Origin of the sequence: Saccharothrix sabaoui (assembly GCF_051756985.1) — a bacterium.
Classification (GTDB): domain Bacteria; phylum Actinomycetota; class Actinomycetes; order Mycobacteriales; family Pseudonocardiaceae; genus Actinosynnema.
Genome location: NZ_JBPKJK010000001.1, coordinates 115343 through 214408, shown reverse-complemented (window position 1 = coordinate 214408; position 99066 = coordinate 115343). Strand labels below are relative to the sequence as shown.

Genomic DNA, 99066 nt, shown 5'->3' with positions numbered 1-99066 from the left:
GGGTGTGGCCGGGCGCGTGCGCGTGGCCGGGCGCGTGCGCGTGGCCGGGCGCGTGCGCGTGGTGCTCGCCGAACGCGCGCCTGATCGACTCGCGCACCTCGTGCACCAGCAGCACGTGGACGAGCCGGTCGTCGGCGAACTCGACCTCGGCCAGGGCGAGCCCGATGCCCATGGCGGCGTCGTCGCACAGCCGGCGCGCCTCCTCCACCGACGTCCCGATCGCGACCAGCGGGTTCCACGCGCCGGACGCCCGGTCCCCCGCCAGGTCCTCGACGGCGTCGAGCAGGTGCGCCAGGCGGCCGAAGAGGCGGCCCACCTCGCGCAGCGGCGCGGCGTTGCCCGGCCGGCCGGTCAGCGCGGCGGTCTGCGCGACGGCCTCCCCCGCGGCGGTCTCGGTCGGCTCGGTCACCGCGAGCACGGACGTCCCGGCGCCGGCCGCCGCCTCCACCGACGACTGCCGGGCGACCGCGTCCACCAGCACGGCGGTGTCGAAGCCCAGGTCGTGGCCGGTGCTCGCGGCCTGCTCGGCCCACCTGCGGGCGACCTGCCTGCCCACCACGCGCGCGCCCGCGCGCCCGAAGACGCCGTCGCGGTCGACCACGTGGTCGCCGACCTTGGCCGAGGCGAGCACGAGGGACACCGACGCGGCCAGCCGCGCGCCCGCGCCCGTCGCGACGTCCGCCGACCGCATCCCGCGCAACGCGCACGGCCCCGCCGACCTGCGCGAACGCCCCGACTGGGCCTCCACGAGAGCGGAGATGACGAGGCCGTCGTAGTTGGTGACCACGCGCGCCAGGTGGCCGTGGTCGTCGCGCAGCGCGAGGCACAGGCCGCACAGGTGCGCCAACCACGACTCGCGCAGGTCGGGGGCCAGGCGGTTGCGGCAGGGGCGGATGATGCCGAACATGGCGGGAAGAGTAAGCGATCATCCTACTTTCGGGTGACAAAAGTGAGTGTTCAGCGGGTTCCGCTGCATAGGGTCGCGATGTGACGCCGAGCTCCGCCGGGACCCGCATGCACATCCACCCGCCGAAGATCGAGTACTTCGACCTGGACGCCAAGAGCAACACCGACCCGAAGGGCCACCTCCGGGGGGTCGACGAGTACCGCCTGACCCAGCACGGCCTCTACATGTTCCGGCCCGTGCCCGGTCACCCGCACCTGTCGCACTTCGAGTCGTGGCTGCTGCCGTCCCAGGGCCTGCGCGTGACCAGGCAGTCCTGGCACCCGGGCCACGAGCGCGACTACGACCTGTACGTGGACGTGGTCGAGATCAGCTCCAGCGGGTCGGTGTGGAAGACCGTCGACCTGTACCTCGACATCATCGTGCGCACGGGGCGCGGCGTGACCGTGCTGGACACCGACGAACTGCTGCAGGCCCTCGACGAGGGCCTCATCGGGCCGGACCGGGCCCGGTGGGCGCTGGAGAACGCCTACCGCGCGGTGGCCGGGATCGCCGCGCACGGGTACGACGCCGTGCGCTGGCTGGCCGCCGCGGGAACGATCACCACCTGGCGTCGCAGGTAATACAGACCGTGACACTCGCAGGTCAACCATCCCCTGTGTCCGTCACCGGATAGATACCGCCCTTACCACAGACCGTGATATAACGAATCGACCCGCACAGTTACCCGGCGCACATCTGCGGCTACCCTCGGGTCGCGTGGGAGCGGTCATCACACCTCAGCTGGTCGACGTGGTCGACACCGTCAGCGCAGTTCGGAGCTACTCCAGCGGCATGGCGCGGCACTTGTCGGCCTGCCGGGTGGAGCACTGGGGCCTGCGCCTGGAGTGCCCCACGCCGGAGGACCCGTTCTCCGATTCGGAGGTCACCTGGTTGATGCCCGAGCTCGGGCTCCGGCTGACCCACCACAAGCCCCGGTCGCGGCACGCGCGCAGCGGCCCCAGCGTGCTGTCCGCCGTGCGGGTGCAGCGCGACGGCCGCCACTGGCGCACCACGGACCTCCTGCTGGGCCTGGCCGTGCCCGGCGGCACGACGGCCCGCATCGTGCGCTCCGAGGAGTTCGCCGCCGCCGTCGCCGGCCGCGTGCTGAACCCCGACGACGCCGACCAGGCGCTGCGCACCGTGCACCGCACCCTGGAGGAGGTGAGCCTGCACCGCCACGACCTGGCGACCTGGCTCACCCACCGGGGCATCTTCGACGCCTGGCCGTCGCTCTAGTCCTCGCGGGCGGCGAAGAACGCGTCGGCGCGGGCCTCGGCGGCCGACCACCACGACTCCTCCGACCCACCGCGCGCGCCACCCGGACGGGCCTCCGCCGGCTTCAGCGCCGCGTACTCGTCGCGCGCCGCCGCGTCGGCCCGCAGCCAGTCGCGGAACCGCACCGCCCGCTCCCACGCCGGGCCGCCCTCGACGCGCACGCGCAGGTCGACCGGCCGCCCCGGGTCCGCGCCCGCGTGCACCCGCTCCGGGTCGCCCGCACCTCCCACGACGCCCTCGCCCGGTGTGAGGCGCGGGAAGCCGGCCCGCGCCAGCGCGTCCTCCAGCTCCGCGGCCTCGGCCGGGGACGCGACCCCCAGCTGGAAGCCCAGCACGTCCTCCGCGGCCAGCCCCGGCACGGCCGTGGAGCCGATGTGCTCGACCCGCCGGCCGCCCGCCACCACCGCGATCCGCGCCGCGACCCGTTGCGCCTGCGCCGGCCACGTGTCGTCGTACGGCACGACGACCGGCGACCCGGCGGCGGGCCGGCCCAACCGCACGTTCGACTCGTAGCGCACCAGCCGGTCCGCCCACAGCTCGTCGACCCGCGCGAGCACCAGGTCGGGCGTGCCGGAGTTGTCCAGCCACACGTCCGCCACCGCGCGGCGGCGCTCGTCGTCGGCCTGGGCCGCGATGCGCCGGCGCGCGTCGTCCTCCGCCATGCCGCGACCGCGCAGGCGCGCGACGCGCTCCTCGACGTCGGCGTGCACGATGAGCACGAGGTGGTAGAGCGGGGCCATGCCGTTCTCCACGAGCAGCGGCACGTCGTGCACGACGACCGCGTCCTCGGGCGCGGCGGCGATCAGCTCGGCCGTGCGGGCGGCGATCCTCGGGTGCGTGATGCCGTTGAGGGTGACGCGGGCGGCGTCGTCGCTGAACACCTTCGCGGCCAGCGCGGCCCGGTTGAGCGCGCCGTCCTCCACGACGTCCTCGCCGAACGCCTCGACGATCTCGCGCAGCCCGTCCGTGCCCGGTTCGACGACCTCCCGGGCCAGCCGGTCGGCGTCGACCACCACCGCGCCGTGCTCGGCGAGCCTGCCCGCCACCGTCGACTTGCCCGACCCGATTCCCCCGGAGAGGCCCACGCGCAACATGGGGTCAGCCTGCCACGGCCGCGGTGCCCGGTCCTCTTCGGCGGGGGTGCCCGGTCCTCTTCGGCGGGGGGCTCAGTCCTCTTCGGCGGGCGTCATGGACTGCTGGGCGAGTGCGGCCAGGAAGCCGGGGACCTGGTCCTCCGGCAGGAAACCGGCCTTCACGCGCACCACGTACGTGGTCTTGCCCAGCGAGCCGATGAGCAGGCGCTCGGCCGCGGTGACGACGAGGTCGGCCTTGTGCTTGGTGACGTCGACCTTGCCGGTCGTGGCGCCGTCCTCGCGTTCGGCGGTGACGCTGTCCGCGACCCGCCCGGCCGCCGTGGGCTCGTCCACGTAGGTGGCGAGGCCGACGACCACCGGGGCGGCCGCGATCGGCTGCCGCTCGCCGAGGCCGTAGTAGCAGTCGAGCTTGCCCGTGCGGCCGAGCGACGGTTCGCGGACGCCGATGATCTGCTTCAGCTCGCCGCCCAGCTCGCGGCCGAGCTTCTGGTCGAGCACCTCGACGGGCAGGACGAGCTCGCAGTCGTCCGGCAGCGGGCGGTCGGCCATCTGCGGGGTCCGGGTGATCGTCGTCGGCGGCAGGATCGTCGGGATCTGCGGCGGCGGCGCGGGCGTCCTCGGCGCGGGCGCGCACGCCGAGACCAGGGCCGGCAACACGACGGCCAGCACCACCGGCAGCAGCATCATCCGCGCGCTCATAGGGCTCTCAACCTAGCGCACCGCACCAGCCCCCCAGCCTGCTCGAACGCAGAACTCAGGGGTCCTGAGCGTCGGACTCACGGGTCGCGAGCGTTGGACTCACGGGTCGCGAGCGTCGGACTCGCCGGCGAGTGGCCGGCACACCGGCGAGTCATGCGTTCGCGACCCGTGAGTCATGCGTTCGCGGCTGGTGAGTTGGGCGTTCGCGGGTGGGGACAGCAGAGCGCCCCCCACCCGGAGGGGTGGGGGGCGACTCGGGAGTGCTACCGGTCAGGTGACCGGGGTGCTGATCAGGCGCCGCCCGACAGCTTCTCGCGGAGCGCGGCCAGCTGCTCGTCGCTGGCCAGGGTGCCGCCGGCCTGGGCCGGGGCGCCCGTGCTGGACGACGACGCGGCAGCCGGGGCGTCGCCACCGGACGAGTAGTTCGTCTCGCCCGCGGCCTCTTCCTCGGCGGCAGCGGCCTTGGCGACCTGCTTCATGTGGGCCTCGTAGCGCGTGTGGGCCTCGGCGTACTGCCGCTCCCACTCCTCGCGCTGCTTGTCGAAGCCTTCCTGCCACTCCTGGGTCTCCGGGTCGAAGCCCTCGGGGTAGATGTAGTTGCCCTGGTCGTCGTACTCGGCGGCCATGCCGTACTGGGTCGGGTCGAACTCGGAGTCGACCGTGAAGCCCTCGTTGGCCTGCTTGAGCGACAGCGAGATCCGCCGGCGGTCGAGGTCGATGTCGATGACCTTGACCATGACGTCGTCGCCGACCTGGACGACCTGCTCCGGGATCTCCACGTGGCGCTCGGCCAGCTCGGAGATGTGGACCAGGCCCTCGATGCCCTCGTCCACGCGGACGAACGCACCGAACGGGACGAGCTTGGTGACCTTGCCCGGCACGATCTGGCCGATCGCGTGGGTCCGGGCGAACTGGCGCCACGGGTCTTCCTGCGTCGCCTTGAGCGACAGCGACACGCGCTCGCGCTCCATGTCGACGTCCAGGACCTCGACCGTGACCTCCTGGCCGACCTCGACGACCTCGGACGGGTGGTCGATGTGCTTCCAGGACAGCTCCGAGACGTGCACCAGGCCGTCCACGCCACCCAGGTCCACGAAGGCACCGAAGTTGACGATGGAGGACACGACGCCCTTGCGGACCTGGCCCTTCTGCAGCTGGTTGAGGAACTCGCTGCGGACCTCGGACTGGGTCTGCTCCAGCCACGCGCGGCGGGACAGGACCACGTTGTTGCGGTTCTTGTCCAGCTCGATGATCTTCGCCTCGAGCTCACGGCCCACGTAGGGCTGGAGGTCGCGGACGCGGCGCATCTCGACGAGCGAGGCGGGGAGGAAGCCGCGCAGACCGATGTCCAGGATCAGGCCGCCCTTGACGACCTCGATGACGGTGCCCTTGACGGGCTCGTCCTTCTCCTTGAGCGCCTCGATGGTGCCCCAGGCGCGCTCGTACTGAGCACGCTTCTTGGAGAGGATCAGCCGACCTTCCTTGTCCTCCTTCTGGAGAACAAGAGCCTCGACCTCGTCACCGACCTTGACGACCTCGTTGGGGTCGACGTCGTGCTTGATCGACAGCTCACGCGAGGGGATGACGCCCTCGGTCTTGTAGCCGATGTCGAGCAGGACCTCGTCCCGGTCGACCTTGACGATGGTTCCCTCGACGATATCGCCGTCGTTGAAGTACTTGATCGTCTTGTCGATAGCAGCGAGGAAGTCCTCCTCCGTCCCGATATCGTTGATGGCGACCTGCTTCGGCGCAGCGGCAACCGGGACAGTGGTGGTGTCGGTGGACATTAGGTAGGTGGCTCCGGTACGGATTGGGGTTTCGGCCTGCGGGTTCGACGCTTCGCGGAGGGCGCGCCCCACCGCGAAGACCGACTCACCAGGAGATCACCGATCATGGGCAGCGCGAACGCACCACGCACGCGGTATCGTACGCGGCTCGACGACCACCGGGCAAACCGGTCCGCGTGAATGGAGCAGCGTGTCCGACCAGCACGCGAGCGCCGAACTGGCGCTCGGCACGACCGGCATCGCCAAGCGGGGGGTCGACGCGGCGGAGTCGCGGGCGGCGAACCGGGTCTGGTGGGACGCCGACGCGGACGACTACCACGCCGAGCACGGCGACTTCCTGGGCGCGGCTGACTTCGTCTGGTGCCCCGAGGGCGTCCGCGAGGAGGAGGTCGGCTACCTCGGTGACGTGCGGGGACGCCGGGTGCTGGAGGTCGGCTGCGGCTCCGCGCCGTGCGCGCGCTGGCTGAAGCGGCGGGGCGCGGACGTGGTGGCGTTCGACATCTCGGCCGGGATGCTGCGGCACGCCGTCGCGGCGGCCGGGGCCACCGGCACCTCGGTGCCGCTGGTCCAGGCGAGCGCCGACCAGCTGCCGTTCGCCGACGCCGCGTTCGACGCCGCCTGCTCCGCGTTCGGCGCGGTGCCGTTCGTGGCGGACGTGGGCGAGGTGTTCCGGGAGGTGGCCCGGGTGCTGCGGCCCGGCGCCCCGTGGGTCTTCTCCGTGACTCACCCGATCCGGTGGATCTTCCCGGACGACCCGGGGCCGAACGGCCTCACCGTCACGCAGTCCTACTTCGACCGCACGCCGTACGTGGAGGTCGACGACACCGGCCGGGCCACGTACGTGGAGCACCACCGGACCACCGGTGACTACGTGCGGGCGCTCGTCGGGGCGGGTCTGGAGCTGCTCGACGTGGTCGAGCCGGAGTGGCCGGCCGGGCACACCCGCAACTGGGGCCAGTGGAGCCCGCTGCGCGGCCGGCTGTTCCCGGGCACCGCGATCTTCCGGACGCGGAAGTCGTAACCTCCCTGGCATGACCGTCGGGCGGGGGCTGGTGGAGGCGCAGGCGGCGAGGTTCGCGAGCATCGACCCGCTGCTGCCGCCGCCGACGCCCCCCGCGGACGGGGACGTGCTGACCGCGGCGCTGCCGGACGGCACGCGGGTCGCCGGCGTGCTGACCCGCCAGGTGCACGAGCGCCGCTCCCCCGCCCGCCTGTGGTCGGCCACCGAGGTGTGGGAGCTGTCGCCGCTGCTGGGCGGCACGGGCGCGGCGGGCATGGACGCGCTGCTGCGGGCGTGGCGGCAGCGGCTGGACCTGCTGCACCCGGCGGAGCGGGACTCGGCGTGCGTGCTGACCTGGCCGAGCCGGGACGCCGAGTCGACGCGGGCGCTGCTGGACCACGGCCTGGTGCCGCTGACCGTGATCGCGACCCGGCAGGCCCCGCCGCCCCCGGTCACCGGTGGCGCGGCGATCCGCCGGGCCACGCCCGCCGACCTGGACACCGTGCTGGCGCTGGCGCTGGCCGAGCTGCGCTACTCGTCGATGGTCGGCTCCACGGTGCACCGGCCGGACGCGGCCGAGCTGAAGCGGCGGACGCTGGCCGAGCGGCTGGCCGCGGGCGGTCCGGCGTGGCTGGCGGAGCGGGACGGCATCGCGGTGGCGCTGGCCGAGTGCGCGGTGGTGACGTCCGAGCCGGGCAACCTGACCTCGACCCGGCTGCCGACGGGCCGCTGGGGGTACGTGAACTGCGTGTCCGTGCTGCCCGGCGCGCGGGGCTCGGGGGTGGGCCGGCAGCTGATGGCGTTCGCGCACCGCGAGCTGGCCCGGCTGGGCACGGTCGGCACCTACCTCTACTACAACCCGCCGAACCCGCTGTCCTCGGTGTTCTGGCCCCGGCAGGGATATCGTCCACTGTGGACGATGTGGGAGGTCCGCCCGGCCGGCGCGCTGCGCTGACCCCGGCCCGTCCCCCGGGCTGACACCCGGATCACACGACCGTGAGTTGCGAGCGACACCCCTACGAGCCACTATTTGAACTGACTGGTCAGTTCAAATAGGAGGTGCCGGGTGCACATCCACGCCCGTCGCGTCGGCGTCACCGGGCCGCACGGCCCCCTGCTGAAGCCGACGTCGCTGCTGGTGGAACCGGGAGAGCTGGTCCTCGTGGCGGGCGACCCGGACTCCGGGCACACCGCGCTGGCGCTCGTCCTGTCCGGTCGGATGCGGCCGAGCACCGGCGAGGTGACGCCCGACGAGCGCGAGCTGCGCAGGCGGGTCGTGCCGGTCGACTCCCCCGGCGTGACCGAACCCGAGGGCTCCCTGTCGCTGGCCGGCGTCGTCGGCGAGGAGCTGGCCGTGAACGGCGCGCGCAGCGGTCGCAAGGCGGTCGCCGACTGGCTGGTCGAGCGGGACGCCGACCGCTACCACGACCACCGCTTCGAGCACGTCCCCGCGCACACCCGCTGCGGCCTGCTGCTGGAGCTGGCCGCGGGCCGCCCCGACGCCGCGGTCCTCGTCCTGGACAGCCCCGACCGCTACCACGGCGACCCCGCGTCCTGGCTGGAGCTGGCCCGCGCGCAGGTCACCGCCACCAGGTCCGTCGTCGTGCTGTGCACGACCACCTCCGCCGGCTTCCTCGGCGTCCCGGCCGGCCGCATCGGGGCCGACAACACCCCTGGGGAGTCCGAGTGACCGCGCTGCGGATGGCGCTCAACGAGCTGCGCCGGATCACCGCCGGCACGCTCCCGAAGCTCGCGGTGCTGGCGTTGGCGCTGGTCCCGCTGCTGTACGCGTCGCTGTACCTGTACGCCAACAAGGACCCGTACTCGAACCTGGACCAGGTGCCCGCCGCGCTCGTCGTCGAGGACGAGGGGGCCGTCTCGGGTGACGGCACGCGCCTCGACGCGGGCGCGGACGTCGCCGACGAGCTGGTCGGCGGCAAGCGCTTCGACTGGCGCCGGGTGGGCGCGGAGGAGGCGGAGCGGGGCGTGCGCGACGGCACGTTCACGTTCGCCCTCACCCTGCCGGGGGACTTCTCGCAGGCCCTGCTCTCCACCGGCGACTTCACCCCGCGCCAGGGGGTGATCGTGCTGACCACGAACGACGCGAACAACTACCTCGGGTCCACGATCGCCAACCAGGTGGTCACCGAGGTGCGCCGCTCCGTCTCGGTGGAGGTCGGCGCGGAGGCGGCGGACCGGCTGCTGCTCGGGTTCTCCACGATCCGGCAGAAGACGGCCGAGGCCGCCGACGGCGCGGCGCGGCTCGCGTCCGGCCAGCAGGACGCCCTCACCGGGGCGCAGCAGCTCGCGGACGGCACCGCGCCGCTGGCCGACGGGGCGGCGCGGCTGTCGACCGGTCTGGCGCAGCTGCGCGACCAGACCGCGCAGCTGCCCGCGCAGACCCAGCGGCTGGCCGACGGCGCGAAGCAGGTCGCCGACGGCAACGCCACCGTGGCCGGGACCGCCGAGGGCTACGCGGCCAAGGCGCAGGCCCTGGTCGACCGGCTGAACGCGGTGGACGGCGACATCGCCGCCCGGCTGCGCGCGCTCGGGTTCACCGAGGAGCAGGTGCAGCGCGTGCTGGGCGCGGTCGGCGAGGTCCGCAGGCCGGTGGACGACGCGAACGGCCGGGTCCAGGGCGCGGTCGGGCAGCTGCGGGCGCTGGCGGACGGCGCGCGGCAGGTGTCCGACGGCGCCGCGCAGCTCGCCGCCTCCACCCCCGCGCTGACCGGCGCCGTCACCCAGCTCACCGACGGCGCGGCGCAGCTCGCGTCCGGCTCGGCGCAGGTGCGCGACGGGGCGGCGCAGCTCCGCGACGGGGAGCGGCAGCTCGTCGACGGCGCCAACCAGCTGCACGACGGGCTGGCCGCGGGCGTCTCGGAGATCCCGAACCCCGACGACCCGACCCGCGAGTCGACCGCCCACACCATCGGCGACCCGGTGACCGTGCGCGGCGTGAGCCAGACGTCGGCGGGCAGCTACGGCGCGGGCCTGGCCCCGTTCTTCCTCTGCCTGGCCACCTGGATCGGCGCGTTCGTGCTGTTCCTGCTGCTCAAGCCGCTGTCCCGGCGCGGTCTGGCGGCCGGTCGGTCGGCGGTGCGGGTCGCGGTCGGCGGCTGGCTGCCCGGCGCGCTGCTGGGCGTGGCGCAGGTCGTCGTCATGTACTCGGTGGTCACGCTCGTGGTGGACATCCGGCCGTCGCACCCGGTCGGCGCGCTGGCGTTCCTGCTCCTGGTGTCGGCGGCGTTCGTGGCCGTGCTGCACGCGCTGAACGCCCTGTTCGGGGCGGTCGGCAAGTTCATCGGCCTGGTGCTGCTGATCCTCCAGCTGGTCAGCGCGGGCGGCACGTTCCCGTGGCAGACGATCCCGGCGCCGCTGCACCCGCTGCACCACGGCCTGCCCATGGGCTACGCCGTGGACGGCCTGCGGCACCTCGTGTACGGCGGGCCGCTGGGCGACGTCGGCGCGGACGCCCTGGTCCTGGTCGGCTACCTGGTCGCGGGTCTTGCCTTGTCGACGCTCGCGGCGTACAAGCAGCGGGTGTGGACCCCGTCTCGCCTCAAGCCCGAGCTGGTGCTGTGACGACCCCGCGCCCCGGCCGCACCGCCGTCACCAAGCAGAAGCTGTTCGACGCGGCGCTCAAGCTCGTCGGCGAGCGCGGCGCGGCGAGCGTCACGGTGGACGAGATCGCCGCCGAGGCCGGGGTGGCCAAGGGCACCGTGTACTACAACTTCGCCAGCAAGGACGCGCTGGTCGACGCCCTGCTGCGGCACGGCGTCGACCTGCTGGCCGCGCGGCTGCGGGTCGCCGAGGACGACGACGGCACCGAGGCCGCGCTGTCCTCGCTGGTGGACGGGATGCTCGGGTTCTTCGCCGAGTACCCGGCGTTCGGGCAGCTGCTGGTGTCGGAGCTGTGGCGCACGCCCGGCCAGTGGCACGGCACGCTGAGCCTGCTGCGCGACGACATCGTGTCCATCGTGCGCGGGCAGGTGCAGCGGCTGTCGGACGCGGGCCGGCTGCCCGAGGGCGTGCAGGTCGGCACCGCGTCCGCCGCCCTGTTCGGCACCATGCTCGTGGTCGCCCTGGACTGGCAGGTGTTCCAGCCCGAGCGGAGCCTCGCCGAGGTCCGCGAGTCGGTGCTGCTGCTGGTGCGGGGGCTGCGCCCCGGGGTCTAGTGGCGCACTTCCCAGGTGTCGATCTCGCCCACCTGGTGCACCGACGGCGGGCGGCCGTCCAGCGCCCGGCGCACCGCCTCCAGCACGCCCACCGAGGTCTCCTCGTGGCTGAGCCAGCGCGTGCCGCCGCCGTGCCGGACGAAGCCCAGCACGACCTGCTGCGCCGGGTGCCCCTCCAGGACGGGGTCGGGGACGCCGCGCACCGCGTCGATCTCGCCGCTGTCGAGCACCTCCACCACCGGCGCGTGCGGCGCGAGCAGCGGGGCCACGGCCCGCAGCACGGCGGCGCGGTAGCTCGTGTGCACCCAGGCGACCAGCAGGTCGGCGGGCCGGTCGAGCACCTGCCCGACCCGTTCGGCCAGTTCCCGCGGCCGGGCCCAGTCCGCCGCGACCCGCCGCGCCCGCACCTCCCCGTCCGCTCCCTGGGGCACGTGCCCGCGCCCCTTCAGGGACGCCCGGGCCGCCTGCCCGAGGGTGTCGGGTCTGCGGCTGGGCAGCACCACGTGCCACCCGCCGGACAGCAGCTCGTCCGCGCAGCCCTTCAGCATCCCCGTGCCGCCCAGCACCAACGCCGTTCGCCGTTCGCTCATCGCACCGACTCCTCACCCCGTTCCGCGGCTCTGCGCAACGGGCCTCTACGCCACTGGTCGACCTCGCGCTGCCCCCGCAGCCGCACCACCACGAGCTGGTCGGCGCGCTCGCCGCCGAGGACGGCCCGGACCCGGTCGCCGGTCCTGCGGTGCGACTTCCACGCCCAGCGCAGCAGGTGCTCGGGATCGGTGAACACCGTGCGCAGGGGCGGTTCGACGTTGCCGTTCCACAGCTCGACCCGCCGCACCCGCCTCATCGTGGTGCGCACGGTCACCCGCCGCATGACGAGGTGCTTCGGGTGGTCCAACCAGACCAGCGTGTCGGCGTGCGACAGCAGCAGCGGGCGGACCGCGCTGTACTGCCACTCGGTCGCCCAGGCCGGTGTCCTCACCAGTCGCCGCACGTCGTCCTCGAACTCCGGCCTCTGCGTCCACTGTGGACCGTGGAACAGCGAGTCCATCTCCACATAGGACAGACCGAGGCAGTCCGCGACGTGCCGGGCGAGGGTGGACTTGCCCGAGCCGGACGTGCCGGTCACGAGCACCCGGCGCGGCGGGTGCGGCAACTCGTCGAGCGGTCCCAGGAGCGGCACCGGGTCAGGCTACCGCCGCGAACGCCCTCCGCCGCGGCGTTCGGCGGCGATCGGGTCGGGATGTCGACCCGACGCGGCGCGCGGCGCGGTCGGGCCCCGGCGGGGGGGCGTCCGGTCCCCGGCGCGCGTCAGCAGGTCGGGAACAGCCGGCGCGTGCCGTTCGGGTCCGGGTAGGCGGCGGGGTCGCTGAAGCGGCAGCCGTAGTCCGGGGCCGCCACGACCGCGGGGTCGGCCACGACGTCCCCGGCGGGCTCGCGGCCGGTGTCGACCCACGTCACCAGGTCGTCCCAGGCGGCACCGGCCTCGGCCGGGCTGAACTCGCAGTGGCCGACCGCGCGGATCGCCCGCTGCGCCAGCAGGTGGCCCCGGCCGTGGCGCCGCACCTCGCGCTCGTAGACCTGCTCCATGGAGAACGGCACGAACAGGTCGCCCAGGTCGTGCAGCGACAGCACCGGCGCGGTCGGCCGGCCGGCGACGCGCGGCACCTCGGTGAGCGCCGGCGTGAGCCGGGCCCGCAGGTTCTCCGGCAGCACCCGCTGGACGACCCGGTCGACGTCGACCGGGCTGTTCGGCGCGTACCGGGTGAGCACGTTGGTGGCGACCTGGCCCGGGTCGGCGGCCAGGCCCTCGCCGGACGAGCCGGTCGCCAGGCCGAACAGGAAGTCCTCCCAGAACCCGACCGCCCGCTCGGCGCCGGGCCGCGGGCCGCCGGAGCGGTTGACGACGATCGAGGTGAACTGCCCGCCGCGCTCGTTCGGCGTGCCGGTCAGGCCCAGCTCGGCCTTGATGCGGGGGACGACGGCGGTCAGGTAGTCGGCCGGCGCGGGCCACGCGCGGATGCCGCTCAGCGCCTGCGCGGTGAGGTTGTAGTCGAGGAAGAAGTCGAACAGCTCGTGGTCGCCGAGCACGCCGCACATCGGGAGGGCCCCGCCGTAGAAGCCGGGGTACTGCTCCAGCGAGCGGGCGATGACGTGACCGCCCATGGAGACGCCCGCGACGAGGACGTCCTCCGCCCGCCCGATCAGCCGCTGCGCGTGGCGGGCGAGGGCGTGCGTGCTCTCGACGCCCGCCTTCACGTCGTAGCCGTTGGCGTAGTAGCTGGAGGCCGCCCAGGCGAAGCCCTGGTCGAGGAGGCGTTGGCGCAGGCCGTAGGCGGGCGGGTCGACGGTGAGCACGGTGCTCGCGCCGCGGTAGCCGTGCGCCCACAGGGCGAGGCGGCCGTTCCAGCGCGGCGGGACCTCGACGGTGTAGGCGGCGTGCTCGTGCACGCCCTGGAGCACCCGGGACGGCAGGCCGCCGACCTGCGCCGGGGGCAGCGGCGGGTTGTCGATCGTGTAGCCGGGCAGCGGCCGGTCGCCCGGCGGTTCGGCCCGCGCGGCCGGTGGGGCCACCAGGAGGAGGGTGAGGACCAGGACGAACACCCGTCGCGTGCCGCTGCTCCGTCGCATGCCCCTGATTCTGCTCACCACCGCAGGTCCGCGACCAGGTCCTCGTGGGTGACGACGAGGGGGTGGTCCACCCGGACGACCCCGCCGTCCTCGCGGGTGAGGCGGGCGCCGGGGAAGACGCGGCGGACGAGGTGCAGCACCGCCTGGTTGTCGTGCAGGACGTCGCCGTGCAGCGCGGTGTAGCTCAGGGCGGTGGCGAGCGCGCCGAGTTCGGCGACGAGCCGGGTGCCGACGCCCCTGCGCTGCCACGGGTCGACGACGGCGACCGCGACCTCGGCGGCGCCCCCGCCGGTGGCGGCGAGGCGGGCGATGCCGATGGGGCGGCGGTGGGACTCGGCGACGAGGGCGGTGCGGCGGCGGCCGTCGAGGTCGGCGAGGCGGCGGCGCATGTCCGCGGTCAGGCGGGGCACGGGCGCGTGGAAGCGCAGGTAGCGGCTGTGCGGGGAGAGGCCGCGGAAGACGGCTTCGACGACGTCGGCCGCTTCGGCGCGGTGCAGTTCGCGGACTCGCATGGCGTGCGCCCCTTGGGTTCGGAAATCGAACCCTAACTGGATTCGGTTTCCGAACGCAAGCGGTATCGTGGGGGCGTGGGACAGGTCAAGGTCGTGGACGAGCAGTGCACCGTGTCGTTGCCCGCGGCCCTGCTGGGCGAGCGGTGGACCCTGCTGCTGCTCCGGCAGGCGTTCCTGGGGACGCGGCGGTTCGAGGACTTCCAGGCGACGATGGAGATCTCGCGCAGCGTGCTGACCGAGCGCCTGGGGACGCTCGTGGAGGAGGGCATCCTGCGGCGCGAGGCGTACAAGGACGTCCGGACCCGCTACGAGTACCGGCTGACCGAGAAGGGCCTGGACCTGTACCCGGTGCTGATGGCGCTGCGCAAGTGGGGCGACCGCTGGATGTCGCCGGAGACCGGCCCGTCGTTCGACCTGCACCACCGCGACTGCGGGGGCGGCGTGGACGTGGCGGTCACCTGCACGGCGTGCGCGGGGGCGCTGACGGCGCGGGACGTGCGCGTGACGCCGCTGCGCTGAGAGGACTGCGCTGAGAAGACTGCGCTGGAGGGCCTGCGCTGAGGGGCCTGTGCTGGGGGGTGCTGCGCCGGGGGCGGGACTCGGCCCCGCCCCCGGACCGCCCGGACGTCAGTGGGCGGCGGCGTCCCAGGAGCGGCCGACGCCCACCGAGACCTCCAGCGGGACCGCCAGGTGGTAGGCGTTGCCCATCTCCTCGCGCACCAGCGCCTCCACGGCCTCGCGCTCGCCCTCCGCGATCTCCAGCACCAGTTCGTCGTGCACCTGGAGGAGCATCCGCGACCGCAGGTCCGACGCCTCCAGCGCGCGGAACACGCCGAGCATCGCGACCTTGATGATGTCGGCCGCGCTGCCCTGGATGGGGGCGTTCAACGCCATCCGCTCGGCCATCTCCCGGCGCTGGCGGTTGTCGCTGTTGAGGTCCGGCAGGTACCGGCGGCGGCCGAGGATCGTCTCCGTGTAGCCCTTCTCCCGGGCGTCCGCGACGATCGTGTTCAGGTAGTCGCGCACGCCGCCGAAGCGGGCGAAGTACGTCTCCTTCTGCTCGCGCGCCTCGACGGTGGGGATGCGCAGCTGCTGGGCCAGGCCGTACTCGGACAGCCCGTAGGCCAACCCGTACGACATGGCCTTCACCCGCCGCCGCTGTTCGGCGCTCACCTCGGACGTCGGCACGGAGAAGGCGCGGGACGCCACGAACGTGTGCAGGTCCTCGCCCGACCGGAACGCCTCGATCAGGCCCTCGTCCTCCGACAGGTGCGCCATGATCCGCATCTCGATCTGGCTGTAGTCGGCGGTCATCAGCTCGGCGAACGCGGGGCCGACGACGAACGCCTCGCGGATGCGGCGGCCCTCGTCCGTGCGGATCGGGATGTTCTGGAGGTTCGGGTCCGTCGAGGACAGCCGGCCGGTCGCGGCGATGGTCTGGTGGAACGTGGTGTGGATGCGCCCGTCGTCGGCGACCGACTTGAGCAGGCCGTCGACGGTGGTCTTGAGCCGCATCACGTCGCGGTGCGCCAGCAGGTGCTGGAGGAACTCGTGGCCGGTGCTCTCGAACAGCGTCTGGAGCGCGTCGGCGTCCGTGGTGTACCCGGTCTTGGTCTTCTTCGTCTTCGGCATGTTCAGCTCGTCGAACAGCACCACCTGGAGCTGCTTGGGCGAGCCGAGGTTGATCTCCTTGCCGATGACGGCGTAGGCGGCCTGCGCGGCCTCCTTCACGCCCGCCGCGAAGTGCGCCTCCAGGGCGGCGAGGTGCTCGGTGTCGATCGCGATGCCGACCGCCTCGACCTCGTCGAGCACGTGCATCAGCGGCAGTTCCAGCGACGCCAGCAGGGACTCCTGGCCGGTGCGCACCAGCTCCTCGTCGAGCGCGTCGGCCAGCTCGGCCACGGCGAACGCCCGCACGATCGCGCCCTGCGCGACCTTCTCGCGCTCCTCCTCCTCGTCGGCGAGCAGCGACAGCTGGCCGTCGGAGGTCTCCTCGGCGCGCAGCTCGCGCTTGAGGTAGCGCAGCGCGAGGTCGTCGAGGGCGAACGACCGCTGGCCGGGCCGCACGAGGTAGGCGGCGAGCGCGGTGTCGCTGGTGACGCCGCGCAGCACCCACCCGCGGGCGCGCAGCGCGCGCAGGGGCAGCTTCAGGTCGTGCGCCGCCTTGGGCACGTCCGGCGAGGCGAGCCACGCGGCCAGCGCGTTCTCGTCCTCCTCGGAGAGCGAGGCGACCTCGACGTACCCGCCCTCGCCGCCGACCGCGGCGAGCGCGAGGCCCTCCAGGTCGGCGCCGGCGGAGCGGAACGCGACGCCGACCCGCCCGGAGCGGGCGTGCGCGTCCAGCCAGGCGCCCAGGCCGCCCGCGGGCACGAGGCCGCCGCTGACGGTGAAGCCCTCCTCGGCCTCGGGCTCGGCGGTGGCCAGGGTGGCGAAGAGGCGGTCGCGCAGGACGCGGAACTCCAGCTCGTCGAACAGCCGGTGCACCGCGTCGCGGTCCCACGGCCTCGCGTCCAGGTCCTCGGGGCCGAACGGCAGCTCGACGTCGCGGACCAGCTCGGTGAGCTGCCGGTTGAGGATGATGTTGGGCAGGTTGGCGCGGATCGCGTCGCCGACCTTGCCCGGCACCTGGTCGACGTGGTCGACCAGCCCGTCGAGCGACCCGAACTGGTTCAGCAGCTTCACGATCGTCTTCGGCCCGACGCCGGGGGTGTTGGGCAGGTTGTCGGACGAGTCGCCGCGCACCGCCGCGTAGTCGGCGTAGAGCGCGGGCGGGACGCCCTGCTTCTCCAGCACCAGCTCCGGTGTGTAGCGGGCCATCTCGGAGACGCCCTTGACGGGGTACAGCACCGTCACCTTGTCGGTGACCAGTTGCAGCGCGTCGCGGTCGCCGGTGGAGATGAGGACCTCGTAGCCGAGCGCCGTCGCCTGGGTCGTGAGCGTGGCGATGATGTCGTCGGCCTCGTAGTTGTCCTTCGACAGGGTGCGGATGTTCAGCGTGTCGAGGACGTCCCGGATGAGGCTCACCTGGCCGCGGAACTCGTCGGGCGTCTCGCTGCGGCCGGCCTTGTAGTCCGCGTACGCCTCGGTGCGGAAGGTCTTGCGGGACACGTCGAACGCCACCGCGACGTGCGTGGGCCGCTCGTCGCGCATCAGGTTGATCAGCATCGACGTGAAGCCGTACACCGCGTTGGTGGTCTGACCGGTCCCGGTCTGGAAGTTCTCCTTGGGCAGCGCGAAGAACGCCCGGTAGGCCATCGAGTGGCCGTCGATCAGCAGCAGGCGGGAGGCTCCTGAGGTGCTCACGGGCCGAGTCTAGGGTGAGGGTCCGACAGCGTTGAACCGAGTGGAGCAGCACGTGACACCAGCACCCGAGGACCTCCCCGGCGCCAACCAGGCGGTCGCCGCGGAACAGCTCACCGACAAGCTCGGCATCGAGATCACCCGATGGGATGCCGACCGGCTGGTCGGGACGATGCCGGTGAAGGGCAACCGCCAGCCGTACGGGCTGCTGCACGGGGGCGCGAGCGCCGCGCTGGCGGAGACGCTCGGGTCGATCGCGGCGGCGATGCACGCGGCCCCGGAGCGGCTGGCGGTGGGGCTGGAGCTGTCCTGCACGCACCACCGGGGCGCCACGGAGGGCCTGGTCACGGGCGTGTGCACGCCGATCCACCGCGGGCGCAGCACGGCGTCCTACGAGATCGTGATCACCGACGAGCGGGAGCGCCGCGTGTGCACGGCCCGCCTCACCTGTTTCCTCAAGGACGCGCCGAAGGGCTGACCGCGCGGTGTAATGGGACCACGACGAGGTGGAGGTGGCCGTGCGGCTGGTCCGGGTGGTGGCGGTGGCGTCGGTGCTGCTGGTGGGCGGGTGCACGGGCGCCCCGGTGCAGGCGGGTTCGCCGCCGGAGACGTCGGCGGCGGAGACCTACCCGGTGCCGGCGCAGACCGTGCGGCCGGACGAGAAGGCGCTGCACCTGCCGACCACCTCGGACGGCGACACGGCGTTCACCCTGGTGGGCCTCACCACCGGGATCGACGCGATCATCGGCAGCCACGCCGAGTGGCAGGCGCAGGGGCAGTTCGTGCGGGTCCGGATGAGCGTGGTCAACAACGGCCGCAGCAGCGTGTCGTTCGCCGCCCGCCGGCACGTGCTGGTGGACGACGCGAAGGCCGAGCACGAGCCGGACGCGCAGGCCATGACGATCAAGCGGCAGCCGGACGTGATCGACCTGGGCGCGAACGTGCGGCTGGAGTACGACGTCTACTACGACCTGCCCGACGACGCGAAGCCGCTGGCCCTGCGGGTGTTCGGCGGGCCGACGCTGACGGACCTCAAGGACGAGACCGGCACGGACATCCCGCTCGCCCGGTCCTGAGCACCACGGGTTCGGGCACCACGGTCCCGGGTGGCCGGTCCTAGGCGCCGGGCTCCCAGGCCACGAGCCCGTCGAACACGCGCCGGTCGCCGACCAGGTCCAGGGAGTCCATCGGGGCGCGGCCGTACAGGGCCAGGACCAGCTCGTGGGCCGAGGCGCGGGCGGAGGCGTCGACGACCTCCCCGGCGGCGGCACCCCCGGCGGTGGCACCCCCGGCGTTGCCCGGCTCGGGCAGGCGGGCGGCCCGAGCGCCGTCGGCGGAGAGCCACAGGCGCCAGGAGCGGCCCTCGGTGGCGTGGTACTCGACGACGGCGGGGTCGTGCGGCCAGGCGTGCGTCGTCGCGCAGCAGGTGAACAGGAAGTCCTCGACGCCGTCCACCGCGACCTCGTCCGGCAGCGGTCGCGGCGCGCCCGCGGTGAGCTGCGCGTCGTAGGTGTGCACCGCGATCTCCTGGAGCTGGTGCCGGGCGACGGCGCCGGTGGTCGGCGGCGACTGCGAGACGCCCCACCACACCCAGCAGTTCGCGTCCGGCCCGGCCTCCCGCAGCGCGTCCAGGAGCTCCCGCGTCGAGGCGGCCAGCCAGTCCGACAGCGCCTCGCGGTCCCGGGGCGCGGGCGGGGCGCCCACCGGCGCGGACTTGGCGGCGGCGGGTCCCGCGGCGACGGTGGCTGCCCAGGCGCGCCGCCCCTCCCCGATGTGGCGGGCCAGGTCGAACAGCGTCCAGCCGGGGCAGGTCGGCACCGGCGCGTCGAGGTCGGGCGCGGCGGCGACGGCGGCGCGGAAGGCGGCCGACCGCTCGTCGATCAGCCGGAGCAGGTCGGGGAACCCCAGGGTGGTGTGCACCGCGGCTGTCTACCACCCCGCGCGGCGGCGGGACAGCGGTTTTCCACCCCGGCGCGCGAACGACGAGGGGGTCCCACCGCGCTCGGTGGGACCCCCTCGTCGTCGGGCGGGACGGATCAGTGACCGCCGAGGTACGCCGCGCGCACCTGGGGGTCGTCCAGCAGCTCCGGACCGGGGGCGCTCTTGACGACCCGGCCGGTCTCCAGCACGTACGCGCGGTCGGACAGCTTCAGCGCCTGCTGCGCGTTCTGCTCGACCAGCAGCACGGTCGTGCCGCGCTTGTTGATCTCCTTGATGATCTCGAAGATCTGCGCGATGAGCATGGGCGCGAGGCCCATCGACGGCTCGTCGAGCAGGAGCACCTTCGGCTTGGTCATCAGCGCCCGGCCGATGGCGATCATCTGCTGCTCGCCGCCGGACATGGTGCCGCCGAACTGGTTCTTGCGCTCGTTCAGGCGCGGGAACAGCTCGTAGACCTCGGCGAGGTCGGCGTCCAGGGCGTCCTTGCGGGTGTAGGCGCCCATCAGGAGGTTCTCCTGCACCGTCATGCCGGGGAACACGCCGCGGCCCTCCGGTGACTGCCCGATGCCCGCCACGACCCGCTTGTGGCCGGGCATCTTGGAGATGTCCTCGCCGTTGAACGAGACGCTGCCGCTGGTCAGCGGGCGCAGGCCGGAGATCGTCTTGAGCGTGGTCGTCTTGCCCGCGCCGTTGGCGCCGATGAGCGAGACGATCTCACCCTCGCCGACCTCCAGGCTGATGCCCTTGATGGCCGCGATCTTGCCGTAGTGGACGTGGATGTCCTTGACCTCAAGAAGCATCTTCGGACACCCCCAGGTACGCCTCGATGACCTTCGGGTCGTTCTGCACCTCTGCCGGCAGCCCTTCTGCGATCAGCTGGCCGAAGTCGAGCACCGCCACGCGGTCGCTGACGCCCATGACCAGGCTCATGTCGTGCTCGATGAGCAGGACGGTCCGCCCGCTGTCCCGGATCTTGCGGATCAGCTGCTGGAGCGATTCCTTCTCGGCCGGGTTCATGCCCGCCGCGGGCTCGTCGAGCAGCAGCAGCTTCGGGTCGGTGGCGAGCGCCCGCGCGATCTCCAGGCGACGCTGGTCGCCGTACGGCAGGTTCTTCGCGGTCTCGCTCATCCGGCCGGAGATGCCGACGAAGTCGAGCAGCTCCCGCGCCAGCTCGCGCCCCCGCTTCTCCTCCTTGCGGTGCCACGGCAGGTTCAGCGTCGCGCCGACCGCGCCGGTCTTGTGGTGCGCGTCCGCGCCCACCATCACGTTCTCCAGGGCCGACATGTTGTGGAACAGCCGGATGTTCTGGAACGTGCGGGCGATGCCCATCTTGGTGATCTTGAACCGCTTGGCGCCGCTGATGGGCGTGCCGTTGAACAGCACCTGCCCCTCGGTGGGCGCGTACACGCCCGTGACGACGTTGAACACGGTGGTCTTGCCGGCGCCGTTCGGCCCGATGAGGGCGAAGATCTCGCCCTCGGCGATGCTGATCCGCGCCTCGCGCAGCGCGACCACGCCGCCGAAGCGCATGGTCACGGCGTCCAGCTGGAGGACGGGCGTGCTCACTTGGCCACCTCCGACGAGACCTCGGTGTCCGGACCCGCGACCTCGGCGCCCATGGCGCCCATGCCGCCGGTGCCCTCGTGCAGTTCCGCCTTGCGCCGCCGGGACGGGAGCAGCCCCTCGGGGCGCAGGCCCATCATCAGCACCAGCACGCCGCCGAACAGCAGGATGCGGTACTCGGCGGGGTCGGTGCCCAGGGCGTCCTTGAGCCAGTTGACCTCGCGGAACCGCTCGGGCAGCCAGGCGATGACGAACGCGCCGAGGATGACGCCGGGCAGGTTGCCCGCGCCGCCCAGGACGACCGCGGCGAGGATGGTCGCGGACAGGATGAACGGGAAGGTGTTCGGTTCGATGAACACGGCCTTGCCCGCGTAGATGCCGCCCGCGAGGCCGCCGATCATGGCGCCGATGGCGAAGGCGAGCAGCTTGAACTTGAACGTGGGCACGCCCATCAGCTCGGCGGCGTCCTCGTCCTCGCGGATCGCGGCCCAGGCGCGGCCGACGCGGGACTTCTGCAGCCGCACCGAGAAGATGATCACGATCACGATGGCGACCAGGATCAGGTAGTAGTACGGGGCGGGCAGGAGGCCGAACTCCACCACTCCGGGGATGTCCGTCGGGTGCGGGACGTTGGTGATGCCCCGCGCGCCGCCGATCTCGTCGGAGTTGTTGGCGGTGATGCGGACGATCTCGCCGAAGCCGAGCGTCACGATCGCCAGGTAGTCACCGCGCAGGCGCAGCGTGGGCGCGCCGAGGATGACGCCGGACACCGCGGCCAGGATGATGCCGAACGCGACGGTGGCCCAGTAGTTCCAGCCGTACTGGGTGCCGAAGTAGGCGACCGAGTAGCCGCCGATCGCGAAGAACGCGACGAAGCCGAGGTCGAGCAGACCCGCCTGGCCGACCACGACGTTCAGGCCGACGGCCAGCAGGATGTAGGTGCCGATCGGGTAGATCAGCACGGTCGTCCAGTCCGAGCCGGGCGACATGAACGAGCCGATCGCCGGCGCGGGCAGGATGAGCGCGAACACGATCGCGGCGGCGTACACGAGGTACCGCTGCCACGTCTTGGCCTGCTCCCACCAGTCGCGGGCGCTGTCGAACAGGGCGCCCACCCGCCTCAACGGGTTCGCCTTGCCAGTCACTCCGTTGCCTTTCATGCGCGGGCCTTCTGCAGGGATTCGCCGAGGATGCCGGTGGGGCGGAACATCAGCACGACCACCAGGACGGTGAACGCGATGACGTCCTTCCACTCGGAGCCGAGGAAGATCGCGCCCCAGTTCTCGATGAGGCCGAGCACGATGCCGCCGAGCAGGGCGCCGCGCAGGTTGCCGATGCCGCCGAGCACGGCGGCGGTGAACGCCTTGATGCCGAGCACGAAGCCGACGTTGAAGACGGTGTTCTCGAACTCCATCAGGTACAGCGCGCCGGCGACGCCGGCCATCGCGCCACCGAGGAGGAACGTGATCCGCACGATGTTGTCGATGCTGACGCCCATGAGGACGGCGGCCTCGGGGTCCTGCGCGGTGGCCCGGATGCCGCGACCGATCTTGGTCTTGTTCACCAGGCGGTCCAGCGCGATCATCATGATCACCGCGGCCACCACGACAATGATGTGGTCGGTGCGGACCGCGGCGTTGCCGATGGTGAACACCGTGTCGCGGTCGACGATGCGGGCGGCCGACTGCTGGTTGCGGCCGGGCTTGCCGGTCAACCAGGGGATGATGACGAGCGCGAACAGCTCCTGGAGGAACAGCGACGCGCCGATGGCGGAGATCAGCGCGGTGAGCCGGGTGGCACCCTTCCTGCGCAGCGGCCGGTAGGCCACCAGCTCCAGCAGGACCGCGGCGCCGCCGGAGACGGCGGCCGACAGCACGATGATCAACAACATCACGCCGATCAGGGCGATCCCCGTGAGCGGCGACGTCGGGGCGATGGCCGTGACGACCACCAGCGACGTGAACGTGCCGATCATGAAGATCTCGGAGTGCGCGAAGTTGATCAGGCGCAACACGCCGTAGACCATCGTGTAGCCGAGGGCGACGAGCGCGTAGATGGAGCCGAACACCAGTCCGCCCACCGTGCTGGGTAGGAACTGGTTGAGGAAATCATCAAGCATGACAGGTATGCCTCACGAGACGGGCGGGGGAGAGGAACTTCGCCATAGTGGCGGGGAGCGGCAGCAGTCGTTGGCACGACGCTCCCGCTCCCCAGCGCGCTAGCTTGCTTGCCTATTCCGTCTCGGATCAGCCCTCGAGCTTGGCCGACTCCGCCGGACCCAACAGCTTGAGGACACCACCCTTGACCTGGTAGACGAAGATGGAGTTGTTCTCCGGCTCGCCGTTCGCCTTGAACTTGATCGGCTTGGAGACGCCCTCGAAGCTCACCGTCTTCAGGAAGTCGTTGATCTTCTCCGAGGTGGTGGCACCCGACTCGACCGCCTTGATGAACGCGGTGGCCGCGTCGTAGCCCTCGGTCGCGTAGATGGCCGGGTCCGCGTTCGCCGACTTCTTGTAGTTGTCGAAGAACGTCTTCAGCGCACCGGTCACGTCCGGCGAGGGGATGTTGCACGGGCAGGCCAGCACGGCGCCCTCGGCCGCGGTCGCACCCGCGCCGGAGACGAGCTGCTGGTCGAGCGAACCGTCACCGGAGGCGAACGTGGCGGTCACGCCACCGTCGCGCAGCTGCTTGAGCAGGCGACCCGCCTGGGCGTAGTAGCCGCCGAAGACGATCACGTCGGGCTGCGCCGCGGCGACCTTGGTGACGGTCGAGGAGTAGTCGGACGCGTCCTTGGCGAACTTGTCCTGCTCCACGGCGACGCCCTTGCCCTGGAAGGACTTGGCGACCGCCTCGGCCAGGCCGACGGAGTACTCCTGGTCGTCGGACAGGACGAACGCCTTCTTGGGCGACTTCGCCGTCACCAGGAACTCGGCGATGCCGGGGCCCTGGTCGTCGTCGTTGGCGACGACGCGGTGCCAGTAGGTCCAGCCGTTGGAGGCCAGGCCCGGGTTCGTGGCCGACGGGGAGACGCTGGGGATCTTGTTCTCCTCCAGCACGCCGCCGATGGCCTTCGACTCGCCCGAGAAGGCGGGGCCGATGAGGCCGACGATCTTGTCCGTGCCGACGGCCTTCGTGATCAGCGAGGTGGCCTGGTCGGGCTTGCCCTGGCTGTCGTACTGGACCATCTCGATCTTGACCTTGGGGTTCTTGGCGTTGTACTCGTCGAACGCCATCTTCGCCCCGTTCCGGGGCGGGATCACGATCGCGGAGTTCTCGCCGGTGAGGTCACCCATGAACCCGATCTTGACCGAGCTGACGTCGCCACCCGCGTCGCCGCCACCGCCGCCACCGCCGGCGCAAGCCGCGAGCACCAGCGACGAAGCCGCCGCCAGCGCCAGAACTCGGCCGAGTCGTGCTCCTGACACCGGAATACCTCCCATGACACCAACCAACCAGCCCGCCGGTAGGCGGAGCGGAGCCCTCACACGAGGGCGTGGGTTAGGGCAGGAACGTAGCTTCAGTTGAGTTCGGTGAACAGGTGGTCTTACTGCTCTGTGTCCACATCGTGACGGTAGTCACCGGGAAATGCCCTGCCGTTAACAATCTTAAATCCAGCTCAAATAGCCGCAGGTCACAAGGCCAATGCGAACAGTGACGAACAATGGGCACGCCGAACTGTCCGATACCCGGACGGGGAAGCGGAACGGGCACTCGATCGTGTGCCCGACGGGACACCTGATCGAGTGCCCGATGGGGCAAACGGCGCGGTTCGTTCTCAGCCGAAGTTTTCGATGACCGCTTCGGCGACGGCCTTCATGGTCGTGCGGCGGTCCATCGCCGTGCGCTGGACCCACCGGAACGCCTCGGGCTCGGACAGGCCCTGCTTGGTCATCAGCAGGCCCTTGGCGCGCTCGACGACCTTGCGGGTCTCCAGCCGGTCGGTGAGGCCGGCGACCTCGTTCTCCAGCGCGGTCAGCTCGGCGAACCGGCTCATGGCCAGCTCGATGGCGGGCACGAGGTCGCGCTTCGCGAACGGCTTGACCAGGTACGCCATCGCGCCGGCGTCGCGGGCGCGCTCGACCAGCTCGCGCTGGCTGAACGCGGTGAGGATGACCACGGGCGCGATGCGCTGGCCGGCGATGGCCGACGCGGCCTCGATGCCGTCCACCTTGGGCATCTTCACGTCCATGATGACCAGGTCGGGGCGCAGCTCGGTGGCCAGCGTGACCGCCTCGTCACCGTCGGCGGCCTGACCGGCCACCTCGTAACCCTCCTCGCGGAGCATCTCGACCAGGTCGAGGCGGATGAGGGCTTCGTCCTCGGCCACGAGCACGCGACGGGGCGCGACCTCGGGCTGGGCCTCGGCAGCCTGTTGGGTCACCGGGGTCCTCCTGACACTCTGCGGCGGTTCGACGCGGTCGCGCCGGGCGAACCCGCAGTCTACCGGCGGTCCGGCCGGCGTCGGCGCGGTCGGGCCGTGATCACGGCCACCGGGCCGCGTTCCGGCGGCCCCGACGGGGCTGTTCGGACCAGCGCGCCGGGTGGTCGCGCTCCCGCGCCGGAGGGGCGCCGGACCTCCCGGCGCCCCCTCGGGGTCACTTCACCGCGTGCGGCGGTTCCCACCACCCGGTGACGCCCTCGGGCCACTCGAACGCGGCCAGCGCGGCCTCGTGGTCCGGGTCCGGGCCCTCGACTTCCCGCAGGTGGAGGTCGTACCAGGCGGCGGAGAGGGTCAGCGCGCCGGTCGTGCCGGGCAGCTCGACGGCGCCGGGCAGCCCGACCACCGGGTGCAGCAGCCGGTCGGCCACCGGGACCACGCCGAGGCTGCGCGGCCACTCCACCCACAGCCGGTCGCCCTGGGACATCGCGCGCAGCCACGGTGCCCGTGTGAACAAGTTGTAACGGCGCAGGACCAGGCTGCCGACGCCGGTCGGGCGAGGGGTCTCCCCCAGGTGGGCGCGTTCCGCGTCGGTGAGCGGGCCGTCGAGGAACTCGCCGGTGAGGTCGCGGCCCTTCATCAGGGTGCGGACGTACCCCATGCCGACCTCCCACGCCCGCTCGTCCACGCCCGCCAGGCGCACGGCCGCGTCCGAGCCGAGCAGGCGCAGCTCGACCGAGCGCGGGTGGCGGGTGACGCGCAGGCCGGGGACGCCCGCCACCCACGAGTCGTCGACCCGGGGCAGCAGCTCGTAGAGCAGCGGGCCGAGGGCGTGCTCGGTGAGGTGCACGCGCGGGTGCGGCAGCGGTTCGACGGCGCGGAACGCATGCGCCGGGCGCAGCATGCTCGCGGGGGGCCGCAGCTGGAGGTGCCCGGCCGCGTCGAGGCCCGCCACGAGCACAACGGCCTCCAGGGCGCGCTGGTCGGCGTCCTCGGCGTCGGGCAGGAACAGGCCGCGCGCGTCGGCCCGGCCGCGCAGCGCGTCGACCACGCGTCCGCGCCGGTCGGGGGGCAGGTCGTGCAGCACGGCCTTGACCGCGGGCACGGCCTGGGTCAGGTTCTCGCCGGTGCACGCCCGGCGCAGGTCCACGAGTTGTTCGGTCAACGACGATCGGGACACGGCAGTCCTCGCTCCCGCCGCCCGGCCCGGCGAACAAGGACGCGGTCGCGCGTCGGTCCGTTGTCTGCTCCGCACTGCTCGGACAGGGGTGCCCCCACCCCGCGGCGGATTCGCCACCCGGTTGCCGGGGGGTGGCTCCAGCCCGACGTCTGCCCGCACACGCCGTTCCCGACGATAGCAGGGGTCCGCGGCGGCGGGCGGGCGCGGACCGGACCCGGGCCACCGCCCGCGACCTCGCCCCGCCGGTGCCGTAAGGTTCGAACATGAGTTCGAACGAACGCGCGTGGCCGCGCGTGGACGCCCACGACGAGCTGCGGCTGCTGACCGGGTTCCTCACCTTCCTGCGGCTCACCGCGGTGGCCAAGGTCGAGGGCCTGGACACCGCCGACGCCTCGGCGACGCCGATCGGCACGTCACCGGTGGTGAGCGCGCTCGGCGTGCTGAAGCACCTCACGGCCGTCGAGCGCTGGTGGTTCTCGATCGAGACCGGTGGGGCGGACCTGCCGTCGCTGTGGGGCGAGGACGCCGACGCGTCGTGGCGGCTGGGCCCCGGCGACTCGGTGGGGTCCGTCGTCGCCGACTACCGGGCGGAGTGGGAGCGCTCGGCGCGGGCGCTGGCGGGGCTGGGCCCCGACGACCGCACGCGCGGCGACCGCGACGGCCGGGGCCGCACGGTCCGCTGGGTGCTCACCCACCTGGTGCAGGAGACCGCCCGGCACGTGGGCCACCTCGACCTGCTGCGCGAGCTGGCGGACGGCGAGAAGGGCGAGTGAGTCCACCGCCCGGCCCTGTCCCGGCGCGGCCCGGACCACCACGCTGGGGGACGTGACGACCCCACCACCGGCGGACCTGCCCGAGCGGGCCTCCGTCGTGGTCGTCGGCGGCGGCCTCACGGGCGTGTGCGCGGCGTTCCACCTCGCCGAGGCGGGCGTGCGGGACGTCGTGCTGGTCGAGCGGCACGCCCTCGGGTCGGGCGCCGCGGCCAAGGCCGGCGGCGGGGTGCGGTTCTCCGCCGAGGCGCACCTCCGGCTGGCGGCGCTCGGCCTGGCGTCGTTCGCCCGGTTCCGCGCCCGGCCCGGCGTGCGGCTCGACCCGCGCCGGGGCGGTCACCTGTTCGTGGTGAGCGAGCGGGAGGGCGTGGCGGCGTTCGAGCGGGGCGTGGCGGTGCGGGCCGCGCTGGGCGTGCCGACCACCCCGCTCGACCCGGACGACGCGGTGGCGCTGTGCCCGCTGCTCGACCCGGACCGGGTGCTCGCCGCCGCCCACTCCCCCGACGACGACCACCGCGCGCCCCGGGCGGTGGTCGTGGCCTACGCCGAGGCGGCCCGCCGGCTGGGCGCGCGGCTGCTCACCGGCGTCACCGCGCTCGACGTCGGGGTGCGCGGCGGCGAGGTCCGGTCCGTCACCACCGACCGCGGCGTCGTCGCGACCGGCGCGGTGGTGTGCGCGGCCGGGGTGTGGTCGCGCGCGGTCGGCGACCTGGCGGGCGTCGACCTGCCGGTGACGCCGCTGCACCGGCAGGTCGTGCTCACCGGGCCGGTGCCGGCGCTGCCCACCGCGCTGCCGTTCACCGTGGACCTCGCCACCACCGCCTACCTCCACCGCGAGGGCCGCGGCGTGCTGGTGGGCGTGGCCGACCCCGACCTGCCCGACCGGCCGGTCCGGGCCGCCGCCCGCCTCGCGCCCGCCCTGCTCGACGTGCCCCCGGCCGGCGGCCGGACCGGGCTGCACGAGGTGACGCCCGACCGCGACGCCCTGCTGGGCGAGGCGCGCGGGGTGGGCCGGTTCCTGTACGCGACCGGTTTCTCCGGCCACGGCCTGCTCCGCGGCCCGGCGGTCGGCGAGGTGCTGCGGGACCTGTACCTGGGCCGCGAGCCGGCGGTCGACGCGTCCTCGTGGGACGCCGCCCGGTTCGCCCGCGCGCCGCGCCCCGCCCCGGATACCGCGTCCGGGTGAAACGCCGGTGGGTGAACGGGCGTGCGCGGGGCGGGACCGCCTGATTTGATCGACCGCCATGCGCCACCTGGTTGCCGTGCTCGCCGCCCTGCTCCTGCTCCCCCTCCTCACCGCCCCCGCGACCGCCCGGCGGGACGTCGACTTCGCCGGCGCGGTGTCCATGAAGGGCTGCTCGGGGTCGGTGGTGCGGCCACCGGGCGATGAGCCGGGCGCGCCGGCGCTGGTGCTCACCAACGGGCACTGCGTGCGCGTGATGGGCGCGGACGAGGTGGTGGTCGACGTGGCGGGCGGGCGCACGTTCACCCTGCTGTCCCGCGACGGCGGGGACACGCTCGGCACGCTGCGCGCCGACCGCCTGCTGTACGCGACGATGCACGGCACCGACGTGGCGCTGTACCGGCTCACCGCGACGAACGCGCAGGTCGAGGCGATGGGCACGCGGGTGCTGGAGCTGGCGCCGACCCGTGCCGCCGTGGGCGCCGACATCCGCGTGGTGTCGGGCTACTGGGGCACGGTCCACTCGTGCCGCGTCGACGGGTACGTGCGCGAGCTGCGCGAGGACCGGTGGGTGTGGCGCGGCTCGGTGCGGTACACGGAGCTGTGCGACACCAAGGGCGGCTCGTCCGGCTCGCCCGTGGTCGAGGCGTCGACCGGGAAGGTGGTGGCGGTGAACAACACCACCAACGAGCGCGGCGAGCGGTGCACGCGCGACAACCCGTGCGAGGTGGACGAGGCGGGCGAGGTGACCGTGCGGCCCGGCGCCCGGTACGGGCAGCCGGTGGACGGCCTGGTGCCGTGCCTGGTCGGGGGCGGCCGGCTCGACCTGACCGCCCCCGGCTGCGGGCTGCCCCGCCCCTAGAACCGCTCGCCGGACAGCGCCGCGACGGCCGCCGCCGGGTCGCCCAGGTGGTAGTGGTCCACGGCGAGGTAGGTCGGCGTCTTGCGCGCGGCGGGTTCGCAGAAGCGGCGGGCCCGGTCGGCGAGCTTGCCGTTGTCGGTGGCCGCGGTGCCGGTCAGCGGCACGTCCCGGAAGTGGTTCATCACGAACAGCGGCCGGAAGCCGGGTTCGGTGCGGGTGAGCGGCGTGCCCCAGCGGCTGTGGCAGGACCAGTCGGAGGTGCCCAGGCCGGGTCCCATCGACCAGTGGTTCTCGACCGTCCACTCCGACTGGTACATCACCCCGAACGCGTCGCGCGGCACGGCGTCGCCCGAGCGGGAGCGGTCGGTGAAGATCAGCAGCCGGTCGTCGCGGGCGCGCAGGGCGTCCAGGGTGGGCCAGCCGGTGGCGCGCACGTTCGACAGGTCCGGGCGGAACAGGACGTCGGCCAGGCCGTCGACCCGGTCCAGCTCGGCGCGCAGCACCTCGGCGGGGACGTAGTCCTCCAGGAAGACGGTGACGAACTCGCGCGGGTTGGCCTCCAGGAAGTCGACGACCCGCTGCAGGGCCACCCACAGCGCAACCGGGCGGCTGACGAACGTACAGCTGTTGTGGCACAGGAGCGCGCCGTCGGGCGTCCGGTGGACGTCGAGCTGGAAGCCGCGCACGCCGTCGGCGAGCTGCCGCGCGATGCCGCGCGCCTGGTTGGGCGCGAGGTCGACGAACGGCGGGGCGAAGCCGCCGTCCACGCCGTTGGCGTAGGCGTTGTGCGCGGTGAGGAAGGTGACCTGGTCCAGGCGGCGCTGCCCCTCGGCGGGCACGGGCGTGCGGACCGGTGACACGGGGGTCAGGTACCAGAGGTCGGCGCCGGTGCCGACGCGCACCTGGTCCGTGCCGCTCGCGACCAGGTGGCGGTCGGTGCCCGGGACGCGGAGCCGGTGCCGGTCGCCGTCGTCGAGCACGTCCCACCGGGCGTCGGGGCTGTCGCAGGGCAGGGTGACGGCCTGGTCGCCGCTCCGCCCCAGGCACCGGTCGCCCTCGCGCAGGGTGCGGCCGGAAAGGGTCCACTGCTGGCGGTCCTCGTCGCCCTTGGGCCTGCGCTGGAGCACGCCGGTGCCCGAGACGCCGGCGTTGAGGCCGGTGGTGGCGCTCTGGAGGTAGTACCGGCCGTCGGCGGGCCCCGCGTGCGCGGTCGGCGTCACCAGGAGGGTGACGAGCGCCGCGGTCAGCGCGGTCCGGACGAGTGCTGTTCTGCCGGCTCGCATCACGATGTCCTCCCGGGTGGTCCGCGGCGGCGGCGTCCACAGACTAAACGCGAAAGAGGTTCATGTGCAGGGGTCCTACCCTGGTGGCATGACCGAACCGTGGGGCGACCCCGAGAAGATCCGCCGCGTCCTCGCGAACGGCGACACGTGGGCCGTCGTCGGCCTGTCCTCCTCGCCGAGCCGCGCCGCCTACGGCGTGGCCCGCTTCCTCCAGCAGCACGGCAAGCGGGTCGTGCCCGTGCACCCCGACGCCGAGACCGTGCACGGCGAGCAGGGCTACGCCTCGCTGGCCGACATCCCGTTCCCGGTGGACGTGGTCGACGTGTTCCGCCGGTCCGAGGCGGCGGGCGCGTTCGCCGACCAGGCCGTCGAGATCGGCGCGAAGGCCGTGTGGTTCCAGCTCGACGTCGTCGACGAGGCCGCCTATGAGCGGGCCACCGCGGCGGGCCTGGACGTGGTCATGGACCGCTGCCCGGCGATCGAGTGGGCCGCGCGCGGTCCGCGCTAGCCTGCCGACCATGCCGGTCGTCGCGCTCAACGGGATCAACCTCAGCTACCGGGTGGACGGCGAGGGCGACCTCGTCGTCCTCGTCATGGGCTCCGGGAGCCCCGGTCGGGTGTGGCAGGCGCACCAGGTGCCCGCGCTGCGCGCCGCCGGGTTCCGGGTCGCCACCTTCGACAACCGGGGCATCCCGCCGACCGACGAGTGCCCGTCGGGGATGCGGGTCGAGGACCTGGTCGGCGACACCGCCGCCCTCGTGGAGCTGCTGGGCGCGCCGGCGCACCTCGTCGGCACCTCCCTGGGCGCGCTCGTGGTCCAGGAGCTGGCGCTGGCCCGGCCGGACCTCGTGTCGCGGGCGGTGCTGCTCGGCACCGCCGGGCGCAACGACCCGCTCCAGCTCGCCCTGTCCCGGGGCGAACGCGCCCTGCACGACCAGGGCGTCGTCCTGCCGCCCGCCTACCACGCGGCGCTGAACGCGGTGCTCAACCTGTCCCCCGCGACGCTGCGCGACCCGGTGGCCGCCCGCGACTGGCTCGACGTCCTGGAGTTCACCGGGCAGGTGGTCGGCAAGGGCGTGCGCGCCCAGATGCAGCTCGACGAGTACGACGACCGCCTCGACGCCTACCGGGGCATCACCGCGCCGTGCCTCGTGGTGGGGTTCGCCGACGACCGCCGGCTGCCGCCGCACCTCGCGCGCGAGGTGGCCGACGCGATCCCCGGCGCGCGGTACGAGGAGGTGGCCGACGCCGGCCACTACGGGTACCTGGAGCAGCCGGACGCGGTGAACCGGCTGCTGGTCGACTTCCTCAGGGGTGACCCTTCGTGACCCCCTGACCACGGGAACTCGCCTACCACCGCGTCGCGAACGCCGTTACCGTCGTTCGCGACATGGACACCCGAGGGCTCGCGCGCGCATCCCGCCTGGTCGCCCTGATCGGCGCGGGGAGCGTCACCTGCCTCGTGCTCGTGCCCATCGCCGTGAACACCGCCACCGGCGGCTCCGCGCCCCGCGTGCTCGGGTCGTGGGCGGCCTGGCTGTGGCCCGCGCTGGCCGTGCTCACCGCGACCACCGCGTGCCTGGCGGCGTGGGACCCGCTGCGCGCCCGGCTGCTGGAGCGGCGGCCCGCGCACCCCGCGAACCGGGCGGCGGCGCTGGACGCGGTGGAGCGGTTCGTGCGCGAGCGCCTGGACACCTCGCTGGCCGAGCAGGTCCGGCTGAAGCTCGGCGTCGTGCCGCGCGTCGGGCCGCGCCTGCCCGTGCGGCTGCGCGCGCCGCTGGTCGTGGTCGGCGAACCGGGCGCGGGCAAGACGACGCTGCTGCTGGAGCTGGCGGCCACGCTGGTGGTGCGGGCGCGCGACGACCCCGGCCGCCCGGTGCCGGTGGTGGTCGAGCTGGGCGCGTGGCGGCAGGACGACGACTTCGGCGAGTGGCTGCTGCGCGAACTGGCGGCGCGGTACCGGATCGGCGTGCGGCTCGGCCGGACGTGGCTGCGCGACCACAACCTCGCCCTGCTGCTCGACGGCCTCGACGACCTGGCCGGACCGGAGCGGAGCGCGTGCCTGGACCGGATCGCCGCCCTGCGCGCGCCGCAGCTCGTGCTGTGCGCCTCGGCAGGGGTCGCGGGCCTGCCCGGCCACGACGTGGCGCGCGTCGCCCCCCTGCGGCGGGCGGACGTGACCGACCTGATCACCGCGTGCGGCCCGCGCCTCGACGGCCTCCAGGAGGCGCTGACCAAGGACCCGGACCTGTGGGACGACCTGCGCACGCCGCTCGCGTTCGGCCTGCTGGCCCTGGCCTACCGGGCGGGGCGCGCCGAGTACCGGGGCGTGGTCGAGACCTACCTGGTCGAGTCGGCGGCGCGGGGCGGGGCGCGGCCGGAGCGCGTGGTCCGGGCGCTGCGCTTCCTGGCCCGGATCGCGCGGCGGCGCGGCGACCTGGCGGTGAGCCCCACCCTGCCGCCGCGCCGGGTGTGGTTGGACTTCGTGGGGGCCGAGCCGGTGTGGCGGCTCTTCCGGCGGGCGGCGCCGGGTGCGCTGGCGGGGGCGGCGGTGGCGCTGTGCTTCGCGGTCGGGGTCGGGTTCGGCCTGACGGCGGCGGCGTTCGCGGCGGTGGCGACCCTGCTGGTGCCGCGCAGTTCGTTCCCGGTGGAGGTGGGCGGGACCGAGGGCGGGACCGACCTCGGCAGGGCTGACGGCGGCGGGACCGAGGGCGGCGGGACTGACGGCGGGACCGAACTCGGGGCGGCTGATCCCGCGCCGGTCGTTCCCGCGCCGGCGGACGACCGGGCGGTTGTCCACAGGCCGGACACAGACGGCCCGGGTTCGTCGGACCTCTCGGGCAGAATGGAATCAGGGGACCCCCTGGCGGGGACTCCTGCGCAGCATGACGACCATCGGGCCGGCGTCCGGTGGCGCGGTATCCGCCGACTCGGTGTCCGCCGGTACGGCGTCGGGTGGCGCGGTATCCGCCGACTCGGTGTCCGCCGGTACGGCGTCGGGTGGCGCGGCGTCAGGTGGGCGGTGACCGGTTTCGCGGCCGGTGCCGTGCTCACCGGCGGCGTCGCGGTGCTCGGCGGGTGGGTCGGCTCCCTCGTCGCGCGGTGGCCCGCGGCGATCGGGTTCGGGCTCGTCGTCGTGGTCTCGCTGCTGGTCGCCTACTGGAGCACGCACGACCGGTACTGGGCGGTGGCGTGCGCGGTCGTGCCGGCCGGGGTCATGGTGCTGACCGGTCCGCACGCCGTGCTGGGCGGGCTCGGCACCGGGGTCGCCGCGGGCGCGGTGGTCGGGGTGTTCGTGGGCGGGCTCGGCGGGGTGTGGTCGGGGGTGGGCGCCCGGCCCACCGGGGGTGTGCGCTGGTTACCGGTGGCGGGTCTGGTCGGCGCGGGGCTCGCCGCGCTCACCGGTGCCGCCGTGCAGCCCGCCGCTCTCGCGCCGGCCACCGGGCTGCTGCTCGGGCTGGCCGTCACGCCCCTCGCGAACCGCCCCTGGCACGTGGTCGCCGAACTGCTCGCCCGCCCGCTCGCGCTCGACGAGTTCCCGGTGCGCCGGGGGGCTCTCATCCAGGTCGCCCGCGACCGCGTGCTGCTGGTCGACGAGCACCGCTTCCCGCACGAACTGGTCCGCGACCACCTCGCCGCGTGCGACCCGGTCGAGCTGGCCGCGACCGTGCGGCGCAGGCGGAGCGGGCTCACGAGCGGCCCCAGCGGGTCCGCCCCCACGGCTTGAACACCGACAGCGCCGTCGCGACCAGGTAGAGCACCAACGACACGCACGCCGCCGACAACGCACCCGCCCCCGCCGTGCCCGGGTCGCCGTCGGCGGCGTCGTGCAGGGTCCCGCGCAGGCCGAACGTCGTCGCGGTCACCGCCACGGCGGTCAGCACGAACTTCACCAGCACCCACCGGTGCCGCACCAGGCCCCACCTCGTGCCGAACGACAGCAGCAGGCCGGTCGCCAGCGCGGTCAGCGCAAGCGGCAGCACGACGACGTCCCCCAGCAGCGCCATGGCCCGGTAGAGCTGCGGCGCGTCGAACGCGGCCAGCGCCAGCGCCAGCAACCCCACCGTGACGCCGAGCCACCCGACGGACGAGACGACGTGCAGCAGCAGCCACGCCTTGCGCGGGGCGGGTTTCATCCTCCACGGGTCCATGCCCGACAGCGTGTCCGGTGCGGCCCCGTCACCGCGTCCGCCCGGGGGCGGCTCGCGTCCCTACGTCGGCCGACGCAGGTCCCAGTGGGCGGGCGGGCGCAGGCCGTCCGGAAGCTTCGTCGTCCCGTCGCCGCGGGCCGCGTCGACCTGGGCCTGGGTGAGGAAGAACGCGCCGGTCAGGTCGGCGCCACCGAGGTCCGCGCCGCGCAGGTCGGCGCCGATGAAGTCGACCAGCCGCAGGTCCGCGCCCCGCAGGTCCGCGCCGATGAGGTACGCGCCGCGCAGCGTGGAGGCCCTCATCTTCGCGCCGCGCAGGTCCTTGCCGACCAGGTCCGCGCCCCGCCGGTTCTTCCCGCGCCCGCGTCCGCGCACGAGTTCGCTGGCCCGCAGCAGCAGGTCGTTCGCGCGGGCCCAGTGCGGGCCGACGTCGAGCGCCAGCAGCTCCTCCGGGGTGCCGCCGGCCAGGCCGTCCACGGTCGCGCGGAGGTCGGCCAGGTCGGCGTGCAGCGCGCGGGCGGGGGCGAGGCGCAGCGCGTCGGTCAGGTACCAGAGCAGCTCGTGCAGCTGCCGCACCACCGGGAACACGTCGAACACGCGCCGCGCCGTCGACGGGTCGTCGCGCCAGGTCGCGCCGCCGAACGTCAGCTGCGTGACGCGCTGGCCCGCGCCGAAGCAGTCGTACACCGTGCAGCCGGCGAAGCCGCGCGGACGCAGCTCGGCGTGGATGCCGCACCGGGAGTCGCCGCCCAGGTTGGGGCACGGGGTGCGCGCCGGCTTGTCGATCGCGAAGTCGTGGGACTTCCCGAACGCCGGGATCACGCAGCACAGGCCGGTGCAGCGGGAGCAGTCGGCGCGCAGGTCGGTGAACGGGAGCTCGGTCACGCGCTCAGCTCGTCCAGGATCTGCTGCCCGTACTTGGCCAGCTTGTTCTCACCCACCCCGTTGACGGTGCCCAGCTCGGCCAGGCTCGTCGGGCCGGAGGACGCGATCTGCCGCAGCGTCGCGTCGTGGAAGATCACGTAGGCGGGGACGCCCTGCTCCTTGGCCGTCGCGGCGCGCCACGCCCGCAGCTTCTCGAACACCGGGGTGGCCTCGGCCGTCAGCTCGACCTGCGGTGCGGCGGTCTTCGCGGTGCTCTTGGCCGTGCGGACCTTGGCGGCGCGCTCGGGTTCGCGGCGCATCAGCACCTTACGGCCGTTGAACAGCACCTCGTCGCTGGCGGGGGTGGTGACGAGCGTGGAGTACTCGCCCTCGACCGCGAGGAGGCCCTGCGCGAGGAGCTGGCGGACGACGCCGCGCCAGCCGCTCTCGTTCAGCTCGGTGCCGATGCCGAAGACCTTGAGCTGGTCGTGGTCGTGCTGGATGACCTTCGCGGTCTTGCGGCCGAGCAGGATGTCGATCGCCTGGCCCGCGCCGAACTTCTGCCGCCGCTCGTTGCGCAGCCGCACGACCGTGGACAGGACCTTCTGCGCGGGCACGGTGCCGTCCCACGTCTCCGGCGGGTTCAGGCACGTGTCGCAGTTGCCGCACGGCGTGCCCGGCTGGCCGAAGTACTCCAGCAGCTGCACGCGGCGGCACTCGACCGTCTCGCACAGCGCGAGCATCGCGTCGAGGTGCGCCATGAGCTTGCGCCGGTGCTGCTGGTCGCCCTCGGAGTCGTCGATCATCTTGCGCTGCTGCACGACGTCCTGGAGGCCGTAGGCGAGCCAGGCGGTGGACGGCAGCCCGTCGCGGCCCGCGCGGCCGGTCTCCTGATAGTAGCCCTCGACGGACTTCGGCAGGTCGAGGTGGGCGACGAACCGGACGTCGGGCTTGTCGATGCCCATGCCGAACGCGATGGTGGCGACCATGACCAGGCCGTCCTCGCGCAGGAACCGGGACTGGTTCTTCGCGCGCACGCCCGACTCCAGGCCCGCGTGGTAGGGCAGGGCGGCGACGCCGTTCTGCACCAGGAACTCCGCGGTCTTCTCGACGGAGTTGCGCGACAGGCAGTAGACGATGCCCGCGTCGCCCGCGTGCTCGGTGCGGATCAGCTCCAGCAGCTGCTTCTTCGGCTCGTTCTTGGGCACGATCCGGTACTGGATGTTGGGCCGGTCGAAGCTGGCCACGAAGTGCTTGGCGCCACCGAGGTCCAGCCGTTCGGCGATCTCGGCGTGGGTGGTCTTCGTGGCGGTCGCGGTGAGCGCGATGCGCGGCACGTCGGGCCACCGCTCGTGCAGGTGCGACAGGGCCAGGTACTCGGGCCGGAAGTCGTGGCCCCACTGCGACACGCAGTGCGCCTCGTCGATCGCGAACAGCGACACCTTGCCGCGCTCCAGCAACCGCGACGTCTGCTCCGTCCGCAGCCGCTCGGGGGCGAGGTAGAGCAGGTCCAGCTCACCGCGCAGGAACTCCGCCTCGACCAGCGCGCGTTCGTCGGGGAACTGCGTGGAGTTGAGGAACCCGGCCCGCACGCCCAGGTCGCGCAACGCGTCGACCTGGTCCTGCATCAGCGCGATGAGCGGCGAGATGACGACGCCGGTCCCCTCGCGCACGATGGAGGGAATCTGGTAGCACAAGGACTTCCCACCACCGGTGGGCATGAGCACCAGCGCGTCGCCGCCCCCGATGACGTGGTCGACGATCTCCTGCTGGTCCCCGCGGAAGGTCTCGTACCCGAAGATCCTCCGCAGCACCTCTTGCGAAGCCATCGCGCGATCCTAACCGACCCCTCCGACGGTCCTGTGCCCACGGCTCCGGAGCGGTTCAGCCCTCTATCGCGGCGCACGCCGCCCTCACCAGCTGATCAGGGCCGCCGGCCCGACGCTGCTCCATGAGGGGCGCGGCGAGAGCAAGCATGACCGCTGCCCTGGACCCAAAGACGTCCAAGAGCCTGATGCTGGAGGTCGCGGCCCCGGTTCAAGAAGGAGTGCGTCGAGGTGGTGCGAAGCGAGGACAGGGCCTCGGTTCGGGAAACAACTCGTCGTGACCTGCTCCAGTGGCGCAACCGGGCGGCACAGCGCATTGGCCACCGCCCCACCGGTCACGACATCACGACGGCTTCATCCCGATGTGGCGCATCCGGCGCTGTCGACCCCGTCTCGGTAACATCAGGTAACGAAACACCTGTCGCCAGGTATATCGGACACAGCGCGGCCCTCGAGAACGGCGGGCCGCGGAACCGATGAAGCAGGGGTGGCCTGTGGGCGAGTGGAGCTTGACCGTACCGACCGAGGGCAGCATCGACCTGCCGCCCGACCCACGGGCAATGGACGCCATCGGTCGCAACCACTCACTGTCGACCGCTCTCGCCGACCTGGTCGACAACTCGATCGACGCGGACGCGACCCAGGTCCTGATCCGGATCGTCAAGGTCGGCGAACGACTGACCTCGCTCTACGTGGTCGACAACGGTCGCGGCATGCGGCCGGATGTGATCGACTCCGCGATGACCGTGGGCGGGCGACGGGCGTACGGTGATGGCGATCTCGGCCACTTCGGGTTGGGCCTCAAGGCCGCGTCGTTCAGCCAGGCCAGGAATTTGACCGTGATGTCGAGAGCGGCTGACCACGAAGCAGTCGGAAGGCGCTGGCGCTTGGACGCCGGCAGTGATCGAGGCTTTGCCTGCGATGTGGTCCCTCGCGAGTTCGCCGAGTCGGAACTGGTGCGGGATTGGGGCATCGAACTCGACGGTAGCGGAACCGTGGTCCGGTGGGACGACGTGAGGGGTTTTCCCGCCACCGACGATCCGCGTCGAGTCGACGAGTTCATCGATCACATGATCACCAGCGCCTGTCAGCACATCGGCATGGTTTTCCACCGATTTCTCGAACGAGACCGCTTGAGCGTCGATTTCGACGTCCACGAGATCGACACGGGCTTCGTGGGACCACCGATCCCGGTCACACCGCTGAACCCGTTCGGCTACGCGCGCTCTGGTCGACCGGACTTCCCGCGGACCCTCACGGCCGAGGCCGACGGCCTGAAGCTGACCTTCCGGTGCCACCTGTGGCCAGGTCAATCAGGAAACCCTTCGTTCCAACTGACCGGAAATCCGGTCAACCACCAAGGGCTCTACTTCTACCGCCGGGACCGCCTCCTGCAGGCAGGCGGCTGGGAAGGTGTCCACGCGCCCAACCCGAAACTCCGACTGGCGCGCGTCGAAGTGGACATCGACAACGACGTGGTCGGCCTGTTCAGGATGAACCCGGAGAAGTCGCGGGTGAACGTAGGGCCGGAGTTCGCCCGATTGGCGGCCTTGGCCAGGTCGGACGACGGTCTCAGCCTCGATGAGTACTTCGACTTGGCGGAGGCGGTGTACAAGGAGTCGACGAAGCGCTCGACCAAGCGGACGCCGATGGTCCACCCGGCCGCGGGGCTACCGCCCCGAGTCCGCGACACGATCAAGCGCGAGATCCCGGAGAAGTCCGGTGAGGAGCCCATCGACATCCGCTGGGAGAACTTCGCCGACGACCTCTTCTTCCGCGTCGACCGCGACCGGCGGACGATGTGGCTCAACAAGCGCTACCGGAAGATGCTGCTCGGCGGCAAGCACGGCGGCCTGAACGACCTGCCCCTGCTGAAGTCGCTGCTCTACCTGCTGGTCTCCAACGTTTTCGAAGGCAGTCACCTCGGACCGAAGGACAAGGACAACATCGCGCTGTGGCAAACGATCCTGACGGCCGCGGCGAGGGCCGAACGCCAGTGACGGCGAAGAACCCGATCGATGAGCGCCACGTTTCCGTCGCGAACTTCGACCGAATGCTCGACGGCGGAGTACCCGTCACGCTTTCGGTCACCGGCACGCCGCCGATATTCGTCTTCATCGAGCCACGCGTGCCGGAATTGGGCCTGCGGGTCGAGGTCACCGACCATGGTGACGCCCCCGAAACCCATCTGCACAACATCGCCGCACAGATCGCCCTGCGTGACGGAAAACGCTTCTTCGAAGTCGTCGTAACAGCGCCGGAACTCTTCCACGACGCCTATCCGCTCCTCTGCTCCGTGGCGGATCACGTGCAACTGGACAGCATGACGCCCGCTCGCGCACTTCGTGCGACCCTCGATCGGATGTCGTCCCTTTTGCGGACACCCGATTCGCTGTCACGGGAGCGCGAGATCGGCCTGTTCGGCGAGTTGCTGGTCCTTGGTGGCCTGGTCGACCGGCTCGGTGCCGCGAAGGCGGTCGAGGCATGGCGTGGAAGCCTCGCGGAGGAACACGACTTCGGACTTCCCGATCTCGATATCGAGGTCAAGACGACTACCTTGGAATCGAGAACACACTGGATCGAGTCGCTCACCCAACTGGTCCCCAAGGTGAGTCGTCCTCTCTGGCTGGTCTCGCACCAGCTCACCTCGGCGGGCGCCGGAACCGGGACGAGCTTGCCCGACCTCGTCGACACGATCCACGCCCGGCTCGGCTCGGACGTTCACCGGGATCACTTCGAGAGCGTGCTTTCGCACGTCGGCTGGCGTGAGGAACACCGGGAACACCTGACGACCCGCTGGACCCGACGGTCGACCAGCCTGGGTTATCACGTCACCGGCTCCTTCCCGCGCCTCACACCGGACGACCTGCGGGATCGGGGCGTGGTCATCGACCGCATCCCGACGATCCGCTACCGAATCGACCTCGACGGTTACACGGACCCGCACGACAAACCGGAGATCATCCGGAACGCCTGCGACTTCGAAGGATGGGCATGATCACCTCGTTCGTCCGGGCGTACACCAGCGCCCTGCGCGCCATGGAGGGCGACACGCCGCGAGGTCTGGTCAAGCGTGCCGAGTTGGAGGCCGATGACCTGGAGCCCGGCCTCGACGTATCAGAAGCGCGGCTGCGAGAACACCTCGCGATCGCCGATCCCAACGACAAGTTGTGCCTCGACCTGCACATGAACCTCGCGAAGTGGGACAACGCCCCGGTCGAGGGCAACCCGTGGACCAATGGCACCGAGCCGAACACCGAGGAGCGCCGGACACGGGTGATCGAGGCTCTGCGGCTCGACACCGAAACTGCGGCAAAGATCGCGCACCGCTTCCCGCTCGCCAAGGGCGACGGCACAACGGTCATCGCGGGCCCGTGGGAACCGTGGTACACCGACGAGGTCAAGAAGGCCCGCGACTTCTACTGGGGACACTACGCCGACTACCTGCACAACCAGCGTCACTGGGACGCCGACGCGATCGTCAACCTCGACATGGCCACCACACGTGTCGTCGAGCGACTGATCGACCCGTCCCGGGCCAAGGCGGGGCAGACCAAGGGCCTGGTCGTCGGATACGTGCAGAGCGGCAAGACCGCCAACTTCACCGGCGTGATCGCGAAGGCCGTCGACGCCGGGTACCGCCTCGTCATCGTGATGACCGGTACCACCAACATTCTGCGCGAACAGACTCAGCGCCGGGTGGACATGGAGCTGGTCGGCCGCGAGAACATCCTGCGCGGCACCGACGAGCACGACCCGGACGCGGCCCAGTTCATCGACTACCTCGACGACGAGGACTGGGTCGCCGACCGCTTCGTCCGACACGGCGCGTGGCCGTCCCAGATCGGCAGGCCGGACATCCACCGGATGACGAACCGCCGATTCGACTACCGACGCCTCCAGCAGGGCCGATCAGCGCTGGAGATCGAGCGCCGGGACCGCACCAAGCCGTTGTGGCACCCGGACAACCTGTTCACCAGCGATGCCCGCCTGATCATCGTGAAGAAGAACGCCACGGTGCTCAGCAACCTCGTCAAGGACTTGAAGAACACCGCGGACCGGCTCGAGAACATCCCCGCGTTGATCATCGACGACGAGTCCGACCAGGCGTCGGTCAACACGACCGACCCCAAGAAGTGGCGCGAGGACGAGAAGAACCGGACAGCCATCAACAAGCACCTGTCCAACCTGCTCAAACTGCTCCCCCGCGCGCAGTACATCGGCTACACGGCCACCCCCTTCGCGAACGTCTTCGTCGATCCGACGGACGCGGAGGACATCTTCCCCAAGGACTACCTCATCTCCCTGGAACGGCCGCTCGGCTACATGGGCGCCGAGGACTTCCTCGACCTCGACATCGACCCCGACATCGGACGGGATTTCCGCAACTCGAAGGAGATGGCGCACCTCCGCCTGTTGGACGAGCACCAGGAGGAGGACGACACCGAGCTCCAGGCGGCTCTCGACTCGTTCGTCCTCACCGCGGCCATCAAGCTGTACCGCGAAGCCGAGGGTGCCAAGCCGTTCAAGCACCACACGATGCTGGTGCACGAGACGATGCGGACAGCTGGTCAGCGGTCCCGCGCCGAAACCATCCAGGACCTCTGGAGAGCGGCCGGCTACCTGAGTGGACGTGCCCACCGCAGGTTGCGGACCCTCTTCGAGGAGGACTTCGCACCGGTGGCGGAGGCACTCGCGCTGAACTACCCGATGCCTCCTCGGTTCGAGGACCTGACGCGGTTCCTCGGTGAAGCCGCCCGCCGGATCGCGCCCAACGGGAATCCGGTCCTCGTCGTGAACAGCGACAAGGACATCGAGCAGGAGGACCTGGACTTCGACAAGAGGTCCGTGTGGCGCGTTCTCGTGGGAGGCAACAAACTCGCCCGCGGGTTCACCGTCGAAGGACTCACGATCACCTACTACTCCCGGAAGGTCGGGCACGCCGAGGCCCTGATGCAGATGGGGAGGTGGTTCGGCTTCCGCAGGGGGTACCGGGACCTGGTCCGGCTGTTCATCAGCTGTGACGTCCGGGATGCGTTCGAGGCCGCGTGCCGGGACGAGGAGCACTTCAGGGCAGAACTGCGCCAGTACGCCGTCATGGTGGACGGCCGCCCGCTGTTCACCCCGGAGGACATCCCTCCGCTGGTGACCCGGCACGGTCTCCGGCCGACCGCGGCGAACAAGATGTACAACGCCAGGTTGGTGCAGCGGCGCACCCCCACCAAGGAGCCGAGCTCGGGGTACCCACTGTTGACCAACCAAGCTGCCCTCGACCGCAACATCGACGCTCTCGTCCCCCTGCTGAAGGCCGCGCGAGACGTTACATACCTCGCCGGCGGAGGCCGGACCTTCGAAGCCTTCCTCGGGGAGGTGCCCCACCACGAGATGCTGTCCGCCTTGGGAGCCTTGGAGTGGGCGACATCTGAGACGTTCGTCCCGGATTTGGCCTGGCTCGCGAGCCTGCCCGAGGAGATCATCGACCGGTGGGACATCGTGCTCCCACAGCAGAAGACGGGTAAACGGGTGGACATCCGCGGGATCGACAAGTTCACCGTCCACGGTCGGACCACCGGCGGAGGCCAGAGCATTCGCGGCAACGCCGAAAGCGCGCATCGCAAGGCGCTCAACGACATGCCGGGCAGGAAGTCGACCTCGGGTGGCGTGATCATCTACCCGGTGATGAACAAGAACGAGCTCGACGGCGACCTCGCGACAGATGGCTACCCGACCAGGTTGGTCATGGCACTCATGCTCCAGCTACCAGAAGGTGCGCTCCCCGCCGATCGTCGGCCCGTGGTGTACCAGGTGGTCGTTCGCGAAAAGCCCTTGTACGCCATCGTTGACGCGTGACCCGATCTCCACTTACCGCGAGACGGACGACATCCCCGCCTCGCGGGTCGGTCGGCGTGCGACGCGGTAGGCTCCCGCGCATGTCGGCTGAACCGGATCTGCCGGGACGCACATCGGTGGAGCTGTTCGCGGGCGGTGGGGGCCTAGCGATGGCCGTCGAACGCTCGGGTTTCCGACCGTTGCTGCTCAACGAGTTCGTCAAGTACGCCTGCGACACCCTTGAGCAGAACGGCGCCACCTCGCGAGGCGAGGAGGAGCGCATCCCAGAGCCGGGCGAGAAGCCTCCCCTGGTGCGCGGCGACGTCCGCGACCTCAAGATGGGCTACCTGGAAGGTGCCGTCGACCTCCTCGCCGGCGGCCCTCCGTGTCAGCCGTTCAGCCTGGGCGGTGTGGCGAAGGGGGACGAGGACAAGCGGAACATGTTCCCCGAGATGTTCCGCGCCATCCGGGAGATCAAGCCGAAAGCATTCATCTGCGAGAACGTTCGAGGTCTCCTCCGCCCTTCGTTCAAACCCTACTTCGATTATATCACCCGTGAGTTGATGTTCCCCTTCGAAGAGCGCGACCCTGAAGCCAGTTGGCTCCAGCACGACGCGATCCTCAAGGCCAAGGAACAGCGCGGTGACGTCAAGTCCGTCGAGCGGTACCAGGTTTTCACATTTCCAGTGAATGCAGCCGACTACGGCGTGCCGCAGATCCGAAACCGCATCATCGTCGTCGGTTTCAGAGGCGACATCGACATCGATATGGATTTGCTGCAGCAGGCGGTCAGGCCCACCCACTCCGAGCGAGAACTCCTCCACTCGATGAAGTCGGGCGAGTACTGGGAACGTCACAGGAACGTCGCGGGTCGAGCCGACGTACCGGACCACGTGATAAAAAACGTCATGAAGGCACTGCAACCCGTTCTTCCGTTCGAGCACGATTCAGAAGGGCTGAAGCCCTGGAGGACCCTGCGGGATGCCTTGGCGGGGACCCAGGGAAACGATCCCCTCCCGGATGTTCCGTGGGATCGGCTGGACCGGCAGCAGCACGATGACATGCCCGAGGAGCACATCGGCTGGCCGGATGCTCGATTCTACGCCGGACATACGCCGAATTTTCTCGACCGGCCCGCGAAGACGGTGAAGGCAGGCGTCCACGGCGTTCCGGGTGGCGAATCGGTGATGTTGACCGACACTCCTGTCGACAAAAACGAACCTGTCGATCCAGTAGCCGAGAAGGCTAAAAAAACGTACCCCTACCGGCACCGGTACATGACAGTCCGCGAAACAGCCCGCGTGATGACCTTCCCTGATTCGTGGAAGCTCTGCGGCCCGCGCGGAGAGCAGATGCGACAACTCGGCAACGCTGTTCCGGTCTTGCTCGGCGAAGTATTTGCGAAAGCCGTGGCGACGGTACTCGACGACGCCGAGAAACGATCGTGAGCCGTCTGCCCGCACGTGCTTGGAAAGCGAAACCAGGTAGATCCAGAGCACTGGTCGAGGCAGAGCAGGACAGGACCGCGGGCGGCGCTCATCGACGCCTCGTGGATCTGGGGGCCGGACGGACCACCCGAGGCTCTGTCATGCTCAAGGCGTCGGAGGCGACCGGTGTCGTCCGCGCCTACCTGCGGTGGAGCGATCGCGGTCGCACGGTTTCGAGGTCCCTCGGCGTGGTCGAGCACGGCACCCGGTCGGCCAACCTCACCGAAGGCTGGGAGAAGGCCCGTGCCATGGGGATCGCGCGGGAAGAGACGCTTCCCCGCGAGTCATGGGCGTCTTCTCACGAGGTGCGGGCTTCGATGAAGGGCAATCGCGGACGGGACACCGGCCCCGAACTCCGACTGCGCGCCGCCCTCCACGCCCAAGGTCTCCGGTACCGGGTATCGACACGGCCATTGCCGGAGCTGAGGCGCACCGCGGACATCGTCTTCTTCAAGGAGCGGTTGGCGATCTTCGTGGACGGCTGCTTCTGGCACGGCTGTCCGGAACACCACCGTCCGGCGAGGAAGAACTCCGCTTTCTGGGGAACGAAGATCGTCGACAACAAACGACGCGATGCCGAGACCAACGAGGCCCTCGTCCAGCAGGGGTGGACGGTGATCCGGTGCTGGGAGCACGAGGACACGGCCACCGTCGTGGACCGGATCGTCACCACGTTGGGTCGTTCCGCGAACCAGCGCTGAAGCCAAGGGGGACGCATGCCCGAAATCGTGATGCCGAAGGAGATCAAGGACGCCGTCATCCGTGAGCTCTACCGCCAGATCGGCTCGCTGGACTGGGAGGCGGTTTCCGCTCGTGAGCGGACCGCCTACTACACCCGCTGGGTGGAGGACGAGGCGATCGGTGGTGAACTGGCGGACTACTACACAGCTGAGGGCATGCGCGTCTGGCTCAAGGACGGTCCGCTCAAGGAGTACGCCCGAGCGTTGGAGAACTTCGGTTCCTACGCCGCGTACGCCATGAAAAGACTGTCGCCCCCCGATGAGTTCGTCACCGAGTTGCTCGGTGGATCGTGGAAGATCAAGGTCGGTTCCACCGGGGAAAAACCCATGCATTGCGTTGTCACTGATCGGACGCGGGAGCGGTACGTCTGCTGGGGCAGGCCACGCACCTTCAGAGATCTGCTGTGGGCGGCCGTCAACAACGCGGTGGTCGCGCCGTCCAAGCCACTGATCGTCGTGTACGCCACTGACGAGGCGGAGGTGGAGGAGCGGCAGAAGCGGCAGCACGAACTGATCGCGAAGCACTGCTCGCTGGATCTCGCCTACGTGCGCCGCCGTTTGGAAGCCCTGCCGCAGGATTCATCGATCGGGTAGGGCTTGGGGTCCCCGGGCCCACACCGTCGAGCTCCCCAGACGTGCGAGCGCGGTCGCCCGCTGACAGTTGCCACCTGTCAGCGGCGTCCGGCAACAGACAGGCGGTTGCCAGCCGTGCATCATGGCTGGATGGGGGACGAACTGAACGGGGACGACGCCAAGGCGCTCGCGGCCAGCCTGAGGCGACTGCTGAACCTGACCGCGACGCTCGTCGAGGAGGGCGGGGAGGCCGCTCCGCTGATGGCGCGCGTGCGCGACCACCTGGGCTGCGAGCCGGCGCAGGTGTTGTCGGTCGCCACGCGGTTCCCGGTGTGGGAGCACGTCAACCTCCAGCGCGGCGTGGACGCCTACCTGGCGGCCCGCTCGCCCGACGCCGCGTGGTTCGGGGTGAGCGGCCAGCACCGGGGGCACGAGGACATCCTCGGGATGCTCCTCGCCGCACGGCACGGGCAGGCGTACGGGCTCGGGTCCGCCGACTACGCGACCGCCGCCGCCGGGCCCGACGAGAGCGTCGACGTGGTGCAGGTGGGGCTGGTGCCGACCACCGCGCCGGACGGGACGCCGGTGTTCGTCGGGGTGCGCGGCGGGCACGAGTTCGGACCTCCCGCGTGCCGGTTGGAGGTGCTCGCCGCGGACCGGGCGGCGGCCCGCGCGGTCGGGGCCGAGGTGGAGCGGTTGATGCGCGAGCACGACGTGTTCCGCGGCCAGGTGCTGTCGTTCGGCTGGAGCGAGCACCGGGGCAACGAGCTGGTGACGTTCCTGCCCCGCCCCTCGCTGGGCGCGGACGCGGTCGTGCTGCCGGACGGGGTGCTGGAGACCGTCGAGCAGCACGTGGTGGGCATCGCCGAGCACTCGGAACGGCTGCTCGCCGCCGGGCAGCACCTCAAGCGCGGGCTGCTGCTGCACGGCCCGCCCGGCACCGGCAAGACGCACACCGTCCGCTACCTGATGAGCCGGCTGCGGGACACGACGGTGATCGTGCTGACCGGCGCGTCGCTGCGGCTGATCAGCGAGGCGGCGGGGCTGGCCAGGCGGCTCCAGCCGTCGATGGTGGTGGTCGAGGACGTGGACCTGGTCGCGATGGACCGCGGGATGCCCGGCGCGGGCACGAACCCGCTGCTGTTCGCGCTGCTGGAGGCCATGGACGGCATCGGCGCGGACGCGGACGTGACGTTCGTGCTCACCACGAACCGCGCGGACGACCTGGAGCGGGCCCTCGCCGACCGGCCGGGCCGGGTGGACCTGGCGGTGGAGGTGCCGCGGCCCGACGCGGACGGTCGGCGCAGGCTGCTGGAGCTGTACGGGCGGGACGTGGAGCTGACCGCCGACCTCGGGCCGGTGGTCGAGGCCACGGAGGGCGTGACGGCGTCCTTCATCAAGGAGCTGCTGCGCCGGGCCGTGCTGGGCGCCGTGCGCGCGGACCGGGACGCGGACCCGGAGCGGGGCGCGGACCCGGGCGCCGCGCCGGTGATCGGCGACGAGCTGGCCGACATCGCGCGGGCGATGGCCGACGAGCGCGGCTCGCTGACCGGGGTCCTGCTCGGCGGGTCGGAAGGGCCGCGGTCCGGGCCGCTCGCCTCACCGGTCGCGCACCCCGGGGTGACGGTGGCCCGCGCCACGAGGTCCTACCGGACGACCTGAGGGTCCGGCGAGGCGGCCCAAGGGCCGTGCAGGCGCGCCAGGGCACCGCGCCCCACCACGAGCACGTCGTCACCGAGCCGGTGCAGGGCGGTGACGCGCTCACCGGGCCACGTGCGCCCGAGCACGCGCCCGCCCGGCCCCACGGAGTGGACGGTGCCGGCGGCGACCAGGTGCACGCCTCGGTGCGGCAGCACGGACGTGACGGGCGCGCCCGGGTCGAACCGCCAGGCCACCTCGCCGTCGCGCGCGTGGAGCACGGTGCAGCCGTGCCGCTCCGGCTGCCACAGCAGGTCGCCGAGCACGACCGGCGCGACGGGCAGCGGGTCGCCGGGCAGCCGGACCGGGGTGGGGCCGCCGTCGGGCGCGAGCCACGCGAGCAGGTCGCGCCCGCACCGGGCCACGACGTCCGCGCCGACCCGCGCGAACACCGCGCCGTCGCCGGTGGGCAGCGGGCCGGGCAGGGTCCAGCGGACGCGGGTGGCGCCGTCGCGCGCGCCCACCGACCGGACCGAGTCGCCGCCGGGGTCGCCGAGCACGACCGCGTCGCCCACCGCCAGGGGCCGGGTGGCCGGCCGGTCGTCGCGCCACAGCGGCCGACCGGTCGCCAGGTCGAACGCGAGCACCGGCGTGTAGCCGCGCCACCCGCCGACCAGCACCGCGCCACCGGCCACCACGAGGTTCCCGGTGCAGTCGCCCACGTCGGCCCGCCACACCACCCGGCCGGTGGCGAGGTCCAGGCACAGCAGGCACGACGGGGTCGCGGGCAGGACCAGGCACCGGTCACCGGCCACGACCAGCTCGCGCGGCCACGGCCCGACCGGCACGTCCCAGGTGGCCGCGCCCGAGCCCGGGGCCACGCGCACCAGGCGGGTGCCGCGCTCGTGGACGACCACGGCGTCGTCGGTGACGGCGAGCCGGTGGACGCGCTGGTGCAGCGGCCGGCGCCAGAGCGGGGCGGTGGTCACGCACGCAGTCCACCACGCCGCGCCCCCGACCGACCCCCGCCGGCCTCGTTGGAGCCCTCGCCGGAGCCCCGGACGGTGTCGGAGTCCAGCGGCTCGCGAGGGCGGGGCGGCGACCGGCGCGGCACCGGTGATCGACCCGGAACCCCGCGTTCCCACCGCGTCGCCGCGCGTGCCAGGGTGGACGTGGCCGCCGCCCCGGACCCGAGAGGACGGCGGCCCATGCGCGGCACCACCGTGTTGCCCGGAACCCCCTGCGACGCGCCGAGCCGGGGCGCGCCGCCGGTGCACCGGCTGGAGGTGGCCGGGGCGCCGTTCGCCGTGGGCACGTTCGACACCATCGGCCCGATGTCGCGGGCGTCGTTCCCGCACCGGCACACCTTCCACGAGATCGTCTACGTCACCGGCGGCACGGGGGCGCACGTCGTGGACCTCGCGCGGTGGGAGCTGGAGCCGCCGCACCTGTGCGTCATCGCGCCCGGCCAGGTGCACCACTGGGACGGGGCGCGCGACCTCGACGGGTTCGTGGTGCTGTTCACCGACGACTTCCTGCTCGACCACCCGGCCGACCGCGACCTGCTGCGCCGGCTGAGCGCGCGGCCGTGGCTGACGCTGGACGACCCCGGGCCGATCGGGCGGCTGGTCGCCGAGCTGGACGAGGAGCACCGGCGGGGCGGCGAGGAGTCGGTGCTGCGGGCGCTGCTGCACGTGCTGGTGGTGCGGGCGACCCGGCTGCCCGCGACGCCCGCCGCGTCGCCCTCCCCCACCGGCGCCGTGGCCGGGGAGTTCGCCCGGCTGCTGGGGCGCGTCGAGCGGGGGACGTGGTCCGTGCGGGCGTACGCGGAGCGGATCGGCGTGACGCCGGGCCACCTGACCGAAGCGGTGAAGGCCGCCACCGGGCGGACGCCGTCGCAGCTGGTGCGCGAGGCGCGGGTCCGGGAGGCGAAGCGGCTGCTGGCGCGGACGGACCTCAGCGTGCGGCAGGTCGCCGGGCGCGTCGGGTTCGGCGACCCGGCGTACTTCTGCCGCTTCTTCCGGCGCGAGACGGGGACGAGCCCCGGCGGGTTCCGCCGTTCACAGCGGGGATGAGCGGCAACGGCGCCCGCGAGGATCACCACGACGGGCCGGTTGCGTCCCTCGTCCGCGCCCCGCCCGCCTTCGTAGGTTCGGGTGGTCCCGCCGCCGCGCCACCACGTCCCACGAGGAGCAAGCATGGACGCACCAACCCCCGGTGACGACGCGGACGCCCGCCGGCTCGGCAGGCGCCCGGTGCTGCGCGCCGCGCTCGCCGCCGGTGTCGCGCTGCCGGTCGCCCTGATGGGCGTGCCCGCGCTGGCCCGCACCGTCGGTGCGGAGGGCGGCGCGCCGGAGCCGACGCCGCAGTGCGACGACGGCGACGACCCGACCCCGCCGCAGATGGAAGGTCCCTACTTCAAGCCGAACTCGCCCCCGCGCACGACGATGCTCGACGGACCGGGCACGCGGCTCACCGTGTCGGGCTACGTGTTCGGCCTGGCGTGCCAACCGATCGCGGGCGTGCTGCTGGACTTCTGGCAGGCCGACACCAACGGCGTGTACGACAACACCGGTTACCGGTTCCGCGGCCACCAGTTCACCGACGCCCGGGGCGCCTTCACCCTGTCCACGATCGTCCCCGGCCTCTACCCGGGCCGCACGCGGCACCTCCACGTGAAGGTCCAGGCACCCGGCCGGCCGGTCCTGACGACGCAGCTGTACTTCCCGAACGAGCCGCGCAACAACACCGACCCGCTGTTCGACCCGCGGCTGCTGATGACCGTGCAGGACAACGGGACCGGTCGCACGGCCGCGTTCGACTTCGTGCTGGCCGTGCCGGGCACGAGCCCCACGAACCCGACGACCACGACGACCTCGCAGCCCGGCGGCGGCACGTGGGCGGCGGGCACGACCTACGCGGCGGGAGACCGCGTGACCCACGGCGGCGCGGCGTACACGTGCCTCCAGGCGCACCGCGCCCAGCCGGGCTGGGAGCCGCCGAACGCCCCCGCCCTCTGGCGCCGGGCCTGACCGGGAAGCACTCGGCCCCCTCGTCCACGTGGCGAGGGGGCCGGTGTCGTTCCCGGGGCGTCGACGCGGACGGCGCGGTGGAGGACCGGCGTCGTGCGAGGGGGGCGGTAACCGCGCCGGCCCGGTGACGGGCGGCGCACGTGCGACCTGTACGTGCCCCCGGTGCGACTCGAACGCACACTGGACGGATTTTGAGTCCGCTGCCTCTGCCGATTGGGCTACGGGGGCCGGCGGGAGCACTCTACTGGATCAGGGCGCCCCGACCGGGCACGGGGGCGCGCTCAGGAGCGCACCAGGCGGGTGATCGCGGCGGAGGCTTCGGCCAACTTCTCCTCCGCCACCTCACCGCCCTCGGCGACGGCCTGGGCGACGCAGTGCTTCAGGTGCTCGTCCAGCAGTCCCAGGGAGACCGCCTGGAGTGCCTTGGTGGCCGCGGAGATCTGGGTCAGGACGTCGATGCAGTACTCGTCGTTCTCGACCATGCGCTGGAGACCGCGGACCTGTCCCTCGATGCGCCGGAGGCGCTTGAGGTACGCGTCCTTGTCCGCCGTGTAGCCGTGCATCGCTCCCGACCTTCCCTACCCTGGGCGGGTACCGGACCCCAGGATAGGCCACTCGACCGAGTGTGACGGGCACCACGGGGGCGTTCGGGCAGCCTCGCATTTCAGCCCGTGTGGTTTAGCCCGTGAAATGACCCGTCCGGGGGCATCTAGTCACATTTTCCCGCCGAAAGGTTAGGCGATATTCCTCTCGTGCACTATGGTGACCCCCGAAGCGTGTGGCGCAGAACAAGTCGAGGGCAGCACGCGCTATGCGAGCACACACGGAGGAACAGTGGCACAGCAGACCGTCGTCCAACTCATCGACGACCTCGACGGCAGCGAAGCCGCCGAGACCGTGACCTTCGCGCTGGACGGAGTGGAGTACTCCATCGACCTCTCCAAGGACAATGCGGACAAGCTCCGCGAGTCCCTGGCCGACTTCGTCGCCAAGGCACGCCGTGCGGGTGGGCGCAAGCAGCGCAAGGGCACCGGCAAGAGCACGGTAAAGGCTGGTGACAAGGCCCAGGCGCAGGCCATTCGCGACTGGGCTCGGGCGCAGGGCCACCAGATCTCCGACCGAGGCCGCATTCCCCAGGGCCTGGTCGTGCAGTTCCAGGAAGCGCACGCCTCCTGACCTGCGGGGCAACCGTTCTCCCCTGCGGTGGGTCACCCCTTGCCGCAGGGGAAACCGCAGGTCACGTCACGCGCGGTCGGGGAAGCCCGGGCCGAGCACCCTGAGCAGGGCGGTCGCCTTCACGGCGGTCTCCTCGAATTCCTCCGCCGGGTCGGACAGGGCGATGACGGCGCCCCCGACCCCGAAACTCACCTTGTCGCGGTCCACGACCAGCGTCCTGATGACGATGCTGAAGTCGGCCGTTCCGGACAGTGAGAAGTATCCGAGCGCCCCGGAGTAGACCCCGCGCGGCCCGGCTTCCAGGCCGTCGATGATCTGCATTGTCCGGATCTTGGGCGCGCCGGTCATGGACCCGCCCGGGAAGGCGGCCCTAACCACCCCGGTGGCGGTACTGCCGGAACGCAGTCCGGCCCGAACCGTGCTGACGAGCTGGTGCACGGTCGCGTAGCTCTCCACCTCGAAGATCCTGGGCACCCCGACGCTGCCGACTTCCGCGCAATGGCCCAGATCATTGCGCACGAGGTCCACGATCATGAGGTTCTCCGCCCGGTCCTTCGCGCTGGTGGCCAAGGCCCCCCGCAAAGCGCGGTCCTCCTCCGCCGTCGCCCCGCGCGGTCGCGTCCCCTTGATTGGTTCGGATTCGACGACACCCTGTCGGTCGACCCGGATGAACCGCTCGGGTGAAGTGCTGAGCACGGAGAGCGCACCGAAACGGAGCAGTGCTCCGAACGGGGCGGGGCTTTCCGCACGCAGGAACCGGTAGGTGTCCCACGGGTCGAGGGCGCCACGCCACGTGACGGTGTTCGTCAGGCACACCTCGTAGCTCTCGCCGGCCGTGATGGCCTCCTGGCAGGCCGCGATGAGCTTGAGGTACTGCGTGCGGCCGTGGCGGAGTTCGACGGAGTCCGCGCGGGGGCGTTCCGGGGACGTCCCGGGGAGCCCGTCCGGGGACGCCGGGAAATCGCGCAGGAATGCCTCCGTTCGGTCCAACCAGCCGTCGTCGTCGGTCAACGCGAGCAGGTGGCAGCACCGCGATCGGTGGTCGAAAACGACCGCGCGGTCGGCGAACACGAATGCCGCATCAGGCTGCTCCGAACGGTGGGCGGCGTCACCGCCGCATTCGGCCTTCAGCTCGTAGCCGAGGTAGCCGACCCAGCCGAGGGCGAAGTCGAACGGGACGTCGGGCTGCTCGACCCGCCACTCCGCCAGGTCGGCCTCCAGCCAGTCCAGGAACGGCCCGGGGTGCGCCACACCGTCGACGGTCACCTCGCCCGCCCCCACGTCGTAGGTCGCCACGCGGGCCAGCGGGCCGGAGGCGTCGCCCATGACGGAGAAGCGGCCCCGGTCGCCGGGGAGGCTGCTGTCGAGCCAGAACGCGTCCGGGGAGGCGCCGTGGAGCGCCTCGAACACGGCCTCGGGCGGCGGGTGGGCCTCGACCCGGCGGACCAGCACGACGCGGCCCGGGGCGCGCACGGGGGCAGCGGGGACCGTGGGGGCGACAGGGGTGCCAGGGGCGGCAGGGGCACCAGGGGCGGCGGGGGCGGCGGGGGCACCGGGGGCGGGGACGGCCCGGGCTGAACCGGCGAAGGCGGCGGCAGCGGCGTCCGGGACGGCTGGGGGCGCGAGGGCGGAGTGCGGCGCGGGGCCGGGGTGCGGCGCGGCGGCCGACGTGAGGTCGCGGAAGTTCGCGAGCAGGTCGCGGCCGTGCTCGGTGCACACCGACTCGGGGTGGAACTGCACGCCCCACCGCGGGCGCTCGCGGTGCCGCACGGCCATCAGCACGTCGTCCGACGCGGACCACGCGACCGGTTCGAGGGACGCGGGCAGGTCGGAGACGGCGAGCGAGTGGTAGCGGACGACGGCCAGGGGCGACGGCAGGCCGGCGAACAGGTCGACGCCGGTGTGGCGGACCCGGTCGACGACGCCGTGCCGGGGCGTGACCAACCCCACGGCGGCGCCGTGCGCGAGGCACAGGGCCTGGTGGCCGAGGCAGACGCCGAGCAGCGGCAGGTCGGCGTGCTCGACGACGGCGCGGCCCAGGCCGAGGTCGGCGTCGCGCTGCGGGCGGCCGGGGCCGGGGCCGACCACCACGTTGTCGAACGAGGCCAGGTCGGACAGCCGGAACCGCGGGTCGTCGTTGGTGACGACGACCGGCTCGCGCCCGTTCACCTCGGCCAGGAGCTGGAACAGGTTGAACGTGAACGAGTCGTGGTTGTCGATGAGCAGGGTCCGCATGGCGACCAGCACGGTACCTGCCGGAACACCCGTGCGGACGAGCCTGGGAGGCCGGACACACCGGCCTCCCGGGTGCGCTCAGTCCAGGTGGAACGCGGGGTCGACGGCGACCCCGGCGAGCTGCTGCGGGGTCAGCGGCGGCCCGGCGAGCGCGGGCCCCGCGGCGACCGGGTGGCGCCGCGACTGGCCGACGACCACGAGCGTGCCGTCGGCGTGCCGGTGGATCGCGGTCTGCTCGAAGTCGACGTCGGCGCCCTGGGCGGTGACCACGGGCACCTCCACCCCGTCGACCCGGACGAGGTCGCACCTGCCCGTGCCCTCCACGGGGTACGGCCCGGAGATGGCCAGGCCGCAGCCGGACAGCTCCCGCACCCCGGTGTTGCCCCTGGTCTCGACCCGGACCAGCACCCGGCCGACGCCGGCCCCGCCGCCCTGCCCGGACACGGGGGCGTCGACCAGGTACTCCCAGACCTGGAGGTCGCCGGCGTGGTCGAGGAACTGGGCCTGGGTGCGCGGTGCGGCGCCGCCCCTCTCCTGCGCGATCGAGCCGACGGGCAGCGCCCCGGCGAGGGCGTTCAGCAGGCCGCTGCCCTTGGCGGCCCGCGGGCCGCTGGTCGCCGTGCGGTCGGTCTGCCCGTCGGGCCACGGCCGCTCGGTCGACCCCGTCGGGGGCACGCCCGTGCCGGTGGTGGTCGTGGTGGTGGTCATGGTGGTCGTGGTGGTGACCGCCGGCGCTCCGGAGGACGACCGCGCCGCCTCCACCGGGCCCGGTCCGCCCCCCGCGAGGGACGGCACCACGACCGCGCCGACCGCGATGCCCACCACGGCGAGGCCGGCGACCCCGGCGCCCCACGTCGTCCGGCGGCGGCGGTCGGCCCGGCGCGCCGCGGCCAGCGCGGCCCGCGCGTCCATCGGCGGTGGCGGGCTGCTCGCCGCCACGACGTCGCGCATCGCCCTCGTCAACTCCTGCTCGTTCATCGCACCTGCGCTCCCTGCCGGGGGTTGACCAGGCCGCGCAGCGTCCGCAGCCCCCGCGCGGCCTGGCTCTTGACGGTTCCTTCCGAACAACCCAGCGCCCTGGCGGTCTCCTCGACCGACAGGTCCTCCCAGTACCGCAGCACGAGGACGGCGCGCTGCCTGGGCGGGACCCGGGCCAGCGCCGCGAGCAGCACCAGCCGGTCCTCCGCCGAGCCGCTCGGGGTGGCCGCCACGTCGGCGGTCTCCCCGCTCACCCGTTCCCTGCGGAACCAACCCCGGCGCAGCTCGGACACGAAGGTCCGCACCAGGGTCTGCCGGGCGTAGGCGTCGAGCGCGTCGTGCCGGGTTATCCGCCTCCAGGCCACGTACAACTTCGTGAACGTCGTCTGGACCAGGTCCTCGGCCCGGTGCCAGTCGCCGCACAGCAGGTACGCCGTGCCGCGCAGGGCCTCGGACCGCGCCGCGAAGTACTCCGCGAACGCGGTGTCCCGATCACTCATTCGTCCTCCCCATCCCGCGGTACGGGGTAGTCACGCACGCGGGCGGTCGGGGGGTTGCACGGGAAGTTCGGGATTCGTGGAAACTGGGTGCACCACCACCCAGGAGGCTCGGCTTGTTCTTCTTCCTGCTGCTCGCGGTCGTGATGGGCGCGTTCCACTACTACACCTGGAAACGGGTCGTGCGGGACACGACCAGGCCCGGTCGCGGGCGCCTGGTCGGCACGGTCGCGGTCGCGGTGGCGTACCTGCTGGTGATGGGCGCGCTGGTGGTGACCCGGACCGGCGGCGTGGGCGCGTTCGTGGCGTGGCCCGGCTTCGTGCTGCTGGCGTGCGCCTTCTACTCCGTGCTGGTGCTGGGCCTGCTGGAGGTGCCGCGGGCGCTGCTGCTGCGGCGGGCGCGGCGCGGCCGGGTGGCGGCGGCGGTCCGCGCGCCGGCCGTGACCCCGGACGCGGCGGTGGACGCCGACGAGGCCCTGCTCGACCCGGTGCCCGAGGCCCCGGAGGTCGACGAGGGCCGCCGGCTGTTCCTGGCCCGGTCCCTCGCGGTCGCGAGCGGCGTGGCCACGGTCGGCGTCGTCGGTTACGGGACCACGCAGGCACTGGGCGCCCCGGTGGTGAAGCGCGTCCCGGTGGCGCTGGCGAAGCTGGACCCGAGGCTGTCGGGCTACCGGATCGCGGTGGTCAGCGACATCCACCTGGGGCCGCTGCTGGGCCGCTCGCACACCGAGCGGATCGTGCACTTGATCAACGAGCAGCAGGTGGACCTGGTGGCGATCGTCGGCGACCTCGTCGACGGCTCGGTCGAGGAGCTGGGCGAGGCGGCGGCCCCGCTGCGCGACCTGGTGAGCACGCACGGCAGCTTCTTCGTCACCGGCAACCACGAGTACTACTCCGGCGCGGAGCAGTGGATCGGCGAGGTGGAGCGGCTCGGCGTCAACGCGCTGCGCAACGAGCGGCTGACCGTCGAGCGGGCCGGCGCGACGTTCGACCTGGCGGGTGTGAACGACGTCACGGGCGAGGGCTTCGGCGACGCGCCCGACTTCGCCCGCGCCCTCGACGGCCGCGACACGAGCACGCCCGTCGTGCTGCTGGCGCACCAGCCGGTGCAGGTGCGGGAGGCCGCGAAGCACGGCGTGGACCTCCAGCTGTCGGGCCACACGCACGGCGGGCAGATGTTCCCGTTCCACCTGGCGGTGGGGCTCCAGCAGCCGATGCGCAGCGGCCTGGAGACGATCGACGGCACCCAGGTCTACACGTCCAACGGCGCCGGGTTCTGGGGGCCGCCGGTGCGCGTGGGCGCGCCGCCGGACATCTCCGTCGTGGAGCTGCGTCACAACTCCGCCGGCCGGTAGCGCTTTTTCCCCCTTCGGCGCGTACTGTGGACCGCCGTGCCCGAAGACGGTCAGACCGTGCCTGAACACGGTTGCGGAGGGGGACCCCTAGCGAGATGACGAAGAGCTTTGCCGACGATCGGCTACGCGAGGCAACAGCTCGTATTCGTCGTTTCCTGGAGCACGACCGACCGGACACCCCCTGCCTGGTCATCGACCTGCCGACGGTCCGCGACCGGTTCGCCGCGATCCGCGTGGCCCTGCCGCGGGTGGCGGTCTTCTACGCGGTGAAGGCGAACCCCGCGCCCGAGGTGGTCGAACTGCTGGCCGCCGAGGGCTCGTGCTTCGACGTCGCCAGCCCCGCCGAGATCGACCTGTGCCTGGCGCGGGGCGCCGCGCCGTCGGCGATCTCGTACAGCAACCCGATCAAGAAGGCCCGTGACGTCGCGTACGCGTTCGGTCGCGGGGTGCGGTTGTTCGTCTCGGACAGCGAGCAGGACGTGCGGGCGATCGCCGAGCACGCGCCGGGCTCGTCGGTGCTGCTGCGCATCGTGGTGGAGAGCCGCGGCTCGACCTACCCGTTCGGCAAGAAGTTCGGCTGCGCGCCGGAGATGGCCGCCGACCTGCTGCGGCTGGCCGCCGAGCTGGGGCTGACGCCGCTGGGCGTGGCGTTCCACGCCGGGTCGCAGCAGCTCGACCCGACCGGCTGGGACGGCGCGATCGCCGACGCCGCCGGGGTCGTGCTCGAGCTGCGCGCCGAGGGCCTGCCGGTGACGACGCTGAACCTGGGCGGCGGCCTGCCCGCCGGGTACCTGGAGCAGCCGCCGCCGCTCGCCGAGTACGGCGCGGCCATCACCGACGCGATCAGCCGGCACTTCGGCGACTTCGAGCCGAGCGTCATGGTCGAGCCCGGCCGCGCGGTGGTCGCCGAGTCGGGGCTGATCCGCTCCGAGGTCGTGCTGGTGGCGAAGAAGTCCTATTCGGACGAACAGCGCTGGGTGTTCCTCGACGTCGGCCGCTACGGCGGCCTCGCGGAGACCGAGGGCGAGGCCATCGCCTACCCGCTGGTCACGTCGAAGGACGGCGGCCCCACGGGTCCGGTGGTCATCGCCGGGCCGACGTGCGACGCCGACGACGTGCTGTACCAGCACACCGTCTACCAGCTGCCGCTGGACCTGCGCGCGGGCGACCACGTCGACCTGCTCGGCGCGGGCGCCTACACGGCCAGCTACTCCTCGGTGGCCTTCAACGGCTTCCCGCCGCTGGCCACCCACTGCGTGCGGTGAGCACGCCCCCGTACCGCTCCACCCCTCCTGAAGATGTTTGGAGTGATTGATGTCCGGACTCCCGTGCGAACCCGAGCCGGTTGGCTTGTTCGCAGGACAGCACGTGCTCGCCGAGTTGGAAGGCGTGAGCCCGGAACTGCTCGACGACGAGCAGTTCCTCAAGCACGCGCTCGGTGAAGCGCTCACCCAGGCTGACGCCACGGTGTTGGAGGTGGTCTCCAAGCAGTTCGAGCCGCAAGGGGTCACCGTGCTGGCCCTGTTGTCGGAGTCGCACGCGTCCATCCACACGTACCCCGAGGTGGGGGCCGTGTTCGTGGACGTGTTCACCTGCGGCACGCGCGCCAAACCCGCGCTCGCGGTGCAGCTCCTGGCGGAAGCGCTCGGTGCTGTGTCCGCACGGACGGACATGATCAGCCGGGGTCACCGCGTCCCCGCGCTCGTCGGTGAGGAGAAGTCGTGACCGGGGAACCCGTCAACACCGAGGTGATCCGCGAGCCGCTGGCGGCCGGGATGACCAGGCACTGGGACGTCGACGAGGTCGTGGTCGACGCGAAGACCGAGTTCCAGCACCTGGTGATCGCCCGCACCGCGCAGGGGTTGTCGCTGTTCTGCGACGACGACCGGCAGAGCACCGAGTTCAGCCAGCTGACCTACCACGAGGCGCTGATGGTCCCGGCGCTGCTGCTGGCCGACCGCGTCGACCGGGTGCTGGTCATCGGGTCGAGCGAGGGCGTGGTGTGCCGGATGGCGGTGGCCGCCGGCGCGTCGGTGGTCGACCACATCGACATCGACGAGCAGGCCGTGAAGCTGTGCGCCGAGCACCTGCCGTACGGCTACACGACCGACGAGCTGGCCGCCGCCGAACGGGGCGAGGGTCCCGTGCGGGTGCGCTACATCGACGGCTACGAGTACATCCGCACCACCTCCGAGCGCTACGACATCGTCCTGGTGGACCTGCCGGACGAGCGCGAGGAGGAGGCGCAGCACAACCGCCTGTACGGCGCGGAGTTCCTGGCCATGTGCAAGGCGCTGCTCACGCCGGGCGGCGTCGTGGTGTCCCAGGCGGGCTGCCAGACGATGTGGCGCAACACCACCCTGATCCGCATGTGGGAGCGGTTCAACGAGGTGTTCGGCACGGTCGCGTACTACGGCTCGGACGAGCACGAGTGGGCGTACCTGTTCGGGCGCGCCGACGAGGTGGCCGACCCGACCGCGCTGATGGTCGAGCGGCTGCCGGCGTGCGGCTACCAGCCGGAGTCGATCGACGACCTGGCCCTGGTGGGCAACTCCATCCCGCCCTACCGGGTGCGCAACTCCGTGGCCTGAGCGCCACGACGAGGGGGCCGTCCCGCGTGCGGGACGGCCCCCTCCGCCGTTCTCCGGGGCCGGCCCCGGTCAGGCGAGCGCGGTGCGCAGGAAGTCGACCTGGAGCAGCAGCAGGTTCTCCGCGACCTGCTCCTGCGGGGTCATGTGGGTCACGCCCGACAGCGGCAGCACGGTGTGCGGCCGGCCCGCGGCGAGCAGCGCGCTGGACAGCCGCAGGGTGTGCGCGGCGACCACGTTGTCGTCGGCCAGGCCGTGCACGATCATCAGCGGGCGCTCCAGCTTCGCGGCGTCCGCGATGAGCGAGTTGGCCTCGTACACCTCGGGCCGCTCGTCCGGGTGACCCAGGTAGCGCTCGGTGTAGTGGGTGTCGTACAGGGCCCAGTCGGTGACCGGCGCGCCCGCGATGCCCGCGTGGAAGACGTCCGGGCGGCGCAGCACGGCCAGCGCCGCCAGGTAGCCGCCGTAGGACCAGCCGCGGATGGCCACCCGGGTCAGGTCCAGGTCGGGGTGGTCGGCGGCGACCGCGTGCAGGGCGTCCACCTGGTCGTCGAGGGTGGCGCCGGCGAAGTCGAACGCGATGGCGCGCTCCCACCCCGGTCCCCGGCCCGGGGTGCCCCGGCCGTCCACGACGAGCACGGCGAAGCCCTGGTCGGCCAGCCACTGCGAGGTCAGGTAGGCGTTGCGGGCGGCGACGACGCGCTGGGCGTGCGGCCCGCCGTACGGGTCGAGCAGCACCGGCAGCTTCGTGCCCGGCACGTGGTCGCGCGGGAACAGCAGCGCGGCGCGCAGGTCGCGCTCGCCGGCGGTCAGCAGCGTGACGCGCGGGGTGAGGACGGGCCGCTCGGCGTGGTTGGCGATCCCGTGGCCGGTCGACGCGGTCACCTTCACGCCGAAGTGGTCCAGGCCCGACGAGGTCAGCAGCAGCACGCCGCCGCCGCGCACCGCGCCGTGCACGCCGTCCTCGGCGGACAGCCGCGTGGGACCGTTCCCGTCCACCAGGAACACGTGCGTCCGCGTCGGGTCGTCGGTGGAGGCGGTGACGAGCACGCCGTCCGCTCCCACGTCCAGCACGGAGCGCACCTGGAAGCCGTCCGGCGTCCACGGCCGGTCGCCGACGACCAGCCGGTTCGCGCCGTCCACCGGCAGCACGCGCAGCAGCTCGCCGTCCGGCGTCCAGCGCGGCGAGCCGGGCACCAGCTCCAGCCAGTGCGGGTCGACGTCGTCGGCCAGCACCTCGGTGGCGCCGGTGTCCGGGTCCACCGCGAGCACCCGCACGCGGCGCTGGTCGCGGGTCTGGACCTGCACCAGCGGCCGGCCGTGGGAGGACCACACCGCCGTGGTCAGGTACGGGAACGCCTCGCGGTCCCACTCGACGTCGACCCGCCCGTCGCGGTCCGCGCCGAGGACCGACAGCGTGACGGTGGCGTTGGGCGTGCCGGCCGCCGGGTAGGCGATTTCGGTGGCCGGGGTGGCGGGGTTGGCCGGGTCGGCGATGTACCAGCGGCGCACCGGGGCGTTGTCGACGCGGGCGGCCAGCACGCGCGCGCCGTCCGGGGAGAACCAGTAGCCGCGGTAGCGGTGCATCTCCTCGGCCGCGATGAACTCGGCCAGGCCCCAGGTGACCTCGTCGCCGTCCGGCGCGGCGGCGACCCGGTCCGCGCCGGTGCCCAGGTCCACGACGTGCAGCGCGCCGTCGGCGACGTACCCGACGCGGCGGCCGGTCGGGTCCAGGCGGGGGTCGACGACCGGGCCCGCGGCGGGCAGCTCGCGCACCGCGCCGGTGGCCAGCTCGACCACGAACAGCCGCCCGGACAGCGCGAACACCGCCTGCCGCACGTCCGCGTCCGTCGAGTAGCCCACGATGCCCGCGGCCTGCTCCCGGGTGCGCTCGCGGCGGGCCCGCTCCTCCGGCGACAGGTCCTCGGGGTCGGTCAGCAGGGTCGCCGGGTCGACCAGCAGCGCCTCGGTCCCGGTCGCCGTGTCGAACGCCCACAGGCCGTTCGCCCGGCCCGTCGCCGAGGCGGTGCGGAGGAAGTACGCGGTCGAGCCGTCGGGCGCGACGGTGAACGTCCGGGGTGCCCCGAGGGTGAACCGCTGGGTGCGCGCGTGCTGGCGCGGGAAGGAGGTCTCGTTGCCCACCCGGACACCCTATGTCCCCCGTGACCGCGGCCGGGTGCTGTCCGCAGTCCTGCGCCCCCTCGTACCTACGATCGAATGGTTCTCGGACCGGGGGCACCGACCCGCTCCTACAGTGGTCGTCGTGGACGACGCGCTGGTCGCGCAGAACCGGACGATCGTGCTGGTCGACGTGGAGGGCTTCGGCGACCGGCGGCGCACCAACCCGAGCCAGGTGGCGGTGCGCGCCGGGCTCTACTCCGCGCTGCGGCGGGCGTTCGCCGAGGCGGGTCTCCCGTGGGAGCTGTGCGACGTGGAGGACCGGGGCGACGGCGCGTTCGTCCTCGTGCCGCGGGACGTGCCGAAGTCCCTCGTCGCCGAGCGCCTGCCGGCGGCCCTGGCGCGCGCTCTCGTCGCGCACAACGCCGGCCGGCCCGCGCGCGAGCGGATCAGGCTGCGGCTCGCGCTGCACGCGGGCGAGGTGCACCGCGACGGGCACGGCTGCACGTCGGTCGCGGTGAACCACGCGTTCCGCCTGCTCGACGCCCGACCGCTCAAGGAGGCCCTGGCCGGCTCCCCCGGCGTGCTCGCCCTGATCACGTCGGACTGGTTCTACGAGGAGGTCGTGCGGCAGAGCGACGTGCTCGACGCCGCCACGTTCCGCCCGGTGCGGGTGGTGGTGAAGGAGACCGCCGCCGGGGCGTGGGTCGCGCTGCCCGACCACCCGTTCCCGCGGGCCGCGCCCGGGTCGCGGCGCACGCGGCGCCGGGGCGCGCTCGTCGCGGCGTGCGCGGTGCTGCTGTCGGTGCTGCCCGCCGCCGCCGACACCGCGGCCGACACCGCCGCCGCGCCGGCCGTCGAGGTTGTGGGCGTCGGGGAACCCGTCGCGGGGGCCGCCGAGCACCTGGCGCACCTGGTGAACTCGGCGAGCGGGAAGTGCTTGTCCCGCAACGGTCCCCTCAGCAACCCGGGCGACTCGGAACGGGTCGGGCAGCCCGTCTACCAGTGGTCGTGCGCCGGGTCGCACGACCTCGGGCACGTCGTCGTGCTCACCCCGGTCGGCGCGGCGGGCTGGCTGGTGCGCAGCAGCGCGCGGGCCGACCTGTGCCTGACCGCCGACGGCAGCCCCGGCGTGGAGCAGCGCTACCAGGTGTGCGACCCCGGCGACGACCGCGCGGTGTGGCGGCTGCGGCCGGTGCGCGGCAGGCCGGCGGGGCACGTCGTGGTCGAGAACGCCAACACCGGCGGGTGCCTGTCGCACCAGGGCGGCGACCCGGAGGTGCACGTCCAGGTGTTCCAGCGGGCGTGCCGTCCCCTGGCCGACGCGGACGTCGGGTGGTCGGTGGTCCCCTACGCGCTGCCCGGTCGGGTGGGGTGCGCCGCGGGTCCGGTGCACGGCCGGCTGGTCGACCACGAGACCGGCGCCCGGGCCGTCGACGTGTCGCTCACCCCCGTCGGCCCGTCCGCGCACGGGTGCGTCGTCACCGTCGGCGGACCGGGCGCGACGTGCCTGGGCGCGACCGGCGACCCGCGCCCGACCGACGCGGCGTGGGGGCCGTGCCACCGGGGACCCGGCGGGCGGTGGGTCGTGCGGCGGGCGGGCGAGGAGGGCGGCCGGACGTGGTCGTGGCTGCACCCGGCCGGCGACCTGAGCCGGTGCCTCACCGCGGTGGGCGACGCGGTGGCGGTGCGGCCGTGCGGCGGGGACTGGCTCCAGCAGTGGCACGTCGGCTAGTCGACCCACCCGGTGCGGCGGTCCTCGGCGACCCCTGTCTTGGCGCGGCTCCCGGCGCGGAGGTGAACCGACGCCGTGACGGGGCCGTAATCGTCGTTGGAGCGATTGACGGACCGAGGAGGAGTTGAGTGTGATCCGACGAAACCGCGTCGCCATCGCCGTAGCCGGTGGAATGGCGGCCGTGCTCGCACTGGTCATGTGGACGTCCAACACCACCGTGCTCCAGGGCACGAACGTCGCGCAGACCGAGCAGGTGGGCGTCGCGGCCCAGGGCGACTACGGCGACGTCCAGAAGCCCTTGGCCCCTCCGACCAGCGAGGAGTCCGCGCCCGCCGAGGAGGGACCCGCAGAGGAGGAGCCCGCCGCGGGCGCCCCGGAGGGTCAGGCCGCGCCCGCGCCGTCGGGTCCCCGGGTCAGCCTGGTGGGCAAGAGCGTGCCCAAGATGGGCGACGTCGTGCAGGACGGCGACGGCCGCACGCTGTACCGGTTCGACAAGGACACCGCGAAGCCCGCGAAGTCCAACTGCGAGGACCAGTGCGCGGTGACGTGGCCGCCGCTGCTGTCCAACGGCGACGCGCCCGCGTTGCAGGGCGTCGACCCGGCGCTCGTGTCGACGGTCGAGCGCGCCGACGGTTCGAAGCAGGTCACCCTCGACGGCTGGCCGCTCTACACCTACGCGAAGGACGAGGCCCCGGGCCAGTGGAAGGGCCAGGGCGTGGGCGGCACCTGGTTCGTGGTGCAGCCCAACGGGAAGCGCAACGTCGAGTGCCTCCCGCCGGGGGTGACCGCTCCCGGCGTGTGACCCGGAGGTCCACTGCGGAACGCCCTGATCCCCCGGCCCGGGGTTGGCCGGGGGATCAGGGCGTGGTGCAGCGGTCCTCAGAGGACGCGCGCGGCCTCGTCGAAGTCCAGGCGCGGGTTGCGGGGCCGGTAGCCGGACTCGTCGGCGTGGCCGATGTTGACGACCACCAGCGGCTGCTGCGCCGTGCCGGCCAGGAACTCCGCGCGCACGCCCTCGGCGTCGAACCCGCTCATCGGGCCCGCGGCGAGGCCGGCGGCGCGCACGCCCACGATGAAGTAGCCGACCTGGAGCAGGGCGTTGGTGCGGGCCATCCCGGCGCGGGCGGTGTCGTCGGCGAACGCCTGCCGGGCGTTGGGGAAGTGCGGGAACGTCTTCGCCATGTGCTCGGGGAAGTCGGCGTCGGCGCTCAGCACGGCCACCACGGGCGCGGTGCGCGTCTTCTCGCGGTTGCCCTCGGCCATGTGCGGGGCCAGGCGTTCCTTGGCCTCCTCCGAGCGCAGGAACAGCACCCGCAGCGGCTGGCTGTTCATCGCCGTCGGACCCCACTTGACCAGCTCGTGGACCTGGCGCAGCTGCTCGTCGGTCACCGGCTCGGCGGTGAACGCGTTGGCCGTGCGGGCCTCGCGGAACAGCAGGTCCTGGGCGTCGGCGGACAGCGCGAGGGAGTCGAGGGTCGCGGTCATGGGTCCTTCTTCCGGTTGTCCCGTGCGTCGTGCACACGGGACAACCGGTTGAAGGCTCAACTTATTTCAGGCGGTGGCCGCGCTCACAGGCTCGGGTAGAGCGGGTGCTTGGCCGCCAGCACCTCGACGCGCGACCGCAGGTCCGCCAGGTCGGGCGACGGCTGGAGCGCGGCGGCGATGATCTCGGCCACCTCGGCGAAGTCCGCCGCGCCGAAGCCGCGGGTGGCCAGCGCGGGCGTGCCGACGCGCAGGCCGGAGGTCACCATCGGCGGGCGCGGGTCGTTCGGCACCGCGTTGCGGTTGACCGTGATGCCCACCTCGTGCAGCCGGTCCTCGGCCTGCTTGCCGTCCAGCTCGGACGCCACCAGGTCGACCAGCACCAGGTGCACGTCGGTGCCGCCGGTGAGCACCTTCACGCCCGCCGCCGCCGCGTCGGGCCGCGACAGGCGCTCGGCGAGGATCTTCGCGCCCTCGACGGTGCGCCGCTGCCGGTCGGCGAACTCGGGCGACGCGGCGTGCTTGAACGCCACCGCCTTGCCCGCGATCACGTGCTCCAGCGGACCGCCCTGCTGACCGGGGAACACCGCCGAGTTGATCTTCTTGGCGAGGTCGGCCTCGTTGGTCAGGATCACGCCGCCGCGCGGGCCGCCGAGCGTCTTGTGCGTGGTCGTCGTCACGACGTGCGCGTGCGGCACCGGGCTCGGGTGCAGGCCCGCCGCCACCAGGCCGGCGAAGTGCGCCATGTCGACCATCAGGTACGCGCCCACCGAGTCGGCGATGCGGCGGAACTCGGCGAAGTCCAGCTGCCGCGGGTAGGCCGACCAGCCCGCCACGATCAGCTTCGGCTTCGCCTCCTGCGCCAGCCGCTCGACCTCGGCCATGTCGACCCGGCCGTCGGCCTCCGACACGTGGTAGGGCACGACGTTGTAGAGCTTGCCGGAGAAGTTGATCCGCATGCCGTGCGTCAGGTGCCCGCCGTGCGCCAGGTCCAGGCCCAGGATCGTGTCGCCCGGCTGGAGCAGGGCGAACATCGCGCACGCGTTGGCCTGCGCGCCCGAGTGCGGCTGCACGTTGGCGAAGCCCGCCCCGAACAGCCCCTTGACCCGCTCGATCGCCAGCCGCTCGATGACGTCGACGTTCTCGCAGCCGCCGTAGTAGCGCCGGCCGGGGTAGCCCTCGGCGTACTTGTTCGTCAGCACCGAGCCCTGCGCCTGGAGCACCGACACCGGCGTGAAGTTCTCCGAGGCGATCATCTCCAGCGTGCTCTGCTGCCGGTGCAGCTCGGCGGCGACGGCGTCCGCGACCTCCGGGTCGAACTCCGCGAGGGAGGTGTTGAAGTGCTCGGACATGGGATCTCTCTCCTAGTCAGCTCGGGCGGTCAGCTCGGGCGCTTGTAGAACGGCAGCGCGACGACCTCGACGGGCTCGCGCTTGCCGCGGACGTCGACGGACAGCTCGGTGCCGGGCTCGGCGTGCCCCTCGGCCACGTAGGCCATGGCCACCGAGTAGCCCAGGGTCGGCGACAGCGCGCCGCTGGTCACCTCGCCGATCGGGGTGCCCCCCGCGTCCAGCACGGGGTAGCCGTGCCGGGGGGCGCGGCGGGAGGTGGTCTTCAGGCCGACGAGGACCTGGCGCACGCCCTCGGCCGCGGTGGCGGCCAGGGCGTCGCGGCCGACGAAGTCGCCCGGCTTGTCGAGCTTCACCACGCGGCCCAGGTTGGCGTGGAACGGGGTGCGGTCCCGGCCCAGCTCGTTGCCGTACAGCGGCATCCCGGCCTCCAGGCGCAGGGTGTCGCGGCAGCCGAGCCCGGCGGGCCTGAGGTCGTGCTCCCGGCCGGCCTCCAGCAGCGCCCGCCACACGTGCGCGGCGTCGTCCGGGGCGGTGAACAGCTCGAAGCCGTCCTCGCCGGTGTAGCCGGTGCGGGCGAGCAGCACGGGCCTGCCCGCCACCTCGGTCGGGTAGGAGGCGTAGTACTTCACCCCGGCCAGGTCGGTCGGGGTGAGGCCGGCCAGGATCTCGGTGGACCGCGGCCCCTGCACGGCGAGCAGCGCGTAGTCGGTGGAGCGGTCCTCGACGGTGGTGTCGAAGCCCTTCGCCCGCTCGACCAGCGCCTCGAACACGACGGCCGCGTTGGACGCGTTGGCCACGACCAGGTACTCCTGGTCACCCGTGCGGTAGACGATCAGGTCGTCGACGACGCCGCCGTCGGCCTCGCAGATCATCGTGTACCGGGCGCGTCCCACGCCGATCGCCGACGCGTGGCCGACCAGGGCGTGGTCCAGCGCGGCGCCCGCACCCGGCCCGGTCAGCACGATCTCGCCCATGTGCGTCAGGTCGAACAGGCCCGCCGAGGTGCGCACCGCGCGGTGCTCGGCCAGCTCGCTGTCGTAGCGCAGCGGCATCCGCCAGCCCGCGAAGTCGGTGAACAGTGCGCCCAGGGCCTCGTGCTCGGCGTGCAGGGGCGTGCGTCGGCTTTCCATCAGGCGGGGTCCTCCCAGGGTGCGGGCATGCCGGTAGCGCCGACCGGTCGGGTCGGCGGGCACGGGTGAAGGGTGACACGGTCCATCGGAGACTCCTCGTCGAAGAAGCCTCCCCCTCTGTCATGAGCCTGAGAGCTTCGCCGCTGCCGGTGAGCGGCTTGCACCGTGGGCGAGGCGCACCGGGTGCGCCTGCTTTCCAGAGTTGCCTTCGTCGGGCGGTAGCTGTGCCTGAGAGATTCCGGGGAGGAGTTGCTCCTTCGGCGCCCCGACTGGTGGGGACTCTCCCGCGCGACATCGACGGCCGTGTTCAGTTGGTACCGCCAGACGCTAGATGTGCCTGGTGGCCGGGGTCAACCCGCCGCGTCACAGGGCTTTCTCGGCCCGGACGCTCTCCACGACCTTGCGCTCGGCGTAGAACGACACGAACGGGACGGTGCCGGCCAGCAGGACGAGCACCGTGGCCTTGATCGACCAGCGCGCCTTGAGGGCGAGGTCGACGGTGAGCACCAGGTAGATGGCGTAGAGGAAGCCGTGGACGGGGCCGACGACCCTCATCATGGTCTCGGTGCCGCCCGCGTACTTGGCGATCATGGCGACCACGAGCAGCAGCAGGCCGACGCCGACCACGTAAGCCATGAACCGGAACCTGGTCAACGCGCCGCTCATCGCCCTACCCTCACCTCACCGCTGGTCCCGCGCGTGGAGCTGGGCGAGCATGCGGTTGTAGGCCGCCAACTCGTCGTCCTCGTCGTCGCGCGCGGGTGTTCCGACGGGGTCAACGGTAACGACCGGCGCCGGCGGCTCGGCCACCGGCTCCCGGGTACCCCCGTCGGGGGTGACCTCGGTCTCCCCGGCGGTCCCCTCGGCCCGGCGCTGGGCGTCCAGCCTGCGGATGCGCCACACCATGAACGCCGGGAACAGGCCGAACAGGGGCCACTGGAACACGTAGCCGAGGTTCTGGAACGTGCCGCCCGCCTGGGAGAAGCGCTCCCACTGCCAGTAGGCGAGACCGCAGCACACGACCAGCGCGGCCACGCAGACAGCGGCGATGGCGACGCGCTTGGGGGTGATGAGGCCGTGCACACCTCAAGGGTACTTCGCGGGAGCTGAGAGCCCCCTCGGGCCGGGGCTCCCCACGCGGGAGCCCGCCCCTCACGGGCGTTGGGCCCCTCGACCTCAGGAGCCCGCCCGACTCTTCGTCGATCCGGACTAGGCGACGCCGTCCCGGCGTTGCCTCTGCAACCTGGCCACGCACCAGGCTGCCGCACTGCCCCGACGCAGGTGCTGGAGCACCGTCATCGGGCCGAGACGACGACCGAGGTCGGCGGGCGTGAGCCCGGCCGCCCGGTAGTCCAGAGCGCGCTGGTCCAACGGGCTGATGCCCGCGTCCCACCACAGCTCCGCCTCCGACAGGTCACCCACCAGCTGCCAGTAGCTGGCGGCGGCGGCGAGCAGGGGTTCGGGCACCTCGGGCGCCCTCTTCCGCATCGCCGCCACGTAGGCGGGGTCCGCGGACTCGACCCTCATCAGGCCGCGGTTCCCGCCGTTCGCCCGCTGCACCGGGATCCCCGGGGACGGCGGGGCTTCCGCGAGCCACGCGTCCTTGATCCGGTTCACCTCCTGCAGCTCGGCGTCGTCCGAGCGCTCAGCCGCCCACTGCCGCAGCAGCTCGTCGACTCCCGAGTCCTCGACCATTCTGCCTCCTCGTCGGTCGAAGATCAGCCAATGCAGCGCACCGTATTAGCGGGTACCGACAACCGCTAGACCCTGGTTTGCCAAAAACCCTGTTACCAGCGCGTTATAGCCCTCATTCCACCCGTACGGTGCAACGTCGAGGAGTCAAAGTCACCGTGGGTGACCGCATTGAGCGGAGCCGCGGCGGGGTGCGCTAGGCGAAGAGGCTGCGGACGAAGGTGATGATCGACTCGGCGCCCGACTGGAGCCAGCCGAGGGCGGTCTTCACCGCGTCGGCCGATTCGTTGGGCTGGGTGACGAGCAGGAACAGCACCAGCGCGACCGCCGCCAGCGTCACCACCTTCTTGACGTTCACTGATCGGTCTCCGTCCGTTCACGAGGCAGGGGCCGACGGACGCCGTGCCCGTCGCGTCACCCGACATGCTCCACCATTCACCCGGACGATGAACGCGCAACCCTCCGACGTCCCCCGACTGGGGGTAGCGGCGCCCACGCAACCACGCCTGGGCAGTGGCCACTGTCACCTGATCGGACTATCAAGGGGACCAGTGGTCCCGCCGATCACCTAGTTACGGGCACTCGCCCACCCCCCTGGCACGGACACCGAGGTCGAGCGACACCGTCACACCCGCACAGCACATCACCTGATTGCGCCGAAGCACGCACCGAGCGTGACAAAGGCCGATGTCGGCCGCCGGCAATTCCCAGCACCTCTTCCGGTGATTTCTCGCGTTCATTTTCCGGCCACCCGCGTGCGCGGGCCGAACGGCGCGTCGAACGCCCCGGAGAAGCGGGGTCATCCCCCTCAGGCGACCACGCCCGCCGCGCGCAGCGCCGCCACCTCGTCCTCGGCCAGGCCCAGCTCGGCCAGCACCTCGTCGGTGTGCTCGCCGCCCGCCGGCGGCGCGGTCGGCACGCCCGCCGGGGTCCGGTCGAACCGCGGCGCGGGCGCGGGCTGGGCCACCCCCGCGACCTCGACGAACGTGCCGCGCTCCGCGTTGTGCCCGTACCCCGGGGCCTCGCCGGGCGCGAGCACGGGGGCCAGGCACGCGTCCGTCCCCTCCGCCAGCGCCGCCCACTCGTCGCGCGGGCGGGTGGCGACGGCGGCGGCGATGCGGGAGCGCAGCTCCGGCCAGTTGGCCGGGTCGTGGCGGCTGGGCGCGTCCTCCAGCCCCAGCAGGGCGAGCAGCTCGGCGTAGAACTTCTCCTCCAGCGCGCCGACGCTCACGTACCGCCCGTCCGCGGCCTCGTACACGTCGTAGAACGGCGCCCCGCCGTCCAGCAGGTTCTCCCCCCGCCCGCCGGACCACGCGCCCGCCGACGACATGCCGTGCAGGAACGTCGTCAGCAGCGCCGCGCCGTCGACCATCGCCGCGTCCACGACCTGCCCGCGCCCCGACCGCTCCCGCTCGTAGAGCGCCGCCAGCAGGCCCAGCGCCAGCAGCAGCCCGCCGCCGCCGAAGTCGCCGACGAGGTTCAGCGGCACGGTCGGCGGCTGCCCGGGCCGGCCGATCGGCTCCAGCGCGCCGGCCACGGCGATGTAGTTGATGTCGTGCCCGGCGCGGTCGGCCAGCGGGCCGGACCGGCCCCAGCCGGTCATCCGCCCGTAGACGAGCCGGGGGTTGCGGGCCAGGCACTGCGCCGGCCCGATGCCCAGCCGCTCGGTGACGCCGGGCCGGAAGCCCTCGACCAGCACGTCGGACCCCGCGACGAGCCGCAGCACCAGCTCCGCGCCCTCGGGCCGCCGGACGTCCACGCCGATCGAGCGGCGACCGCGGCCGAGCGGGTCGCCGGGCACGGCGGGCGCGCCGGACACCCGGTCGACGCGCACCACGGACGCGCCCAGGTCGGCCAGCACCATGCAGCCGAACGGCGCGGGCGCGAGGCCGGCCAGCTCGACGACCTTCAGCCCTTCCAGGGGTCCCGGCATGTCAGAGCGACCTCGCGATGATTTCCTTCATGATCTCGTTCGTCCCGCCGTAGATCTTCTGCACGCGCGCGTCCGCCCACGCGCGCGCGATCGGGTACTCGGTCATGTAGCCGTAGCCGCCGAACAGCTGCACGCACTCGTCCACGACCCGGCACAGCCGCTCGGTCGACCACCACTTGGCCATGGCCGCGGTGGGCACGTCCAGCTCGCCCGCGAGGTGCGCCTGCACGCACTCGTCGACGAACGCCCTGGTCACGCGGGCCTCGGTGGCGCACTCGGCGAGCGTGAACCGGGTGTTCTGGAACTTGATCAGCTCCCGCCCGAACGCGGTGCGGTCCTTGACGTAGTCGAGGGTGAGGGCGACGGCGGCCTCGATGCCCGCGACGGAGGCGACCGCGATGATCAGCCGCTCCTGCGGGAGCTGCTGCATGAGCTGGATGAAGCCCTGCCCCTCGCCGGTGCCCAGCAGGTTGTCGGCGGGCACGCGGACGTCGTCGAAGAACAGCTCGGCGGTGTCCTGGCCCTTCATGCCGACTTTGTCGAGCACCCGGCCGCGGCGGAAGCCCGGCGCGTCGGCGGTCTCCACGACCAGCAGCGAGATGCCGGTGGCGCCCTGGGACGGGTCGGTCTTGGCGACCACGACGACCAGGTCGGCCTGCGCGCCGTTGGTGATGAACGTCTTGGAGCCGTTGATCACGTACTCGTCGCCGTGCCGCAGCGCCCGCGTCCTGATGTTCTGGAGGTCGGAGCCGCCGCCGGGCTCGGACATGGCGATGGCGCCCACGTACTCGCCGGAGGCCATCTTCGGCAGCCAGCGGCGCTTCTGCTCCTCGGTGCCGTAGGAGTTGAGGTAGTGCGCGACGATGCCGCTGTGCACGCTGTTGCCCCAGGCGCTGTCGCCGCACCGGGCCTGCTCCTCCAGCAGCACGGCCTCGTGCGCGAACGTGCCGCCGCCACCGCCGTGCTCCTCGGGGATGGACAGGCACAGCAGGCCGAGCTCCCCGGCCTTGCGCCAGAAGCCCCGGTCCACCTGCTTCTGCGCCGCCCAGCGCTCCTGGTGGGGGACGGCCTCCTTCTCGAAGAACGTCCGGGCCAGGTCGCGCAGCTGGTCCAGGTCCTCGTTCATCCATGCGGAACGGCGAGTCGGCATGTCGTCGACGGTCCCACCGACGGCGCGCCGGCACCATGACCGCCGGGTGCCGGCGTGGACGTCGATCGTGAGCGCAATTGTCAGGCGGGTGTGCGTGATCGACGTCGCGACCGCACCTCGCGGCCACCGGATGAGCTAATAAGTCACCTCGTGCGGTCATGGGCGCGGGGCGTGCCGCGCCTTACCGTGGGTGCATGAGCGAAGCCTTGATCTTCGACGCGGTGCGCACACCGCGTGGCAGGGGGAAGCGCGGGTCGCTGCACAGCGTGAAGCCGATCACCCTCGCCTCCGGGGTGCTCGACGCGCTGGCGCGGCGCAACGACCTGGACACCTCGGCCGTGGACGACGTGGTGTTCGGCGTCGTGTCGCCGGTCGGCGAGCAGGGCTCGGACATCGCCCGCACGGCCGTGCTGGCGGCGGGCTGGGACCTGCGGCCCGCGGGCGTGCAGCTCAACCGGTTCTGCGCGTCCGGCCTGGAGTCGGTCAACCTCGCCGCGGCCAAGGTGGCGTCCGGGTTCGAGGACCTGGTGGTGGCGGGCGGCGTCGAGTCGATGTCGCGGGTGCCGATGGGGTCCGACGGCGGCGCGTGGATGGCCGACCCGGAGACCAACACGGCGGTCAACTTCGTGCCGCAGGGCGTGAGCGCCGACCTGATCGCCACCCTGGAGGGCTTCAGCCGCGAGGACGTGGACGCCTACGCGCTGCGCTCGCAGCAGCGGGCGACGCTCGCGCGGGACAAGGGGTACTTCGACCGCTCGATCGTGGCGGTGGTCGACCAGAACGGGTCCGTGCTGCTGGACCACGACGAGGCGATCCGGCCGGAGACGACGCTGGAGGGGCTGGGCAGGCTCAAGCCGTCCTTCGCGTTCCACGGCGACCTGGGCTTCGACGCGGTGGCCATCGACCGCTACCCCACCGTCGAGCGCGTCCACCACGTGCACACGCCGGGCAACTCGTCGCAGATCGTGGACGGCGCGGCGGCCATGCTGATCGGCAACGCCCGGATCGGCGAGGAGCTGGGCCTCACGCCCCGCGCGCGGGTCGTCGCCACCGCCGTCGTCGGCTCGGAGCCCACGATCATGCTCACCGGCCCGGCCCCGGCGGCGCGCAAGGCGCTGGACAAGGCGCGGCTGGCCGTCGAGGACATCGACCTGTTCGAGATCAACGAGGCGTTCTCGTCGGTGGTGCTGAAGTTCCAGCGCGAACTCGACCTGCCCGACGACAAGGTCAACGTCAACGGCGGCGCCATCGCCCTGGGGCACCCGCTGGGCGCGACCGGCTGCATGATCCTGGGCACCCTGCTCGACGAGCTGGAGCGCCGGGACCTGCGCCGGGGCCTCGCCACGCTGTGCGTGGGCGGCGGCATGGGCATCGCGACGATCATCGAGAGGGTCTGATGGCCATCCACTTCGAGCGGGACGACGAGGGCGTCGTCACCCTCACCATGGACATGTCGGGCTCGGCGAACGTGATGAACGCCGAGTACCACGAGGCCATGGGCGAGGTGGTCGACCGGCTGGAGGCCGAGCGCGACGACATCACCGGCGTCGTGCTGACCTCGGCGAAGAAGACGTTCTTCGCGGGCGGCGACCTCAACCTGCTGATCAGGATCACCCCGGAGAACGCGGCCGGGGCGCTCGGGTTCCTGGAGGAGGTCAAGTCCCAGCTGCGGCGGCTGGAGCAGCTCGGCAAGCCGGTCGTCGCGGCGATCAACGGCTCCGCGCTCGGCGGCGGGTTCGAGATCGCGCTGGCGTGCCACCACCGGGTGCTGCTCGACGACGACCGGATCAGGGTCGGCCTGCCCGAGGTGACGCTGGGCCTGCTGCCCGGCGGCGGCGGCGTGACGCGGGTGGTGCGCCTGCTCGGCGTGCAGCCCGCGCTGCCGCTGCTGATGGAGGGCAAGCAGCTGCGGCCCGCGCGGGCGTTGCAGGCCGGTCTGGTGCACGAGCTGGCGTCGTCGCGCGAGGAGCTGGTCGCGAAGGCGCGGGCGTGGGTCAAGGCGAACCCCGCGCCCGTGCAGCCGTGGGACGAGCCCGGGTACACCGTGCCGGGCGTGCGGTTCGGCGACCCCGACCTGTACGGGCTGCTGGCCGCCGCGCCCGCCGTGCTGCGCAAGAAGACGCACGGCGCGTACCCGGCGCCGGAGAAGGTCCTCGCCGCGGCCGTCGAGGGCGCGCAGGTCGACTTCGACACGGCGCTGCGGGTGGAGGCGCGGTACTTCGTGGAGCTGGCCACCGGCCAGGTCGCGAAGAACATGATCAACACCTTCTGGTTCCAGCTCAACGAGATCAACGCGGGCGGGTCGCGGCCCGGCGGCGTCCCGAAGTCGGCGGTGTCGAAGGTCGGCGTGCTCGGCGCGGGCATGATGGGCGCGGGCATCGCCGAGGTCAGCGCCAAGGCGGGCATCGAGGTCGTGCTCAAGGACGTGACGCTGGAGGCCGCCCGGCGCGGCGCCGGCGACACCCCGGGCGTCACGCCGACCGACTCCGACGCCGACCTCGCGGGCTGCGACCTCGTGATCGAGGCGGTGTTCGAGAACCGCGAGCTGAAGAACGCGGTGCTGCCGGCGGCCGAGTCCCACGCCCTGCCGGACGCGGTGATCGCCTCGAACACCTCGACGCTGCCGATCACCGGCCTGGCGTCCGCCGTGTCCGACCCGACCCGGTTCATCGGCCTGCACTTCTTCTCGCCGGTGCCGAAGATGCGGCTGGTGGAGATCATCCGCGGCGAGCGCACGTCGGACGAGACGCTGGCGCGGGCGTTCGACTACGTGCTCCGGATCGGCAAGACGCCGATCGTGGTCAACGACAGCCGCGGGTTCTACACGTCGCGGACGTTCGGCACGTACGTCACCGAGGCCGTGTCGATGGTCGCCGAGGGCGTCGCGCCCGCGTTGATCGAGAACGTGGCCAAGCGGGCGGGCATGGCCGTCGGGCCGCTGGCGGTGTCCGACGAGGTGACGTTGACGCTCCAGCTCAAGATCCGCGACCAGGCGCTGGCCGACGACCCGTCCGCGGCGGGCGCCCTGGGCGACAGCCCGGCGTTCGCGGTGCTGGAGGAGCTGGTCGCCGAGGGCCGCACCGGCAAGTCGGGCGGGGCCGGGTTCTACGAGTACCCGGAGGGCGGGCGCAAGTTCCTCTGGCCGGGCCTGTCGCGCTACGCCAGGGCCGACGCGGGCGTGACGGAGAAGGACGTCGAGGACCGCCTGCTGTTCGTCCAGTCGCTGGAGACGCTGCGGTGCCTGGACGAGGGCGTGCTGACCTCCGTCGGCGACGCGAACGTGGGCAGCGTGTTCGGGTTCGGCTTCGCGCCGTGGAGCGGCGGCACCGTGCAGTTCGTCAACGCGTACGGGCTGACGAGCTTCGTGGAGCGCGCGGACTACCTGGCCGACACCTACGGCGAGCGCTTCCGCCCGCCCGCGTCCCTCCGCGACCGCGCCGCCGCCAACACCCCCTTCTGACCGAGAGTCCAACCTCCAGACCCCGAGAGTCCAACGCCCGGGCCCCGAGAGTCCAACCTCCAGGCCCTCTGAGTTCTCCGTTCCGCATACCGACCGGTCGGCTCGAACGCAGAACTCAGGGGTCCTGAGCGTTGGACTCTCGGGTCGCGAGCGTTGGACTCTCGGGGTCTGAGCGTTGGACTCTCGGGTTAGGCGGTGGCTCGGGGGCGGTTGGGCAGGGCGGTGGTCACGTCGGCCCGGGTGGTCGTGCCGTTCACCGTCACGGCGATCGTCAGGTGGGCGGGGCGGATCGCGGTGAGGGTGCCCGCGGCCGGGTCCAGGTGGGCGTCGTGCCAGGGGCGGAGGTCGGCGGGCGGGCCGACGTGCAGGTTCGGCGAGCCCGACCAGTCCGCGGACACCGGGTGGGCCACCGGGACCGCGCGGGAGCCCTGGGTGACGGTGGCGGCGACCCGGACCGGAGCCCCCACGCGGACGGTGGGCGGCGCGTCCAGGGCCAGCGCGTCCACGTGCGGGCGGACCTCGGCGGCGATCCAGTCGTCGCCGGGACGGGGCGCGCCCACGCCGAGCAGGGTCCAGCCGGTGAACCCGCCCCGGCCCGCGTCACCGGCGGGGGCCTTGCCCGAGTTGCCGTTCACCAGGTACGGCACGCCGTCCACCCGCGAGGCGTGGAACAGGCCGACGTGCGCGCCGACGAACGCCACGCCCTTGCCGGTGGTGCGCCGGAAGTCCGCCAACCAGTCCTCCACCAGGTCGGCCTCCAGCCGGTCGGACAGCTGGCTGCCCTTGGTGGGCGTGGGGTCGCGCGGCGGGTGGTGGTGCACCACGACGACCGAGTCCACCCCCGAGTGGTCGCGCAACGCCTCGCGCAGCCGCACCACCTGGTCGAACCCGCCGCCGCGCAGGGTGCCGGAGGAGGAGTCGAGCAGCACGAACCGCGTGCCCCGGTGGTCGAACACCCGGTGGGTCGCGCCGAACTCGCGGCGGAAGTTGTCGATCGTGCCCGGTCCCATGACCTCGTGGTTGCCCGGCGCGTAGTACCAGGGCAGCTCGTCGCCCAGCTCCTCGGTGAGCACGCGCCGCGCCAGCGCCAGGTCCTCCGGCGACGCCTCGTCCACGAAGTCGCCCGCGATCACCAGGAAGTCCGGCCGCTGCGCCTTGACCTCGCGCAGCGTGCGCCGGGCCGCGCGCACCAGGGCGCTGTCCGGGTCGCGCGCCACGAACTGCGCGTCGGACAGCACGGCGAACCGCCACGGCCGGTCGGCGACCGTGCCGTCCCGCACCACGAGCCGGTCCTCCACCGGCTCCACGACGGGCAGCTCCACGTCCGGGGGCACCTTGGCCACGATGTCGTCCACCAGCACCTCCCCCGCGTACTGGCGGTCGGCCGCGGTCTCGATCGTGTAGAACCTGTTCACCCGGAGGGGGAACGCGAGCGCGGTGGGCACCGCCACCTCCAGGTACCGCCACCCCCGCCAGGTGATGTACGGGCCGTACAGCGACCGGCTCTGGCCCGACGCGTCGGTGACCGTGAAGGCCGTCCACTCGCCGCGGCCGTGGCCGTAGACCCACGCGCCGAGCGCGAGCGGCTGGCCGGGCACCTCGATCGGCGCGGGCGGGACGGCGTACGCCGTGCGCGTGCCGGTGGACTGCGCGAAGTCGTAGGTCATCCGCAGGCCGGGACCGGTGCGGCCGGCGGCGGGCGCGACCGAGCCGGAGCCGCGGGCCGACCCGAACGTCCAGGACGCGGCGTCGTCGAACCCGGCGACCAGCCGCTCCTCCAGGCCGACGGTGACCGGCACGCGGACCTCGTGACCGCCGGCGCGGGCCACGACGGTCGTGGCGCCGGGGGCCAGGGCGGTGACCGCGAGCCGACCGCCCACCGGTTCGACCCGGAGCAGCGCGGGGTCGTACTCCAGGGCCAGGTCGGCGGGGTCGACCGGCGCGGTGAACCCGTCGTCGTCCCGGCCGAGCACGCCGACCTCGCCGCTGCCGCCCACCTCGGGCAGGCTCAGCCGCGCGGTCGTCGCGAACAGGCCGGCCAGCGGTCCCAGCACGGTCAGCTCGACCTCGCCGGCCACGCCACCGCGCCACGCCACCGCGGTGGTCGTGCCGGGCCGCAGGGCGTGGAACACGCCGTCGTCGCCCACCCGGCCCACGTCGGCCCGCGTCGCGCGCCACCCGTGCCGCTCGTCGCGCGCCGGGCCGTACGTCTCGTCGTACCCCTCGGCGACCAGCTGCCTGGTCAGGCCGGGGAAGACGCGGTCGGGACGGCCGCCGGGCACGGTCCCGTCGCCGGGCGCGTCGCGCGGGTCGACCGCGGTGGCCACCCGGAACCCGGTCAGCTCGCCGCTGCCCCCCGGCGCGTACAGGGCCAGCCCGTTGGGCACGGCCCGCTCGCCGCCCTCGGACGGGGTGTTCTCCACGGTCACCGACTCGGCGCCGGGCTCGCGGGCCACCAGGGTCGACGAGCCGCCGCCGTCGAGGTTGAGCGCGTTGTGCGCGCCCATCTCCTTGAGGACCGAGGCGACGTCCTTGAGGTTCAGGCCCGACAGGTACGGCGACACGCGGCCGTCCACGGTGAGCAGGAACATCCGCTCGCCGGTGGCGTCGAAGCCGACCGCGGTGCGCGGGTGCAGCGGGTCGTCGGGCGCGACCACCTCGCCGTCCCGCAGGAGCAGCTGGTTGCCGCCGATCGCGGCGCGCAGCGCGGCCCCGTCACCGGTCCTGGCGGTGTGCTCGACGGCGATCCGCTCGCCCACGACCAGGGTCCTCAGCGCGTCCGCGCCCGTCTCGCGGCCGACCAGGACGACACCGTCGGCGGGGACCGGGTCGGTGCCCGCGCGGTCGCGCACCTCGGTCACGGCGCCGTCGCGCACGACGACCTCGGCCACCCGGGTCGCGCCCCGCACGACCCGCGCGCGGCTGAAGGAGCCCCACATCGGGTCGAACACGCCGATGCCGCCGTTCTCCACGATCGGGTTGTTGAGCTGGTCCAGGCGCAGGGACGTGCCGTCCGCGCGGGTGACGCGGCCGTCGAAGAACACCTCCATCACGCGGCCGACGCCCGCCGCGTCCACGCCGGCGGCGCGGCGGTGGGTGGCGGTGGGCGACTTGACCGTGCGACCGCCCTGGACGCCGGGGCCCCGCGGGGCGTCGGAGTTGCCGATGTCGAAGAAGTCGCCGTTGACGGCGGCGACCGCGCGGGTGCGGTCGGCCTGCGCGGACAGCGGTTCGGTGGCCGAGACGGCGCCGGGGTGCAGGTAGTCGACGCGGGTGCCGGCGTTCAGGTCGACGGTCAGCGCGTCGCCGCGCACCCAGCCGCCCGCGTCGCCGGGTTCGTACCAGTCGAAGGAGTCCAGGGTGACGCCCGGCGCGACCGGGCGGGTGGAGCGGGCGGTCTCGACCCGGCGGGCCGGGTCGACGGCCGCGGCCCGGCTGACCGGCGGTTCGAGCAGGTCCGGCGCGGACTCCGCCCGGGCCGCCGGCACCGCGGGCGCGGGCGGTTCGGCGTGGGCCGGCGGGGGCAGGACGAGGGTCGCGGCCAGCGCGGCGGCGACGAGGGCTCCGGGACGTGGGGGCACGGGCACTCCCGCTGGGTGTGGTGGCGAGTTTTCGCAGTGCCAGTGCACCGCGTTGGAGATTTCCGGTCCACGGCCGTTCGGGCGAAGTTCCGCCGGGGCGGTCACCCGCCGGGACCGCCGCGGTAGGTGCCGGGGCTGGTGCCGGTCCAGCGCTTGAACGCCCGGTGGAAGGCGCTCGCCTCGGAGAAGCCGAGCCGCAGCGCCAGCTCCTCCACCGACTCGCCGCCCCGCACGAGGCTCGCCACCGCCTGGTCGCGCAGCAGCTGCTCGCGCACCTCGCGGAACGACGTGCCCTCGGCCGCCAGCCTGCGGCGCAGCGTGGGCGCGCTCACGCCGAGCCGCGCGGCCACGTTGTCCAGGCCCACCACGCCGCCGCCGAGCACCCGCCGGACCTGGCTGGACGCGTCCGCGCCGTAGTCGCGCCGGGACAGCAGCTCGGCGGGTGAGGTGCGCAGGAACCGCCGCAGCGCGGCCTCGTCCTGCACCACCGGCATCCGCAGGAACCGGGTGTCGAAGGTGAGCATGGTCGTGGGCGCGCCGAACCGCAGCGGCGCGCCGAAGATCAGGTGGTACTCCGCGCCGTGCGGCGGTTCCGGGTACGCCAGGTCGACGCCGCGCAGCGGGATGCGCCGCCCGACCAGCCACGACGAGAAGCGGTGCCACAGCACCAGCAGCGACTCGACCAGGAACCGGTCCGGGTCGTCCACGCCGTCCGCGGCGAGGGTGAACGCGGCGGCGCCGTCGTGCTCGCCCAGCGACATCACCGGCCGCACGTCGAACAGCCCGTAGAACGCGAGCCCGCGCCGCAGCGCGTCCTCCAGCGACGGGCAGTGCACCGCGAGCAGGCACATCGTGGCGAACGTGCCGCGCTTGCTCGGCTGCGGCGCCAGGCCCAGGAACTCGTCGCCCAGCACGTCCCACAGGGTCTGCACCAGCCTGGCGTACTGCGCGGGCGTGACCCTGGCGCGCTCGTCGCCCAGCAGCGCCTCGCCGATCCCGGCGGGCCCGAGGAACTCGGCGGGGTCGTGGCCCCGGCGCACGGCCCCGCGCAGCGCGGCGGTCACGTAGTGGATGGCGATGGTCCTGGTGAGCATCACGCCCAGTGTGCAGCACACCCGGCGGGCGTCACGCGCGGTGCGCGTCGGGCGGCGCGTCCCGCGACGGGGAACGCGGGGGAAACCGTGAGCGGCGGCGCGGCTCGGGGAGAGAAGTGCCGCGCCGCCGCCAACGGGTGGCCCACCCCAGTGAGCCGGCTCCTCGTCGATGGGGCATCCGCCCGCCCACCAACGAGGGACGTTGTGGTGCTCACCACTCTATGTGGTCTAGACCAGATACGTCAATACTGCGAAAAGCGCAGGAGTGGCGTGACCGCGGGACATTTGTTTCACCGGGATGTCACGTTCGTTCCAGGGGTGCTACGGCGAACCCCGCGGAAAACCTCTCGCACCAGATCACGACGCTGCGCACGGCGTCCAAGGACGTTCCGGCGGGCACTTCGTAGACCTGGTTGCCCCGGTTCGCCTTCAACTTCCCCAGGTTCGTGAAACCGGAGCCGAACGCGGACTCCGGCGAGTCCGACGACTTGTCCGACAGGTACACGTACAGGTCCGGGCCGTCGCTGGTGTCCAGCGCCTCGAACTGCACGGCGTGCCCGCCGCCCGGCAGCCGGACCAGCGTCGCGCTGCCCGTCGTGGCGTGCTCCAGCGAGCGGAACGGGCCGGAGGCCAGCGCGACCGGCCCCGGTGGAGGGGTGGTGGTGGTCGGCGCGTCCGACGTGGTCGGCAGGGACGTGCCCGGAGCGGACGGAGTGGACGAACCGGACGTGCCGGACGTGCCGGGCAGCAGGAGGGCCTCGTCGGTGGTCCGGTCCGTCCACAACCGCCACGGCTGGAACAGCAGCAGCCCCACCACGAGGGCCACCACCACGACCCCGGCCACCCCGACCACGACCACGCGCTTGGACATCGTCCGCCTTTCCCCGGTTCTCCTCCGGGCAACCCCGGCCTTCCCGGACAACTCTGGCGAACCGGACGGCCCGGTGGGCCGGGAATCGCCTTACGAAGTTCTGACGTCGGGCCGGCGGCCGTTGTCGGGGTCACCGGGTGGGTGAGCGGGCGGGGTTGGCGGTGATGCGCCGACGCGGCACGGGGAGCGTGGACGTGCGGCGACCGACCGTGGACCGGCTTCCCGGCGGTGTGACACCCGACCGGGCGCACCGCCCCTGAAGGCGACTCTTCCCCACACTCCCGGTGAGCGGTTTTCCGGCGTGCGCGGGGTCGCGGGGCGCGGGTGGGCGGAGGACCGTCACCACCGGGCACCCCCGCTCGTTGTCCGCAGCGGTGCGGGAACCGCGACGGCCGGGACCGCCCCGCCGGGCGGTACTGTTCAGCCGCTCACCGTGTGCGGCGCGGGTGCGTTCTCGCGAGTGCGTTCTTGAGGAGGACTGCGGTGCGGGTGCTGTGGGCGACGTGCGGCCTGGCCGTGGCGGCGTCGGCGCTGACGGGTGTCCTCCTCGGGTTGTACATCGACGGGGTGAACGGCGGCGCGGACGCCGACACCCCCGCCTCGACCTGGACCACCGGTCGCCCTACGACGACCACGTCGTCGACGCCGAGTTCGGCGACCACGGACGCGGTGACCGCGCCGTCCGGTTCGACCACCACCACGACGACCGCGGTCACGACCACGCGGACCACCACCCAGCCGCCCGCCGCGCCGCCGCCACCGCCGGAGACCACCGAGGCGCCGCCGCCGGTGACCACGACGACGCGGACGCGCAGCACCGAGTGGCCGTGCAGCCCGCTCAACCCGCTGCCGCCGCCCTCCTGCCGGGACTGACCCGCGCGGGGCCGGCCACCGGCGTCGCCGGGAGCGTCAACGGGCCCGAAACGCCCGCGTCCCCCATCGGCAACCTCGCCGCACCAGCCTGGGTGCATGGAGCCCACACCGAAGACCTGGCGGCTGCGCGTCGAGCTCGACGACAGCCCCGGCGCGCTGGCCCGGATCACCATCAGGCTGGCCGACCGGGACTGCAACGTGCTGGCCCTGTCCGTGATCCCGGTGCCCGGTGGGGTGCTCGACGAACTGGTCGTGCGGGCCGCGCCGGGCCTGCTGCCCGCCGACCTGGTGGCGGCCGTGCGCGCCGAGGGCGGCCGGTGCGTCGGCATCACCCGGGCGGACGTGCGCGACCTGGTGGACGCGCCCACGGCGGCCCTGCGCGCGGCCGGGCGGGCGCTGCGCGACCCCGGCACGGTGTGCGACGCGCTGCGCGCCGTGCTCGCGGCCGACTCCGTGGCGGTGCTGCCCGACAGCGCGGGCGAGGACCTCGACGAGAACCACGCGCGGCTGGTGACCAGGGACGGCGCGGTCGTCGTCGCCCGGCGCGGCTGGTCGCCGTTCACGCAGGTGGAGCTGGCGCGGGCGCGGGCGCTGCTGGACCTGCTGTCCTCGGACGGCGTGGTCGCGCCGCAGCCGAGCGCGCTCGTCACCGACGACGGCATGGCCGTCGTGCTGCGGCCCGGCCGCACGGGGGACGAGGACGCGGTGGCCGCGCTGCACACCCGCTGCTCGATGGGCACCCTGTTCAACCGGTACCACTCGGGGATGCGGACGGTGCCGAGGCGCTGGCTGCACCGGCTGCTCAGCCCGCCGCGCGGCACCACCGTCGTCGCCCAGTGCGCCGACCGGGTGATCGCGATGGGCCAGCTGATCCCCATGTCCACTCCGGACAGTGCCGAGGTGTCGCTGCTGGTGGAGGACGCCTGGCAGGGGCGCGGCGTGGGGACGGCGCTGCTCGGCGCGCTGGCCCGTGCCGCGCGTGCCGGCGGGTACGCCGAGCTGGTGGGCTGGTGCCTGCCCGCGGAGACCGGGCTGGCGCGCACGGCGGCCCGCGCGGAGCTGGTGGCGTCGGTCCGCCGGGAGGACGGCCTGAGCCGGGTGTCGATCTCCACGAGCGGGTCGGGAACCGCCCGTCCGGGCCTTCCTGAGAGCGCTTCCCAAGAGATCGCGTCGGGCTAAGCTGGTCCTCGTACGGCGATCGTCGAGGAGTGGTGCTCGTGTCCGTCCAATCGCACAGCGCCCGGCCCACGCTGGAGGACGTAGCGGCGAAGGCTGGCGTTTCCCGTGCGACGGCGTCGCGGGTGCTCAACGCCTCGCCCCGGGTCAGCCCGGAGGCGCACGAGGCGGTCACCGCGGCCGTGGTGGAGCTGGGCTACCAGCCCAACCACGCCGCGCGCGCCCTCGTGACCCGGCGGACCGGCGCGGTGGCCGTGGTGTTCTCCGAGCCGGAGCCCAAGATCTTCGACGACCCGCACTTCGCGTGGCTGATCCGCTCCGCGGCCCGCGCGCTGGCCGACGCCGACGTGCAGATGGTGCTGATGCTCGTGCACTCGCCGCAGGACCAGCTGCGCGCCGAGCGGTTCCTGGCGGGCGGGCACGTGGACGGCGCGCTCATGTTCGCCCCGCACAAGGGCGACCACATCCTCACCGCGGCCCGCAAGCTGCCGCTGCCGGTCGTGCACGCCGGGCGGCCGTGGGGCTCGCTGCGCGGGCTGCACCTGGTCGACCACGACAACGAGGGCGGCGGCCTGCTCGCCACCGAGCACCTGCTCGCGTCGGGTCGCCGGAAGGTCGTGTCGGTGACCGGGCCGCTGGACGAGCACTCGGCGATGGACCGGCTCGCGGGCTGGCGGCTCGCGGTCGGCGCCGACGACGGGACCACGGCGCTGATGACCGAGGACGGCGGCTTCTCCCGCGAGGGCGGCAAGCGCGCGATGGAGGCCCTGCTGGCCCGCGTGCCCGACCTCGACGCCGCGTTCATCGCCTCCGACCACATGGCGGCGGGCGCGCTGGACGCGCTGCGCGAGGCGGGCAGGCGCGTGCCGGAGGACGTGGCGGTCGTCGGCTTCGACGACCACCCGATGATCGCGCCGCACACCTCGCCCCCGCTGACCAGCGTGCGCCAGGACACGACCGCCCAGGTGCGGCACATGGTGGGCCACCTGCTGCGCCTGCTGCGCGGGGAGCCGGTCAAGGCGCGGCGCGAGGTCCTGCCCACCACCCTGGTCAAACGCGCGTCCGCGCCGTAGGCCGGTTCGGCGGCCCGAGCGGCGCGGCGGGTCGGGCCGTCCCCCTCGGACGACCCGACCCGGTGCCTCACGCCACGTCGTACCCGGTCGCCGGCACGGCGTTCGCGCCCACCACGCGGGCCAGGGTGTGGCCGCTGCGCTTCACCGTGCGGGTCTGCGTGGCGTAGTCCACGTGCACGATGCCGAACCTCTGGCTGTACCCCGCGGCCCACTCGAAGTTGTCCAGCAGCGACCACGCGAAGTAGCCGCGCACGTCCACGCCCGCCTGCACGGCCCGGTGCACGGCGCGCAGGTGGTCGACCAGGTAGCGGGTGCGCTCGACGTCGTCCACCTCGCCGTCCACGACCTCGTCGGGGAACGCGGAGCCGTTCTCGGTGATCACCAGGGGCACCGCCACGTCCCGCCCCAGGCGTTCCAGCAGGGCGGTGAACGACCCGGCGTCCACCTCCCAGCCGAAGCCGGTGACCTCGCCGCGCGCCGGCCGGACCTCGACGCCGCGCAGGCCGGGGTGCGGGCCGCCGGTGACGACGAGGGGGTCCTCGGCCACCGCGACGCGGGTGGGGCTGTAGTAGTTCACGCCCATCCAGTCGATCGGCGCCGCGATCACCTCCAGGTCGCCCTCCCGCACCACCGCGGACCAGTCGCCCAGCCACGCGGTGTCGGCCAGCACGTCCTCCGGGTAGCCGCGACCGGCCAGCGGGTCGAGGAACAGCCGGTTCTGGAGGCCGTCGACCTTGCGCGCCGCCTCGGGGTCGGAGTCCGGCGACACCGAGCAGAAGTTCAGCACGATGGACAGCCGGTGGTCGGCCGGTGCCTGCGCGCGCATCGCCTCGATCGCCAGGCCGTGCCCGAGCAGCAGGTGGTGCGCGGCCTCCAGCGCCCCCTTCGGGTCGACCACGCCGGGCGCGTGCACGCCGTTGGCGTACCCGAGGAACGCCGAGCACCACGGCTCGTTGAGCGTCGTCCACAGCTGCACCCGGTCGGCCAGGTGCTCGTGCACGAACGCCGCGTAGTCGGCGAAGCGGAACGCCGTGTCGCGCGACCGCCACCCGCCCCGGTCCTCCAGCCCCTGCGGGAGGTCCCAGTGGTAGAGCGTCGCGACCGGCCGCACGCCCCGGCCGAGCAGCTCGTCCACCAGGCGGTCGTAGAAGTCGAGCCCCCTCGGCTCGACGCGGCCGGTCCCGGTGGGCTGCACGCGCGGCCACGCGACGGAGAACCGGTAGGCGCCCAGGCCGAGGCCGGCCACCAGGTCCACGTCGGAGGCGTAGCGCCGGTAGTGGTCGCACGCCGGGTCGCCCGTGTCGCCGCCGAGCACCGCGCCCGGCCGCGTCGCGAACGTGTCCCAGATGGACGGTCCGCGCCCGTCGGCGGTGGTCGACCCCTCGATCTGGAACGCCGCCGTCGCCGCTCCCCACAGGAAGTCCGGCGGGAAGCGCAACAGGTCCACCTCGGTGGCCGGATCGGTCGTCGTCATTCGAGTCCTCACCCCTTGACCGCGCCCTGCATGATCCCGCCGACGATCTGCCGCGCCAGCAGGAGGAAGATCGCCACGACCGGCAGCACCGCGAGCGACGCGCCGGCGAGCATCAGCGAGTAGTCCGTGTAGTAGCCGCTGGCCAGCGTCGACAGCGCCACCTGCACGGTGGGGCTGTCGTTCGGGTCCAGCACGATCAACGGCCAGAAGAAGTCGTTCCAGGCCGTCATGAACGTGAACATGCCCATCACCGCCGCCTGCGGGCGCACCGCCGGGAACGCGACGTGCCAGAACGTCCGCAGCACCGAGCAGCCGTCCACCCGGGCGGCCTCGACCAGCTCGAACGGCACGGACTCCTCGCACGCCTGCCGCATCCAGAACACCGAGAACGCGCCGATCAGCGCGGGCACGACCACCGCCTGGAGCGTGCCGTACCAGTCGAGGTCCGACATCAGCATGTAGAGCGGGATCACGCCGAGCTGCGTGGGCACCATCGACGTGCCGACGACGACCAGGAACAGCGCGTTGCCGCCCCGGAACCGCAGCCGGGCGAACGCGAAGCCCGCGAGCGTGCCGAGCACGACGTTGCTGATCGCCACCGTGCCCGCGACCAGCAGCGAGTTCTGCATGGCGAGCCAGAAGTCGACGGTGTCGAACACGCGGGTCAGGTTCTCGACCAGGTTGCCGCCCGGCACGAGCGACGGCACCGCGTCGCCGAGCGCCGAGTTGTCCTTGCTCGCGATGAGGAACGAGTAGTAGAGCGGGAAGATCGACGCCAGCAGCACCACGACCAGCACCGCGTGCACGAGCGGACCGGCCTTGGTGACCGAGGAGCGCGTGCCCCCTGGAGAGCGCACGGCCCTCACCCCTTCGACGCGATGCGCCGCGCCACCGCGAAGTTGACCAGCGCCACCACGAGGACCAGCAGGAACAGCACCCACGCGATGGCGGACGAGTAGCCCGCGTCGAACAACCGGAAACCCTTCTCGTACAGGTACATCACCAGGGTCTGGAACTGCCGGTCGTCGCCGCCGGTGCCGGTGGCCGTGCCGCCCGGGTCGAACAGCTGCGGCTCGACGAACAGCTGCATCCCGCCGATGGTGGACACGACGACGGTGAACAGGACGGTCGGCCGGATGCTGGGCAGGGTGATCGACCAGAACACCCGCCACCTCGACGCGCCGTCGAGCATCGCCGACTCGTACATGTCCTTGGGCACCGACTGCATGGCGGCCAGGTAGATCAGCGCGTTGTAGCCGACCCACCGCCACGTCACCATCGAGCTGATGGCCAGGTGCGAGGCCCACGTCTCCGCGCGCCAGTCCACCGGGTCGACGCCGACCAGGCCGAGGAGCGAGTTGACGATGCCGAAGTCGCGTCCGTAGAGCTGGGCGAACACCAGCGCCACGGCGGCGACCGAGATGACGTTGGGCAGCAGCACGCCGGCCCGCCAGAACGCCCGGCCGCGCAGCCCGCGGTCGAGCAGGGTGGCCAGGCCGAGGGCGAGGAACAGCTGGGGCACGGTCGAGAGCGCGAACAGGCTGAGCGTGTTGCCCAGGGCGTTCCAGAAGTTCTCGTCCGAGAGCAGCTCGGTGTAGTTGGCGAGGCCGGTGAAGCCCTGGTCGCCGTCGATGAGCTGCCAGTCGTGCAGGGACACCCACGCGGTGTGCAGCAGCGGGTAGAGGCCGAAGACGCCGAACACCGCGAAGAACGGCGCGACGACCAGGTACGGCGTGTACCTGCCGTCCCACCGGGTGAGCCGGTCCCGCCACGACAGGGGCGCGGGCGGCGGGACGGGTGTCGTGCCCCGTCCCACCGCCGTCCGTTCGGGCGCGACCATCACTTGGCGGACGCTTCCTTCGCCTCGCCCACGGCCTGCTCGAACGCCTCGGTGGCCGACTGCTTGCCGGTCTCGACGCGGGACAGGGCGTTGTTGAACACCGGCGTGACCACGGAGTCCTTCGTGCCCCGGTAGGTGGGCTTGAGGCCCTCGGCGGAGTCGCCGAAGATCCGGCCGACCGGCGCGGAGTTGAAGTACTCGTTCGTGGTCGCGGTGACCTCGGGGTCCTGGTACGCGGTGGGCTGGCTGGGCAGGTTGCCGGTCTCCTTGAAGATCCGCTTCTGCTGCGCGGGCGCGGTCAGCCACTTGGCCAGCTCGGCGGCCTCCTGCACGTGCTCGCCCTGCTTGGGCACGGCCAGGAACGAGCCGCCCCAGTTGCCGCCGCCACCGGGCGCGGCGGCGACGTCCCACTTGCCCGCGGCCTCGTCGCCGGCACCGGCCTTGATCAGCGCGAGCGCCCACGCCGGGCACGTGGTGGTGGCGAAGGACGCCTGCTTGAGGCCGACGTTCCAGTCCTGGCTGAACGGGGCCAGCGCGGCGGTCTGCTTCTTCTCGCCGAGGCTCGCGGCGAGGGTGAACGCCTTCTCGACCTTGTCGTTGGAGTCGGCGACGTAGCTGTCGTCGGCCTTGGCGAAGTAGCCCTCCTCGGTCTGGTCGAGGATGGCCTTGTAGACGTTCTGGGCGGCGTCGACGAACTTCTTGTCCGGCGTCCTGGCGGTGAAGGTGTCGGCGACCGCCAGGTACTCCTCCCAGGTCGGCCAGAGCTTGCCGACCTCCTCGCGGTCGACGGGCAGCCCGGCGGCCTCGAACAGGTCGCGGCGGTAGCACAGGGCGAGGCTGCCCATGTCGGTGCCGAGGCCCAGGACGAACTTCCCGTCGTCGGCGGTGCCCTGGTTCCACTTCCAGGCCGCCCACTGGTCCTTCAGCTCCAGCGCGCCGTGGTCGGCGAGGTTGACGAACTTGTCCTTGGACTGGCGGAACTGCGCGATGGCGCCCTCTTCGATCGCCACGACGTCCGCCGCGCCCCGGCCGCCCGCGAGCTGGGTGGCGAGCTGCGTGTGGTGCTGCTCCATCTTGACCGTGCGCTGCTCGATCTCGATGCCCGGGTGCGACGCCTCGTACTCCTCGATCAGGGTGGTGAACCCGAAGTCGGAGAAGATGCCGATCGACAGCTTCACCGTGCCGTCGCCCGCGTCACCTCCCCCGCCGCCGCAGGCCGCCACCAGCGTGGCGGTCAGGGCGACCGCGGTGATCGCCGTCGTCCGGCCGACCGAAGTCCTGCTCATCCGTCCTCCTCGACGCACGCGCCGGGAACCGTGCCCGGCTTCGTGAGAGCGCTCTCATGAGAGCGCTCTCACCCTGTGACCCGAGGCACGGCACGTCAAGGAGTACCGGGATTCCCGACACCGTTCCGTAACTTTCTGAAGCGCTCTCGTAACAGAAAGCAACATTTTTGTGACGTCGAGTGAGCCCGGCGGCGGCAGGATGCACGAAGCGGGGTGGCCCGGCCCTCGCTCGGGCCACCCCGCACCTGGTTAGAGGGATTCCGCGCCCCGACGTGACGCGCGGCCGCAAGATCTTCCGCGATCCACCGCCCCGGACCGGGGCGGTGGGCGACCACGACGGCGGGAGCGCCGTGCGCGGATGAGCGGATGAGCGGTCCCGGCGCGGGAGCGGCGATCGACTTCGCCGGCTCCCCGGCCTACGCCTCGGCGATCCCCGCGATCACCGAGGTCCGCGCCGCCCGGCGGGCGGGCAGGGCGGCGGCCAGGACGGCGGCCACGACGGCGCCCGCCAGCATCACGCCGATCTGGCCGAACGGGACGACGAGGTCGATCGCGACGGTGTCGGTGGACGCGGCCTCGACGACCACCCAGCCGAAGCCGACGCCCAGCACCAGGCCGATCGCGGCGCCCATCACGGCCATCAGGACCGACTCGACGACCAGCATCAGGCGCAGCTGGCCGCGGGTCAGGCCGAGGGCGCGCAGCAGCGCCGACTCGCGGGTCCGCTCCAGCACCGACAGCGTGAGCGTGTTGGCGATGCCGAACAGGGCGATCACCACGGCCAGGCCGATCAGCGCCCAGATGAACCCGAGGACCTGGTCGAGCTGCCGGTTGAGCTGCGCCTTGGTCTCCGCGGCGCTGTCCAGGACGGCGAGCGGCGAGGCGTCGGTGACCTTCTCGACCGCCTCCCGGCCGTTGGCCGCGCCGTCGCGCAGCTTGATCAGGATGCTGTCGTAGCCCTCGGTGGCCCGCGGGAAGCGCCGGGACGTCTCCAGCGTCATCAGGCCGTCGGACAGGCCGTTGCCGCTGACGACCGCGATCACCCTGAGCGACTGCGTCTCGCCGCCCTCGGTGGGCTCCACGGTCAGGGTCGACCCGACGGACAGGCCGGCCTGGGTGGCGTACTCGTCCCGCACGGCCACCGTGCCGTCCGCGAGGTCGGCGAGCGAACCGCTCTTGACCACGGGCCGGAACAGGTCGCCGACCGCGTCGCGCGGGATGCCGGTGAAGTACGCGCGGTCGCCGTACACCGCGGTGGTGGGCGCGATGGCCTCCACCTCGGGCACCTTCGCCAGGTCGTCGGCGAGCCCCTGGGGCAGCGACCGGTCGTAGACGGAGGACGTGACCGTGTAGTCGGCGGGCATCCGCTGGTCGATCTGCGCGTTCGCGGTCTCCTTGGCGCTGTTGGCGACCACCGTGACCAGGGCGACGATCGTGACGCCGATGATCAGCGCGGCGGTGGTGGCGGCGGTGCGCCGGGGGTTGCGGCCGGCGTTGGCGGAGGCCAGCTTCGCCGGCACGCCGAACAGCGCCCGCGGCAGCACGCCGAGCACCCGGTTCACCGGGCCGACCAGCAGCGGGCCGAGGACGATCACGGCGGCGAGCAGCGCCATCGTGCCCGCGCCGCTGACCAGCATCGACGCTTCCTCGCCGTCGATGCCGACGCCCACGACGACCGCGGTGACCCCGACCGCGGCGAACAGCCCGGCCGTGAGCACCCGCAGCACGCCGGTGCGCTTGACCTCCTCGCCGCTGTCGGGCTGGCTGCGCAGCGCGGCCACGGGGGCGACGCGGGTCGCCTTGCGGGCGGGCAGCACGGCGGCCAGCACGGTCACCAGCGTGCCCACGGCGAACGCGGCGAGCACCGTCGTCGGCGCCACGGGCAGGCGGACCGGCGCACCGCCGCCGTCGCCGATGCTGCCGATCACCTGTTGCAGCAGCGCCGAGACCCCGAGACCCGCGACCAGGCCGAGCACGGACGCCACGAGACCCATGACCAGGGCCTCGGCGAGCACGCCGCGGAACACCTGGCCGCGGCTCGCGCCGACGCACCGCATCAGGGCCAGCTCGCGGGTGCGCTGGGCGACCAGGATGGTGAACGTGTTGTAGATGACCATGGCCGCGACGATCAGCGCGATCAGCGCGAACACCAGCAGCACGGAGGTGAACTCGGCGGCCTGGGAGGCGACCGAGCGCAGCGTCTCCTCGGTCAGCTGCTCACCCGTCCGGAAACCGAAGTCGGTGCCGCCGATCGCCGCGCGCACGTCGTCCAGCACCTGCTGCTGGGTGACGCCGGGCGCCGCCGCGACGACCACCTCGTAGGGCCGCTGCTCCGGGTCGAACGACCGGAGCGCGTCGGCGGTGAGCACGACGTGGTCGGTGCCGGACACCTGGACCTGGCTGACGCCCTGGGTGTAGGTGCCCACGACCCGGAACACCCGCTCCCGGTCGCCGTCGCCGAGCAGGGTCACGGGCTCGCCGACCGCGAGGTCGGCGGTCTTCGCGGTGCGCTCGTCGACCGCGATCTCGTCGTCGCCGGTCGGGTAGCGGCCGTCGACGAGGTCGAACTCGCGCAGCTCCTCGGTGGTGGCGAGCGGGACGCCCCAGGCGTTCTTGGCCTTGCCGTCGCCGCCGATGAGCGGGACGGGCACGGCGTAGCGCGGGTCGGCCCCGGCGACACCGGGGGTCGCGCGGACCTTCTCCAGCACCTCCGGCGTGATGCCCTCGGTGCCCTCGGAGCGCGTGGCGGGCGTGACCGAGAGGTCGACGTTGCGGGCGCCCTTGGCGAACTGGTCGCGCAGGCTCTCGTTCATCGCGTCGCCGAGGACGAGCGTCCCGGTCACGAAGGCGACGCCGAGGGCGATCGCCACCGACGAGAGCACGAGTCGTGCGGTGCGGGCCCGCAGGCCCGCGAGGATGGTGCGCAGCATCAGGTCACGCGCCCAGGTGCTTCAGGGCCGCGAGCACGGAGTCCGCGGTGGGGTTGGCGATGTCGCCGGCCAGCCGGCCGTCGGCGAGCAGCACGACGCGGTCGGCGTAGGACGCGGCGACCGGGTCGTGCGTCACCATGATCACGGTCTGGCCGAGCTTGCGCACCGACATGCGCAGGAAGTCGAGGACCTCCGCGCCGGAGCGCGAGTCGAGGTTGCCGGTCGGCTCGTCGGCGAACACCACGTCGGGCCGGGCGACCAGGGCGCGGGCGCAGGCCACGCGCTGCTGCTGGCCGCCGGACAGCTCGGTGGGCTTGTGCTTGAGGCGGTCGCGCAGGCCGAGCACGTCCACGATCGTGTCGAACCACTCGCGGTCGGGCTTGCGGCCGGCCAGCTCCAGGCCGAGCAGGACGTTGGCCTCGGCGGTGAGCGTGGGCAGCAGGTTGAACGCCTGGAACACGAAGCCGACGCGGTCGCGGCGCAGCTTGGTCAGGTCCTTGTCGTTCAGCGAGGTGATCTCGGTGCCGCCGATGCGGACCGTGCCGCCGTCGACGTTGTCCAGCCCGGCCAGGCAGTGCATCAGCGTGGACTTGCCGGAGCCCGAGGGCCCCATGATCGCGGTGAAGCGGCCCGCCTCGAAGGCGACGCTCACCCCGTCGAGGGCGCGGACCGCGGTGTCGCCCTTGCCGTACACCTTCACCAGGTTCGCGGCCTCTGCGGCGGTGCGGGTCCCGACGTCGGACACCAGTGCGGACATGCTCCCTCATTCCCTCGACGAGTGCGATCGACGAGAAAGCTATGGGGAGCGGGCGTAACCGGTCGTCACCTCGGCGGCGGAACCCGTCGTCAGCCGGCGGGATGACGACGGGTGGTCCTGCGGTCTGACGGCGCGGCGGGCGCGGGGGCGCCAGTCGGGGCGGGGGCGGGGCGCGTCAGTCGGGGCGGGGGCGGGGCGCGTCAGTCGGGCAGGTCGAGCAGTCCCCGGTCGAAGGCGTTCGCCACCGCCTCGGCCCGCCGGCTCGCGCCGAGCTTGGCCATGATCCGGCTCAGGTGCACGCTGACCGTCTTCTCCGAGATGTAGAGCTCCTCGCCCACCTGCCGGTTGGTGCGCCCCCGCGCGACCAGCTCCAGCACCGACCGCTCGCGCGGCGTGAACGGGTCGACCCGGTCGCGCGGACCCGCGTCGCGCAGCGCCACCCGCGCCCGCCGGGCCACCAGGTCCAGCGCCTCCCGCAGCGGCTCCGCGCCCAGGCGGTCGGCCACCTCGCCGGCCGAGCGCAGCTCGACGACCGCCTCGTCGCGCCGGTCCGCGGCGAGCAGCGCCTCGGCCAGCCGCCACCGGCACACGGCCTGCTCGAACACCGCGCCGAACCCGAACCCGTCGACGGCGCGCCGCCACAGGTCCGGATCGCCCGCGCCGGTCAGGCGGGACTCCTCGGCGGCCACCCGGACGAGCCACGCGCGCCCCTCGGGGCCCAGCTCGCCGGTGCGCGGCGACCCCAGCTCGGCCGTCGTGCGCGCGTAGTCGGCCAGCTCGTGCCCGGCGCGCACCGCCTCCTCCTCCGCGGCCCGGTCGCGCCGCCGCCGCGCCCGCACGGCCAGGTCGGCGTGCCCGGCGACGCCCAGCGCCGCGAGCCGGATGCCCGCCAGGAACCACTCGACCTCCTGGCGCGACCACTGCACGGCGTCGGCGACCCGCTCCACGGCCAGCTCCGGCTGCCCCCGCCACAGCGCCAGCTCGGCGCCCGTGCCGCCGGTGATGAGCGCGATCTGGAGGTCGCGGTGCCAGTCGGCGCGCAGCTCGCGGATCATCCGCTCGGCCTGCTCGAACTCGCCGCGGCCGACCGCGACGTGCGTGCCGGCCGCGGCGAGGCGCGCGGACACCGTGCTCGACACCCGCAGGCCGGGCGGTTCGGCGGCGGTCGCCGCGTCGTCCCACTCGCCGACGCAGTACCGGGTCAGGACCTGGAGGATGCGCAGCTCCAGGCCGAACGAGCTCCACGTGAGGCCGGTCTCCCTGGCCCGCGCCACGCCCTCGTCGAGCACCCGCGCGGCCTCGGCCGGCTCGCCCAGGTCGTAGTGGTGCAGGCCCAGGAAGTAGCGGGCGCGCAGCTCGGTGCTGACCGCGCCGGCCTCCAGCGCGCACGCCACGGACGCGGTCAGGTGCTCGCGGGCCGACGCCACGTCGCCCTCCGGCTCGTCGAGCAGGCCCAGCGTGGCCAGCGCGTCCGCCACCGCGGACGCCGCGCCCGCCGCGCGGCCGTCGGCCACCGCCAGCTCGGCGCGCTCCCGGGCCTCGGCGTACTTGCGGTCGTGCCGCAGCACCCCCGCCCACACCGCGAGCACCCAGGCGCGGGCGCGGGACCCGGGGCGGTCGCGGACGAGCCGCCACGCCTCCTCGATCGCGTGGTACTTCTCGTCCTCGGTGCCGTCGAGCACCTGCAACGCCTGCGCGAAGCGCTGCCACATCCCGGCCGCGGTCTCCGGGTCGGACTCGTCGACGACCCGCGTGCCGCTGCGGGCGAACGCGATGGCCCGCTCCGGCTGGCCCGCCGTGCCCGCCGCCCACGACGCGCGGCGCAGCAGCGCCAACTCGCCCAGGTCCGCCGGCCGGTCGGCGGGCGGGACGGCGGCCCACAGCTTCAGCGCCTGCTCCAGGTGCCCCAACGCCTCGGCGGGCGCGCCGGCGGCCTGCGCCTCCTGCGCGGCCCCCACCGAGGCCCGCAACGCGCGCGGCAGGTCGTGGCACTCCAGGCTGTGGTGGGCGAGCGCGGCGGCGGCGCCCCGGCCGCCGGTGGCCGCGACCAGGTCGGCGTACGCGGAGTGCAGGCGGACGCGTTCGCCGGGCAGCAGGTCGGCGTGCACGGACTCGCGCAGCAGGGCGTGCCGGAACGCGTACCCGCCGTCCCGGGCGACCAGCAGCACGTGGTGCTGCACGGCCTCGCGCAGCGCGCCGTCCAGGGCGACGTCGTCCAGGCCCGCCACGGCCCGCAGCAGCTCGTGCCGCACGGACCGGCCGCCGACGGAGGCGACCCGCACGACGTGCTGGGCGTCCGCGCCGAGGCGTTCGATGCGGGACAGCAGCACCTCGGAGAGCGTCCACGGCACGTGCCCGGCGCGGTCGGCGGCGGCGGCGATCAGCTCCTCGGCGAAGAACGGGTTGCCGTCCGAGCGCTCGGCGACCTCCAGCACCACGTCGTCCGGCAGGTCGTCGGACAGGGCGGCCACGAACGACCGGGCGTCGATGGCGCTGAACGGGGTCAGGTCGAGCCGCTGCACGGCGGGCAGCCGCACCAGCTCGGTGAGCAGGGGCCGCAGCGGGTGGCCGCGGTGCAGGTCGTCGCCGCGGTAGGTGCCGATGACCAGCAGCCGCTGCGCGCGCAGCCGGGAGAGCAGGAAGGACAGCAGGTAGCGGGTGGAGGCGTCGGCCCAGTGCAGGTCTTCGAGGACCAGCAGCACGGGCCGCTCCGCGGCCAGGTCGCCGAGCAGGCCGTGCACGGCGTCGAACAGCTGGAGCTGGCCGACGTCCTGCTCGGGGCGGCGGCCGACGAGGTGCGACGGCGGGCCGGACACGGACCGGCCGCCCTCGTGGGGCGCGGGCAGGGCCAGTTCGGGGAGGAGCAGGCCCAGGGCGGGCCGGGCGGCGACGTCGAGCAGGCCGGCCTCCCGCACCTGCCCCAGGGCCTCGGTGAAGGGCAGGTACGGGAGGCCGGTCCCGCCGACGTCCAGGCAGCGCCCGGTGAGCACGAGCGCGTCGCCCGCCACCGCGGCCAGCTCGTCCACCAGGCGGGTCTTGCCGACACCGGCGTCACCGGCGAGCAGGACCGCGGTGGCCGTGCCGCGGGCGGCGTCGTCGAGGGCGGCGCGGAGCCTGGTCATCTCCCGGCCACGCGCCACCAGGGGGATTCCGGAACCGAGGCGTGCCACACCAGGCATGCTGTCACACCTCAGGCGGCCGTCGGGCGCTCGTTCCCCGCCCCGGGCGACTCCGGGCCGGACCGGTGGCCCAGCACCGCCCACCACCGCCTCCTCGACGACGCGGGCCTCCGGTCGACGCGGGTCCGCGCCGCGTCCGCGCGCAGTGCGGCGTGCCGGTAGTCGACCTCCGCCTTGACGGCCTCGGGTGTCCACTCCATGACGTGCTCCTCGTGTCCTCGTCGGTAGCACGAAGACTCCTGCTGAGGCGCGGGAGCGGGCATCGGTGGTTCGCGTGCCCCGACGCCCGCCCGCCCCCGCCCGCCGCCGTAAGGGGTGGCGGGCGCGGGGTAAGGGGTACCCCCGAGAGGCGGTCGGCGCGGCGGTCAGGCGGTCGGCGCGGCGGTCAGGCGGTCGGCGCGGCGGTCAGGCGGTCGGCGCGGCGGTCAGGCCGACACGGCGGCCTTGGCGCGGGCCAGGCGGGCCCGGACCTGGTCGGCCTCCGGCGCGTCCAGCTCGGTGAACAGCGCCAGCGCCCGCTGCCAGTGCGCGATCGCACCCGGCGCGCCCTGCCGCTCGAACACGGTGGCCAGCCGGTCGTGCGCCATCGCCTGGTGGTACGGGCTGGCGGCGGCCGACGCCACCTGGAGCGCGGTCCGCGCCGACGCCGCCGCCTCGGCCTCCTCGCCGGACTCCAGCAGCACCTGGGCGAGGTCGGTGTGGCAGGTGGACTCGCCGCACTGCTCCCCCACCTCCCGGTACATGTCCACGGCGGCGCGCAGCCGGGACTTGGCGTCCTCGTACCGGCGCGACGCCAGTTGCAGCAGCCCCAGGTTGTGGTGCGCGCTGGCCTCCGCCCAGCGGGCCCCCGCCGCGCGGCTGACCTCCAGCGCCTCGCGGTAGGACGCCTCGGACTCGTCCACGCGCCCCAGGTGCTGGAGGATGTCGGCGACCGTGGTGAGCGCCCGCGCCTGCGCGTTGACGTCACCCGAGGCGCGGGCCACCTCCAGCGCCTCGCGGTGCCGCGCCAGCGACTCGTCCATGCGCTGGAACTGCGCCAGGGCCGCGCCGAGGTTGAACAGCATGACGAACCGCGCCGCGGGGTCGCCCAGCGTCGTGGCGGCCTTGAGCGCGGCTTCCGTGGTGCGCAGCCAGGTGGTCCGGTCGGCGCGCATCCAGAAGAACCGCGACAGCGTGTAGGGCAGCTGCCAGGCGTGCACGAGCCACTCGCGGCGCCCGCCCTCGGCGGCCAGCTCGGCGGCGGCGATGATGTTGCCCTGCTCGGCGTCCAGCCAGGCGACGGCCTCCGCCGAACCGGTGAACCTGGGCACCTCGACCGGCACGTTCTCCGGCGCCACCCGGACGCCGCCCCGGCCCACCGGCAGCAGGCCGTCGGCGACGTCGGCGACGTGCAGGTAGTAGTCCAGCATCCGGCTGGTGGCCCCGAGGCGCTCCTCGGCGGCCAGCTCGGCGGCCAGCGTGCGGGTGTAGACGCGGACCAGGTCGTGCGCGCCGTAGCGGCCCGTCTCGGTGAGCGACAGCAGGTTCGCGGTGGCCAGCGAGTCCAGCGCGCGTTGCGCCTCGCCCAGCCGGACGCGGGCCATGGCGGCGGCGACGTGCGCGGTCACGTCCGGCCCGGGGTGCAGGCCCAGCAGGGCGAGCAGCCGCGCCGGGAGCGGCGACAGGGCGCGGCGGGACGCGTCCAGGGCGGCCCGCACGGTGGAGTCCTCGTCCTCCAGGCCCAGCGCGGCCAGCCTGCCGTGCTCGTCGTCCAGCTCGGCCACCAGCTCGGCGACCCTCAACGACGGCGCCACGGCGAGCCGCGCGGCGGCGATGCGCAGCGCCAGCGGCAGCCCGTCGCACAGCACGGCCAGCCGGCGCAGCGCGGCGGCCTCGGTGCCGTCCCGGCCCGCCACCCGGCCGACGACCGCGACCGAGGCGTCCAGGTCCAGCATGTCCAGCTCGACCAGGCGCGCCTCGGCGTGCGCGACCAGCCCGACCAGCCGCCGGCGGGACGTCACCAGCACGCACGACGGCGGCCCCGGCAGCAGGGGCAGCAGCTCGGTCGAGCCGCGCGCGTTGTCCAGCATCACGATCGTGCGCCGGTCGGCGATGAGCGTCCGGAACAGCGCCGAGCGCTCCTCCACGGTGACCGGGATGTCCGGCGACGGCACGCCGAGGGTGCGCAGGAGGCGGTTGAGGACCTCGCCCGCGCTCAGGGGCTCCTGGTTGGGGTCGTAGCCGTGCAGGTCCACGTAGAGCTGGCCGTCCGGGAAGTCCTCGCGGACCCGGTGCGCCCAGTGCAGGGCGAGCGCGGTCTTGCCGACGCCGGCGGGACCCGTGACGACGAGGACCAGGCCGCCCGCGGGGTCGGCGGCGAGCAGGCCGTCGAGGCGCTTGAGCTCCTCGTCGCGGCCGATCAGCGTCACCGAGGCGCGCGGGAGCTGGGCCGGGGTCGGCGCGGGCGCGGGCTCGGGCGCCGCCGGGAGGGTCATCGGCCGGGTGGGGCGCTCCGGCTCGGGGTCCTCCCCCGCCAGCACGGCCTGCTGGAGCTTGCGCAGCTCCGGGCCCGGCTCCACGCCCAGCTCGTCGATCAGCACGCGGCGCGCCTCGCGGTAGGCGGCCAGCGCCTCGGCCTGGCGGCCGGCCTGGCACAGCGCGCGCATCAGCAGGCCGTGGCCGCGCTCCCGCAGCGGGTGCTCGCCGACCAGGGCGGTCAGCGCCCCGACCAGCTCCGCGCCGCGGCCGATGAGCAGCATCAGCTCGGCCCGCTCCTCCTGCACGACGAGCCGCCGTTCGACCAGGCGGTCCCGCTCGACCTCGGCGAACAGGCCGGCGACCCCGCCGAGGGGTTCGCCGCGCCACAGGGCCAGGGCCTCGTCGAGCGTGGTGGCGGCGGCCACCAGGTCGCCGGAGGAGCGCAGCCGGCCGGCGGCGGACACCCGCCGCTCGAAGTCGTCCAGGTCGACCGCGCCCGGGTCCACCCGCAGCAGGTAGCCGTCGCCGACGGAGGTCAGCAGCTCGGCGGGCGCGCGGCGGGCGCGGCGGGGCTCCAGGGCGCGGCGCAGGCCCGCCACATAGGTCTGCACCAGGTTGACCGCGCTGGTGGGCTGGTTGTCGCCCCACACCGCGTCGATGATCTGGTCCCGGCTGACCGGGGTGTTGCGGGCGAGCAGGAGCACCGCCAGCACGGCGCGCTGCTTCGCGGCGCCGAGGTCGACCTCCTTGCCGCCGCGCACCGCCCGGAGGAGGCCGAGCACCTCGAACCGCGAGCGCTCCGCGCCGACGTCTTCCACCGACCGATCCTTCGTCGAAGGTCCCTCTCACGACAGAGCCTAGGAGATCACTTCAGTCCG

The 99066-nt window shown here is 73.1% G+C and carries 85 protein-coding genes, 1 tRNA gene and 2 riboswitches; of the genes, 36 read left to right on the top strand and 50 right to left on the bottom strand.

The genetic code is table 11. The annotated features are described in order from the left end of the window. On the bottom strand, window positions 1-907 hold a 907-nt coding region (locus tag ACR807_RS00795; RefSeq protein ID WP_438919190.1), incomplete at its 3' end, for a DUF5685 family protein. Between the two features lie 107 nt (window positions 908-1014). On the opposite strand from ACR807_RS00795, the gene ACR807_RS00790 reads away from it, so the two are divergent. Both ACR807_RS00790 and ACR807_RS00785 read left to right on the top strand, forming a co-directional pair. Continuing rightward, a complete protein-coding gene (locus ACR807_RS00790; RefSeq protein WP_438919195.1) occupies window positions 1015-1527 on the top strand; it encodes a ribonuclease FAU-1 family protein in 513 nt (170 codons plus the stop codon). A gap of 136 nt (window positions 1528-1663) precedes the next feature. Then, window positions 1664-2182: a ribonuclease FAU-1 family protein gene (locus ACR807_RS00785; RefSeq protein ID WP_438919189.1), complete on the top strand. Its 519-nt coding sequence runs from the start codon at window positions 1664-1666 to the stop codon at window positions 2180-2182. Here the strand turns inward: ACR807_RS00785 and coaE are convergent. The 3 genes from coaE to rpsA all read right to left on the bottom strand — a co-directional run bounded on the left by coaE (window position 2179) and on the right by rpsA (window position 5801). Further along, the gene (gene coaE, locus ACR807_RS00780; RefSeq protein WP_438919188.1) at window positions 2179-3315 is read right to left on the bottom strand and encodes a dephospho-CoA kinase; all 1137 of its coding nucleotides are present in this window, start codon (window positions 3313-3315) and stop codon (window positions 2179-2181) included. The two genes, ACR807_RS00785 and coaE, sit on opposite strands and share 4 nt — an antisense overlap. A gap of 72 nt (window positions 3316-3387) precedes the next feature. Next, on the bottom strand, window positions 3388-4014 hold the full coding sequence (locus tag ACR807_RS00775; protein WP_438919187.1) for a hypothetical protein: 627 nt from the start codon (window positions 4012-4014) through the stop codon (window positions 3388-3390). A gap of 290 nt (window positions 4015-4304) precedes the next feature. Further along, the gene (rpsA, locus tag ACR807_RS00770) at window positions 4305-5801 is read right to left on the bottom strand and encodes a 30S ribosomal protein S1 (protein WP_438919186.1); all 1497 of its coding nucleotides are present in this window, start codon (window positions 5799-5801) and stop codon (window positions 4305-4307) included. A gap of 190 nt (window positions 5802-5991) precedes the next feature. On the opposite strand from rpsA, the gene ACR807_RS00765 reads away from it, so the two are divergent. The 5 genes from ACR807_RS00765 to ACR807_RS00745 all read left to right on the top strand — a co-directional run bounded on the left by ACR807_RS00765 (window position 5992) and on the right by ACR807_RS00745 (window position 10976). Further along, window positions 5992-6822 carry a class I SAM-dependent methyltransferase gene (locus ACR807_RS00765; RefSeq protein WP_438919185.1) on the top strand — a complete coding sequence of 277 codons (831 nt, stop codon included), beginning with the start codon at window positions 5992-5994 and terminating at the stop codon, window positions 6820-6822. A gap of 10 nt (window positions 6823-6832) precedes the next feature. Further along, window positions 6833-7756 carry a GNAT family N-acetyltransferase gene (locus ACR807_RS00760; RefSeq protein ID WP_438919184.1) on the top strand — a complete coding sequence of 308 codons (924 nt, stop codon included), beginning with the start codon at window positions 6833-6835 and terminating at the stop codon, window positions 7754-7756. A gap of 111 nt (window positions 7757-7867) precedes the next feature. After that, on the top strand, window positions 7868-8491 hold the full coding sequence (locus tag ACR807_RS00755) for a hypothetical protein (RefSeq protein WP_438919183.1): 624 nt from the start codon (window positions 7868-7870) through the stop codon (window positions 8489-8491). Continuing rightward, complete coding sequence (locus tag ACR807_RS00750) at window positions 8488-10383, top strand: YhgE/Pip family protein (RefSeq protein WP_438919182.1); 1896 nt, start codon at window positions 8488-8490, stop codon at window positions 10381-10383. The genes ACR807_RS00755 and ACR807_RS00750 overlap by 4 nt, the downstream gene beginning before the upstream one ends. Beyond that, window positions 10380-10976 (top strand): TetR/AcrR family transcriptional regulator, encoded by a 597-nt coding sequence (locus tag ACR807_RS00745; RefSeq protein ID WP_438919181.1) that lies wholly within the window; start codon window positions 10380-10382, stop codon window positions 10974-10976. The genes ACR807_RS00750 and ACR807_RS00745 overlap by 4 nt, the downstream gene beginning before the upstream one ends. Here ACR807_RS00745 and ACR807_RS00740 read toward each other — a convergent pair. The 4 genes from ACR807_RS00740 to ACR807_RS00725 form a co-directional block, all read right to left on the bottom strand. Continuing rightward, window positions 10973-11566, bottom strand: coding sequence for a Rossmann-fold NAD(P)-binding domain-containing protein (locus ACR807_RS00740; protein WP_438919180.1), 594 nt, complete (start codon window positions 11564-11566; stop codon window positions 10973-10975). The genes ACR807_RS00745 and ACR807_RS00740 overlap by 4 nt on opposite strands. Beyond that, complete coding sequence (locus ACR807_RS00735) at window positions 11563-12159, bottom strand: P-loop NTPase family protein (RefSeq protein ID WP_438919179.1); 597 nt, start codon at window positions 12157-12159, stop codon at window positions 11563-11565. Before ACR807_RS00735 ends, ACR807_RS00740 begins: the two co-directional genes overlap by 4 nt. A gap of 128 nt (window positions 12160-12287) precedes the next feature. Further along, a complete protein-coding gene (locus ACR807_RS00730) occupies window positions 12288-13607 on the bottom strand; it encodes an alpha/beta hydrolase (protein ID WP_438919178.1) in 1320 nt (439 codons plus the stop codon). 14 nt (window positions 13608-13621) lie between these two features. After that, the gene (locus tag ACR807_RS00725; protein ID WP_438919177.1) at window positions 13622-14119 is read right to left on the bottom strand and encodes a GNAT family N-acetyltransferase; all 498 of its coding nucleotides are present in this window, start codon (window positions 14117-14119) and stop codon (window positions 13622-13624) included. Window positions 14120-14194: 75 nt separating this feature from the next. Between ACR807_RS00725 and ACR807_RS00720 the strand changes: the two genes are divergently transcribed. Continuing rightward, complete coding sequence (locus ACR807_RS00720; RefSeq protein ID WP_438919176.1) at window positions 14195-14638, top strand: winged helix-turn-helix transcriptional regulator; 444 nt, start codon at window positions 14195-14197, stop codon at window positions 14636-14638. Window positions 14639-14746: 108 nt separating this feature from the next. Here the strand turns inward: ACR807_RS00720 and polA are convergent, their stop codons facing one another. Continuing rightward, window positions 14747-17422, bottom strand: coding sequence for a DNA polymerase I (polA, locus tag ACR807_RS00715; protein WP_438919175.1), 2676 nt, complete (start codon window positions 17420-17422; stop codon window positions 14747-14749). A gap of 52 nt (window positions 17423-17474) precedes the next feature. Here polA and ACR807_RS00710 point away from each other — a divergent pair, with 52 nt between their 5' ends. Together ACR807_RS00710 and ACR807_RS00705 are read left to right on the top strand one after the other, a co-directional pair. Then, entirely contained in the window at window positions 17475-17897 is a 423-nt protein-coding gene (locus ACR807_RS00710; RefSeq protein WP_438919174.1) for a hotdog fold thioesterase, read from the top strand. Window positions 17898-17925: 28 nt separating this feature from the next. After that, window positions 17926-18495 (top strand): DUF4352 domain-containing protein, encoded by a 570-nt coding sequence (locus ACR807_RS00705; protein WP_438919173.1) that lies wholly within the window; start codon window positions 17926-17928, stop codon window positions 18493-18495. A 40-nt stretch (window positions 18496-18535) separates the two neighbouring features. Here the strand turns inward: ACR807_RS00705 and ACR807_RS00700 are convergent, their stop codons facing one another. The 8 genes from ACR807_RS00700 to ACR807_RS00665 all read right to left on the bottom strand — a co-directional run bounded on the left by ACR807_RS00700 (window position 18536) and on the right by ACR807_RS00665 (window position 26481). Further along, window positions 18536-19339: a maleylpyruvate isomerase N-terminal domain-containing protein gene (locus ACR807_RS00700; RefSeq protein ID WP_438919172.1), complete on the bottom strand. Its 804-nt coding sequence runs from the start codon at window positions 19337-19339 to the stop codon at window positions 18536-18538. Window positions 19340-19455: 116 nt separating this feature from the next. Beyond that, window positions 19456-20160, bottom strand: coding sequence for an ABC transporter ATP-binding protein (locus ACR807_RS00695; protein ID WP_438919171.1), 705 nt, complete (start codon window positions 20158-20160; stop codon window positions 19456-19458). Next, the gene (locus tag ACR807_RS00690) at window positions 20150-20890 is read right to left on the bottom strand and encodes an ABC transporter ATP-binding protein (protein ID WP_438919194.1); all 741 of its coding nucleotides are present in this window, start codon (window positions 20888-20890) and stop codon (window positions 20150-20152) included. The genes ACR807_RS00695 and ACR807_RS00690 overlap by 11 nt, the downstream gene beginning before the upstream one ends. Window positions 20891-20922: 32 nt before the next feature. Next, entirely contained in the window at window positions 20923-22068 is a 1146-nt protein-coding gene (locus ACR807_RS00685; protein WP_438919170.1) for a branched-chain amino acid ABC transporter permease, read from the bottom strand. An 11-nt stretch (window positions 22069-22079) separates the two neighbouring features. Further along, window positions 22080-23042: a branched-chain amino acid ABC transporter permease gene (locus ACR807_RS00680; protein WP_438919169.1), complete on the bottom strand. Its 963-nt coding sequence runs from the start codon at window positions 23040-23042 to the stop codon at window positions 22080-22082. Between the two features lie 127 nt (window positions 23043-23169). Continuing rightward, on the bottom strand, window positions 23170-24348 hold the full coding sequence (locus tag ACR807_RS00675) for a branched-chain amino acid ABC transporter substrate-binding protein (protein ID WP_438919168.1): 1179 nt from the start codon (window positions 24346-24348) through the stop codon (window positions 23170-23172). Window positions 24349-24698: 350 nt separating this feature from the next. Next, window positions 24699-25304 (bottom strand): ANTAR domain-containing response regulator, encoded by a 606-nt coding sequence (locus tag ACR807_RS00670; RefSeq protein ID WP_316034042.1) that lies wholly within the window; start codon window positions 25302-25304, stop codon window positions 24699-24701. 214 nt (window positions 25305-25518) lie between these two features. Beyond that, a complete protein-coding gene (locus tag ACR807_RS00665; RefSeq protein ID WP_438919167.1) occupies window positions 25519-26481 on the bottom strand; it encodes a hypothetical protein in 963 nt (320 codons plus the stop codon). Window positions 26482-26744: 263 nt separating this feature from the next. Here ACR807_RS00665 and ACR807_RS00660 point away from each other — a divergent pair, with 263 nt between their 5' ends. The 3 genes from ACR807_RS00660 to ACR807_RS00650 are packed head-to-tail and all read left to right on the top strand — an operon-like array spanning window position 26745 to window position 29296. After that, window positions 26745-27254 (top strand): DinB family protein, encoded by a 510-nt coding sequence (locus ACR807_RS00660; protein WP_438919166.1) that lies wholly within the window; start codon window positions 26745-26747, stop codon window positions 27252-27254. Window positions 27255-27306: 52 nt separating this feature from the next. Next, complete coding sequence (locus tag ACR807_RS00655; protein ID WP_438919165.1) at window positions 27307-28437, top strand: NAD(P)/FAD-dependent oxidoreductase; 1131 nt, start codon at window positions 27307-27309, stop codon at window positions 28435-28437. A 58-nt stretch (window positions 28438-28495) separates the two neighbouring features. After that, complete coding sequence (locus tag ACR807_RS00650) at window positions 28496-29296, top strand: S1 family peptidase (protein WP_438919164.1); 801 nt, start codon at window positions 28496-28498, stop codon at window positions 29294-29296. On the opposite strand, the gene ACR807_RS00645 is transcribed toward ACR807_RS00650, so the two are convergent. Beyond that, on the bottom strand, window positions 29293-30579 hold the full coding sequence (locus ACR807_RS00645; protein ID WP_438919163.1) for a PI-PLC domain-containing protein: 1287 nt from the start codon (window positions 30577-30579) through the stop codon (window positions 29293-29295). The genes ACR807_RS00650 and ACR807_RS00645 overlap by 4 nt on opposite strands. A gap of 88 nt (window positions 30580-30667) precedes the next feature. Here ACR807_RS00645 and ACR807_RS00640 point away from each other — a divergent pair, with 88 nt between their 5' ends. From ACR807_RS00640 to ACR807_RS00630, 3 genes are all read left to right on the top strand, one after another. Continuing rightward, window positions 30668-31087, top strand: a complete 420-nt coding sequence (locus tag ACR807_RS00640) for a CoA-binding protein (RefSeq protein WP_438919162.1) — start codon at window positions 30668-30670, stop codon at window positions 31085-31087. 10 nt (window positions 31088-31097) lie between these two features. After that, the gene (locus tag ACR807_RS00635; RefSeq protein ID WP_438919161.1) at window positions 31098-31907 is read left to right on the top strand and encodes an alpha/beta fold hydrolase; all 810 of its coding nucleotides are present in this window, start codon (window positions 31098-31100) and stop codon (window positions 31905-31907) included. Between the two features lie 62 nt (window positions 31908-31969). Further along, complete coding sequence (locus ACR807_RS00630) at window positions 31970-34306, top strand: NACHT domain-containing protein (RefSeq protein ID WP_438919160.1); 2337 nt, start codon at window positions 31970-31972, stop codon at window positions 34304-34306. Here the strand turns inward: ACR807_RS00630 and ACR807_RS00625 are convergent. The 3 genes from ACR807_RS00625 to recQ are packed head-to-tail and all read right to left on the bottom strand — an operon-like array spanning window position 34269 to window position 37420. Continuing rightward, window positions 34269-34730, bottom strand: coding sequence for a hypothetical protein (locus tag ACR807_RS00625; RefSeq protein ID WP_438919159.1), 462 nt, complete (start codon window positions 34728-34730; stop codon window positions 34269-34271). The genes ACR807_RS00630 and ACR807_RS00625 overlap by 38 nt on opposite strands. A gap of 60 nt (window positions 34731-34790) precedes the next feature. Further along, a complete protein-coding gene (locus ACR807_RS00620) occupies window positions 34791-35612 on the bottom strand; it encodes a pentapeptide repeat-containing protein (protein WP_438919158.1) in 822 nt (273 codons plus the stop codon). Beyond that, window positions 35609-37420: a DNA helicase RecQ gene (gene recQ, locus ACR807_RS00615; protein WP_438919157.1), complete on the bottom strand. Its 1812-nt coding sequence runs from the start codon at window positions 37418-37420 to the stop codon at window positions 35609-35611. The genes ACR807_RS00620 and recQ overlap by 4 nt, the downstream gene beginning before the upstream one ends. Window positions 37421-37926: 506 nt before the next feature. Between recQ and ACR807_RS00610 the strand changes: the two genes are divergently transcribed. The 7 genes from ACR807_RS00610 to ACR807_RS00580 all read left to right on the top strand — a co-directional run bounded on the left by ACR807_RS00610 (window position 37927) and on the right by ACR807_RS00580 (window position 47708). After that, window positions 37927-39417, top strand: a complete 1491-nt coding sequence (locus ACR807_RS00610) for an ATP-binding protein (RefSeq protein ID WP_438919156.1) — start codon at window positions 37927-37929, stop codon at window positions 39415-39417. After that, window positions 39372-40415: a PD-(D/E)XK motif protein gene (locus ACR807_RS00605; protein ID WP_438919155.1), complete on the top strand. Its 1044-nt coding sequence runs from the start codon at window positions 39372-39374 to the stop codon at window positions 40413-40415. The genes ACR807_RS00610 and ACR807_RS00605 overlap by 46 nt, the downstream gene beginning before the upstream one ends. Next, entirely contained in the window at window positions 40412-43267 is a 2856-nt protein-coding gene (locus ACR807_RS00600) for a Z1 domain-containing protein (RefSeq protein ID WP_438919154.1), read from the top strand. Before ACR807_RS00605 ends, ACR807_RS00600 begins: the two co-directional genes overlap by 4 nt. Before the next feature lie 80 nt (window positions 43268-43347). After that, complete coding sequence (locus ACR807_RS00595) at window positions 43348-44694, top strand: DNA cytosine methyltransferase (protein ID WP_438919153.1); 1347 nt, start codon at window positions 43348-43350, stop codon at window positions 44692-44694. Window positions 44695-44834: 140 nt separating this feature from the next. Continuing rightward, entirely contained in the window at window positions 44835-45434 is a 600-nt protein-coding gene (locus tag ACR807_RS00590) for a very short patch repair endonuclease (RefSeq protein ID WP_438919152.1), read from the top strand. Between the two features lie 15 nt (window positions 45435-45449). Continuing rightward, the gene (locus ACR807_RS00585; RefSeq protein WP_438919151.1) at window positions 45450-46067 is read left to right on the top strand and encodes a hypothetical protein; all 618 of its coding nucleotides are present in this window, start codon (window positions 45450-45452) and stop codon (window positions 46065-46067) included. A 129-nt stretch (window positions 46068-46196) separates the two neighbouring features. Then, on the top strand, window positions 46197-47708 hold the full coding sequence (locus ACR807_RS00580) for an AAA family ATPase (RefSeq protein WP_438919150.1): 1512 nt from the start codon (window positions 46197-46199) through the stop codon (window positions 47706-47708). Here the strand turns inward: ACR807_RS00580 and ACR807_RS00575 are convergent. Continuing rightward, a complete protein-coding gene (locus ACR807_RS00575) occupies window positions 47693-48673 on the bottom strand; it encodes an outer membrane protein assembly factor BamB family protein (RefSeq protein WP_438919149.1) in 981 nt (326 codons plus the stop codon). The two genes, ACR807_RS00580 and ACR807_RS00575, sit on opposite strands and share 16 nt — an antisense overlap. 219 nt (window positions 48674-48892) lie before the next feature. Here ACR807_RS00575 and ACR807_RS00570 point away from each other — a divergent pair, with 219 nt between their 5' ends. Next, complete coding sequence (locus tag ACR807_RS00570) at window positions 48893-49759, top strand: helix-turn-helix domain-containing protein (RefSeq protein WP_438919148.1); 867 nt, start codon at window positions 48893-48895, stop codon at window positions 49757-49759. Between the two features lie 123 nt (window positions 49760-49882). Further along, window positions 49883-50716: a dioxygenase family protein gene (locus tag ACR807_RS00565; protein WP_438919147.1), complete on the top strand. Its 834-nt coding sequence runs from the start codon at window positions 49883-49885 to the stop codon at window positions 50714-50716. A gap of 154 nt (window positions 50717-50870) precedes the next feature. On the opposite strand, the gene ACR807_RS00560 is transcribed toward ACR807_RS00565, so the two are convergent. Together ACR807_RS00560 and ACR807_RS00555 are read right to left on the bottom strand one after the other, a co-directional pair. Further along, window positions 50871-50944, bottom strand: a tRNA-Leu gene (locus ACR807_RS00560). Window positions 50945-50997: 53 nt separating this feature from the next. Next, the gene (locus ACR807_RS00555; protein ID WP_438919146.1) at window positions 50998-51279 is read right to left on the bottom strand and encodes a metal-sensitive transcriptional regulator; all 282 of its coding nucleotides are present in this window, start codon (window positions 51277-51279) and stop codon (window positions 50998-51000) included. Window positions 51280-51550: 271 nt separating this feature from the next. On the opposite strand from ACR807_RS00555, the gene ACR807_RS00550 reads away from it, so the two are divergent. Next, window positions 51551-51892, top strand: a complete 342-nt coding sequence (locus ACR807_RS00550; protein WP_015104119.1) for a histone-like nucleoid-structuring protein Lsr2 — start codon at window positions 51551-51553, stop codon at window positions 51890-51892. Window positions 51893-51958: 66 nt separating this feature from the next. On the opposite strand, the gene pabB is transcribed toward ACR807_RS00550, so the two are convergent. The 3 genes from pabB to ACR807_RS00535 all read right to left on the bottom strand — a co-directional run bounded on the left by pabB (window position 51959) and on the right by ACR807_RS00535 (window position 55605). Next, window positions 51959-54127, bottom strand: a complete 2169-nt coding sequence (gene pabB, locus ACR807_RS00545) for an aminodeoxychorismate synthase component I (RefSeq protein WP_438919145.1) — start codon at window positions 54125-54127, stop codon at window positions 51959-51961. A 78-nt stretch (window positions 54128-54205) separates the two neighbouring features. Then, window positions 54206-55105, bottom strand: coding sequence for a hypothetical protein (locus tag ACR807_RS00540; protein WP_438919144.1), 900 nt, complete (start codon window positions 55103-55105; stop codon window positions 54206-54208). Next, window positions 55102-55605 carry a SigE family RNA polymerase sigma factor gene (locus tag ACR807_RS00535; protein ID WP_438919143.1) on the bottom strand — a complete coding sequence of 168 codons (504 nt, stop codon included), beginning with the start codon at window positions 55603-55605 and terminating at the stop codon, window positions 55102-55104. The genes ACR807_RS00540 and ACR807_RS00535 overlap by 4 nt, the downstream gene beginning before the upstream one ends. 113 nt (window positions 55606-55718) lie before the next feature. Between ACR807_RS00535 and ACR807_RS00530 the strand changes: the two genes are divergently transcribed. The 4 genes from ACR807_RS00530 (at window position 55719) to ACR807_RS00515 (ending at window position 59548) form a co-directional block, all read left to right on the top strand. Then, a complete protein-coding gene (locus ACR807_RS00530; protein WP_438919142.1) occupies window positions 55719-56957 on the top strand; it encodes a metallophosphoesterase in 1239 nt (412 codons plus the stop codon). Window positions 56958-57052: 95 nt separating this feature from the next. Continuing rightward, window positions 57053-58222 carry a type III PLP-dependent enzyme gene (locus tag ACR807_RS00525; RefSeq protein WP_438919141.1) on the top strand — a complete coding sequence of 390 codons (1170 nt, stop codon included), beginning with the start codon at window positions 57053-57055 and terminating at the stop codon, window positions 58220-58222. 49 nt (window positions 58223-58271) lie between these two features. Then, entirely contained in the window at window positions 58272-58682 is a 411-nt protein-coding gene (speD, locus tag ACR807_RS00520; RefSeq protein WP_438919140.1) for an adenosylmethionine decarboxylase, read from the top strand. Between the two features lie 50 nt (window positions 58683-58732). Continuing rightward, window positions 58733-59548: a spermidine synthase gene (locus ACR807_RS00515; RefSeq protein WP_438919193.1), complete on the top strand. Its 816-nt coding sequence runs from the start codon at window positions 58733-58735 to the stop codon at window positions 59546-59548. Window positions 59549-59617: 69 nt separating this feature from the next. On the opposite strand, the gene ACR807_RS00510 is transcribed toward ACR807_RS00515, so the two are convergent. Beyond that, window positions 59618-61687, bottom strand: a complete 2070-nt coding sequence (locus ACR807_RS00510; protein ID WP_438919139.1) for a S9 family peptidase — start codon at window positions 61685-61687, stop codon at window positions 59618-59620. 121 nt (window positions 61688-61808) lie between these two features. Between ACR807_RS00510 and ACR807_RS00505 the strand changes: the two genes are divergently transcribed. Together ACR807_RS00505 and ACR807_RS00500 are read left to right on the top strand one after the other, a co-directional pair. Beyond that, complete coding sequence (locus ACR807_RS00505) at window positions 61809-63398, top strand: RICIN domain-containing protein (RefSeq protein ID WP_438919138.1); 1590 nt, start codon at window positions 61809-61811, stop codon at window positions 63396-63398. 130 nt (window positions 63399-63528) lie between these two features. Beyond that, window positions 63529-64200 carry a COG4315 family predicted lipoprotein gene (locus ACR807_RS00500; protein WP_438919137.1) on the top strand — a complete coding sequence of 224 codons (672 nt, stop codon included), beginning with the start codon at window positions 63529-63531 and terminating at the stop codon, window positions 64198-64200. A gap of 77 nt (window positions 64201-64277) precedes the next feature. Here ACR807_RS00500 and ACR807_RS00495 read toward each other — a convergent pair whose 3' ends face one another. The 9 genes from ACR807_RS00495 to ACR807_RS00455 all read right to left on the bottom strand — a co-directional run bounded on the left by ACR807_RS00495 (window position 64278) and on the right by ACR807_RS00455 (window position 72137). After that, a complete protein-coding gene (locus ACR807_RS00495; RefSeq protein WP_438919136.1) occupies window positions 64278-64883 on the bottom strand; it encodes a malonic semialdehyde reductase in 606 nt (201 codons plus the stop codon). A gap of 83 nt (window positions 64884-64966) precedes the next feature. Next, window positions 64967-66232 carry a serine hydroxymethyltransferase gene (gene glyA, locus ACR807_RS00490; RefSeq protein WP_438919135.1) on the bottom strand — a complete coding sequence of 422 codons (1266 nt, stop codon included), beginning with the start codon at window positions 66230-66232 and terminating at the stop codon, window positions 64967-64969. 29 nt (window positions 66233-66261) lie between these two features. Beyond that, window positions 66262-67362, bottom strand: coding sequence for a glycine cleavage system aminomethyltransferase GcvT (gcvT, locus tag ACR807_RS00485; protein WP_438919134.1), 1101 nt, complete (start codon window positions 67360-67362; stop codon window positions 66262-66264). A 110-nt stretch (window positions 67363-67472) separates the two neighbouring features. Continuing rightward, a riboswitch (glycine riboswitch) is annotated at window positions 67473-67567 on the bottom strand. A 1-nt stretch (window position 67568) separates the two neighbouring features. Next, a riboswitch (glycine riboswitch) is annotated at window positions 67569-67659 on the bottom strand. A 66-nt stretch (window positions 67660-67725) separates the two neighbouring features. Next, window positions 67726-68028: a DUF3817 domain-containing protein gene (locus tag ACR807_RS00480; RefSeq protein ID WP_438919133.1), complete on the bottom strand. Its 303-nt coding sequence runs from the start codon at window positions 68026-68028 to the stop codon at window positions 67726-67728. A 15-nt stretch (window positions 68029-68043) separates the two neighbouring features. Next, window positions 68044-68445, bottom strand: a complete 402-nt coding sequence (locus ACR807_RS00475) for a hypothetical protein (protein WP_438919132.1) — start codon at window positions 68443-68445, stop codon at window positions 68044-68046. Between the two features lie 126 nt (window positions 68446-68571). Then, entirely contained in the window at window positions 68572-69057 is a 486-nt protein-coding gene (locus tag ACR807_RS00470) for a helix-turn-helix transcriptional regulator (RefSeq protein ID WP_438919131.1), read from the bottom strand. A gap of 193 nt (window positions 69058-69250) precedes the next feature. Further along, on the bottom strand, window positions 69251-69412 hold the full coding sequence (locus ACR807_RS00465; protein ID WP_306749839.1) for a hypothetical protein: 162 nt from the start codon (window positions 69410-69412) through the stop codon (window positions 69251-69253). A 450-nt stretch (window positions 69413-69862) separates the two neighbouring features. Then, a complete protein-coding gene (locus ACR807_RS00460) occupies window positions 69863-70987 on the bottom strand; it encodes a CaiB/BaiF CoA transferase family protein (RefSeq protein WP_438919130.1) in 1125 nt (374 codons plus the stop codon). A gap of 1 nt (window position 70988) precedes the next feature. After that, complete coding sequence (locus tag ACR807_RS00455; RefSeq protein WP_438919129.1) at window positions 70989-72137, bottom strand: acyl-CoA dehydrogenase family protein; 1149 nt, start codon at window positions 72135-72137, stop codon at window positions 70989-70991. Between the two features lie 194 nt (window positions 72138-72331). Here ACR807_RS00455 and ACR807_RS00450 point away from each other — a divergent pair, with 194 nt between their 5' ends. Both ACR807_RS00450 and ACR807_RS00445 read left to right on the top strand, forming a co-directional pair. After that, on the top strand, window positions 72332-73534 hold the full coding sequence (locus ACR807_RS00450; protein WP_438919128.1) for an acetyl-CoA C-acetyltransferase: 1203 nt from the start codon (window positions 72332-72334) through the stop codon (window positions 73532-73534). Then, on the top strand, window positions 73534-75597 hold the full coding sequence (locus ACR807_RS00445; RefSeq protein ID WP_438919127.1) for a 3-hydroxyacyl-CoA dehydrogenase NAD-binding domain-containing protein: 2064 nt from the start codon (window positions 73534-73536) through the stop codon (window positions 75595-75597). Before ACR807_RS00450 ends, ACR807_RS00445 begins: the two co-directional genes overlap by 1 nt. Window positions 75598-75785: 188 nt before the next feature. Here ACR807_RS00445 and ACR807_RS00440 read toward each other — a convergent pair whose 3' ends face one another. The 4 genes from ACR807_RS00440 to ACR807_RS00425 form a co-directional block, all read right to left on the bottom strand. Continuing rightward, window positions 75786-79178: a phosphodiester glycosidase family protein gene (locus ACR807_RS00440; RefSeq protein ID WP_438919126.1), complete on the bottom strand. Its 3393-nt coding sequence runs from the start codon at window positions 79176-79178 to the stop codon at window positions 75786-75788. A gap of 101 nt (window positions 79179-79279) precedes the next feature. Then, window positions 79280-80272, bottom strand: coding sequence for an AraC family transcriptional regulator (locus ACR807_RS00435; protein ID WP_438919125.1), 993 nt, complete (start codon window positions 80270-80272; stop codon window positions 79280-79282). A gap of 301 nt (window positions 80273-80573) precedes the next feature. Beyond that, window positions 80574-81143: a DM13 domain-containing protein gene (locus tag ACR807_RS00430; protein ID WP_438919124.1), complete on the bottom strand. Its 570-nt coding sequence runs from the start codon at window positions 81141-81143 to the stop codon at window positions 80574-80576. 428 nt (window positions 81144-81571) lie between these two features. After that, window positions 81572-81985, bottom strand: coding sequence for a hypothetical protein (locus ACR807_RS00425; protein ID WP_438919123.1), 414 nt, complete (start codon window positions 81983-81985; stop codon window positions 81572-81574). A gap of 127 nt (window positions 81986-82112) precedes the next feature. Between ACR807_RS00425 and ACR807_RS00420 the strand changes: the two genes are divergently transcribed. Both ACR807_RS00420 and ACR807_RS00415 read left to right on the top strand, forming a co-directional pair. Continuing rightward, window positions 82113-83195: a GNAT family N-acetyltransferase gene (locus ACR807_RS00420; protein ID WP_438919122.1), complete on the top strand. Its 1083-nt coding sequence runs from the start codon at window positions 82113-82115 to the stop codon at window positions 83193-83195. Between the two features lie 38 nt (window positions 83196-83233). Then, window positions 83234-84265, top strand: coding sequence for a LacI family DNA-binding transcriptional regulator (locus ACR807_RS00415; protein WP_438919121.1), 1032 nt, complete (start codon window positions 83234-83236; stop codon window positions 84263-84265). A 67-nt stretch (window positions 84266-84332) separates the two neighbouring features. On the opposite strand, the gene ACR807_RS00410 is transcribed toward ACR807_RS00415, so the two are convergent. The 9 genes from ACR807_RS00410 to ACR807_RS00370 form a co-directional block, all read right to left on the bottom strand. Beyond that, window positions 84333-85739 (bottom strand): GH1 family beta-glucosidase, encoded by a 1407-nt coding sequence (locus tag ACR807_RS00410; RefSeq protein ID WP_438919120.1) that lies wholly within the window; start codon window positions 85737-85739, stop codon window positions 84333-84335. Between the two features lie 8 nt (window positions 85740-85747). Further along, entirely contained in the window at window positions 85748-86596 is an 849-nt protein-coding gene (locus ACR807_RS00405) for a carbohydrate ABC transporter permease (protein WP_438919119.1), read from the bottom strand. A 5-nt stretch (window positions 86597-86601) separates the two neighbouring features. Then, a complete protein-coding gene (locus ACR807_RS00400) occupies window positions 86602-87579 on the bottom strand; it encodes a carbohydrate ABC transporter permease (protein ID WP_438919118.1) in 978 nt (325 codons plus the stop codon). Then, window positions 87579-88865, bottom strand: a complete 1287-nt coding sequence (locus ACR807_RS00395) for an ABC transporter substrate-binding protein (protein ID WP_438919117.1) — start codon at window positions 88863-88865, stop codon at window positions 87579-87581. The genes ACR807_RS00400 and ACR807_RS00395 overlap by 1 nt, the downstream gene beginning before the upstream one ends. Before the next feature lie 416 nt (window positions 88866-89281). Next, window positions 89282-91795, bottom strand: coding sequence for an ABC transporter permease (locus ACR807_RS00390; protein ID WP_438919116.1), 2514 nt, complete (start codon window positions 91793-91795; stop codon window positions 89282-89284). A 4-nt stretch (window positions 91796-91799) separates the two neighbouring features. Then, complete coding sequence (locus tag ACR807_RS00385) at window positions 91800-92552, bottom strand: ABC transporter ATP-binding protein (RefSeq protein WP_438919115.1); 753 nt, start codon at window positions 92550-92552, stop codon at window positions 91800-91802. Window positions 92553-92752: 200 nt separating this feature from the next. Continuing rightward, entirely contained in the window at window positions 92753-95731 is a 2979-nt protein-coding gene (locus ACR807_RS00380; protein ID WP_438919114.1) for a helix-turn-helix transcriptional regulator, read from the bottom strand. 11 nt (window positions 95732-95742) lie between these two features. Continuing rightward, window positions 95743-95931 (bottom strand): hypothetical protein, encoded by a 189-nt coding sequence (locus tag ACR807_RS00375; protein ID WP_438919113.1) that lies wholly within the window; start codon window positions 95929-95931, stop codon window positions 95743-95745. A gap of 225 nt (window positions 95932-96156) precedes the next feature. Continuing rightward, window positions 96157-99006, bottom strand: coding sequence for an AfsR/SARP family transcriptional regulator (locus tag ACR807_RS00370; protein ID WP_438919112.1), 2850 nt, complete (start codon window positions 99004-99006; stop codon window positions 96157-96159). Window positions 99007-99066: the final 60 nt, after the last annotated feature.

Bases quoted from the DNA above. Each gene is read 5' to 3' on its own strand.
- ACR807_RS00480 (WP_438919133.1), bottom strand. From the start codon at position 68,028: ATGAGCGGCGCGTTGACCAGGTTCCGGTTCATGGCTTACGTGGTCGGC.
- ACR807_RS00525 (WP_438919141.1), top strand. From the start codon at position 57,053: ATGACGAAGAGCTTTGCCGACGATCGGCTACGCGAGGCAACAGCTCGT.
- ACR807_RS00650 (WP_438919164.1), top strand. From the start codon at position 28,496: ATGCGCCACCTGGTTGCCGTGCTCGCCGCCCTGCTCCTGCTCCCCCTC.
- ACR807_RS00600 (WP_438919154.1), top strand. From the start codon at position 40,412: ATGATCACCTCGTTCGTCCGGGCGTACACCAGCGCCCTGCGCGCCATG.
- ACR807_RS00535 (WP_438919143.1), bottom strand. From the start codon at position 55,605: ATGAGTGATCGGGACACCGCGTTCGCGGAGTACTTCGCGGCGCGGTCC.
- ACR807_RS00555 (WP_438919146.1), bottom strand. From the start codon at position 51,279: ATGCACGGCTACACGGCGGACAAGGACGCGTACCTCAAGCGCCTCCGG.
- ACR807_RS00660 (WP_438919166.1), top strand. From the start codon at position 26,745: ATGAGTTCGAACGAACGCGCGTGGCCGCGCGTGGACGCCCACGACGAG.
- ACR807_RS00570 (WP_438919148.1), top strand. From the start codon at position 48,893: ATGCGCGGCACCACCGTGTTGCCCGGAACCCCCTGCGACGCGCCGAGC.
- glyA (WP_438919135.1), bottom strand. From the start codon at position 66,232: ATGTCCGAGCACTTCAACACCTCCCTCGCGGAGTTCGACCCGGAGGTC.
- ACR807_RS00625 (WP_438919159.1), bottom strand. From the start codon at position 34,730: ATGGACCCGTGGAGGATGAAACCCGCCCCGCGCAAGGCGTGGCTGCTG.
- ACR807_RS00455 (WP_438919129.1), bottom strand. From the start codon at position 72,137: ATGCCGACTCGCCGTTCCGCATGGATGAACGAGGACCTGGACCAGCTG.
- ACR807_RS00790 (WP_438919195.1), top strand. From the start codon at position 1,015: ATGCACATCCACCCGCCGAAGATCGAGTACTTCGACCTGGACGCCAAG.
- ACR807_RS00430 (WP_438919124.1), bottom strand. From the start codon at position 81,143: ATGTCCAAGCGCGTGGTCGTGGTCGGGGTGGCCGGGGTCGTGGTGGTG.
- ACR807_RS00385 (WP_438919115.1), bottom strand. From the start codon at position 92,552: ATGTCCGCACTGGTGTCCGACGTCGGGACCCGCACCGCCGCAGAGGCC.
- ACR807_RS00375 (WP_438919113.1), bottom strand. From the start codon at position 95,931: ATGGAGTGGACACCCGAGGCCGTCAAGGCGGAGGTCGACTACCGGCAC.
- ACR807_RS00695 (WP_438919171.1), bottom strand. From the start codon at position 20,160: ATGCTTCTTGAGGTCAAGGACATCCACGTCCACTACGGCAAGATCGCG.
- ACR807_RS00595 (WP_438919153.1), top strand. From the start codon at position 43,348: ATGTCGGCTGAACCGGATCTGCCGGGACGCACATCGGTGGAGCTGTTC.
- ACR807_RS00725 (WP_438919177.1), bottom strand. From the start codon at position 14,119: ATGCGAGTCCGCGAACTGCACCGCGCCGAAGCGGCCGACGTCGTCGAA.
- coaE (WP_438919188.1), bottom strand. From the start codon at position 3,315: ATGTTGCGCGTGGGCCTCTCCGGGGGAATCGGGTCGGGCAAGTCGACG.
- ACR807_RS00460 (WP_438919130.1), bottom strand. From the start codon at position 70,987: ATGCCGGGACCCCTGGAAGGGCTGAAGGTCGTCGAGCTGGCCGGCCTC.
- ACR807_RS00680 (WP_438919169.1), bottom strand. From the start codon at position 23,042: ATGCTTGATGATTTCCTCAACCAGTTCCTACCCAGCACGGTGGGCGGA.
- pabB (WP_438919145.1), bottom strand. From the start codon at position 54,127: ATGCGGACCCTGCTCATCGACAACCACGACTCGTTCACGTTCAACCTG.
- ACR807_RS00395 (WP_438919117.1), bottom strand. From the start codon at position 88,865: ATGAGCAGGACTTCGGTCGGCCGGACGACGGCGATCACCGCGGTCGCC.
- rpsA (WP_438919186.1), bottom strand. From the start codon at position 5,801: ATGTCCACCGACACCACCACTGTCCCGGTTGCCGCTGCGCCGAAGCAG.
- ACR807_RS00400 (WP_438919118.1), bottom strand. From the start codon at position 87,579: ATGGTCGCGCCCGAACGGACGGCGGTGGGACGGGGCACGACACCCGTC.
- ACR807_RS00775 (WP_438919187.1), bottom strand. From the start codon at position 4,014: ATGAGCGCGCGGATGATGCTGCTGCCGGTGGTGCTGGCCGTCGTGTTG.
- ACR807_RS00515 (WP_438919193.1), top strand. From the start codon at position 58,733: ATGACCAGGCACTGGGACGTCGACGAGGTCGTGGTCGACGCGAAGACC.
- ACR807_RS00730 (WP_438919178.1), bottom strand. From the start codon at position 13,607: ATGCGACGGAGCAGCGGCACGCGACGGGTGTTCGTCCTGGTCCTCACC.
- ACR807_RS00630 (WP_438919160.1), top strand. From the start codon at position 31,970: ATGGACACCCGAGGGCTCGCGCGCGCATCCCGCCTGGTCGCCCTGATC.
- ACR807_RS00585 (WP_438919151.1), top strand. From the start codon at position 45,450: ATGCCCGAAATCGTGATGCCGAAGGAGATCAAGGACGCCGTCATCCGT.
- ACR807_RS00435 (WP_438919125.1), bottom strand. From the start codon at position 80,272: ATGCTCACCAGGACCATCGCCATCCACTACGTGACCGCCGCGCTGCGC.
- ACR807_RS00540 (WP_438919144.1), bottom strand. From the start codon at position 55,105: ATGAACGAGCAGGAGTTGACGAGGGCGATGCGCGACGTCGTGGCGGCG.
- ACR807_RS00645 (WP_438919163.1), bottom strand. From the start codon at position 30,579: ATGCGAGCCGGCAGAACAGCACTCGTCCGGACCGCGCTGACCGCGGCG.
- ACR807_RS00390 (WP_438919116.1), bottom strand. From the start codon at position 91,795: ATGCTGCGCACCATCCTCGCGGGCCTGCGGGCCCGCACCGCACGACTC.
- ACR807_RS00740 (WP_438919180.1), bottom strand. From the start codon at position 11,566: ATGAGCGAACGGCGAACGGCGTTGGTGCTGGGCGGCACGGGGATGCTG.
- ACR807_RS00450 (WP_438919128.1), top strand. From the start codon at position 72,332: ATGAGCGAAGCCTTGATCTTCGACGCGGTGCGCACACCGCGTGGCAGG.
- ACR807_RS00760 (WP_438919184.1), top strand. From the start codon at position 6,833: ATGACCGTCGGGCGGGGGCTGGTGGAGGCGCAGGCGGCGAGGTTCGCG.
- ACR807_RS00580 (WP_438919150.1), top strand. From the start codon at position 46,197: ATGGGGGACGAACTGAACGGGGACGACGCCAAGGCGCTCGCGGCCAGC.
- ACR807_RS00495 (WP_438919136.1), bottom strand. From the start codon at position 64,883: ATGACCGCGACCCTCGACTCCCTCGCGCTGTCCGCCGACGCCCAGGAC.
- ACR807_RS00420 (WP_438919122.1), top strand. From the start codon at position 82,113: ATGGAGCCCACACCGAAGACCTGGCGGCTGCGCGTCGAGCTCGACGAC.
- gcvT (WP_438919134.1), bottom strand. From the start codon at position 67,362: ATGGAAAGCCGACGCACGCCCCTGCACGCCGAGCACGAGGCCCTGGGC.
- ACR807_RS00380 (WP_438919114.1), bottom strand. From the start codon at position 95,731: ATGCCTGGTGTGGCACGCCTCGGTTCCGGAATCCCCCTGGTGGCGCGT.
- ACR807_RS00565 (WP_438919147.1), top strand. From the start codon at position 49,883: ATGGACGCACCAACCCCCGGTGACGACGCGGACGCCCGCCGGCTCGGC.
- ACR807_RS00470 (WP_438919131.1), bottom strand. From the start codon at position 69,057: ATGGTCGAGGACTCGGGAGTCGACGAGCTGCTGCGGCAGTGGGCGGCT.
- ACR807_RS00445 (WP_438919127.1), top strand. From the start codon at position 73,534: ATGGCCATCCACTTCGAGCGGGACGACGAGGGCGTCGTCACCCTCACC.
- ACR807_RS00410 (WP_438919120.1), bottom strand. From the start codon at position 85,739: ATGACGACGACCGATCCGGCCACCGAGGTGGACCTGTTGCGCTTCCCG.
- recQ (WP_438919157.1), bottom strand. From the start codon at position 37,420: ATGGCTTCGCAAGAGGTGCTGCGGAGGATCTTCGGGTACGAGACCTTC.
- ACR807_RS00640 (WP_438919162.1), top strand. From the start codon at position 30,668: ATGACCGAACCGTGGGGCGACCCCGAGAAGATCCGCCGCGTCCTCGCG.
- speD (WP_438919140.1), top strand. From the start codon at position 58,272: ATGTCCGGACTCCCGTGCGAACCCGAGCCGGTTGGCTTGTTCGCAGGA.
- ACR807_RS00590 (WP_438919152.1), top strand. From the start codon at position 44,835: ATGCTCAAGGCGTCGGAGGCGACCGGTGTCGTCCGCGCCTACCTGCGG.
- ACR807_RS00635 (WP_438919161.1), top strand. From the start codon at position 31,098: ATGCCGGTCGTCGCGCTCAACGGGATCAACCTCAGCTACCGGGTGGAC.
- ACR807_RS00690 (WP_438919194.1), bottom strand. From the start codon at position 20,890: ATGCGCTTCGGCGGCGTGGTCGCGCTGCGCGAGGCGCGGATCAGCATC.